General features: G+C 35.6%; 95 protein-coding genes, 2 pseudogenes and 1 other annotated feature (1 of these 98 only partly in view). Of the genes and pseudogenes, 24 read left to right on the top strand and 73 right to left on the bottom strand.

Annotation, left to right across the window (positions count from 1 at the left end; genetic code table 11):
* The 14 genes from AC4BBR_RS00720 to AC4BBR_RS00655 form a co-directional block, all read right to left on the bottom strand.
* On the bottom strand, window positions 1–321 hold the beginning of the coding sequence (locus AC4BBR_RS00720) for a WxLIP family cell surface protein (RefSeq protein WP_490460701.1). Its footprint begins 735 nt before the window's first position; the window shows 321 of its 1,056 coding nt (coding positions 1–321); the start codon lies at window positions 319–321; its stop codon lies off the left edge, out of view.
* Between the two features lie 83 nt (window positions 322–404).
* Window positions 405–989: a WxL domain-containing protein gene (locus tag AC4BBR_RS00715; RefSeq protein WP_490460700.1), complete on the bottom strand. Its 585-nt coding sequence runs from the start codon at window positions 987–989 to the stop codon at window positions 405–407.
* Window positions 990–1,265 (bottom strand): LPXTG cell wall anchor domain-containing protein, encoded by a 276-nt coding sequence (locus tag AC4BBR_RS00710; protein ID WP_490460699.1) that lies wholly within the window; start codon window positions 1,263–1,265, stop codon window positions 990–992.
* A 13-nt stretch (window positions 1,266–1,278) separates the two neighbouring features.
* Window positions 1,279–3,684, bottom strand: coding sequence for a MucBP domain-containing protein (locus AC4BBR_RS00705; protein WP_490460698.1), 2,406 nt, complete (start codon window positions 3,682–3,684; stop codon window positions 1,279–1,281).
* A 274-nt stretch (window positions 3,685–3,958) separates the two neighbouring features.
* Complete coding sequence (locus tag AC4BBR_RS00700; protein ID WP_490460697.1) at window positions 3,959–5,467, bottom strand: helix-turn-helix domain-containing protein; 1,509 nt, start codon at window positions 5,465–5,467, stop codon at window positions 3,959–3,961.
* A gap of 160 nt (window positions 5,468–5,627) precedes the next feature.
* A complete protein-coding gene (locus AC4BBR_RS00695; RefSeq protein ID WP_490460696.1) occupies window positions 5,628–6,425 on the bottom strand; it encodes a TIGR00282 family metallophosphoesterase in 798 nt (265 codons plus the stop codon).
* Between the two features lie 119 nt (window positions 6,426–6,544).
* A complete protein-coding gene (locus AC4BBR_RS00690) occupies window positions 6,545–7,144 on the bottom strand; it encodes a response regulator transcription factor (RefSeq protein ID WP_490460695.1) in 600 nt (199 codons plus the stop codon).
* The gene (locus tag AC4BBR_RS00685; RefSeq protein WP_490460694.1) at window positions 7,137–8,255 is read right to left on the bottom strand and encodes a sensor histidine kinase; all 1,119 of its coding nucleotides are present in this window, start codon (window positions 8,253–8,255) and stop codon (window positions 7,137–7,139) included. The genes AC4BBR_RS00690 and AC4BBR_RS00685 overlap by 8 nt, the downstream gene beginning before the upstream one ends.
* Window positions 8,256–8,264: 9 nt before the next feature.
* Entirely contained in the window at window positions 8,265–9,017 is a 753-nt protein-coding gene (locus tag AC4BBR_RS00680) for an ABC transporter permease (protein ID WP_490460693.1), read from the bottom strand.
* On the bottom strand, window positions 9,014–9,898 hold the full coding sequence (locus AC4BBR_RS00675; RefSeq protein ID WP_490460692.1) for an ABC transporter ATP-binding protein: 885 nt from the start codon (window positions 9,896–9,898) through the stop codon (window positions 9,014–9,016). The genes AC4BBR_RS00680 and AC4BBR_RS00675 overlap by 4 nt, the downstream gene beginning before the upstream one ends.
* 150 nt (window positions 9,899–10,048) lie before the next feature.
* Entirely contained in the window at window positions 10,049–11,701 is a 1,653-nt protein-coding gene (locus AC4BBR_RS00670) for a peptide ABC transporter substrate-binding protein (RefSeq protein ID WP_490460691.1), read from the bottom strand.
* Window positions 11,702–11,866: 165 nt separating this feature from the next.
* Window positions 11,867–13,423 (bottom strand): ribonuclease Y, encoded by a 1,557-nt coding sequence (gene rny / locus AC4BBR_RS00665; protein ID WP_490460690.1) that lies wholly within the window; start codon window positions 13,421–13,423, stop codon window positions 11,867–11,869.
* A 258-nt stretch (window positions 13,424–13,681) separates the two neighbouring features.
* Window positions 13,682–14,731, bottom strand: a complete 1,050-nt coding sequence (gene recA, locus AC4BBR_RS00660) for a recombinase RecA (protein ID WP_490460689.1) — start codon at window positions 14,729–14,731, stop codon at window positions 13,682–13,684.
* A gap of 107 nt (window positions 14,732–14,838) precedes the next feature.
* Window positions 14,839–16,086: a competence/damage-inducible protein A gene (locus AC4BBR_RS00655; protein ID WP_490460688.1), complete on the bottom strand. Its 1,248-nt coding sequence runs from the start codon at window positions 16,084–16,086 to the stop codon at window positions 14,839–14,841.
* Window positions 16,087–16,266: 180 nt separating this feature from the next.
* Here AC4BBR_RS00655 and AC4BBR_RS00650 point away from each other — a divergent pair, with 180 nt between their 5' ends.
* The gene (locus AC4BBR_RS00650; RefSeq protein ID WP_490460687.1) at window positions 16,267–17,436 is read left to right on the top strand and encodes a tripartite tricarboxylate transporter TctB family protein; all 1,170 of its coding nucleotides are present in this window, start codon (window positions 16,267–16,269) and stop codon (window positions 17,434–17,436) included.
* 405 nt (window positions 17,437–17,841) lie between these two features.
* Here AC4BBR_RS00650 and AC4BBR_RS00645 read toward each other — a convergent pair whose 3' ends face one another.
* The 3 genes from AC4BBR_RS00645 to AC4BBR_RS00635 form a co-directional block, all read right to left on the bottom strand.
* The gene (locus tag AC4BBR_RS00645) at window positions 17,842–18,021 is read right to left on the bottom strand and encodes a hypothetical protein (protein WP_490460686.1); all 180 of its coding nucleotides are present in this window, start codon (window positions 18,019–18,021) and stop codon (window positions 17,842–17,844) included.
* Between the two features lie 462 nt (window positions 18,022–18,483).
* Complete coding sequence (locus AC4BBR_RS00640; RefSeq protein WP_490460685.1) at window positions 18,484–19,107, bottom strand: NAD(P)-dependent oxidoreductase; 624 nt, start codon at window positions 19,105–19,107, stop codon at window positions 18,484–18,486.
* Between the two features lie 67 nt (window positions 19,108–19,174).
* Window positions 19,175–19,597 carry an Rrf2 family transcriptional regulator gene (locus AC4BBR_RS00635; RefSeq protein ID WP_490460684.1) on the bottom strand — a complete coding sequence of 141 codons (423 nt, stop codon included), beginning with the start codon at window positions 19,595–19,597 and terminating at the stop codon, window positions 19,175–19,177.
* A gap of 180 nt (window positions 19,598–19,777) precedes the next feature.
* Between AC4BBR_RS00635 and AC4BBR_RS00630 the strand changes: the two genes are divergently transcribed.
* Together AC4BBR_RS00630 and AC4BBR_RS00625 are read left to right on the top strand one after the other, a co-directional pair.
* Window positions 19,778–20,584, top strand: coding sequence for a hypothetical protein (locus AC4BBR_RS00630; protein WP_490460683.1), 807 nt, complete (start codon window positions 19,778–19,780; stop codon window positions 20,582–20,584).
* 205 nt (window positions 20,585–20,789) lie between these two features.
* Window positions 20,790–21,746, top strand: coding sequence for a tRNA dihydrouridine synthase (locus AC4BBR_RS00625; RefSeq protein ID WP_490460682.1), 957 nt, complete (start codon window positions 20,790–20,792; stop codon window positions 21,744–21,746).
* Between the two features lie 152 nt (window positions 21,747–21,898).
* Here the strand turns inward: AC4BBR_RS00625 and AC4BBR_RS00620 are convergent, their stop codons facing one another.
* From AC4BBR_RS00620 to AC4BBR_RS00430, 39 genes and pseudogenes are all read right to left on the bottom strand, one after another.
* Entirely contained in the window at window positions 21,899–22,735 is an 837-nt protein-coding gene (locus AC4BBR_RS00620) for a metal ABC transporter permease (protein WP_490460681.1), read from the bottom strand.
* Entirely contained in the window at window positions 22,708–23,388 is a 681-nt protein-coding gene (locus tag AC4BBR_RS00615) for a metal ABC transporter ATP-binding protein (protein WP_490460680.1), read from the bottom strand. The genes AC4BBR_RS00620 and AC4BBR_RS00615 overlap by 28 nt, the downstream gene beginning before the upstream one ends.
* 33 nt (window positions 23,389–23,421) lie before the next feature.
* Window positions 23,422–24,393, bottom strand: coding sequence for a metal ABC transporter substrate-binding protein (locus tag AC4BBR_RS00610; protein ID WP_490460679.1), 972 nt, complete (start codon window positions 24,391–24,393; stop codon window positions 23,422–23,424).
* Window positions 24,394–24,603: 210 nt separating this feature from the next.
* Window positions 24,604–24,954, bottom strand: coding sequence for a hypothetical protein (locus tag AC4BBR_RS00605; protein ID WP_490460678.1), 351 nt, complete (start codon window positions 24,952–24,954; stop codon window positions 24,604–24,606).
* A gap of 300 nt (window positions 24,955–25,254) precedes the next feature.
* Window positions 25,255–25,650 (bottom strand): hypothetical protein, encoded by a 396-nt coding sequence (locus tag AC4BBR_RS00600; RefSeq protein ID WP_490460677.1) that lies wholly within the window; start codon window positions 25,648–25,650, stop codon window positions 25,255–25,257.
* Window positions 25,651–25,658: 8 nt separating this feature from the next.
* On the bottom strand, window positions 25,659–26,279 hold the full coding sequence (locus AC4BBR_RS00595; RefSeq protein ID WP_490460676.1) for a pre-toxin TG domain-containing protein: 621 nt from the start codon (window positions 26,277–26,279) through the stop codon (window positions 25,659–25,661).
* Window positions 26,280–26,315: 36 nt separating this feature from the next.
* Window positions 26,316–26,600, bottom strand: a complete 285-nt coding sequence (locus tag AC4BBR_RS00590) for a hypothetical protein (RefSeq protein WP_490460675.1) — start codon at window positions 26,598–26,600, stop codon at window positions 26,316–26,318.
* 577 nt (window positions 26,601–27,177) lie between these two features.
* Window positions 27,178–27,534, bottom strand: a complete 357-nt coding sequence (locus AC4BBR_RS00585; RefSeq protein ID WP_490460674.1) for a hypothetical protein — start codon at window positions 27,532–27,534, stop codon at window positions 27,178–27,180.
* A gap of 5 nt (window positions 27,535–27,539) precedes the next feature.
* Complete coding sequence (locus AC4BBR_RS00580; protein ID WP_490460673.1) at window positions 27,540–28,508, bottom strand: pre-toxin TG domain-containing protein; 969 nt, start codon at window positions 28,506–28,508, stop codon at window positions 27,540–27,542.
* 306 nt (window positions 28,509–28,814) lie between these two features.
* On the bottom strand, window positions 28,815–29,087 hold the full coding sequence (locus AC4BBR_RS00575; RefSeq protein WP_490460672.1) for a hypothetical protein: 273 nt from the start codon (window positions 29,085–29,087) through the stop codon (window positions 28,815–28,817).
* Between the two features lie 18 nt (window positions 29,088–29,105).
* Entirely contained in the window at window positions 29,106–29,474 is a 369-nt protein-coding gene (locus tag AC4BBR_RS00570; RefSeq protein ID WP_490460671.1) for a hypothetical protein, read from the bottom strand.
* A 372-nt stretch (window positions 29,475–29,846) separates the two neighbouring features.
* Window positions 29,847–30,236 carry a hypothetical protein gene (locus AC4BBR_RS00565; protein ID WP_490460670.1) on the bottom strand — a complete coding sequence of 130 codons (390 nt, stop codon included), beginning with the start codon at window positions 30,234–30,236 and terminating at the stop codon, window positions 29,847–29,849.
* A gap of 19 nt (window positions 30,237–30,255) precedes the next feature.
* Entirely contained in the window at window positions 30,256–31,269 is a 1,014-nt protein-coding gene (locus AC4BBR_RS00560; RefSeq protein WP_490460669.1) for a pre-toxin TG domain-containing protein, read from the bottom strand.
* A 54-nt stretch (window positions 31,270–31,323) separates the two neighbouring features.
* A complete protein-coding gene (locus AC4BBR_RS00555) occupies window positions 31,324–31,452 on the bottom strand; it encodes a hypothetical protein (RefSeq protein ID WP_490460668.1) in 129 nt (42 codons plus the stop codon).
* Between the two features lie 280 nt (window positions 31,453–31,732).
* Window positions 31,733–32,125: a hypothetical protein gene (locus AC4BBR_RS00550; RefSeq protein WP_490460667.1), complete on the bottom strand. Its 393-nt coding sequence runs from the start codon at window positions 32,123–32,125 to the stop codon at window positions 31,733–31,735.
* Window positions 32,126–32,134: 9 nt separating this feature from the next.
* On the bottom strand, window positions 32,135–33,268 hold the full coding sequence (locus AC4BBR_RS00545) for a pre-toxin TG domain-containing protein (RefSeq protein WP_490460666.1): 1,134 nt from the start codon (window positions 33,266–33,268) through the stop codon (window positions 32,135–32,137).
* 31 nt (window positions 33,269–33,299) lie between these two features.
* On the bottom strand, window positions 33,300–33,596 hold the full coding sequence (locus AC4BBR_RS00540) for a hypothetical protein (protein WP_490460665.1): 297 nt from the start codon (window positions 33,594–33,596) through the stop codon (window positions 33,300–33,302).
* On the bottom strand, window positions 33,586–34,260 hold the full coding sequence (locus AC4BBR_RS00535) for a DUF5081 family protein (RefSeq protein ID WP_490460664.1): 675 nt from the start codon (window positions 34,258–34,260) through the stop codon (window positions 33,586–33,588). The genes AC4BBR_RS00540 and AC4BBR_RS00535 overlap by 11 nt, the downstream gene beginning before the upstream one ends.
* A gap of 9 nt (window positions 34,261–34,269) precedes the next feature.
* Window positions 34,270–34,572: a hypothetical protein gene (locus AC4BBR_RS00530; RefSeq protein ID WP_490460663.1), complete on the bottom strand. Its 303-nt coding sequence runs from the start codon at window positions 34,570–34,572 to the stop codon at window positions 34,270–34,272.
* Between the two features lie 24 nt (window positions 34,573–34,596).
* The gene (locus AC4BBR_RS00525) at window positions 34,597–35,019 is read right to left on the bottom strand and encodes a hypothetical protein (RefSeq protein ID WP_490459138.1); all 423 of its coding nucleotides are present in this window, start codon (window positions 35,017–35,019) and stop codon (window positions 34,597–34,599) included.
* A 244-nt stretch (window positions 35,020–35,263) separates the two neighbouring features.
* Window positions 35,264–36,115 carry a 4-(cytidine 5'-diphospho)-2-C-methyl-D-erythritol kinase gene (gene ispE / locus AC4BBR_RS00520; protein WP_490460662.1) on the bottom strand — a complete coding sequence of 284 codons (852 nt, stop codon included), beginning with the start codon at window positions 36,113–36,115 and terminating at the stop codon, window positions 35,264–35,266.
* A gap of 201 nt (window positions 36,116–36,316) precedes the next feature.
* Window positions 36,317–36,376 (bottom strand): annotated as a pseudogene (locus AC4BBR_RS00515) (hypothetical protein); the annotation flags it as partial.
* Between the two features lie 87 nt (window positions 36,377–36,463).
* A complete protein-coding gene (locus AC4BBR_RS00510; protein WP_490462048.1) occupies window positions 36,464–36,544 on the bottom strand; it encodes a hypothetical protein in 81 nt (26 codons plus the stop codon).
* A 14-nt stretch (window positions 36,545–36,558) separates the two neighbouring features.
* On the bottom strand, window positions 36,559–36,651 hold the full coding sequence (locus AC4BBR_RS00505) for a hypothetical protein (RefSeq protein WP_490460661.1): 93 nt from the start codon (window positions 36,649–36,651) through the stop codon (window positions 36,559–36,561).
* Window positions 36,652–36,807: 156 nt separating this feature from the next.
* Window positions 36,808–37,053, bottom strand: coding sequence for a Veg family protein (locus tag AC4BBR_RS00500; protein ID WP_010761984.1), 246 nt, complete (start codon window positions 37,051–37,053; stop codon window positions 36,808–36,810).
* Between the two features lie 133 nt (window positions 37,054–37,186).
* Window positions 37,187–37,747: a sigma-70 family RNA polymerase sigma factor gene (locus AC4BBR_RS00495; RefSeq protein ID WP_490460660.1), complete on the bottom strand. Its 561-nt coding sequence runs from the start codon at window positions 37,745–37,747 to the stop codon at window positions 37,187–37,189.
* A gap of 86 nt (window positions 37,748–37,833) precedes the next feature.
* Window positions 37,834–38,364 carry an NYN domain-containing protein gene (locus tag AC4BBR_RS00490; RefSeq protein ID WP_490460659.1) on the bottom strand — a complete coding sequence of 177 codons (531 nt, stop codon included), beginning with the start codon at window positions 38,362–38,364 and terminating at the stop codon, window positions 37,834–37,836.
* A gap of 78 nt (window positions 38,365–38,442) precedes the next feature.
* Window positions 38,443–39,291, bottom strand: coding sequence for a 23S rRNA (guanosine(2251)-2'-O)-methyltransferase RlmB (gene rlmB, locus AC4BBR_RS00485; protein WP_490460658.1), 849 nt, complete (start codon window positions 39,289–39,291; stop codon window positions 38,443–38,445).
* Entirely contained in the window at window positions 39,272–39,670 is a 399-nt protein-coding gene (locus AC4BBR_RS00480; protein ID WP_490460657.1) for a Mini-ribonuclease 3, read from the bottom strand. The genes rlmB and AC4BBR_RS00480 overlap by 20 nt, the downstream gene beginning before the upstream one ends.
* On the bottom strand, window positions 39,667–41,079 hold the full coding sequence (cysS, locus tag AC4BBR_RS00475; protein WP_490460656.1) for a cysteine--tRNA ligase: 1,413 nt from the start codon (window positions 41,077–41,079) through the stop codon (window positions 39,667–39,669). The genes AC4BBR_RS00480 and cysS overlap by 4 nt, the downstream gene beginning before the upstream one ends.
* On the bottom strand, window positions 41,063–41,611 hold the full coding sequence (epsC, locus tag AC4BBR_RS00470) for a serine O-acetyltransferase EpsC (protein WP_490460655.1): 549 nt from the start codon (window positions 41,609–41,611) through the stop codon (window positions 41,063–41,065). Before epsC ends, cysS begins: the two co-directional genes overlap by 17 nt.
* A 114-nt stretch (window positions 41,612–41,725) precedes the next feature.
* Window positions 41,726–41,926, bottom strand: a binding site (T-box leader).
* Between the two features lies 1 nt (window position 41,927).
* Entirely contained in the window at window positions 41,928–43,385 is a 1,458-nt protein-coding gene (gene gltX, locus AC4BBR_RS00465) for a glutamate--tRNA ligase (protein ID WP_490460654.1), read from the bottom strand.
* Between the two features lie 15 nt (window positions 43,386–43,400).
* Window positions 43,401–43,874 carry a 2-C-methyl-D-erythritol 2,4-cyclodiphosphate synthase gene (gene ispF, locus AC4BBR_RS00460; protein WP_490460653.1) on the bottom strand — a complete coding sequence of 158 codons (474 nt, stop codon included), beginning with the start codon at window positions 43,872–43,874 and terminating at the stop codon, window positions 43,401–43,403.
* A gap of 10 nt (window positions 43,875–43,884) precedes the next feature.
* Window positions 43,885–44,610 (bottom strand): 2-C-methyl-D-erythritol 4-phosphate cytidylyltransferase, encoded by a 726-nt coding sequence (gene ispD / locus AC4BBR_RS00455; RefSeq protein WP_490460652.1) that lies wholly within the window; start codon window positions 44,608–44,610, stop codon window positions 43,885–43,887.
* Window positions 44,597–45,739 (bottom strand): PIN/TRAM domain-containing protein, encoded by a 1,143-nt coding sequence (locus AC4BBR_RS00450; RefSeq protein WP_490460651.1) that lies wholly within the window; start codon window positions 45,737–45,739, stop codon window positions 44,597–44,599. The genes ispD and AC4BBR_RS00450 overlap by 14 nt, the downstream gene beginning before the upstream one ends.
* Before the next feature lie 87 nt (window positions 45,740–45,826).
* The gene (gene radA, locus AC4BBR_RS00445; protein WP_490460650.1) at window positions 45,827–47,197 is read right to left on the bottom strand and encodes a DNA repair protein RadA; all 1,371 of its coding nucleotides are present in this window, start codon (window positions 47,195–47,197) and stop codon (window positions 45,827–45,829) included.
* 104 nt (window positions 47,198–47,301) lie between these two features.
* A complete protein-coding gene (locus tag AC4BBR_RS00440) occupies window positions 47,302–47,781 on the bottom strand; it encodes a dCTP deaminase/dUTPase family protein (protein WP_490460649.1) in 480 nt (159 codons plus the stop codon).
* Between the two features lie 112 nt (window positions 47,782–47,893).
* Window positions 47,894–49,267, bottom strand: a complete 1,374-nt coding sequence (locus tag AC4BBR_RS00435) for a hypothetical protein (protein WP_490460648.1) — start codon at window positions 49,265–49,267, stop codon at window positions 47,894–47,896.
* 133 nt (window positions 49,268–49,400) lie between these two features.
* Window positions 49,401–53,069, bottom strand: coding sequence for a BspA family leucine-rich repeat surface protein (locus AC4BBR_RS00430; protein WP_490460647.1), 3,669 nt, complete (start codon window positions 53,067–53,069; stop codon window positions 49,401–49,403).
* Between the two features lie 512 nt (window positions 53,070–53,581).
* Here AC4BBR_RS00430 and serC point away from each other — a divergent pair.
* From serC to AC4BBR_RS00405, 5 genes are all read left to right on the top strand, one after another.
* Entirely contained in the window at window positions 53,582–54,673 is a 1,092-nt protein-coding gene (gene serC, locus AC4BBR_RS00425; RefSeq protein WP_490460646.1) for a 3-phosphoserine/phosphohydroxythreonine transaminase, read from the top strand.
* Window positions 54,674–55,861, top strand: a complete 1,188-nt coding sequence (locus AC4BBR_RS00420) for a phosphoglycerate dehydrogenase (protein ID WP_490460645.1) — start codon at window positions 54,674–54,676, stop codon at window positions 55,859–55,861. It abuts the gene before it with no gap.
* Window positions 55,861–57,105 (top strand): DUF1015 domain-containing protein, encoded by a 1,245-nt coding sequence (locus tag AC4BBR_RS00415; RefSeq protein WP_490460644.1) that lies wholly within the window; start codon window positions 55,861–55,863, stop codon window positions 57,103–57,105. Before AC4BBR_RS00420 ends, AC4BBR_RS00415 begins: the two co-directional genes overlap by 1 nt.
* A gap of 99 nt (window positions 57,106–57,204) precedes the next feature.
* Window positions 57,205–57,999 (top strand): glutamate 5-kinase, encoded by a 795-nt coding sequence (gene proB, locus AC4BBR_RS00410; RefSeq protein ID WP_490460643.1) that lies wholly within the window; start codon window positions 57,205–57,207, stop codon window positions 57,997–57,999.
* Between the two features lie 22 nt (window positions 58,000–58,021).
* Window positions 58,022–59,269, top strand: coding sequence for a glutamate-5-semialdehyde dehydrogenase (locus AC4BBR_RS00405; RefSeq protein WP_490460642.1), 1,248 nt, complete (start codon window positions 58,022–58,024; stop codon window positions 59,267–59,269).
* A gap of 57 nt (window positions 59,270–59,326) precedes the next feature.
* On the opposite strand, the gene AC4BBR_RS00400 is transcribed toward AC4BBR_RS00405, so the two are convergent.
* From AC4BBR_RS00400 to AC4BBR_RS00355, 10 genes are all read right to left on the bottom strand, one after another.
* Window positions 59,327–60,385, bottom strand: coding sequence for a DUF916 domain-containing protein (locus AC4BBR_RS00400; RefSeq protein ID WP_490460641.1), 1,059 nt, complete (start codon window positions 60,383–60,385; stop codon window positions 59,327–59,329).
* A gap of 55 nt (window positions 60,386–60,440) precedes the next feature.
* Window positions 60,441–62,717 carry an RICIN domain-containing protein gene (locus AC4BBR_RS00395; RefSeq protein ID WP_490460640.1) on the bottom strand — a complete coding sequence of 759 codons (2,277 nt, stop codon included), beginning with the start codon at window positions 62,715–62,717 and terminating at the stop codon, window positions 60,441–60,443.
* 170 nt (window positions 62,718–62,887) lie between these two features.
* The gene (locus tag AC4BBR_RS00390) at window positions 62,888–63,595 is read right to left on the bottom strand and encodes a WxL domain-containing protein (RefSeq protein ID WP_490460639.1); all 708 of its coding nucleotides are present in this window, start codon (window positions 63,593–63,595) and stop codon (window positions 62,888–62,890) included.
* Between the two features lie 298 nt (window positions 63,596–63,893).
* A complete protein-coding gene (locus AC4BBR_RS00385) occupies window positions 63,894–64,250 on the bottom strand; it encodes an EF2685/EF0750 family sortase-dependent surface protein (protein ID WP_490460638.1) in 357 nt (118 codons plus the stop codon).
* A 1-nt stretch (window position 64,251) separates the two neighbouring features.
* Window positions 64,252–65,319: a WxLIP family cell surface protein gene (locus AC4BBR_RS00380; RefSeq protein WP_490460637.1), complete on the bottom strand. Its 1,068-nt coding sequence runs from the start codon at window positions 65,317–65,319 to the stop codon at window positions 64,252–64,254.
* 90 nt (window positions 65,320–65,409) lie between these two features.
* Window positions 65,410–65,697, bottom strand: coding sequence for a hypothetical protein (locus AC4BBR_RS00375; RefSeq protein WP_490460636.1), 288 nt, complete (start codon window positions 65,695–65,697; stop codon window positions 65,410–65,412).
* A 399-nt stretch (window positions 65,698–66,096) separates the two neighbouring features.
* Window positions 66,097–66,771, bottom strand: coding sequence for a winged helix-turn-helix domain-containing protein (locus tag AC4BBR_RS00370; RefSeq protein WP_490460635.1), 675 nt, complete (start codon window positions 66,769–66,771; stop codon window positions 66,097–66,099).
* A 156-nt stretch (window positions 66,772–66,927) separates the two neighbouring features.
* Complete coding sequence (locus AC4BBR_RS00365; protein WP_490460634.1) at window positions 66,928–68,055, bottom strand: tyrosine-type recombinase/integrase; 1,128 nt, start codon at window positions 68,053–68,055, stop codon at window positions 66,928–66,930.
* Window positions 68,056–68,537: 482 nt separating this feature from the next.
* On the bottom strand, window positions 68,538–77,657 hold the full coding sequence (locus AC4BBR_RS00360) for a VaFE repeat-containing surface-anchored protein (RefSeq protein WP_490460633.1): 9,120 nt from the start codon (window positions 77,655–77,657) through the stop codon (window positions 68,538–68,540).
* A gap of 79 nt (window positions 77,658–77,736) precedes the next feature.
* A complete protein-coding gene (locus AC4BBR_RS00355) occupies window positions 77,737–78,426 on the bottom strand; it encodes a winged helix-turn-helix domain-containing protein (RefSeq protein ID WP_490460632.1) in 690 nt (229 codons plus the stop codon).
* A 401-nt stretch (window positions 78,427–78,827) separates the two neighbouring features.
* Between AC4BBR_RS00355 and AC4BBR_RS00350 the strand changes: the two genes are divergently transcribed.
* Genes AC4BBR_RS00350 through hisJ form a run of 3 tightly spaced genes read left to right on the top strand, consistent with a single transcriptional unit; the run spans window position 78,828 to window position 81,754 of the window.
* Window positions 78,828–79,577 (top strand): LytR/AlgR family response regulator transcription factor, encoded by a 750-nt coding sequence (locus AC4BBR_RS00350; protein WP_490460631.1) that lies wholly within the window; start codon window positions 78,828–78,830, stop codon window positions 79,575–79,577.
* 28 nt (window positions 79,578–79,605) lie between these two features.
* Window positions 79,606–80,889 carry a sensor histidine kinase gene (locus AC4BBR_RS00345; protein WP_490460630.1) on the top strand — a complete coding sequence of 428 codons (1,284 nt, stop codon included), beginning with the start codon at window positions 79,606–79,608 and terminating at the stop codon, window positions 80,887–80,889.
* A gap of 37 nt (window positions 80,890–80,926) precedes the next feature.
* Window positions 80,927–81,754, top strand: a complete 828-nt coding sequence (gene hisJ / locus AC4BBR_RS00340) for a histidinol-phosphatase HisJ (protein WP_490460629.1) — start codon at window positions 80,927–80,929, stop codon at window positions 81,752–81,754.
* A gap of 580 nt (window positions 81,755–82,334) precedes the next feature.
* Here hisJ and AC4BBR_RS00335 read toward each other — a convergent pair.
* Window positions 82,335–83,345, bottom strand: coding sequence for a choloylglycine hydrolase family protein (locus AC4BBR_RS00335; RefSeq protein ID WP_490460628.1), 1,011 nt, complete (start codon window positions 83,343–83,345; stop codon window positions 82,335–82,337).
* A gap of 197 nt (window positions 83,346–83,542) precedes the next feature.
* Here AC4BBR_RS00335 and AC4BBR_RS00330 point away from each other — a divergent pair, with 197 nt between their 5' ends.
* The 5 genes and pseudogenes from AC4BBR_RS00330 to AC4BBR_RS00310 all read left to right on the top strand — a co-directional run bounded on the left by AC4BBR_RS00330 (window position 83,543) and on the right by AC4BBR_RS00310 (window position 89,807).
* The gene (locus AC4BBR_RS00330; RefSeq protein WP_490460627.1) at window positions 83,543–86,179 is read left to right on the top strand and encodes a YfhO family protein; all 2,637 of its coding nucleotides are present in this window, start codon (window positions 83,543–83,545) and stop codon (window positions 86,177–86,179) included.
* A gap of 253 nt (window positions 86,180–86,432) precedes the next feature.
* Window positions 86,433–87,887 carry a glucosyltransferase domain-containing protein gene (locus AC4BBR_RS00325; protein ID WP_490460626.1) on the top strand — a complete coding sequence of 485 codons (1,455 nt, stop codon included), beginning with the start codon at window positions 86,433–86,435 and terminating at the stop codon, window positions 87,885–87,887.
* Between the two features lie 14 nt (window positions 87,888–87,901).
* Window positions 87,902–87,982, top strand: a pseudogene (locus tag AC4BBR_RS00320) (type I toxin-antitoxin system Fst family toxin); the annotation flags it as partial.
* Window positions 87,983–88,162: 180 nt separating this feature from the next.
* Window positions 88,163–88,681: an RNA polymerase sigma factor gene (locus tag AC4BBR_RS00315; protein ID WP_490460625.1), complete on the top strand. Its 519-nt coding sequence runs from the start codon at window positions 88,163–88,165 to the stop codon at window positions 88,679–88,681.
* A complete protein-coding gene (locus AC4BBR_RS00310; protein WP_490460624.1) occupies window positions 88,674–89,807 on the top strand; it encodes a hypothetical protein in 1,134 nt (377 codons plus the stop codon). Before AC4BBR_RS00315 ends, AC4BBR_RS00310 begins: the two co-directional genes overlap by 8 nt.
* A gap of 52 nt (window positions 89,808–89,859) precedes the next feature.
* Here AC4BBR_RS00310 and rihC read toward each other — a convergent pair whose 3' ends face one another.
* From rihC to AC4BBR_RS00280, 6 genes are all read right to left on the bottom strand, one after another.
* Window positions 89,860–90,783 (bottom strand): ribonucleoside hydrolase RihC, encoded by a 924-nt coding sequence (rihC, locus tag AC4BBR_RS00305; protein WP_490460623.1) that lies wholly within the window; start codon window positions 90,781–90,783, stop codon window positions 89,860–89,862.
* Between the two features lie 138 nt (window positions 90,784–90,921).
* Complete coding sequence (locus AC4BBR_RS00300) at window positions 90,922–91,254, bottom strand: hypothetical protein (RefSeq protein WP_490460622.1); 333 nt, start codon at window positions 91,252–91,254, stop codon at window positions 90,922–90,924.
* A 173-nt stretch (window positions 91,255–91,427) separates the two neighbouring features.
* Window positions 91,428–93,605 (bottom strand): putative mucin/carbohydrate-binding domain-containing protein, encoded by a 2,178-nt coding sequence (locus AC4BBR_RS00295; protein ID WP_490460621.1) that lies wholly within the window; start codon window positions 93,603–93,605, stop codon window positions 91,428–91,430.
* A 21-nt stretch (window positions 93,606–93,626) separates the two neighbouring features.
* Window positions 93,627–95,579 carry a DUF3472 domain-containing protein gene (locus tag AC4BBR_RS00290; RefSeq protein ID WP_490460620.1) on the bottom strand — a complete coding sequence of 651 codons (1,953 nt, stop codon included), beginning with the start codon at window positions 95,577–95,579 and terminating at the stop codon, window positions 93,627–93,629.
* A gap of 21 nt (window positions 95,580–95,600) precedes the next feature.
* Window positions 95,601–98,024 (bottom strand): putative mucin/carbohydrate-binding domain-containing protein, encoded by a 2,424-nt coding sequence (locus tag AC4BBR_RS00285; RefSeq protein ID WP_490460619.1) that lies wholly within the window; start codon window positions 98,022–98,024, stop codon window positions 95,601–95,603.
* A 155-nt stretch (window positions 98,025–98,179) separates the two neighbouring features.
* Window positions 98,180–99,529 carry a lytic polysaccharide monooxygenase gene (locus AC4BBR_RS00280; protein WP_490460618.1) on the bottom strand — a complete coding sequence of 450 codons (1,350 nt, stop codon included), beginning with the start codon at window positions 99,527–99,529 and terminating at the stop codon, window positions 98,180–98,182.
* 657 nt (window positions 99,530–100,186) lie between these two features.
* Here AC4BBR_RS00280 and AC4BBR_RS00275 point away from each other — a divergent pair.
* The 8 genes from AC4BBR_RS00275 to AC4BBR_RS00240 all read left to right on the top strand — a co-directional run bounded on the left by AC4BBR_RS00275 (window position 100,187) and on the right by AC4BBR_RS00240 (window position 114,686).
* On the top strand, window positions 100,187–103,972 hold the full coding sequence (locus tag AC4BBR_RS00275; protein ID WP_490460617.1) for a putative mucin/carbohydrate-binding domain-containing protein: 3,786 nt from the start codon (window positions 100,187–100,189) through the stop codon (window positions 103,970–103,972).
* A 236-nt stretch (window positions 103,973–104,208) separates the two neighbouring features.
* A complete protein-coding gene (locus AC4BBR_RS00270; protein ID WP_490460616.1) occupies window positions 104,209–106,248 on the top strand; it encodes a M60 family metallopeptidase in 2,040 nt (679 codons plus the stop codon).
* A gap of 784 nt (window positions 106,249–107,032) precedes the next feature.
* The gene (locus tag AC4BBR_RS00265; protein ID WP_490460363.1) at window positions 107,033–108,136 is read left to right on the top strand and encodes a tyrosine-type recombinase/integrase; all 1,104 of its coding nucleotides are present in this window, start codon (window positions 107,033–107,035) and stop codon (window positions 108,134–108,136) included.
* Window positions 108,137–108,754: 618 nt separating this feature from the next.
* A complete protein-coding gene (locus tag AC4BBR_RS00260; RefSeq protein WP_490460615.1) occupies window positions 108,755–109,582 on the top strand; it encodes a hypothetical protein in 828 nt (275 codons plus the stop codon).
* A 57-nt stretch (window positions 109,583–109,639) separates the two neighbouring features.
* Window positions 109,640–110,257 carry a hypothetical protein gene (locus AC4BBR_RS00255; protein ID WP_490460614.1) on the top strand — a complete coding sequence of 206 codons (618 nt, stop codon included), beginning with the start codon at window positions 109,640–109,642 and terminating at the stop codon, window positions 110,255–110,257.
* A gap of 79 nt (window positions 110,258–110,336) precedes the next feature.
* Window positions 110,337–111,359 carry a WxLIP family cell surface protein gene (locus tag AC4BBR_RS00250; protein ID WP_490460613.1) on the top strand — a complete coding sequence of 341 codons (1,023 nt, stop codon included), beginning with the start codon at window positions 110,337–110,339 and terminating at the stop codon, window positions 111,357–111,359.
* 64 nt (window positions 111,360–111,423) lie between these two features.
* Window positions 111,424–113,448 (top strand): BspA family leucine-rich repeat surface protein, encoded by a 2,025-nt coding sequence (locus tag AC4BBR_RS00245; protein WP_490460612.1) that lies wholly within the window; start codon window positions 111,424–111,426, stop codon window positions 113,446–113,448.
* A 68-nt stretch (window positions 113,449–113,516) separates the two neighbouring features.
* Window positions 113,517–114,686 (top strand): amidohydrolase, encoded by a 1,170-nt coding sequence (locus AC4BBR_RS00240; protein ID WP_490460611.1) that lies wholly within the window; start codon window positions 113,517–113,519, stop codon window positions 114,684–114,686.
* The last annotated feature ends 657 nt before the right edge of the window (window positions 114,687–115,343 follow it).

Genomic DNA, 115,343 nt, shown 5'->3' with positions numbered 1-115,343 from the left:
ATAGGGTAAATCAATTGATTCATTTTTGTCACTATTCATATATTCGACCACACCATTCGGATTGGTTGTAGCTGTTTTGACTTTGGTCTGGATGGTTTGTTCTTGATTTGATTTATTTGTGACTTTAACTGCGATTCTTTGTTTTTCTTCTGGGTTAAGTCTTAGATCAAAATATGTTTTGGTTGTGTCAACTTGCTTAGCTGAAGGAATCGCTTTTACTTCATACTCTGCATCTTGAGCCCAAACGTTCAGTGTTCCTACCAGACACCCGAATACAAATCCGATCAGCGGAACTAAAACTTTTAGTGTTCGTTTTATCATTATCTATTCCTCCATTTTTTCTATGTATAATGATTGAGCGTGGTAAAACGGATGCGTTCGTTTAATACCACACTCTATGACGTTTAGTTATTTGTTGGTTGATCTAGTAAAGTCCATGTTAACGTTGTTTCGTATTGTTTTGCTACTTTGACTGTTTCACCTGGTACTTCTAAAATCGCAGCATCTTTCCCGAAGCTTTCGATCGTCACACCATTACCTAGTCCAGCCTCTGCATCTAAAATTGTTGCGCTTGAGCCATCTGTATTTAAGACAACTTCTGTTTTGGCAGTTGCTGAACCGGTTGATTTTTCTGAAATTGTCGGTGTTTTTAATGTGATTTGAGCACTTGTCAGTTCTTTTTCTCCTGCTTTAAGTTGACCTTTTTCAGCCACTTGTACGGTCCAGCCTGCTTCTGTTCCGCGAATATCTTGGACTGTTGTTGCTGTTTCGGATTGGCTTTTATAGACTTCATCCTTGGTAGATATTGGATTAGTTCCAAAATCGAAATCGGCAACATTCAGTAATGTCAGTGCGCCTTGCGTAGGTGCGGTAAAGCCAATATCACTTTTTGACTCTTGATCTATGATTTCCTCTGCACTAACGACCATACTTGTACTAAACATTATTGATACGACTGCTAATCCTGCTAAAATTTGGTTTGTTTTCATTTAAATTCTCTCCTCTTTCATTAATGTTCTATATGATATCATTCCAGTTATAACTAATAGAATGGATATTCCATTTACTTGTAAACTATTATTATGTGATTCCTCACCCGTTTGGGGCAATTGATTTGTTTTATGTGATTCTTTTTTCTTTTCTTCGTAAAAACCGACTGTTACTTTGCTGTTTTCAGCAGCATGACTTTCATTCATTCCTATTAAATAAACAAGATAACTGCCGATTAGTACTAGTTGAAACCATCTTCTTTTTTTATTTTTCACTGCTTAGCACCTTTCAATCATTTGCTACAACATCGTATAATTCCCAGCTGATTTCTCCAGAATATTGATCTGCTAATGCATCGCCGGGTTTCACGTTAACAGTTAACCCCTCATCAGAAGTTGCCCAATCATGAGTTACATTGTAACCCTCATGCGTCGTCGTTACTGCGGATGTAATAACTGATGATGAATTTGTGTGAATCGGCACTGACTGACCCTCTTTTATGTAAAAGAGGGCATCTGCTAATACGTGCTGGGTCTTATTTCCAGTTAACGGTTTATTCAACGTTGCTCGTAATTGCCAACTAGATCCTAGTGTGCGTGTATCTTTGACTACAAGGTCATTATCCTTTGATTCGATTTTGTATTTTTCTTCCTTACTTGATAAAGCATGGGTTCCAAAACTAAGTTGGGTCGGCACAGCTGAAAAACTTAAATGTCCTTGGTAGTTGTAGTTAACGGTTTGTTCTTCGTTTGAAAAAAAACCTGTTGCATTGTCTGGTACAACCGTTAACGTGTAGCCTGGAATTTCTTTTGCTTTTGTCTGATAGAACTGACCGATTTTTCCATCCAACACTTCTGTTGGCGCAATCTCTTGTCCATCTTCGTTTACATAATTTACAATAACTGCTTTCCCTTGGACAAAATCCACTTTGAGTTCTGCTTCGTTACTGGCTTTTGCTTCTTCATTGATAGTCGTTATAGCGGTGTTAGGGATTATGCGTTGATTGATCTGTGGGTCGGCTATTTCTTCTTGATTTAATTGTAGATTGCCATTCAGTTCAATCGTATAGGTCTTTCCATAAAATGATTCATCCGCCAAACTTTCTGGTTTCGCTTCTATTGACAATTCGTTCTCTTCATTTTTGGTACGTGTAAAATAATTCGTCGCACCTTGTCCAGTTTCATCTTTAATTTCGACCTCTTCAGCCGAAATCTCTAGTGAATCTGCTAACGGATCAGTAATTTTTAGCGTTTGGATCGGAAATTTTGGTTCGTAAGCTGGAATTTTTTGAGCAATCGCGTATAATCGCCGTTGCTCATTTCCAGTGTAACTAAACTGTTCTCCACTTTTGGTCGGTGCTTCAAATTCTTCTCCACCAACAATATCTCCTAATCCTGGAAAGTCATCGTAATCAAACATCGCGGTGCTTTCTTCGGCATTGATCGACATATTTGTATGGATATCGTAGCCCGAATACACACTTCCTAGCACTCGCCCTTGCGTATCATCAAGTGTTACAGAAGCCCTCGGCGCCAATACGCTTCCGATAAATAAAGAAGCATTACTTCTAAATTGAATTTCTTGTTCTTCGTCATTAAAATTATGAACCAAATGGGTGGCAATCTTATAGGTTTTACTTTTAAGCTCAGCAGAGATTGTATGGCTGTCAGAATTTACCAAAGGTACTGCTTTATCCGCATATTTCCCTTCAAAAAAGACTCCTTTATTCCCTTCAAAACGATATTCTTCCTCACCAGGCAAACTGGGATAAGCTGTTGCATGAAAAAATGTACTACCACTGAAATTAAACGTTGAAAAATGTTTATAGTTAATGAATACGTACGGTGGTAACATGGTATCAGGATCATAATTTGTATAATTGATGGAAATATCCTGCGCATTTTTGAAGTGATCGATTTGACCATCGACATTGACAATCGCAACAGCTTGTTGAGTCACGCCTTTTTTCAACGCAATATTTATCTGAATCGCTGATTGTCCGCCCCAGTCATTCGGATCTACTACTTTTTGTTCTGTGTTTACTTCGGCTGATTGAACTGATGAATTATAAACGATTGACTGCTCAGCATCGGTCAATGATGCGTAATAATCACTGATGTTTTGGATGTTTTCTGTCACTTGAGAAAAATTTGAAATACCATTATCCGTAAATGAAGGAAAAGATTCGAGTAACTCACTGTACATTCTTTTAGAGAAATTTTCACGTAAGTTAGGATAATATTGCAATGCATCGTTTAGTTCTTTTTCTGTTGGTAACGTGCCTAAATAGTAATGTAAATCTTCACCATTTGCATACTTAAAACTTGTCTCATTCCCATACCAACGAATAATATCACTGCCTGTAATTGTTTCAGAGACAACTGCTGGATCGATTTGGTCTAGTTCCCATTGACGAGTTGTATTTTGATAATTTTGAAAACCACCTTTGGATAATCCAGATGAGCCACTAGATGTTACATTTTTTGCTAGAAACTGACCAACAAGTTGTTTGTCCTGCAATTGATCGGTATTAAAATAAAGTGTCTCACCAGCTGTTAAATTCGTTTTCGTAGAAATTCCAAGCGGATAGTCCTCAGGTGGTAAAATCGTTTCAGCAAAAACCGTGTCTGACGAACTGACAGTATGTAAAAGGCCGAAAAATAAGACAAGTAAACAAACACTATTTTTTTTCATCGATTTCTCCTATCTGCTTATTTCACTAGATAAAGCGAATACAAGTAACTTTTCTTATTACTATGAAATAATACAATTTTTTTCAGAAAATTTTTATATAATTCTGAAACAATTTGTTCCAAAAACTAAAAAACTTACTATTTATAAGTAAAATAAGAGCGTGGAACAAAACTAAAGATCAGTTTTGTTCCGCACTCTAAATCCGAATAAACGCTTTTTGTCTCGGCCACTTATTTTAAACATAATTTAGTCTGAATAAGCATGTCTTTCGTTACTATAAACCTAAAAAAACTGTTTTATAAAAAATTTGATTGATCGCATCGATCATGTGTCCCCATTGTTCTGGGTTCAACTGTTCATCAAAATAGAAATATTCTGAGTGGGGATTTGCTACTTCATAAGAATCGGAAATAACTAAATCAGCTATTTGTACGTCATTAGTAAAGATAATTCGGTCGCGATTATAAACATCCAAAATAATCTTCTTAATGCCATCAGCTAAAATCAAGTTATTATTAAATATGACGCATATTGACATACTTCCTGCTTTCTTGTTTAGATAAATACCTGAATAGATCGTTAGCGAGAGGATCGACATAACACCTTGCAAGGTTTTTTTGCTTATTTTAGGATAAAATTCCTGCTGTTCGATAATTTTTGTAATCCTTTGAAAAATATCTACATTCGCCTCATCGTAATCGATTATTGAATGAAATGACAGTTCATTTTTATAGTACCCAGAAATATCTATATTGATGTGTTTAATGTAGATTAGCAAAATAATCAGATAAAAATAAAAATTTACGTACCCTTCCTCGGTATATTCTAACTCAAATTCTTTTCGAATTTCTGCCATCAATTTTGTTGTATACGCTGCAATGTTAAGAGATGACTGTTGATAATTTTGAACGATTTTCTTTTTTGTTTCTAGTGAATCTAGATTGTAAATCAATCCTCTCGTTGCGTACACCAATAGCGCTCGTTCTTTACGATAGATCTCATTCGATAATCGTTGTTTCAGCAGAGGTAGTAATTCTGTATCTTTGGTATCAAAATAGGCAACGTCTGACAAAAATTCTTCGGAAAGTTCTAGATAATTTTTTTGCCAGAGGACTCTTTTCAGTGTAATCAGCTGAATAAACCGCAATTTTGCCCGTTGTGATTCTGACAAAGAGGTCGTATGATCAAAGTATTCCTCAAGCTCATTTATATTCCACCATTCTTCGGGATAATTTCTATTGCCATATTCCGTTGACTTAAAAACTGACCAGTAGGAGTAAAAAGCAAAAAGACGGATACCAAGCTCATTTCCTGTCAAAGGACTAGCAAGTTGTTCAAACGAAAGCTTTCCGCCGAAGGGAACTAACATCTGTTTTAGTGTTCGCAATTGTTTGTAGACGGACGAAGTACTCATATGCAAATCTAGAGCCATTGCCTCGATCGAGCTATAATGGTTCTTTAACAAAATATCTAAAATAAAAAAAATACCACTTTTTTTAACGTAAAACAAGTGCATATAATCAATTAGATATCCAATACTGTATGGTTCTGTTGTTTGAATTTGATACATTCCTGTCTGAGTATTTTGGATTAGATGGGCATTCTCATCAAAAGTCTCTCCCACTTCTTGCGCCAAATCATTGATATATCTGCTTAATGTACTTTTCGTAAGTTCGTGCTTTTGCATTAACTCGTTAAAGCTTACCCCATTTTTTGAGAAAATGATCGATTTAAATAGTTCAAACTTCAGCCGTTCTTTTTTTCCCATAAAAGAATTTCGCATAGATACCTCCTCATTTAGTCGTTGTATGCTTATTCTTCTATTATAAAACAAAATCTAGCTCAGTTACTTACAAATGCTCAATCGCAGTTTACGCAAAATAGAAAAGAGCCCTACTCGACTCTTATAATTCTATGAAGGAGAAAGTTCCGATTTAGATTGGTTATTCTACAAACGGACGATCTTCACTGATTTGGATTGGTTCGATCTTTTTCGCTTGTCCCGTCTGATCATCAATATCAATGACACAAGCCGATAACAAACTCCGTCCTTCTTCAACCACTTCAAAACGTTTTGGCAATGCTGTCCTAAATTTCTCAATGATTGGACCACGCTTCATGCCTAAGATGCCATCATATGGTCCTGTCATTCCAACATCACTTAAATAAGCCGTACCTGCTGGTAAAATCCGAGCATCATTTGTCTGTACATGTGTATGCGTGCCAACAACTGCACTGACTTTTCCATCTAAAAACCACCCCATTGCTTGCTTTTCACTCGTTGTTTCTCCATGAAAATCGACAAATATTAAAGGCGTTCGCTTGCGTGCTTCTGCGATCAATTCTTCCGCTTTATGAAATGGATCATCGATATCCGCCATAAAAACACGTGCTTGCATGTTGATCACAGCAAGTTCCAATTGATTGACTTTGACAAATACCATTCCTTGACCAGGAGTGCCTTGTGGAAAATTAGCTGGACGGATCATCTTTTTAGCATCAGCGATAAATTCGAAAATCTCTTTATTATCCCACGTATGATTGCCCAATGTGACAACATCCGCACCATCTTGCAAGAACTTCTTATAGATCTTACCAGTGATCCCACGGCCTGCTGCAGCATTTTCGCCATTAAGAATCGTGACTTGAGGCCGATATTTTTTCTTTAGTTTTGGTAAATAGGTAGTGATCGTATCGCGGCCTAGTGATCCTACTACGTCTCCTATAAATAATATACGCAAAAAACTTCCTCTTCTCTTTTAATTTCTGTTTTTATTATAGAGGTTTTTTAGATGTAATGGAAGGGGTTGAGGGTTTATAATCTCTTTTTCTATTGACGCTTTTAGTCAAATTCCTTACATCAGATCCACCCTTTTTCCTTTGCAATACTTACAGCTTCGATTCGATTTTTTGCACCCAACTTATTCAAAATCTCAGATATATAATTTCGTACCGTTCCGCTAGTCAAAAATAATTTTCCAGAGATTTCTTTAGAAGACAACCCTTCACCAACTGCGAGTAGTACTTCTTTTTCCCGCACTGTCAAAGGATTTTCTTGCTGAGAAAATAAGCCCGTTACAAGTTCAGGTGAATAGAATTTTTTCCCTTTCATCACCGCACGGATATTTCCAATCAGCTCTTCTGTGGGCGTATCTTTTAGCAGATACCCTGATACATCTGCTTTGACAGCACGTTCGAAATAGCCTTCTCTTGCAAATGTTGTCAATATAATAACTTTTTGAACCTGATTTTTCAGCTCTTCTGCTAAATCTAACCCAGTTTTTAACGGCATTTCGATATCTGTCAGACAAATATCTGGTTGATATTTGTCGATTAAGTTTAATGCTTCTACACCATTTTTAGCGATCCCTACCACTTCTAAATCCTCTTCCATTCCTAAAATCATTGCCAAAGCGGAAGAAAGTAGCCCTTGGTCTTCTGCAATAATTAGTTTAATCATTGATCGTCTCCTCTTTTTTATCCATAGGTACTGTGAATAGAACCTTCGTTCCATTTTTCTGCGTAAATTTCAGTTCTCCATTTATACTCTCAATTCGTTCCCTTAATCCAGTTAATCCATTCCCAGACATTGATGAATTCATCCCTCGACCATCATCTTCAACAATAAAAAGATAGACCTTCGCCTCTTTTTTGATGCTCACCTTACATTCTATAGCTTTGCTATGACGAATGACATTCGTAATACATTCTCGTAAACAATAACTCACTGTATTTTGAATATCTGTTGGAATCTCTCCAGTCAATTCCTCACCTTCTGTGGATAAAATGATTTTCGCTGTTCGCAAACTTTTTTCGATTGTAATCATTTCTTCGACAATCAACACATGACGCATACTTGAAACAATTTCTCGCACGGTTTGTAAGGTTCCCCTGGAGGTGTCCGCAACTTCTAGCATTTCTTTTTTAGCTAATTCATAATCTTTATTTATAAGCTTTCCAGCTAGTTCTGCTTTGATTGTCATGATCGATAATGATTGTCCTAATGTATCATGCAAATCTCTAGCAATTCGATAGCGTTCTTCTTGTTTAATAATATACTCCATTCGTTGTGTTGACTGATACATCTGCTTACGGAGTTGTGCTTGTTTACGAATCGAACGACCTGCAAAAGGTGCCGCACAGATAAAAAATCCATATACAAAAATAGTGATTCTCAGCTCTTCTGTCATAGAATCTGGCAATCGACTCAATGCAAACGGAACAGGTATAAGCATACATAGCAAAGCAATATAATAATAGCGAAATATATTTTTTTTCATAGATATAAAGCCAATCATCCAAGCTGGATAGATAAACAAATAAATATAACCGAAGTACACTGTATAAAACAGTGATAATACGTACATCAAGCTCATCCAAAATGGAAACCACTTGCCATTAAATAAGCAATTTCGATACGTTACAACAAACATCCCCAATAAAATTAATGCCAGTTGTTTATCAAAATTATCATATGGAAACATCGCAATAAGCGGAATCAATATGAAAATCAGCCAAATAGAGGCAACAAATCCATCTTCTTTTGGATACAACCTAAATTTACCAATCATAACTTTCCCCTAACGTTTCATTTCTTCTTTATGACCATTCAGATATATCGATAATACCATAATTACAACGAAATAAATAAAAATAATCAACATTCCTTTCCTATCTGGTAGTTGCCCATCTGCCAATTGTTTAGCTCCTTGTGCCGCATAAAATGTTGGTAGCGTTGCGGCAATTTTTTGAACCACTTCAGGAAACATATTGATCGGCCACCACAATCCGCTGACAATCGCCAATGGCATTAGGACCATATTATTTAGTACACTTGCGGTATTAGGATCTTTCACTAAACTGATGATCGTAGCAAGTGCTATGATTGGTAAACAACCATATAAAATCCATAAGCCGCTAGTCAGCCAAGCTGTTGCACTCATTTGCACTCCATTAACGAAATATCCTACTAGAAAAATCATCATCAGCAATAAAATATTGATTAGAAATTGCGTCAACATTTTGCTAGCGTAATAAACACTTTCTGGAAGAGGTGATAGACGTAAAAACTGCTTAACTCCTTGCTTGCGATCTTCGATCAAGGTCATGGAAAAAGAAAATAGTGAGCTGATCATCACGCTATATGTCGCCATTTGGATCATACTTTCTTTGTAAAAAACAGACATATGTTCTTCTGGGATCCCCATATTAAATACCTTAGTAAACAGTAAGTAGAATCCAACTGGCATTCCTAATGAAAAAAAGATAAATGTTTTACTTCTAACGAACGAACGGTTTAGATCTGTTTTAGTTTGTATAGCAAATGCGTTCATTTGTTTTCCTCCTCGACTAAGGTATTAAAGATCGTTTCTAAATTCCCTGGGATGATTAATAGCCCCTTAAATCTGATGTCAACTGCTAATAATGCTCTGAGTGTTTCATCACTATTTGAGGTATATAGCGTGATTTTCTCTGTCTCTTTTTCTATTGTTGAAACATACGGTAATCCTGCTAACTTCGCTTCAGCTTTTTTATCTAGTAACTGAAAACTCACTTTATTTTGGAGCATTTCAGTCTGAATACTATTCATTGTACCATCATGAACGATTTCCCCTTGTTTCATCAGTAAAATTCGAGTGGCAACTTTTTCAATTTCTTCTAAGTAATGTGTCGTTAAAATGATTGTTTTACCCTGTTCTTTTAGTTTATTGATTTTTTCCCAGAAAATGTTGCGGCTAGTTACATCCATTCCTGTTGTCGGTTCATCTAAAAATAACAGTTCTGGATTACCAATAATCGATAGACCAAATGTTAGCCGGCGTTTTTGCCCTCCAGATAATTTAGTTGTGTACGTATTTTGATGCTCATTTAAGCCTGTCAAGTCTAACAGTTCCGTTAATGATAGTGGTTTTGGATAAAAGCTGCGAAATAAAGTAAACAGCTCTTTGACTTTAACATTTTCTAATGTCGTGCTTTCTTGAAGCATCACACCAATATTGATTTTAGTTTCTTTATTCATTGGATTTTCTCCAAAGAGTGCGATTGCTCCATTCGTTGGGCGAACTAAACCTGTTAAACAATTAATCAGTGTCGTTTTCCCAGCACCATTTGGTCCAACTAATGCGATGATTTCCCCTTTGTCCACAGCTAATGACACTTGATTTAGGATTGTTTTTTTATTGATTATTTTGGTTAAATTATTTACTATGATCATTTTTTTCTCCCCTTTGCCTACATGTCTATCTTATCCGAAGCTCGGTAACCTTGTTAGATGATCTTGTCATGAATCTGTATGACATTTGTCATGTATAAAACAAAGAAGCTCTTCCGCAAAACTGCTGGAAGAGCTTCTTTCTATTTATTATTATTCTTCAATATACGCCCATTTAAAGTCATATTTCGCACCAGTTGAGTGGTGCACAACATCTTTGACTTTTTCAGAACGAAGGTGCGCTTCAGCTTTTTGATACAAAGGAATAACACCCATATCATCCATGATAATTTTTTCAGCATCTAGCATATCTTTCCAGCGTGCTTCTGGATTATTTGCATTAGTTGTTGCGGCACTTTCTACTAACTTGTCATACTCTGGATTTGAATAATGACCTCTATTATAAGAGTTATCTGTCGTAAATAGATCTAAGAAACTACTTGGATCAGCATAATCAGCACCCCAAGCGCTAACAGCGATTTGGAAGTCACCTTTGTTTGAGCGATCTAAACGAACAGAGAAAGGTACTGGGCTAACGGATACTTTTAATCCCTCTAATGTGTCAGATAGTGAACCTTGTAGATATTCAGCCATTTTCTTTGCATTGTCAGTATCATCGATCAATAAATCTACTGATAGTGTAGAAATACCTAATTCGTCTTTTGCTTTCTTCCATGATTCTTTTGCTTTATCAACATCATAAATAGCTTCTTCGCCTGTCTCTTTCGCAAAGTCTTTATCTGTTTTTGGATCAGTCGCTAAACCTTCTGGAACAAGCCCCATTGGAACAGCAGAACCATTTGCTAAAATTTGCTCAACTAAGGCATCGCGATCAATTGCATAAGATATCGCTTTACGCAAATTCGCATTGCGATAAGGTGAATCCGCATCTCTTTGATTTGGTTCAAGATAGAAAGTTGATGCTCCTTTTAGGACGATGTAATCTGGTTCATTTTTCATTTGTTGCGCTAATTCACCAGATAACGGCACTTCGTCTGCTTGTCCATCTTGGAATAAGTTCAATGAAGTCGGTGCTTCTTTTACAACATCGATTGCTACTTTATCCAATTTAACTGTATCTTTATCCCAGTATTTATCATTTTTTGTGTAAGACCAGCTTGTATCCGTTCCTGGTCCGTCAAAATCCGTTAACGTAAATGGTCCGTTGTAGACAGCTTTATCGCTCGCTGTTGTGTAATCTTTTCCATATTTTTCAGCAACATCTTGTCTTTGCGGTAAGAATGATGGAAACGCTAATAAGTAATCAAAATATGGTGTTGCTTTTTCCAAGTTGATTTCTAATTCGTAATCACCAATAGCTTTAATGCCGAGTTCTTCTTTTTTCATTTCACCTTTGGAAATCTTCTCAGCATTTTTTATGGAATTGAACATATAAGCATATTCTGATCCAGTCGCAGGGTCAACTGTTCTCTGCCATCCGTAAACGAAATCTGCGGCTGTTACTGATTTATCATCTGTCCATTTTGCATCTTCTCGTAATTTGATTTTGTACGTCAGGCCATCTTCACTGACTTCAGCCATTTCAGACGCACCAGCAGGTTGAGGTTTACTATCTTTATCTAAGCGGTAAATTCCTTCGTAGACATTGTTCAATGCAACAAAACTTACCTCATCTGTTGCAAGTGAAGGATCTGCACTTGGCATTTCTTGTCTTTCAATGAATCTAAATACTTTTTCATCACTGCCTGAACCGCTATTGGCATTTTTAGCGTTTCCGCCACATGCAACTAGGACAATACTCGATACTGCAATTAATCCTAGCAAAGCACTTTTCTTTAATTTCATATAAAAAACCCCCAATTTTAATAAAAGCTATACAAAATATATCAGAGTTCTATGTCTATGACAATTAAAAACCTAGGATAGGTTTAGTAAAAATATTCTGATTTTTTTCTAATTTAAACCATAAAAAAAGAAGCACGCTACTGATGCGTCGCCTCTTTTTTTGACTTATTTCGCATAATCTACTGCACGTGTCTCCCGAATAACAGTCACTTTGATGTGTCCTGGGTAATCTAGGTCGTCTTCGATTTTCTTACGAATATCTCTAACTAAACGAACAGCTTCTAAATCTGTGATTTCATCTGGTTTAACCATCACGCGGACTTCACGACCAGCTTGTACAGCAAAACTAGATTCAACCCCTTCGAATCCATTAGAAATATTTTCTAAGTTTTCTAAGCGTCGGATATAGTTTTCCATTGACTCGCTGCGTGCACCTGGTCTAGCAGCAGATAAGGCGTCTGCTGCAGCAACTAATACAGAAATAACAGAGGTTGCTTCTACATCGCCATGATGAGATGCAATTGCATTGATGACTGTTGAATTTTCTTTGTATTTTGCAGCTAATTCAGCACCGATCTCAACGTGAGAGCCTTCGATTTCATGATCTAGCGCTTTACCAATATCATGTAATAAACCGGCACGTTTTGCTAATTGAACATCTTCGCCAATTTCTGCGGCTAGGACACCCGTTAATTTAGCGACTTCGATTGAGTGGTTCAGTACATTTTGACCATAACTTGTACGGAAACGTAAACGCCCTAAAATTTTGATTAGATCGGGATGTAATGTGTGAGCACCTACTTCAAATGCCGCCTGTTCACCGTATTCACGAATACGTTCATCCATTTCTTTACGAGATTTTTCAACCATTTCTTCAATGCGGGCTGGATGGATCCGGCCATCTTGAATTAATTTTTCAAGTGTCATACGAGCGATTTCTCTACGAATTGGATCAAATCCTGAAAGTACCACGGCTTCTGGCGTATCATCAATAATCAAGTCAATTCCTGTTAAGGTTTCTAATGTACGAATGTTACGTCCTTCACGTCCGATGATTCTTCCTTTCATCTCATCATTCGGTAAGCTGACAACAGAGACAGTCGTTTCTGAAACTGAATCAGCTGCACATCGTTGAATCGCTAGAGAAAGTAAGTTTTTGGCTTTACGATCTGATTCTTCTTTGGCACGTTGTTCAGATTCTTTGACCATTACTGTTAACTCATGACTTAATTCTTCTTCTGTTGATTTCATGATGATACCTTTTGCTTCATCTTTAGATAGTGAAGCAATACGTTCTATTTCTTGGTGTTGCTTTTCAACTAGTTCTTCTACATCTTTTTCTCGCTCATCAATTAATTGCTGTCTAGCACCAAGTTTCTCTTCTTTTTCTTCCAGTGAGTTTTCACGTTTCCCAAGAGAATCATCTTTACGATCTAACGTTTGTTCTCGTTGTAATAAACGATTTTCTTGAGATTTAAGTTCTACTTTGCTTTCTTTCAACTCACTTTCAATTTCTGATCGATACTTCTGGTTTTCTTCCATAGCTTTTAATAAAGCTTCTTTTTTCAGAGTTTCTGCTTCTTTATTGGCACTTTCAATTATGACTTCTGCAGAGGACTTTGCACCATCTATAGCCTTTTCATGACGTGATTTTGCAACGACTAACCCTAAACCAAGACCGACAACTAAACCGATGATAGCGAGGAGAATTCCTAAACCCATTGTTTCCACCTCCGTACTATCTTCAAATTTTCAATATTCATGTAGTTTTCTGATAAACTATAATCAATTATCAATATGCCTACTTGCATACGTGTTTTACACACAACTTTATTCTAATGTTTGTGCACCAGTGTGTCAACTCAAAAAAGCCCTTTCTGATTTAAAGATCTCCTTTGTCGAAAATAATGACTATTGTACAAAAAAACAAACCAACAAAATGCTTTTGACAGCTTTCATTGGTTTGCTTTGTAATCAATATTATTCTTCTTCAAGGGGAAGTTCTTCTTGCGCCTGTTCTTCTTCAACGATAGCCGTTCCATCACCAATACCGAATGCATCACGGACACGTTTAGAAACTTCTTCAACCATTTCTGGATGTTCAGTCATGTAAACTTTGACATTTTCACGGCCTTGACCGATTCGTTCTTCTTTATAGCTATACCACGCACCACTCTTATCAACAATGTCTTTTTCGACAGCCATATCAAGTAATTCTCCTTCTTGAGAAATACCTTGACCATACATGATGTCTACTTCAGCTACTTTAAATGGCGGTGCTACTTTGTTTTTAACAACTTTGATTTTTGTACGGTTACCGATGATGTCTGTTCCTTGCTTCAGTTGCTCTGCACGTCTTACCTCTAAACGAACAGTTGCATAGAATTTCAAAGCACGACCACCAGGTGTCGTTTCAGGGTTACCGAACATTACACCGACTTTTTCACGAATTTGGTTTATAAAGATTGCAATTGTCTTCGTCTTATTAATCGATCCTGATAGCTTACGTAAAGCTTGTGACATTAAACGTGCTTGCAACCCAACGTGACTTGCGCCCATCTCACCATCGATCTCTGCACGAGGTACCAATGCTGCTACAGAGTCAATAACAACGATATCTATCGCACCACTAGAAACTAATGCATCTGCAATTTCTAATCCTTGTTCACCAGTATCTGGTTGTGAAAGAAGTAGTTCATCGATATTAACACCCAATGCCTGTGCGTACTGAGGATCTAAAGCATGCTCAGCATCAATAAATGCAGCTGTTCCGCCTTGTTGTTGTACAGATGCGATCGCATGCAATGCAACAGTTGTTTTACCAGAACTTTCCGGTCCATAGACTTCAACGATTCGTCCGCGAGGATAACCACCAACACCTAATGCCACATCCAAAGCTAGTGAACCACTAGGAATAGTTGAGATTTGTTGATCGATCTTTTCCCCTAATTTCATTACTGAACCTTTACCAAAGTTCTTTTCTATTTTTTTTAATGCGGCGTCTAAAGCCACTTTACGATCATCTGCCAATCGATAATCCTCCTTATATATAAACGATTTAAATTCCTTTTCAATAAATATATCATAACTGGTTTATTTAAAAAAAGCAAGAGAAAAACGAACAAACATTCGCCTTTTTATTTTTTCTTATCTACTGCTCTTCGAATTAGATCTAAACCTTTCATCACTGCACTTTGACGAATATACTTTCGATCACGATTAAAATGTTGAAGTATAGCTACAGTCGTTTGCCCTTTTTGCGCTAAACCAATCCATACTGTTCCTGCTGACTGCCCTTCTAATTCATCTGGACCTGCTACACCTGTGAAGGATAACGCAAAATCTGCATTGGCTAATTTTCTTGCTTGCTCTGCCATGGCGATCGCACAAGCTTCGCTAACTGTTCCTTCTTTTTCAATCAGCTCAGGATTTACACCTAAAAAATTCGCTTTTGTCTCAGCAGAATAGGTGACAAAACCACCCTTAAACACTTCTGAAACACCTGAAATATCGCCTAACATACTTTGAAAAAGACCTGCTGTAAGACTTTCAGCGGCTGTTATGGTTTTTCCATGTCTTTTTAGTGTATCTACTGTGACTTTCACTAAGCTATTATCATCACCATACCCATAGAAATACTCGCCAACTCTAGTCATAACTTCAGCCTCCAAACGATCTAATAACTGCTGACCTAATTGTTCATCAGCGATTTTAGCTGTTAAGCGCAGCGTTACCTCATTCGGCTTAGCGTATGGAGCGATTGTGGGGTTGGTTTGTGTGTCGATCAACTCCTTTAAATCAGTCACTAATTGTGACTCCCCAATCCCATAAAATCTTAAAACTCTGGATATCAGTTGCTCTTTTTGCGGGAACAGCTCTTCCAATAATGGACGAGCATTTTGCTGAAACATAGGTTTTAATTCATTGGGAGGACCTGGCATTAATAAATAGGTCGTCTCTTGTTCGGTGATCAATGTTCCCACTGCTAACCCCGTAGGATTTTGGACAGCGAATCCACCATCAATTATCAGGGTTTGTCTTAAATTATTTTCCGTCATTTTGTTTTTTGAAAAAGAAAAGAACTCATGAAGACGAGTAAGTGCCTGCTCGTCTTGGACTAAAGGGCGATGAATGTGTGTGGCAACAGTATCTTTGGTTAAATCATCATCTGTTGGTCCTAAGCCACCACATAAAACGATTAAGTCACTGCGATACTCGGCATCAACTAATAATTGTTCCAACCGTTGCGGATTGTCCCCCACAACGGTATGATAATACACCTCAATTCCTAAATCTGCTAATTCTTCTGATAAAAACGTTGCATTTGTATTGACAACTTGCCCTAATAACAACTCTGTACCAACTGCAATAATCTCTGCTTTCATTTTTCTCCTCTTCTCTAATAAGATACGAAAACGATTCCTATTTCATTTTATCATATGAATTTTTTTTGTTCCTGTGAAATGTTTTAGCCATATTTATTATTTAAAATAGTAAAATTTTTATCATTCAAATGGTAATATGATATAATTTATTTATTGAGTTAGAAAGGGGAAAAGAAAAATATGGTAGTATTTATTGCACTTATAAGTTTTCTAGGACTAATCATCGGAAGTTTCCTTTCATTAAGAGCGCTCTTCAAGAAACAACCGAAACAAAAGGCTTTACTTTTAACTGGAGCTAGTTTTATCGTTCTAGTTGGTTCGATTACTTTATCACCTACATCGCCACAAGTTAATTTAGCTGAAAAATCAATAGAAACAAACAATCAAGGAACTGCAATCATTGAAGGAACGACTAATGATCAGAGCCAGATAACTGTAGCTGGGGAAAAAATCAAAACAAAAAATGGTAAATTTTCTCACAAAATAACGTTAACAGACGATCAGCCACAAAAACTAACTTTTGTCGCTTCCATCGGCAATAAAGACAAAGCTAAAACGGTCGAAATCAAACCTTCAAAAGCGTTCGTTGCTTTTTTAAATGGTGAAAAGCAAGAGCAAGAAACACTTAAAAAAGCTGAAACTTCCCTAGTTTTAGCTGAAAGTAAACCTACGCAAAAAAATTATGACGAAGCGGCAACTCGTATCACTTCGTTAACGAAAGAACAAGATGACTTCACCAAACGTTTAGCGATTGTAAAAGAAAATGTGCCGATTTATGAAGCGGTTGAACTAGCAGAAAAAAAACAAACAAAAGAACATGTCGATTCAGCAGCAGCTTTAGTAACCAAAGCAACTTTAAATAAGGATTCTTTACTGAAGCGTTTAACAACTGTTCAACAAAAAATCACAGAAAAAGAAACGGCAGAAAGACAAATCGCCGCCGCTCGTTCAGCTGTGGAAAAAGCCGAACAAGAACCTACAGATGATCATTACAATCAAGCCATTGCTAGAATCAAAGAGTTACCGAACGGCAATACTGAATTAACAAACCGAGCGAACAAGGTCAAACAAACACTAACGGCTCAAAAAGAAGAAGCAAAAAAAGTGGCTGAAGCTCAAAAAAAAGCCGAGCAAGAGGCACAAAGAGCCGCTGTTGAACAGCAGGCCGCTGCCGCTCAAATACCAGAAACTCCTGTACCAGATACACAAGGAACGGAAGAAATGGTTCTAGTTACTCGAACTGGAGAAAAATATCATACCCACAAGTGTGGTAATGGAACCTATACTCCCGCAACATTGGAGGAAGCACGAGCTAGAGGATTAACGCCTTGCTCTAAATGCTACCCTTAATAGTACGAAAAGAGATCGTCCGCCCAAAAAAACACAAAACGGACGATCTCATTTAAAAAAATATTTTCTATTTTTAATCAATACATAAACATATCAGCAGAAATCAAATATAAAATCCAGCTATGCAATGGATAGAAAAAAATAAAAGAAGTCTTTCATTCCTTTTTCGCATTAAACATTAAAATAGGAATTACTGAGCAAATCATCAGCCATTGTGTTGAACCTTAGAAAAAGGATAGTATAGCTACTAAAGCAATCAGCCCACATTGGAGCCAACGTTGATTTTTTTGCCAAATACATCAATAGAATCAGTATTACCATCAAACTATTTTCAGTAAATAATATCGCTAGGATAAAATTTGGCACCTTGATTGTACTTGGATTCAACATAAGTTCCACCAAAATTCAAGAAGAGATAAGCGGAAATGGTATAATGACGATACCTATTATTATTTTGATAAATTTTTTATTTGAATACCCTTCAGAAATTTTATCGATTCCATACCTCATCAACGTACCCGCTAAACGATCACGAAAAATATTGTTTATTAGCTGAACTTCTTCATCCCCCATACTCTGTTGCAAAGTAAAACTCCCCAGCGCGATGACCTCCATACACCTAAATACAAATGCAACATCTATTTTTTTGCTTCTCGTAAGGTTAAAATCCGGCACTCTACCGGAACAAATATTTGGCGAATATGGTCGATAAACATTAAAACAATCTTAATTATTTCTAAATGATACGTCGTGAACCCCTTAAACTTACTTATCGTTAAATTATTCATTATTATACGCTCTTCACTCATAAAATTAGCCGTTATAAAGAATCCGTTTCTCTTTTACCTTAGAACCGTCTTTCAGAAATTTATCATTTTTTTATATGGAATAGTTTAAAAAAGTATGAAGCAAAAGTAAAAATCACTTTTATTTCATACTCTAAAACTGGATAAACGGTGATGCAAAAGCAGCTCCTACGCTTCTTCTTTCTTATTTCTTATTTCTTAGGATTAAATACTTCTGTCTTACCTTCTCTCGAATCATCTTTTATTGATGGACACTATATCTTTGGTTCGGATGTAGATTCTTTTCAATTTCATCGACCATTGCAATCGCGTAATCCGCGTATGAGATATAGCTTTTGCCATCTTCACCTACTTCTAACTCTTCACCAGCCACAACATATTTACCTGTTGCTGAACCTTCAGCATCAAATTCTGCTGCTGGACTAATATACGTCCAATTAAGATCTTTAGCTGCTTCCAACAAGTCCAATCCTTTGCCCATTGCCGTAGCTAATGGTTTGAACGCTTCTGGAAAATCGGGTGTTTCACTTAAACGTATAGTATGTTCAGGATTTACAAATAAACTTCCAGCACCACCGACAACCAATAAACGTATTTTTTGATTTGCTAAAATATCTATCATCCGCTGTGTCGATCCAGTAAATTCACTAACATCTCCCCAAAAACCTAAAGCACTAACTAAAACATCAAACCCCTTCACATCTTCAGTGGTTAAATGATAGACATCTTTTTCGATCACTGGTGTATTGTCTGTGATTTTGTTCGAGTCACGAACGATCGCTGTTACATCTAAACCTCGTTTTTTTGCTTCTCTCAAAATTGCTGAACCTGCTTTTCCGTTTGCTCCTAAAATTGCTACTTTCATGTTTATCTTCCTCCCTCTAATGGAACTTTTTTTGTTACATTTAAATTTAAAAAGAGAAGAGATGTATTCAATTCTCTTGCTGCTTAATTTGATTCATTACATCAGATAAAGCAATCTCTTTTAATTCTGTTTCCATACTTTGCTGAACTTGGATATATTGTTCTTCTAAAGCCGTTTGAATAGTTGCTCCTACTAGACAGTTTGGATTAGGGTTTTGGTGGATATTAAATACTTCGCGGTCTAATTCGACTGCTTCATAAATATCATAAAGGGAAATATCTTCTGTTCTTTTCAGCAAGTACGTTTGGGTAGCACCTCTACTTGCATAAATGAGCCCAGCTTTCTTTAACTTGCTCATCAATCGTCTAATAACAACTGGATTAGTATTCACACTCGATGCGATGAATTCAGAATTAACACGATCGGGCGGACCGATTTCAATCAAACTGAGAATATGGATCGCCACGCTTAATTTTGTGGACATGGCCATGTCTATCACTCCAATCGTTAGTAACTGAAATAGTTACATTTAAAATCTTACTGTGATTAGTTAGAAATGTCAATAGATAAACTTCGGTTAACAGACTTATTTTTATTTTCGTGATAAAATCAAAAGTGCGCACTAAGAACAAGCACCGAACTTACTTTCAGTTTCTAAAGGAGCCTAATTATGGAAATTAAACTATCTGTCCTTATCACAGAAACCAGTACAACTGTTGCATTTAACGACCAACAAGGGGTCATCAATATACTTGACGGTAACGGAGATATCACATTAGATCAACCAGTGGTCTATATTCTAATAAGAGACAACACGATTATTTCAATAGGAAAAGCTGCAACTGGTACTTTCCAAAATGAAGTGGATTTTAACAAAATAATCACGATTACTCCATCTTGGGACATTGAATTAAACTATTTAGTACAGCAGTTCATCACAGAAGCTCTTGAAAACAACATCAAACTTGCTAATGTGTCAGAACCAGAAACAAAAATCCCAGCAAGCCACGAAAAATCCGTTGTCGCTTACAAAAATAAAGTGCTTTTAGTAATTGAAAAATTTGGCTATCACTTAAAACATCAGGAAGAACCTAAAAAAATAAAAAACCAACCTGCAAAAGCACGCCATAAATGGACAAAAGAAGTCAGCCAAATCGAATTTTTTATTGATACAAGACACAGCAAAGCAACCGCTCTTTGGCATAAACGAAATGAAATATTTTTAAAAGCTGGGGCAACAATGATGACCGATCCACCACTTAATAAAGATGGTTCTCTGGGGTTTTCAGCAAAAATGGGCCAAAGAATCCGAGAAGACCATAAAGACAAAGTGAAAAACTTCGTCACTACTGACGATATCATTCTAAAAAGTGTAAATGAACTTGGTCTATTTTTATATTTTGGTGGTACAAATAGCTGGTTAGAATTGATCGACACTAATGGTAAAACACTTAGTGAATGGACAGTAATTAAATAGTTAACAACACATACTCAGATTAAAAGCTAAGACAAGCTTATTTCCGAAGTTTTTTGACCCAGCCGTGATGATTATTTCTGCTACTTTATTCTAGAAGCATACCAAATAGATTCTTCAAAGTACTAGGTTTTGATTCTTTCTAATATTATTAGTATAATGATTATGTTTTTTAGAATGTTACCAAAAGTAATAGAGTGGGGATTATATGATGAATAATTTTTGGGCGGAATTACCAAAGCCTTTTTTTATTTTAGCACCAATGGAAGATGTGACGGATGTCGTCTTTCGCCATGTTGTCAAAAAAGCTGGCGCACCCGATGTCTTTTTTACTGAATTTACAAATTCGGATAGTTATTGCCATCCAGATGGAAAAGAGAGTGTACGGGGACGTTTAATTTTCACTGAAGATGAACAGCCAGTGGTCGCTCATATTTGGGGGGATAACCCTGAGTTCTTCAAAGAAATGAGCCTTGGATTAGCCGATATGGGGTTTAAAGGTATCGATATCAATATGGGCTGTCCCGTGCCTAATGTGTCTAGACGGGGGAAAGGGAGCGGTCTTATTTTACGACCAGAAGTGGCAGCTGAATTGATTCAAGCCGCAAAATCTGGCGGTCTCCCTGTTAGCGTTAAAACACGGATCGGTTATGCAGAAATCGCTGAAATGGAAGATTGGATCACTCACTTATTGCAGCAAGATATTGTCAATCTTTCTGTTCATTTACGGACAAGAAATGAGATGAGCAAAGTCGACGCCCATTGGGACTTGATCCCTCAAATTATGGCAATCCGTGAGCGTGTTGCACCTCAAACGCTGATTACAATCAATGGAGATATTCCCGATCGGAAAGTAGGTTTACAACTTGCAAAACGGTATGGTGTAGATGGGATTATGATTGGACGAGGGATTTTTAAGAATCCTTATGCGTTTGAGAAGGAGACAAGAGAACATTCTCCTCAAGAACTGCTTGGATTATTAAAGATGCAACTTGATTTACAAGATCAGTATTCTGAAATTGCTCCCCGTTCGATCGTGGGTTTGCATCGTTTCTTTAAGATTTATGTTAAGGGATTTCCTGGTGCCAGTGATTTGCGAGTTAAATTGATGGGAACGAACTCGACAGATGATGTTCGAGAGATTTTAGACGAATTTGATATTTAAAAACTGAATGTCCCCAAAAAAATTAGTTTTTCTTCTAATTTTTTGAGGGACATTCCTTTTATCTAAGTCTCCTTGTAAAACATTGGGCAAAAAATAAACTAAACTTTTTATACAATTTCTGATGGACACAAACCTTAGAAATATAAACCTGTTTATCTCTGACTCATTTTCTTATTTCGTTGCATTATCATCACTAATTTACGGATAATACTAACAAGGATAAATAGACCGATAAAAATCAACGTGATACTAGCACTTGGTGGTGTTTCTAAGTAATAAGAACCCGTCAAGCCAGTTAGCATACCAACCAAGCCCATAATTACACTAATAATAATCACCGTATTAAATCCTTTACCAATTCGCATCCCGATTGCAGCGGGTAAGACCATGATTGCTGAAATCAATAAAGCGCCAGCAATAGGAATCATCACCGCAATCGCCACACCTGTAATCACGTTGAACAACATCGACATCCAATGAATCGGCAACCCATCCACATGAGCTGTATCTTCATCAAAGGTCAAAACATACATTGGACGCTTGAATAAAATAAACAGAATCACTAATACTACAAGCAACACAGCCAAAATAATGACTTGTTGCCATGTGATCGTCACGATTGAACCAAACAAATACGATTGAATACTAGCAGCAGAATTTCCTCCACTGAGGTTCATCAGTACCAGAGCTAACGCTAAACCACCTGACATTAAAATCGCAATCGAAATTTCTGAGTACGTACTATAAATCATCCGTAGATATTCTAAAATAATTGCAGCTATGATCACAACGACCAACGTCATGATATCTGGATTCCAATTTAAGAAAAACCCCAAAGCGACTCCGGCGAGTGATACATGAGAAAGAGTATCCGCCATTAAGGATTGTCTTCTGATCACGAGAAACACACCTAGCATTGGTGCAATCACCGAGATAAACGTTGCAGCTAAAAAAGCTTTTCTCATGAACTCATATGAAAGCATCTCCATTGTGAATCCTCCTTCCGAACTAAACGAATTTGGCGATCTGCATACGATTTGATATCTTCATGATCGTGAGTAATCATCAAAATCGCTTTTCCATGATCATGCGCATTATGCCTTAAAAGACGATAAAATTCATTTCTAGACGTTTCATCCATTCCTGTTGTTGGTTCATCTAAAATAAACAAATCAGGGTCTGTCGCAAAAATACGAGCCAAACTGATGCGTTGTTTCTGCCCACCAGAAAGTTCACCAATCCGTTTATGACGCATGTCCCACATACCTACTGCTTTTAAGGCTTTTTCTACATGCTGATGATCTCTTTTTGTTAAAGGTTTAAACCAGCGATTACGTGGAAAACGTCCGGAGCGAACTAACTCAATCACTGTACTTGGAAAACCAGCATTAAATGACGCCACTTGCTGAGGAATATAGCCAATACTCAGTTTTTCACCTGTGGTATTTTCTTTTGCGATCGTGATTTCTCCTTTAGTTGGCTTCAATAATCCTAAAGTACTCTTGATCAGTGTTGATTTCGCTGCACCATTTTCCCCTGTTAGAATCACAAATTCACCAGGGTCAACATAATATGAAACATCTTCTAAGACTGGCTCATCATCATAGTAAAATGTGAGGTCTTTGACTTCTAGATAATGCATGAATTTACTCCTTCTTTCAAATAATACCCGACTTTATTTGATACTTTTCTTCAATGCTTCAAGATTGGTTTTCATTACTGAAATATAATCTTCACCTTGTTCCTGTTCTTTTTTAGTAATACTTTCTAACGGATTAAGGACTGCTAATTCTACTTTTGTTTCACGCGCCAAGGTTTCAGCAACTTTTGATGACGCAGATGTTTCGAAATAAATTACTGACACATTATGTTCTTTAATATATTTTTTTAACTCTGCCAAACGGCTTGGTGAAGGCTCTTGATCTGGAGATATTCCAGAAATTGATTCTTGTGTCAAACCATATTGTTTTGCTAAATAACCAAACGCTGCATGTTGTGTCACAAAGGTTTTATTTTTAGCCGCTCTAAAGGCTTCTTTGTATTCTGTATCTAATTCTTTTAATTTTTCAATATACGTAGCCGTATTTTTTTCAAATGTTGCTTTTTGTTCAGGGTATTTCTTCACTAAAGCATCATGAATTGCTTCGACTTCTTTCTGCGCTAAAACAGGATCCAACCAAACGTGAGGATCTAATTCATGATCGTGGTCATGATGACCATCATGCTCAGCTTCTTCCTCATCATGATCGTGCTCTTGGGCAGCCCCTTCCATTAGGTTAATTGAACTTGCTGCTTCTACAACGGCAACTTTTTTTTCGTCAACATTTTCCAAAACATCTTTGACCCAAGTTTCTAATTCATGACTATTGTAAACAAATACATCTGCATCTGTTATTTTAGCAATATCCTTCGCACTTGGTTCATAATCATGAGGTTCTGTGCCTGCTGGAATCAGTAACTCAACATCCCCAGCATCACCTACTACATTCTTAGCAAAATCGTACATTGGGTAAAAGGTGGTTACAACTTTTATTTTATCACTTTTCGCAGATTTCTCCGGCTCATTTGTTTGTCCACAGGCCGTCAGTGTAAAAATCACTACTGCTAGTAGCAAACCGACAATATATTTCCAACTATTTTTTCTCATCTCTATGTCCTCATTTCGATTTATATTCACCAAATCGTAACATTTACGATTTACTAGCAAGAACTAATTTACCAGAAGGAGAAGAGTACGTCAAGTGAAAAAAGGTGTGAAACAAAATGAAATTCACTTTTGTTTCACACCTCTTTTTCTAAGTCGTTGCTTCTGCTCACACCGTTTATTCAAATTTCGTTTCTTTTTTTTGGAACCACATCAGTCAACTTTATAATATACATACTCTGCTCGTACAGATGTAGCTGTATTTTGAGTGCCTACAGATACAATTTTATCTTTGCTGATATCTCCCTCTATTATGTCCCCCATTATACCTTTTGGCAAAAATGATACGTAGATTACTGCACCAGGGAGATTACTTCTTAAAGAAAGGAATCCTTGATTTTTTTCGAGTGCTAATTGTTGTTCATATGATTTAACTTTGCTACTATCTCCCATATAGGATACTAATTCTGGTGAGCCGTCTGATGAATTTAGTTGGGGAATATCTACGTTTAATCCTGTTATTTGTGCGGGTTCGTTCTGTTTAGAAATGTCTGTAAAATTCATTGTATTGTTTTCTAGGGCATGTGCTTTTGATAGTGCCCGAGGAACTCACAAAATAGCTAGTACTTTGACTTGTCCCTCGATCCTTTTCAGCATAACATGCCCACCGTTTGCTTTAGCATTTAAATTTGTTCTTTTAAACCTTTTTTACTTCACCCTCAGAATCTAGCAAAATAGTGGGTGAAACCTTAATTATTTCTTGCCACTTTAATTCATGGAAAACGAAGTTAGTAGGCATAGAGTTCCTAGTTGAAAATTTCTCATCTGATATAAAGCGTGTAATATAATGCTTTTTTTATTCTATTACTCATCTTCCCAAAAAAAAGAAATATTTTTTCCATCTAATTCTTCCACAACAATATCTTTACAAACTATAGAAATCATCATAATTGATAGATTAAGGGAACACTCAATAAACTCTTCATTATCTCCATACTTTTCCATAGAAATATCTTGCATAAAATATCCTAGTTGTCCTTTGCTCATGTCCTTTACTTTCATATTAGTATCTGGAGCAAAGCTGTTTTGGTACGATACTTTATAACAATTCATGAATTTAATTGTATATACTTGATTCTCTTCTCCCTCAAATATAACATGAACTTCATCACCAAAATATAGTGTTTTACAATCAAATACCCTAGCATCCCAGTATTCTGTATCCTCAATCACTTTTTGTATCATTTCAATTTTTCCCATATTTCCTCCTATTTTTTGTATGGGATATGTGCATCTGAACTCTTTCGATTCACAATATTTCCATTTATGTCTATTGGATTTCCGTTATTGTCAAATAAGTGTACATGATCAAACTTTGTCACATTATCTGGTGGATCAATTTTCATTCTAACTTTTCCACTTGAATCTCTAATATGAATAAACCCATTGTTTTCTGTATATTTCCAACCATCTGGTAGACCATCTAAAATATCAGCCTTTGTCATTCCTTCTATTCCAGAAAATTTATTACTGCTAAAATCTAATTTAGCCCCACTGGCTTTCTCTGAAACAACCACCTTCGTCGTTCCTTTTCGTGGTCTAAGCCCTTTATACGTTCCATACCCCGCCAAGGCTACATCTGCAACACCCGATAATCCTCGTAAAATACGGTCTCCTGCAGATAGCTTTTTGCCTGTAAATAGATCTTTCCCACGTAAAGTATCACTGATATTCTTTCCACCAGAAGTCAGTCCTAACGCCACCATGACTGGCCACGGTAATGCGCCGCCTATTGCTAGTAATGCACCATTTATCACTAATGTTACAGCTAAATCTTTTATTTCTTCTTTTCTAGAATAGTAATCAAAAGAGGTATCCGCAAAAGCCATTCTTTTATAGTCTTCAAAACTGACTTCACCGATTTGTTACTTCATCTGATTATATTCTACACGAAGATAGTCCGTTAAGGGAGAACTATTTCCTAAGAGGTCTTCTAATGTCACTTTCATTTTAGGCATGGCGACACCGGCACTATTTACGCCGTTAGAAAATGACCCTCTTGCCATTGTTTCGTAGCCCATGATGTTCATGTTACTTAATTTTTCTATCAAGGAATCCATCGCATTGTAAAATGGCTGATCTACACTACCAGAAAGTGTGTCTGGTACATGTTGAATGGCTTGTTGTAATAAGATTAATCGACAATTCAAAAATTGAAATTAGTTCTCCTTTAAATCTTTTTCTTGATCCGCAACCTCTAACAATTATTTTCCCATTCTCTTTGCATAGTTTGACTAAAATCTAGGTAAAACAACATAATGACTTGTGAACAGACATAGTATTTTCTGCGATTTGTTGCTTGTTGATGGGGTTATTTTTATCTTCGAAAAACTTTTCCAAAACTGGTAGTACTTCTTACCATGATTACAGTTGTTCCCATACTTCATAAAGTGCGTAAATATCTTGGTGACTAATTTCTTTAATTGGTTGCTTGTTTTCTGTTAATAACATTTTTTTACTTCCTTTCTTTTTCTATACACAAAAAACGGTATCAGTGGTTGTTTCCTCACTAATACCGTCCACAATAACTTTTCATTGTCTAACTGAATTATTGTACTTCAAATAAACCTTCAAAAAGACTAGAAAAGTTCTTTGAATTTCTGTACAATAAATACAGCTAACTTTTGTTAGCTATTGGCAACTTGATTAGTGAGTTTAGTCCTTACTAGTCAAGGCTCAATCACTTGATTACCAGTCTTGTGATTGAGTGCCTTTTTTGTTTTTTGATTATTCGTATTCAATATAGATTTTACTCAAACGATTATTTTCTAAAAATGAAATAATCGTTTGAACCACTTCTTCTAGCTCATCTTTCATTGAAGTTTGATTAATTTTGTTAATATCAAAACGTTTTAATTGATTAATAGTAAGAGAATTATCTTTTATCAACCATGGTGAATCATCATACCATCCTTCATGATTAAAATATTCCTTCACAATTCCCTCTTTTTCTACATTACAATCTAATAAGTTATCTAAAATAGTCTCGAAATAGCCATTCCAAATTACAAGTTTATTATTATCAGCAACAAAGGTAAGCTCTGCTTCGCCCTCAAAACCTTCATAAAACCTACTATCAATCATCTAATTCATTCCTTCCAATGACCCTTATCTAAAATTTTTATTTGTTCTGGAGTAGCATTTCCTGCTTTTCTAGCATTTATAGCATCATACCATTTATATCCTTCTACCCATTCATTATCACCAACTTTAAAGAATGTTTGTGGCTTGTTTCCTCCATTTCCAGGTACTGTTCTTTGAACAACCCATGTATTACCTTGTTCTACAGGTGCTCCTGGAGTTCTTGTATGCCACCTTACTTCATACTTAAATTGACCATCATTCCACTTATAAATAATTTGTTCATAACCAGCATTCATAGTCTTGGCATTAATTTTTGCACTGTCAGGAATACCTACTGGTGCAGTCTGCTTATATTGATTAGCAATTTTAAGTTTTTCTGCTTCGGACAAACTAGAAAGTTTAGGAACTTTACCCCCACTACCTTTCCCAGAAACAACCACCTTCGTCGTTCCTTTTCGTGGTCTAAGTCCTTTATACGTTCCATAGCCCGCTAAGGCTACATCCGCAACTCCTGATAATCCTCGTAAAATACGGTCTCCTGCAGATAGCTTTTTCCCTGTAACTAGGTCTTTTCCACGTAAAGTATCACTGATATTCTTTCCACCAGAAGCCAGTCCTAACGCCACCATGACTGGCCACGGTAATGCGCCGCCTATTGCTAGTAATGCACCATTTATCACTAATGTTACGGCTAAATCCTTTATTTCTTCTTTTCTAGAATAGTAATCAAAAGAGGTATCCGCAAAAGCCATTCTTTTATAGTCTTCAAAACTGACTTCACCGATTTGTTGCTTCATCTGATTATATTCTACACGAAGATAGTCCGTTAGGGGAGAACTATTTCCTAAAAGGTCTTCTAATGTCACTTTCATTTTAGGCATGGCGACACCGGCACTATTTACGCCGTTAGAAAATGATCCCCTTGCCATTGTTTCGTAGCCCATGATGTTCATGTTACTTAATTTTTCTATCAAAGAATCCATCGCATTGTAAAATGGCTGATCTACTCCGCCAGAAAGTGTGTCTGGTACATGTTGAATGGCTTATTTCTACAAAACTTCTAGTGTCAGCCGTATGTGTATTGAACGAAAATCTTTTTCTTCCTTATGCTCAGATTAGTTGGTTATTAGGGAGAAAATTGCCTTAACTAAATTGAAAAAGACACTTTCCAACTAATGGAAAATGCCTTGAACTTTTGTACAATAAATGCAGCTAGCTTTTAGTAGCTATTGGCAACTTGATTATCAGTTTCGTGATAAAGTACCTTTTTTTAATATAGATTACATTAATTCTTTTAAAGCATGAGATACTTCATCTCTAATTTGCTTTTCGCTATAGTACACATTAGGTAATTTCAAATCTTCTGCATTATCAGAAAATCTAGCTGCCATATCGGACACATTTCCTAAAACTGTATATTCTTTTTTCGACAATTCATCATAATCTATTTCTAAATCAAAAATTTTCATAAACTGATTTGTAAAATTGTTAATCTCTATTTCCCCATGATTCAGACCATTTAATAAATAATATAGTTGCTCTTTTTTTGTCATAATAATTTTCCTCCAGTATTATTGTTTTGGGACTGCTGGCAATGGACCTAATGGTCGTCTGTCATATTTAAAGTGATAAATAGTATTTGTTGCCTTATCATAAAGCACCTCAAAATTATATTTTTTGCCATTAATATAGATTTCACTATAATACATTGTTGCGCTAGACCCTCTTGGGTCAGGCATTGGAGTACCACCTTTGATTGCTTCTTTCAAGGTTTGAGCTGGAACTGCTCTACCAGGACTAGCCATATGCTCATTTACTTTGTTTGTATAATTAAATATATCTTCTCCAGAAGATTTAGCCCCACCGGCTTTCTCTGAAACAACAACCTTCGTTGTTCCTTTTCGTGGTCTAAGTCCTCTATACGTTCCATACCCCGTCAATGCTACATCCGCTACACCCGATAATCCTCGGAAGATACGATCTCCTGTAGAAAGTTTCTTCTCTATAAATATATCTTCTCATCACAAAGCCTCACTTATATTTTCTCAAATTTTCGAAGGGTTAACCTTTTCAATATTCTTTCCAAATCCACTGGCTTTCTCGGGGCGGGGGACTGACTCCCAATAAGTACAGAAAAAGAAACGATAGAGTTAAATCGTTTCTTTTTCGATATTGAATTTTTGTACAATAAATACTGCTAGCTTTTGTTAGCTATTGGCAACTTGATTGGTGAGATTCTGCTTACTAGTCAAGTTGTTGCTCCCCAACACCAATAGTATAATAAAGTATACTTTTTAGTTAAAAAATAATTTCTATTCAAAGTCTGGATGTATAACATTATTCACTTGAATGATATCTTTTCTAGTATACTTGTAATTCAATGTTTTCTCTGCATTGATAAATTTACTTACAGAAATTTTGTCAATATAGTACACATCTCCTTTTTCGTTTGCTACTTCTGATAAATCTCTACTCCCAATCGTTACATCTTTAATATACTTTAAATTCTCACCAGCATCATCTAATTCACCAAAAAGATAAATTTTACAACCGTATATTTCATTGATTTCCATAAAATCAAAATTTTTAAAACTGGTTACAGCTGCATCATCAAAACATAAATCAATTGTATTTGTATTTAAATTTTTCAATTCTAAATTTCTTGTTGCAACTGATTCTTCTATAGAAAGTAGTTTGTACATGAGTATCCTCCTTGTTTAATTATTTACTTGGATAAAAAGAAACTATAAATCCATTATTCCCATATGCCAAAGTATATTTTTGTCCATCAATAACATAAACTGAATATGGTCCTTTAGGTCCTGTTCCTTGTTTTATAGGATTTATTTTTAAAGTATCTTGTAAAAAGTTGGGAATGTCTTGAATACCTTTGGCATTGAAATCTTCTACATGCCCATTAATAATATGCTTTAATCCTGCTTTATCATTTCCTTTTTCTAACCAAAATAATTTACCTGAAGAATCTTTTCCAACCATAACCACATCATCTGGATTATATTTTACACCACTTTTTGAAAGCTCATCTAATAAATCAGGTTTTAACAGCTTATTACCCCCACTACCTTTCCCAGAAACAACCACCTTTGTCGTTCCTTTTCGTGGTCTAAGCCCTTTATACGTTCCATACCCCGCCAAGGCTACATCTGCAACACCCGATAATCCTCGTAAAATACGGTCTCCTGCAGATAGCTTTTTGCCTGTAAATAGATCTTTCCCACGTAAAGTATCACTGATATTCTTTCCACCAGAAGTCAGTCCTAACGCCACCATGACTGGCCACGGTAATGCGCCGCCTATTGCTAGTAATGCACCATTTATCACTAATGTTACGGCTAAATCCTTTATTTCTTCTTTTCTAGAATAGTAATCAAAAGAGGTATCCGCAAAAGCCATTCTTTTATAGTCTTCAAAACTGACTTCACCGATTTGTTGCTTCATCTGATTATATTCTACACGAAGATAGTCCGTTAAGGGAGAACTATTTCCTAAGAGGTCTTCTAATGTCACTTTCATTTTAGGCATGGCGACACCGGCACTATTTACGCCGTTAGAAAATGACCCTCTTGCCATTGTTTCGTAGCCCATGATGTTCATGTTACTTAATTTTTCTATCAAGGAATCCATCGCATTGTAAAATGGCTGATCTACACTACCAGAAAGTGTGTCTGGTACATGTTGAATGGCTTGTTGTAATAAGATTAATCGACAATTCAAAAATTGAAATTAGTTCTCCTTTAAATCTTTTTCTTGATCCGCAACCTCTAACAATTATTTTTCCATGAAAAATTTTTCTAACACTTCTTGCCATGATTGAAGTTGTTCCCATACATCATAAAGTGCATAAATATCTTGGTGGCTTATTTCTTTGATTGGTTGCTTATTTTCTGTTTGAATCATTTCCTTCACTCCTTTAATTTTTTTGATACAAGAAAAAACGGTATCAGTGGTTGTTTCCTCACTAATACCGTTTCAATAACTTCACATTTTTCTAGCTGAAATTATCGTACACTTAAGAAACATTCAAAAAGACTAGAAAAGTCCTTTGAATTTTTGTACAATAAATACAGCTAGCTTTTTGTTAGCTATTGGCAACTTGATTAGTGAGTTAGGGCTTACTAGTCAAGGCTTTACTATCCGACGCTAATCAGATAGTAAAGTGCCTTTTTTATTTTCAAATTTACTTTTCTTGCCAAAAGAATAGATTCTCTTCCATGCTTAATTCTTCTACATGAATGTCTTTACAAACTATGTTCATCGTCATAATTGATAGGTCAAGGGAACATTCCATAAAATTATCATTCTCTTCGTATTTTTTTAAAGAAATATCTTGTCCATAATATCCTAACTGCTTCCATTTCATATCTTTTACATTACTTATCATTCTCCAATTCACATCTGTTTCATAGCTAACTTTGTAGCAAGAAATAAAACTAATTTTCCAACAGGTTTCATCATCATTTTCTATAAAAATATCTACTTCATCTCCGAAATATTTAGTTTGAACATCTAGTATTGTCATATCCCAATATTCGGTTTTTTCTATTTCTTCCTCTAGCAATTGAATATTCATTATTTCCTCCTATTTCTTCGTCCAAGGAATATGAGCATCTGGACTTTTTCTATTTACTATATTTCCATTTATATCTAATGGATTTCTATCAGCATCAAAAATGTGCATATGATCATAGTTAGTTACTTTATCAGGTGGATCAATTTTAACTCTGTCAGTACCAAAAGAATCTTTAATATGAACCCGACCATTATTTTCAAAAATTTGCCAATCATCAGGGATACTATTCCTTAATTCATCTAACGATATATTATTAATTTCATTAGGTTTTAATTTGTTAAGTTTAGCCCCACTACCTTTCCCAGAAACAACCACCTTCGTCGTTCCTTTTCGTGGTCTAAGTCCTTTATACGTTCCATAGCCCGCTAAGGCTACATCCGCAACTCCTGATAATCCTCGTAAAATACGGTCTCCTGCAGATAGCTTTTTCCCTGTAACTAGGTCTTTTCCACGTAAAGCATCACTGATATTCTTTCCACCAGAAGTCAGTCCTAACGCCACCATGACTGGCCACGGTAATGCGCCGCCTATTGCTAGTAATGCACCATTTATCACTAATGTTACAGCTAAATCCTTTATTTCTTCTTTTCTAGAATAGTAATCAAAAGAGGTATCCGCAAAAGCCATTCTTTTATAGTCTTCAAAACTGACTTCACCGATTTGTTGCTTCATCTGATTATATTCTACACGAAGATAGTCCGTTAGGGGAGAACTATTTCCTAAAAGGTCTTCTAATGTCACTTTCATTTTAGGCATGGCGACACCGGCACTATTTACGCCGTTAGAAAATGACCCTCTTGCCATTGTTTCGTAGCCCATGATGTTCATGTTACTTAATTTTTCTATCAAAGAATCCATCGCATTGTAAAATGGCTGATCTACACTACCAGAAAGTGTGTCTGGTACATGCTGAATGGCTTGTTGTAATAAGATTAATCGGTTTTCTAATTCTTCATAATTTGTATTACTAGCTGTATCTATGTCTATAGCGTGATCCACATCATATGTGTCGCAAGAGCTTTTTGCGTCATCACTGATACGATCCGCTTCTGCGAGCCATTGGAATAGACCTGAGCTGGTTAATAGGACGATTCCTTCAGATAACGATTGCCACTCACCTTCTTTATATTTTACATCTTTCATACCTACCCTCATTTCCTAAAACTACTGACTATTATTTCTCCTTTGACTTTATGTCGCTACTGACCGATTGATCCAACTCCACAAAGGTTTCTCCTGCATATGAAACATACTCTCCTAATCGAGCATAATGGGAAATCAATTCTTCCATGCGAGCTGTCACAACATTGAACAGTGCGACTTGTCCTTGCGCCATTCCTTCCACATAATACTCACTTCCTGTAATAGTTTGTAAGGAACTGTAGGATGATTCTAATTCGCTAACAACGCTTTGAATCTTACTTGTAATATCGGATAACTCACCAGGATCTACTGTAATTTTATCTGCCAAACCAATTCACCAGCCCTTCCGTTTTATCTTTTGGTCCTTCATAAGGAATTTTTAATTGGTCAACTAGCCAGTTATTGACCCAAAACTGACTGACTCTTTTTAATTGTTCATGGTCCAATCGATACAACGTCCCTTGAGACACTAACAAAGCGTATTCAGCTTTAGCCAAGTTCTTCACTTGCTTCTGAATGCTTCCTAGAACGACTGCGGCATCGATGCCTTGTTTCTGTAACTCTTCTAAGGTTAGTTGCGCTCGTCTTGAACGAAATTCTTTTTCTTCTTCTGTCCCTTCTCTACGCAAAATCGAATACTCCACAAGCCATTGTCCTAAAAGGGTTTCTGGTTCTTGAATCGTTAATTGATAGCCTTCTTCTTCTCTTTTCAAAACGATCGCTTGCTCACCTGTTGCGACATAGTACGTTTTATCTAAACAGATATAGGTTTCCGATTGCCCATAGCGTTCCATCAATGAAGCAACCAAATAGCCTTTTTTGGTTAGTTTGCCTTCTGCTAACAGCTCTTTTTTTTCTAACCGCTCGATGCCTTTCGGAACGACTGTCGTGTGATTGAATCGATAGGTCGTTAGTTGCGGCACACCAAATAGTTCCACTTGTCCCACCATATCGGCTAATACTACTAGCTCTTCTTCAGAAAAAATCGTCATCGTTGCCTCCTAAATCCCTCGTATTTCGCCCATTTTCGACGAATCAAACGAAGCAATATCCTTTTGTAGTTCTGTGACCGCTTTTTTATAACTCTTCACGCATTTCGCTAAGTCTTCATGGTATTGTTTGACGATGTCTAAATACATCAAATAGCTATCTTTCGATTCACCTGTCCATGTCTGATCATAGCCACTGTTGCTGGAAACGAGTGCTTTCGCTGCATCTAGAGAAGCACGCATTGCACTTTCTGCTTTTGATGCACTACGGATTCCTTCAGAAAGACCGTCTGATTTTATCTCTATATTGCTCATTCGTGTATTGCCTCCTCACCCTAACTATCTTGGGATAATTTCATTATTTTTAAGCGCTTCTTGTTGTTTCCGTATCTTTTCTTGTGTTTGTCTCGCTATTTCTTGATGATACTCGTCCTCACGCTTTTTCTCTGCTATATAAAGATCTCCATAGTGTTGCGCTTTTGTTTCTGCTGTGGTGACACCGTCTGAGATACTGTCATTTCGACTTTTTATTTTTTTACTTAATGACTGTAGTTCTTCTAGCAGCTCGCTTACTTTATTCAACGTATCTTGATTTGGAATTCCATCTGCAGTTGAGACGCTCGTAAACTTTCCTTCGGCAGAAGATCGTGTTGTCTCCAATTGATCTAAATAGGAAGAGTGTTCGGTTACTGCAGTCGATAATTCTGTTTTAAGTGTGGTGTACTTTTGCTTTTTTTCTAGATATTCACTGGTTAAAAACATGCATTTGCTCCTTATATACTATTTGCTTCTATAAAAATTTTACCAAACATATAGAATAATAACAATAACTAAAGTTATTTAAAAAAGAACTTTATATCGTTTTTTTATTTTATATAAAATGAAATACAGGAATATTTGAACTAAATCAAAAAAAGACACCTCTCCAAAAAAAATGGACAGTGTCTTAAAATATAATATTAAACTTGGACTAAACGACTTTTACTAGAATCTATATTCCAATAGTTTATTTTAATGTACGCACAATATATACTTCTTCACAAAAGCCTTTTAAGCCATTATAAATCCGTTGTGCTCGTGTTTTCTTCTCACATAGCGCAAATACTGTTGGACCACTACCGCTCATCAATGCTGCATCTGCGCCATATTTCATCATGCGATCTTTGATTTGCTGAATCACTGGATGGCGTTTGATTGTCACACCTTCTAGTGCATTACCAATCTTTTCAGTCATCAATAAATAATCATCTGTTTCGATTGCTTGCTTTAGCCCGTGGATATCAGGATGCTGAACGCTAGTGAATGATAAGCTACCAAAAATCGAACTAGTAGAAACGCTCATTTTAGGCTTCACTAAAACTACCCAACATTGCGGCATTGAAGGTAGAAAATCAATTTTTTCCCCACGCCCAGTAACAAAAGCTGTACCGCCGTGAATACAATAAGGAACATCAGAGCCAATCTTACTGCCGAGTTCGGCAAGTTCTCCTAAAGATAAACCTAAGTTCCACAAACGGTTTAACCCTCGTAACGCAGCAGCACAATCACTACTGCCACCAGCTAATCCTGCCGCCACAGGTATTCTTTTTTCTATATAAATTTTAACGCCTTGCGTAAGATGGAAGGTATCTTTCAGCAATTCTGCTGCCTGATACACATGGTTTCTTCTATCTACAGGCAAAAAAGAACTATCTGTCTCGATCACTATCTCATTTTCCGGCAACAATTCAAAGATCAGCCGATCCGCTAAGTCTACACTAGCCATGATCATTTCTAATTCGTGATAACCATCATTTCTTTTATAGAGAGCATCCAACCCCAGATTAATTTTTGCGGGCGCTTTTTCTATGATTTCCATTCTCTTTCACCTATCTAATCCCATTACCTGACTAACTTCACAACATTTTAAATTTTAACATATGTTGTTAGAGAAGTATATATTTGTATAAAAATTGCTTTATTTATCTAACACTTCATAAAAAAAGAATCGTGAAGCATCTCAATATTGAAGGTTTTACAGCACTCTAATTTTTATTATCCTACTTTATTTTTCAAGTAATTAAACAATCTGACTTCTATTTTTGATAATCTTATTCACAATCACGTACTTTAACGCTTCCTCAGGACTTAGCCAGTAGTCTCGATCGGTATCATTTTTTCACCTGTTCAATGTTTTTTCCAATTTCTTTCGTAATCAACTGATTGTTCATTTTGTCTCATACTCGACAGCCCAACCAGAACCAATTATATTTACCTTTGAGCTGATAAAATTGATCCTATCAAATATTAAGTAGCCTAAATCTACATGTCCGCCATTGCTACTGATAGATAATTGATTAGTTTATCATTGATCGACTCTAATAAAAGCAATTGGATGCAGACTTCTTTTGCCATTTGCTCATTGATTTCGCCTGAAATAATGATTGTTCTAGTACTAATCCTTTTCTTTGAATAACAAAGTTTAACTATGGAATAGACACAACTTCATAATACAACAAAAAAGCAGAAGTCGGGATATAACTCTACGAGTCACCTCCCGACCTCTACTCTTTAGACTGCTTCACTGACAAATTCAATCTCGACTGTGCGTGTCAACACATCAGAATAACTATAAGAAACTCGTTCGAATGAATTTTCATCTGGATCTAAATCTACAACGAAGACAGATGGATATGTTTCTGTCAAAATACCATTACGTTCAGTTTGACGCTTTCTGCCGGTCTGAGCAACTAATGTGATTTTGCTGCCGATACGACATTCTAAATCTTTTTTAATTGATGCTAAAGTTGTTGGCATTGCATTCACCTCATTATCTATTGTACCATATATCAATAAAAATAGCAATTTTACCATAGCACAAAATGAAATGCAACTAATTATAATTCATAAACGAATAATTATTTAATGTGAAACATTATAAAACTCTCATTTAATCGTAAATAATCGCTTTCAGTTTCTTTTTTGCTCGATCGTAAGCACTTCTAACCGTAATTTCACGGCTATCTGTGTCTTTGGCGATCTCTTCTAATTCCTTGCCATTCATATATTCCTCAAATGTCGTTCGTTCAAATGGTGACAATACAATCGGTAATTGTTCCAGCTTTTCTCGTATGATCATCTGGTCTAATGCATCTGCATTTTCCATTCCTATGTAGTCAAAAAAGGCTTCTCCCTGATTTTCTATTTTTTGATCTAATGAAATGGCTTGTGCATCAATCGTTCGTTTGAGCGCACATTGTTTTCTGACTAAACTACGAATATGGTTTTCAAAGTTTGATTTGAAAAATTTCCCGATAGAGACGCAATGCTCTTCTTCGTATTTTTCCAGTGAACGATGAAAGATGATCCGTCCTTCTTGCAACCAATCTTCTCGATCAAAATCCTTCAAATAGTACTTTTTTTGTAATTTATGCACCACTGGGTGATACTTCCGATACAAACGATCAAATGCTAATGTATCTTCGTTGAAGATACCTTTATACTTATTCATAACAACATTCTCCTTCCAAACATTCTACCAAAATGTTTAAAAAAAGCGTACCATGTTCTTTTGGAGAAATGGAGAGAAAAACACAATTAATCTTTCTTTTTGGATAATTCATCCATTTTATCGGACAGTTTTGACAATTGTTCTATATTCCACGGAGAATTTCGCCGAAAATCCTGAAAATGGATATCTGTCGCATGAATTGTAATTGTACGTTCTGTTTTTTGAACATTTTTGTACAGCTCATTTGCAGATGCTCGCAATGCGCCTTTTGAAAAAATCAGCCATTGCTCTGCTAGATCACTCGTTGCAACAGTTACTTGAGTTAATCGATCATTTTTTTCTCCTGCAATTCGCTCAATATAGCTATCTGCTGTCTCTTCTTCTTTGGTGAAGACCACCGTTAAATGATACTTTTTATAGGTTTGCTGAATACCTGGAACCAATTGCGCATCAAAAACTACGATCACTTCTAACTCCTCGTATTTAGCATAATTGGATAAACGCTGTAGTAAAACTTCTCTAGCATCTTCAAGTTTATTTTTATTTTTTAATTGAACCAATTCAGGCCAAGAGCCGATCATATTATACCCGTCAACAATCAGTAACTGTTTTTTCATTGTTTTGTCACCTTCTTATACTCATGCTGAGATAGGAAGTTATTTTCACTGCTTTCCATCTCGCCATTAACCTAACTTCTAAAGAGGATTTCGTCCACGATATGCTTCATACATCAACAAACCAGCTGCAACACCCGCATTCAAACTTTGAACATGACCGCTCATTGGAATCGTCAATAGTTCATCCACTTCTTTATGCAACCCTTGACTCATACCACGGCCTTCATTACCGATAATCAATGCAATTGCACCTTGAGTATTCCATTGACGATAATCGGTTCCTTTCATGTCCGTTCCGAAAATCCAAAAACTATTTTCTTTAAGTGTTGCAATACTTTGCGCTAAATTCGTTACACGAGCAACCGGGATATACTCTACTGCTCCAGTTGAAGCTTTTGTCACAACTGGTGTAATGCCAACTGCACGGTGCTTTGGAATAATGATCCCATCCACGCCTGTTGCATCCGCTGTTCTCAATATCGACCCAAAGTTATGAGGATCTTCTAAACTATCTAAAATCAAGAAAAATGGCGTCTCTGTCTTTTCTTTCGTCCGATCAAGTAATTCTTCCAACGTCAAGTATTCATACGCTGTAATCGCCAATACGATCCCTTGATGAACACCGTGATTTGTCATTGTATCTAATTTTTGTTTTGGTACCCATTTAACAGGAACAGCATTTTCTTTTGCTAATAATTTTAGGTGCTCAACTTTTTCGCTTTTACTATCTTCTTGAAGAAATAATTTATTCCCACGACCTTGCTGAATCGCCTCTATCGTTGCATGATTGCCGAAAACAAAGTTGTCTTCGATCTCTTCTTGAGAGACTTCACGCTCTTTTCTTACTGGTTCTTTTTTAAACGGCTGACTTTTTTGTGGTTTGTTCCCTTTGAAAGGGCGCTTTTTATCATTTCTCATTTTTTTCACCTACTTTTTTTATACACCAATCGATCAATTCTTCCAAACGTTCTGTTTTTTTGGTCAAGTGCAGATAGCCCATCAATGATTCAAATCCAGTCGCAATTCGATACGTTGTGATATCAGCATTTTTCGCAGATGTGTGACTTTTCGCGTTGCGGCCGCGTTTGTACATTAGTTCTTCATTTTCTGAAAGTAATTTTTCTTCCAACATTGCTTGGATCAAAAAAGCTTGGGCTTTCGCTGAAACATAATGCGTTGCCATACGATGTAATATGTTGGGTTTGGTTTGTCCTTGTTCAATTAAGTAGTCGCGGATATAAATCTCATAGATTGCATCTCCTACATAAGCCAAAGCTAAACCGTTTAATTGAGTATAATCTCTCATTCACTTCTTCTCCATCTAGTCCCTTGAGCTGTGTCTTCCAAGGTTATTCCTTTGTCTTTTAATAAATCGCGGATCTCATCACTACGGGAAAAGTCACGATTTGCGCGTGCTTGATTGCGTTCTTCAATCAATTGGTCGATATCATCATCCAGTAACTCTCCTGATAAAAAGACAATACCAAAAATGCTTAACCATTGTGTAAACTGTTGTATCGCTTTTTCAATTACTATAGATGATGCAGCTTCTTGCTCGCTATATTGATTCAGCCATTTCGCCATTTCATAAACCACAGTGAGCCCATTTGCTGCGTTAAAATCATCATCCATTTCAGTGGTGAAACGTGTTTCTAAATCTGCTAGTTCTTGTAATTTTTGATTATCTTCGTCAAGTTCTGTTACTGCATCAGATCTTCTAAACGATAAATTCTCAAAAGCATTTTTTAGTTTTTGTAAGTTGACGCCTGCTTCTTTCATCGTTGTTTCACTATAACGAATTGGACGACGATATTGTGTAGTAGCCATAAAGAAACGCAAGACTTGAGGATCAACTTCCTTCACTAGTTCATGAACTGTTACAAAGTTCCCTAAGGATTTGCTCATTTTTTCATCGTCTTCGCCAATTGTAACAAAGCCATTGTGCATCCAGTAATTGGCAAATTTTTGCCCGGTTTTCGCTTCACTTTGGGCGATTTCATTTTCATGATGAGGAAACTCTAGGTCTTGTCCACCGCCATGAATATCAATTGTATCACCTAAATGTTTGGTTGCCATGACAGAACACTCAATGTGCCAGCCAGGACGTCCAGCTCCCCACGGAGAATCCCAAGAAATTTCGCCTTCTTTAGCTCCTTTCCACAAAGCAAAATCTAGCGGATCTTCTTTTAGTTCTTTCTCTACACCTGTACGTTGACTCGCTCCAATCTCTAATTCATCGATTGATTGATGACTAAGTTTGCCGTACCCTTCGAATTTACGTGTTCGGTAATAAACATCGCCTTGTGATTCATACGCATAGCCTTTGTCGATCAGTGTTTGGATAAACGTTAAGATATCTGGCATGTGGTCCATCACACGGGGGTGTAGTGTTGCTGGTTTTACATTCAAGCTGTTCGTATCTTCTTCAAACGCATGGATAAAACGATCGGCAACTTCTGGTGCTGTGATACCTAGATCTTTCGCTGCACGAATGATTTTATCATCTACATCGGTAAAGTTTGAGACATAGTTCACTTCATATCCACGGTATTCTAAGTAACGTCTGATTGAGTCAAACGCCATCGAACTGCGGGCATTGCCGATATGAATATAATTGTAGACTGTCGGTCCGCAGACGTACATCCGGACTTTTCCATCTTCTATTGGTTGAAATACTTCTTTTTCTCTCGTTAATGTATTATAAATTTGAATCATACGTTACCTCCAATTTTTCTCCTTTAATTCTGACGACTTTCGCTGGTATTCCTACGGCTGTCGCATCCGCTGGGATATCTGTTAAAACAACGGCAGAAGCACCAATTTTGGCCCGTTTCCCTATTGTAACAGGACCTAATATTTGAGCATGTGCATGGATCATAGCCCCTTTTTTGACAGTTGGGTGACGTTTCCCTGTATCCTTCCCTGTCCCACCTAAGGTCACACCATGAAATAACACGACATCTTCTTCTATTTCTGCTGTTTGACCGATCACCACACCCATTCCGTGATCAATAAAAACACCAGGTGCAATCGTCGCACCAGGATGGATCTCGATTCCAGTTAAAAAGCGCCAAAACTGTGCATGAATCTTTGCTAATAAAAACAAGCGGTGTCGATATAAAAAATGAGAAAAACGATGCCAAAACAACGCATGCAATCCTGGATACGTAAGTAAAGCTTCCAACGTTGAACGCGCTGCTGGATCATTGTTTTTGACTGCCCTAACAGCTCTTTTTAACCAACTCATCTTCTCGCTCCTTTCATTTGATTTTAAACATAAAAGCATAGTAAGCTAGTCCAAGTCTGACCTGAAAAGCTAGATAATAAAAAAATAAGCGCCTTTTAAACGAAATAACTCCGTTTAAAAGACGCTTGTGCGTGGTTCCACTTTTTTTCACAGATCTCCCTGCCTCAAAACAGATAACGGTTGTTGGCCGTTTTCAGCTACGTGTCACTGAAACTATTCAAAGATGCATTTCAAAAAGTGCTGACAACTGTTTTCACCATCCACAGTCTCTCTAATGACACACGCTTTTTTACTTCTTCTTCTCTACATATTTCAATTATAAAACGTTAGTTAAATGATCTAAGGCTTTTTCTTTCCCTAAAAGTTCAATCGTATCGCCTAATTCTGGTCCATGCATTTGTCCTGAAACAGCTACACGGATTGGCATAAATAGATTTTTACCCTTCACGCCAGTTTCTTGTTGAACTGCTTTAATTCCTGCTTTGATGCTTGGAACGTCAACAACATCCATCGCTTCTAGTTGTGCTTTGAAAGCGGCTAAAACGGTCGGAACAGTTTCTCCAGCTAAAACTTCTTTTGCTGCGTCATCTAAGACTGGATGTTCATTGAAGAACAACTCAGAGACATTGACGATTTCAGCAGCGTAACTCATTTGTGGTTGGTATAAGCTAACTACTTTTTTCAACCATTCTAATTTTTCGCTACTTGGTTGCGCTTCTACTTTGCCTTCGGCTACTAAATATGGAAGACACATCTCTGTTAAGACATCTAAATCTAGTTGTTTCATGTATTGGTTATTGACCCATTCAAGTTTTTTTCCATCAAAAGCTGCTGGTGATTTGCTTAAACGTTCTGGATCAAATATTTTGATCAATTCTTCTTGTGAGAAGATTTCTTCTTCTCCAACTGGAGACCAGCCTAATAAAGCGGTAAAGTTAAACATCGCTTCTGGTAAATAGCCAAGTTCACGGTACTGCTCAATAAATTGTAAAATCGTTTCATCACGTTTGCTTAATTTTTTCCCTGTTTCAGAGTTGATGATCAAAGTCATATGGCCAAATTCTGGTGCTTTCCAGCCGAATGCTTCATAAACCATCAATTGTTTTGGTGTATTAGCGATGTGATCATCACCACGTAAGACATGAGTGATTTTCATCATGTGATCATCCACTGCTACCGCAAAGTTATAAGTCGGCATGCCATCTCGTTTTTGAATAACAAAGTCACCACCGATATTATCTGATTCAAAAACGATTTCGCCTTTAACCATGTCTTCAAAGGTATACGCAGTATTTCTCGCTACGCGGAAACGAATAACTGGAACAAGTCCTTGCGCTTCTTTTTCTGCCTGTTCAGAAGGTGTCAATTCCGCGCATTTACCAGAGTAATGAGGCATTTCTCCACGAGCACGTTGCGCTTCTCTTTCAGCTTCTAATTCTTCTTCTGTACAATAACATTTATACGCACGATTGCTTACCAACAGTTGATCGATCAAAGGTTGATAGATTTCGCCACGTTCTGACTGACGGTAAGGACCATATTCACCCGGTTTTTCAGGAGATTCATCCCAATCCATGCCCAACCATGCTAGGTTTTCTAGTTGGCTTCTTTCACCGTCAGCAAGATTTCTTTTTTGATCTGTATCTTCGATTCGGATAATAAAATCACCATCATTGTGACGGGCAAATAAATAGTTGAATAAAGCGGTTCTTGCATTTCCGATGTGCAAGTGTCCAGTTGGACTTGGTGCGTAACGTACACGTACTTTTGTCATTGTGCATTCCTCTTTCTATTTTTCGAGTAAAGCGACCGCAATCGCTCCCATACCTTCTTCTTGACCAACAAAACCCATTTTTTCCATCGTTGTAGCTTTTAAATTGATTTGATTTGTTTCGATCTGACAAGCTTTAGCGATATTTTCTTTCATTTGTTCTAAATAAGGTTTCATTTTTGGTTGTTCTGCTAAAATTGTACAATCAATGTTGCCAATAGTAAAGCCGCTAGCTAAAATTTTTTGATTTGCTTCATATAATAATTTCGTTGAGTCCGCATCTTTAAATTTTGGATCTGTATCAGGAAACAAATGACCAATGTCTCCAAGACCTGCAGCGCCTAACAATGCATCTGTAATTGCATGTAGTAGCACATCAGCATCGGAGTGTCCTAGCAAACCTTTTCCAAAGGGAAGTTCCACCCCACCAATGAGCAACTTGCGTCCTTCTACTAATTGATGAACATCAAATCCCTGTCCAATTCGTATCATTCCTTTTCACCTAACTTCTTTTTCGTTTCACAATCGCTTCGCCGATCAACATATCTTCTGGTGTGGTCAGCTTGATATTTTCATAACTTCCCAACACCATCGAGACTGGTAAATCACTATATTTTTCAATGAGCGATGCGTCATCTGTTCCTAAATGATCTTCTTGTTGCGCACTAACATGCACAGCTAGTAGATCCTCTCCATAAAATGCTTGTGGTGTTTGGATTTGCCATAATGTTTCACGTGGAACCGTCTCTTCTACGATTCCATCAATCACACGTTTGATCGTATCTTTGACTGGAACACCTAAAATAGCTGCTCTTGTTTCTTGTACTTTCCGATGCAGTAATTTCAGTTGTGCTAAGTTAACAAAAGGTCTTGCACCATCATGTACCATCACAATATTTTTCAGATTAAATAATGCATTCAATCCATTATACACACTATATTGCCGCTCACAACCACCAGGTACAATCGTTATAGGACATCTTTTTTTCTTTGCTTCTTTTTTGACCATTGCATCCAGTAAGTCTTGTTCATCTTTGTGTGTGACTAAGACGATATGTTTACATGCTGGATCATTCAAGAAAGTATTCAGCGAATAAGAAATAACGGGTTTTCCGATTAAATGTAATAAAATTTTATTTCTACTAGTTCCCATTCTCTTTCCTTGTCCAGCCGCCAGCAAAATGACTTCATAATCCAGTGATTCGTTTCGATTCTTAGCTTTTTTCATTGGCTTTATTGTCTTCTTTACGATCATCAATACCGCGGCCAGAGTGAGCAGGCTTTGCAAAAATCATCCGACCAGCGGCCGTTTGTAATGCACTGGTAACGACTACTTGAATGTGTTCATTCATGTAATGTTGCCCATCTTCGACCACAACCATCGTGCCATCATCTAAGTAAGCCACACCTTGCTGACGTTCTGTTCCAGCTTTTACAACCATCACATTCATTGTTTCACCTGGAATTACAACTGGTTTTACCGCATTTGCTAACGCATTGATATTCAAAACAGGAACATTTTGGAATTCAGAAACTTTATTTAGGTTGTAATCATTCGTTACAACTACACCATCCAACAGTTTTGCTAATTTAATCAACTTACTGTCAACTTCTGAAATATCTTCAAAATCACCTTCATACATTTCAACCGAAATACCTTCTTCTTTTTGTAACGCATTTAAAATATCCAAGCCACGACGTCCGCGAACACGTTTTAAGCTATCACCAGAATCAGCAATATATTGTAGTTCATACAATACAAAATTAGGAATCAAAATAACGCCTTCTAAAAATCCTGTTTTAGCAATATCATAGATTCTACCATCAATAATCACACTTGTATCTAAAATTTTATACTTATGAAAATGGTCTTCTACTTTGCGATCAAGAACTTCTCCTTCACTTTCAGCCGGAATTTTTTTCTGCCTAGTAGTGAATATTTTACGCCATTCATCAATTCGAGTCGTCCCCATACGGAAACCTAGATAACCAAAAATGATCATGACTAAAATCGGCAATACACTATTAACAAACGGAATATTCAAGTTATACATCGGAATTGAAATAATTACACCGATGACCAAGCCAAGAATAGCACCGACACTCCCGAATAATAAATAAGTCAAACTCATTTCGTTTAATGCTGCTTCTAATTTTTTCACACCTGAAACAATATACTTTGCTAACCCTAACGATAAAATAAAGAAAATAAGTGCTCCAATCAAACTGTTCGTAAAGTTATTGTTTAGCCATGTATTATCTGCCTGATTCGCCATATCCCAAGCCATCGGTAACAATGAGATACCTAAGCTTACGCCAACGACGATCATCAGCAGTGTGATGACACGTTTTTGCATAGATTCATCCTCCAATATAATTCTAGTTATTTAAAAATTGAAAGGAGAGATCGATTCCCAAATCTTCTGACGATCTCTGACTCTCACTTATTTGAATACTTTTCTTAGTGTTTCTCCGATTGTCGCAACACCGACAATCTCGATCCCCTCTGGAGGTGTCCAGCCACCTAAGTTGTTTTTCGGCAAATAAATCTTGGTAAATCCTAGTTTTTGTGCTTCACGTACCCGTTGTTCGATACTATTCACACGTCGAATCTCACCAGTCAAACCAATTTCACCAATAAAACATTCTGTTGGTTTTGTGCCATTTTCTTTGTAGCTGGAAGCAATACTTACTGCTACCGCTAAATCAATAGCTGGTTCGTTAATTTTTACACCACCTGCGGCTTTTAGATAAGCATCTTGATTTTGCAACAGTAGTCCAGCACGTTTCTCCAAAACTGCCATGATTAAAGAAGCGCGATTAAAATCCAAGCCAGTTGTCGTCCGCTTTGCGTTTCCGAACATCGTTGGTGTCACTAAAGCTTGAACCTCAACTAAAATTGGTCGTGTTCCTTCCATTGCAACCACAATCGCTGAACCTGTAGCATCAGCCAGTCGTTCTTCTAGAAATACTTGGGAAGGATTTGCGACTTCTTCTAATCCGTGCTCACGCATTTCAAAAATACCAATCTCATTGGTCGAGCCAAAACGGTTTTTTACCGCTCTTAATATTCTGAATGTATGATGTTTGTCCCCTTCAAAATATAAAACAGTATCTACCATATGCTCTAGCATACGAGGTCCTGCAATCGAGCCTTCTTTGGTCACATGACCTACGATGAAGATCGCAATACCGTTAGTTTTAGCTATTTTCAGCAATTCAGCTGTCGTCTCTCTGACTTGACTGACACTTCCTGCAACACTCGTGACATCTGGTTGCGTCATCGTTTGAATGGAGTCAATGATTACATAATCCGGTTCTAATTTTTCGATTGCACGGCTTATTTCATTCATATCCGTTTCGGCGTACAAATAAAACTCAGTATCAATCGAACTTAAACGCTCAGCACGCATTTTGATTTGCTCCGCACTCTCTTCTCCAGAAACGTATAATACTTTACCACCGATTTCAGCTAGTTGTTGTGACACTTGTAATAGCAGCGTTGATTTACCGATCCCAGGATCTCCACCGATCAAAACAAGTGATCCAGGAACAACACCGCCACCTAACACACGATTCAGTTCTACCAACTTCGTTTTGACTCTTGGCTCTTTCTTAGGTACCACTTCAGCTAAGCGCTGAGGCTGTGTCTTTTTACCAGTCAAACTAACTCTAGCACGACGATCTGTCGTATCTTGAATGATTTCTTCTGTCATTGTGTTCCACTGCCCGCAATTTGGACAGCGTCCTAAATATTTAGGGGAGATATACCCGCACGTTTGACACTCAAATTGAACTTTTGCTTTTTTTGCCATATGCTGTCCCCTCGTTTTGATGTATTCTTTATTTTACCATAGTATGGAGCTCTTATACTAAGACTTCCTACTATCAATATACGCAGTTTTTCAGCAAATGTATCTTAGTTTTTACCTGAAGAGCCAAAGCCACCTGTACGTTCGGTTTCTACGTCGTCGATATCCGCTAAAAGAAACGGTTTAAAAATCCCTTGGCCGATTCGTTCACCCTTTTCGATGACCATCTCTTCATAGCCGAAATTTAAAAATTGAAACATGATATGCCCTTCATTGCCTTCGTTATTATAATAATCACGATCAATGACACCTACGCCATTGGCTAACATTAAAAAGCGTTTGAGCGGGTTCGAAGAACGGCTCACTAATTCTAAATATTCGTTTCCAGCCATGTAAGCTTTAATTCCAGTTTTTACCAAAACGGGTTTCGGTGCCACGCCTTGTGCTTGTAATTGCCAAATACTTGGTACAACTACCGTTTCTGCCGCCTCAAAGTCGTACCCTGCTGCACCTTTTGTCGCACGTTGCGGAATCGTAATGCCTTGGTCTGAATAATCCGTAATAACTTCAAATCCTCGTTGTTTCATAAAAAATCTCCTCCACTTGTAAACTATTTCTATTTTAACATACTACGATGGTTCCTCGCTTATTTTTGCAGTATCTTCACTATATCTCTTCTGTTTTTTTAATGTTTCCCTATTAATTGAACTCGCTTTGGCTCTTATTACTTTTTATCATCTCATAAAGGATGACAGTAAAAAATAACAGCAAGCCGATGATACTCATTATATGCACACGCTCAACTAATTGGATAGCTACAGGATTGTGGGTTCGATGAGCCGTGATCTGCAACACTGTTTTGACTGGCAGCCGTGCTTGTTTGGCTAATAACCATAGAACGCTCATTAACAACAATTGATGACTAACGCTACCTTTGGTTTGAGTACTATACTTGGTAATGATCCGCTGATCTTTCGGCAAAGCCATCTCTTGATAATACTGTTGATTCAAAAAGTTACCAGTAGCGCTAATCGAACAGCTTAGTAGAAAAACACCGATCGGAAAAAGTTGTCGAAACAACAACAACACTAAGGCCACAATAAATCCGCCAAGATGGACAATTTTAGGATCCACTTTAGGAAACAAGCGATATAAATAATTAATCACAACTGCCGCTCCAATAATCCCTAAAATATACGGAATATATAAATTCGCTGTAAGATGATCGATCCCCAAACGTAGCGAAACATAAAATGTACCAAAGAGCAGTAAAAAATTTGAACACATCCCGTTGGCAAACGTCATCAGATTCAACCATACAGGTAGTTTCCACACTTTTCTTTGACGATTTAAATACCAAGCAGCAATTACAAACAATATAGAAAAACCGATAATGCCCATATTCAAAAGTTGCGGGGCAAATAATAATCGAGCAGAACGGATAAATAACAATAATACAAAGAAAAATGAAAATAGAAAAAATTCTTTGATTGATATCACTTGTTGATCGACTTCATTGAAATCAATTTCATAATTTGGATAATGTGTAACAGTGTGGTAGGCCGCTAAATACAATAAAGTATACTCACCTAAAACTAAGGGTAGTCGCAATTCTTTCATCAGCGTCAATGAAGCAATCACACCACTTAATAGTAATATGATGAACAGGTATTTTCTGCCAGTTAACGCGAAATAACCTTGCTTTTTTTCATGATAATTCACTGTCGTATTTGCAGCTGGCAGCCATGAAGCACTCAAGCCTAATAAAATAGCAGAAAAGAAATAGGCAGGAAAATAAAATTGCCCAAGTATTCCAATCAAACATCCAGCGCCACCAATCAGAATAGAAATAATCAACACGTTAAAACTTGTTAAGGCTAGTTTAAAGCTTTTTAATAGAAATATTCCCGTCATTCGAAAGGTATAAAAAAAGACGAAGGGCAAAATTTTTTCTACTGTTGTGCCATCACTCAAACTTAAAAATAAAAAGTAAGGAATAAAAATAATTGTATTGGATAAAATAAACGGCGCAACTTGTAGGCCATTGCGGGCTAATTCTTTTAGTTTAGACATTGATCGGGCTCCTTTGAAACAGTTTGATATGTATGTTAGTCTATCATGTTCGTAGGGAAAGGGGAATTGTTTGTAAGATGAAAAGTCGTCTATCACATAAATTATGCAGTAGACGACTTTTTGTTTATAGTAATTATTGAATTTCGTATGTTCCTGGGTATGTGCCATCGTAGGTCTTAAATTCATCCACACTGTTGTACACGATATCTGCTTCTTTATTGACCCAACTACCAGAAGATAGATCATCTCCGCCTTTAAATCGGAAATTTTTCCCTAATGTTAGACTTGATAAATTATTTGAAAACATACAATGCATTTCTCTTACCTTTGTAGTATCCCAATTGCTTAAATCTAAGCTGTCACTGCCGTTGTCAGTAAACATATAATGCATTCGTGTTACTTTTGAAGTATTCCACTGATCAATTGATATGGTTTTCAGTGCTTTGGTATGCCTAAACATATAGCTCATATCCGTTACATTTGACGTATCCCATTCGTTCACGTCCATTGCTTCTAGCTGTTCATCATTAACAAATAGACCACTCATATTAGTCACTTTTGAAGTATCCAATTTTCCACTGTTTTCTATTCTTTTTAGTTGTCCTAAATTTCCAAATAAACCACTAGAATCAGGGCTTAGTTTTATTGCCTCCGTAAACACAATTTTTTCTATTTTCTCACCATCTAATTGCTTTTCTATCTCGCTTATACGAACTCCATTTGCGAATGTTCCGCCTTTAAACGTCAATATTCTCGTACTTGCATCCCATGTCCACGGAACTGTTGAATTTCCTTTTTCATAAACACCTGGGTATGTGCCATCGTAGGTCCTAAATTCATCCACACTGTTGTACACGATATCTGCTTCTTTATTGATCCAACTACCAGAAGATAGATCATCTCCGCCTTTAAATCGGAAATTTTTCCCTAATGTTAGACTTGATAAATTATTTGAAAACATACAATGCATTTCTCTTACCTTTGTAGTATCCCAATTGCTTAAATCTAAGCTGTCACTGCCGTTGTCAGTAAACATATAATGCATTCGTGTTACTTTTGAAGTATTCCACTGATCAATTGATATGGTTTTCAGTGCTTTGGTATGCCTAAACATATAGCTCATATCCGTTACATTTGACGTATCCCATTCGTTCACGTCCATTGCTTCTAGCTGTTCATCATTAACAAATAGACCACTCATATTAGTCACTTTTGAAGTATCCAATTTTCCACTGTTTTCTATTCTTTTTAGTTGTCCTAAATTTCCAAATAAACCACTAGAATCAGGGCTTAGTTTTATTGCCTCCGTAAACACAATTTTTTCTATTTTCTCACCATCTAATTGCTTTTCTATCTCGCTTATACGAACTCCATTTGCGAATGTTCCGCCTTTAAACGTCAATATTCTCGTACTTGCATCCCATGTCCACGGAACTGTTGAATTTCCTTTTTCATAAACACCTGGGTATGTGCCATCGTAGGTCCTAAATTCATCCACACTGTTGTACACGATATCTGCTTCTTTATTGATCCAACTACCAGAAGATAGATCATCTCCGCCTTTAAATCGGAAATTTTTCCCTAATGTTAGACTTGATAAATTATTTGAAAACATACAATGCATTTCTCTTACCTTTGTAGTATCCCAATTGCTTAAATCTAAGCTGTCACTGCCGTTGTCAGTAAACATATAATGCATTCGTGTTACTTTTGAAGTATTCCACTGATCAATTGATATGGTTTTCAGTGCTTTGGTATGCCTAAACATATAGCTCATATCCGTTACATTTGACGTATCCCATTCGTTCACGTCCATTGCTTCTAGCTGTTCATCATTAACAAATAGACCACTCATATTAGTCACTTTTGAAGTATCCAATTTTCCACTGTTTTCTATTCTTTTTAGTTGTCCTAAATTTTCAAATAAACCACTAGAATCAGGGCTTAGTTTTATTGCCTCCGTAAACACAATTTTTTCTATTTTCTCACCATCTAATTGCTTTTCTATCTCGCTTATACAAACTCCATTTGCGAATGTTCCGCCTTTAAACGTCAATATTCTCGTACTTGCATCCCATGTCCACGGAACTGTTCCGAACACACCGTGTATTAATCGAGAATCTTTAAAAATAATTTTGATCGCATTATCCTTATTCTCCTCAACAGATATGGCTAGATTGGGACTGCCACCATCCTTTGTTTGACTTGTAGGAAGTGTTTCTCTATTAAATTCAGATAAATTAGTTTCTTTTTTAAAGTAGCTTTTCGAACTATCACCTCTACTTCTACTTAATAAAGGATATCCATGAATCGATTCATCCGCTTCTTTCAACGTAACCAACTGATCGCCATAATTTGAGATATGAAGATTATCTGAATAATTTTCATTAATATGATATATAGAGATCCCTGTACTACGATTATATGGATTTCGTCCTACATCAAAACCAAACATCTGTCTATTTTCAATTAAATAGTATTCTTTTTCGCTTTTCTTACCTTCTTTATATACAGGTAATTTGTAAATTTTGAATTCTTTACTACTTATATCTTTAGCTAATACTTCCTGCTCATTTTCAATCGTTTCAACAGGTAAACCTAATTTCATTTTTGAATAAGCATCGAAATGTGTAGGCAATGCGCCCCAATCCTCCTCTGGTTTTTCAGGAAAGATAGCCATAACTCCTCCCCAATTTCCAGTAGCCATGACACTATGATAACTCAGCCCATATCCCCCTGTAGATGTTTTGGGTCCATACAAATCAGGCAACCCTAAATTATGCCCAAATTCATGGGCAATAACGCCAATAGATGATGGGATATCTTTTAATTTTTCTCCATCATCATCACGAGTATAAGCCACCATCTTTTCTCCAACCGAAAAATAACCATTCTCAAAATATAAATCATTCTTCGCAGCGAGGTACGCATCTTTTTTATGAGCCCAAATTCCATTTTGCTTACTCCCCCTACTCATTTCAAACCCTGCAACAATAAACATTACATGTAACTCATTTGTCTCTAGTTTTCCGTCTTTATTGTTGTCATAAGCAGAGAGATTGATATATTCTTCTGCTTTTTGCAACGCTCGTTCCATATATGAAGATTCTGGCATCCGTTGCGTCCCATCACTATTGGGGTGATCTTCATCCAACGAGACTTTGATAACTCCTGGTGCTGAATTAAATTGTGACGTTTGAGCAGGAACCAGATTAATTCTATCTTGTGTTGCTTCTTTGTAATAATTTTTTACCGACTTATCTTCACTTCCCTCACCAAACACTTTTTGTTGCCATTGTTCTACGCTGCTTTCTTCTCTCATCCCCCAAGGATATGCAGACGTATTAAATTTTTGATTATTATATTCAACTAAAATCACCAATAAATTTTGATCTCGATTCAGTTTATAATCACCGGTTGAAGCATTTCTGCTTTGCTTAGGTACTGGCACTTTTAATGTCGCAACTTCTTTTTCTGATAACGTATCTGCTGGTTTTTCATCAATCAGATACTTTTTACTACTCGCTTTTACTCCTGTTCTAGCTCTTCCCTGCTGCGCATAATACCAGTAATTGTCTTTTCCTTGGACGACAATCTCTGATGTTTTATCTACAACAACATAGTTTAAATACTCGTCACCTTTGAGCTCCCCTTCAAAGGTTTTTCCATCTGGTTGTTCAAATGGTATTTTTCCCATAGTAGGATCGGCTGGTGCTGCATGCACAGGTGCCTCTCCGCTAAAACAGAAAAAACTTCCTAATAACAGGCTACCAACCATGTACAACATTTTCTTCTTTTTCATTTTTTCCTCCTTTGAATTTAGAATAACCAATTATTAAATATATAATAGTTACTTCATAAGTATAACAAAACCATATAGTTAAAGTCTAATCCATATTTAATAAATATATTATAAAAAAAAGAAAAACAAGCACATAATAATCAAATAATCTAGAAATATGTCAGGAATAGCAATCCAGCCTTTTGTATTTACACATTCAATTTTTCATCATTGAACAATATTTTTAGTACACAAAAAATTTGAATTCTCGAATATAGAAAGAATAGAACAAGTGACGTTACTAATCAGTGCGAAAAAAGCAGACTCTTGAGCAATTAGATTGAACGACTATTGGCACCTTCTCACATAATCTCAGTAAATAGTGTGCTTTTTCGCTAAGTATGAAAAACCCCTTGAAAAAAATGACGAAACTTACTTTTAATCTTTTTTTAATCTAACCTTTCTGTTATAATGGTTTTCACATTTACTATATAGTAGTAAATGAATGATCATATCAAAGGAGAGATAAATGTATGAAAACTGTTTACAATTTTTCAGCTGGTCCCGCCGTTTTACCTAAAAGTGTATTGGAAAAAGCACAATCCGAATTGGTAAATTACGAGAACAGCGGCATGTCCGTGATGGAGTTGAGCCATCGTTCCTCCCTTTTTGAATCGATCATTGAAAATGCCGAAACCTTACTCAGAGAATTGATGGCTGTTCCTGATAACTATAAAGTGCTCTTTTTACAAGGGGGCGCTAGCATGCAATTTACGATGGTTCCTTTAAATTTAGCACAAAATAAAAAAGCCCTATACGTCAACACTGGTTCTTGGGCGAAAAAAGCCATTAGTGAAGCAAAAAAAATCGATAATGTTGATGTTCAAGTGATTGCTTCAAGCGAAGACAAGAATTTCACTTATATTCCCGAAATCCGTAAAGAAGATATTCCTCAAGATGCAGCGTATGTTCACATTACAACGAACAATACGATAGAAGGTACAACGATTTATGATTTACCTGACACAGGTGACGTACCGATCGTTGCTGATATGTCTTCAAATATTCTATCGATCGATTATAATGTTGCTGATTTTGGGTTGATTTATGCAGGCGCACAAAAAAACATCGGACCAGCAGGACTTACGGTTGTGATTGTTCGTGATGATTTGATTGGGCAAGCGAATGTTCTTAGCGCGATGCTAGATTACGATGTCCATGCAAAAAATGGCTCAATGTACAATACACCGCCGACTTACAGCATTTATATGGCTAAACTTGTCTTTGAATGGGTCAAAGAACAAGGCGGCGTTAGTCAAATGGAAAAACAAAATAAAGAAAAAGCGGCTATTTTATATGATGAGATTGACTCATCTACCCTATTTTCTTCACCCGTAAACCCAAAAGACCGTTCAATCAACAATATTCCTTTCATTACTGGCAATGATGAACTAGATAAAAAATTCAATCAAGAAGCACTAGCTGCAAGCTTTGAGAACTTAAAAGGTCACCGTTCTGTAGGCGGTATGCGTGCAAGTTTGTACAATGCATTCCCAAAATCTGGCGTTACAGCATTAGTTGATTTAATGAAAAAATTCGAAGCAGAAAATGGAGGAACAATCTAGATGTACGATATTAAAACATTCAACGCGATTGCACCCGTTGGTTTAGCTCGTTTCAATGAAGAAAATTTTACGATCAATAAAACTGAGACACCCGCCGGTATCATCTTACGTAGTGAAAAACTCCACGATTATGACTTTCCTGCTTCTGTTTTAGCCGTTGCTCGTGCTGGCGCTGGGACGAACAATGTTCCAATCAAACAATGTACAGAAGAGGGAATTGTTGTTTTTAATACCCCAGGTGCCAATGCAAACGCTGTGAAAGAATTAGTTATTGCATGCTTATTGCTTTCTGTCCGTCCGATCTTAAAAGGAGCAAACTGGGTTCAAGCACTCACAGGTACAGATACCGAAGAACAAGCCGAAGCGCAGAAAAAACAATTCGCTGGCACTGAATTAGAAGGTAAAAAACTTGGCGTAATCGGTCTTGGTGCAATTGGCGCTATGGTAGCAAACGACGCCTACCGTTTAGGCATGGAAGTGACAGGTTTTGATCCATTTGTTTCTGTTGATACGGCTTGGAGTATTTCACGTCGTGTTAAACGAGCGCAAAGCATGGAAGAAGTCTTGAAAACCTGTGATTTTATTACCGTTCATGTTCCTTTATCTGAAAATACCCATCATTTGATTGGCAAAGAGCAACTAGCACAAATGAAAAATAATACTGTTTTACTTAACTTCGCTCGTGGTGAACTCGTTGAAACAGAAGCCGTAATTGAAGCCTTAGCGCAAGAAGAAATCAGTAATTTTGTCACCGATTTTGCTGACGAACGTCTATTACACAACGAAAAAATTCTGGTTCTCCCTCACTTAGGGGCATCAACAGAGGAAGCTGAGATAAACTGTGCTAAGATGGCTGCACGCACGTTAAAAAAATTCCTAGAAACTGGCAATATTAAACGCTCCGTCAATTTCCCAACAGTTGAAATGGCCTTCAATTCGCCATTTCGTTTCACGATCGTGCATAGAAATGTACCAAACATGCTCGGACAAATCTCAACAGGTATTGCGAATTTAGACATCAATATTGATACGATGATTAATCGTAGTCGTGAGGATTATGCGTATACAATCGTTGATATTGCTGAAACAGATGAGGAAAAAATCAACGCTGCGGCTCAGAAAATTCAAGCAGCAGAAAATATCATTCGTGTACGGACCATCAAAAATACGGAGGCGGTGAGCTATTAATGGTAACTATTCATCCATTTAGAAGTATTCGACCCAATGCTGACTTTAGCGAAAAAATTGCTACCTTACCTTATGATGTTTTAAACTCTGCAGAAGCACGCAAGCTAGGTGAAGAGAATCCTTATTCTTACCTGCATATCGATAAAGCAGAAATTGATTTACCTGAAACTCTTTCATCTTATGATGAACAAGTTTACACAAAAGCAGCTAATAATTTACAAATATTTTTACAAAAAAAGTGGCTGATTCAAGACGAGCAACCGCTCTTATACCTATATGAGCTAACAATGAATGGACGAGCACAAACTGGACTTGTGACTTGTACTTCGATTAAAGATTATACAGACGGAAAAATCAAAAAACACGAATTTACTCGTCCAGAAAAAGAAGTTGATCGCATCCGTCATATCGAAGCCTGTGATGCTAATACCAGTCCCATTTTTCTGACTTACCGTCAAAATAAAAAAATCCAAACATTGACAGATGACTGGAAAAAAATACAGCCTCCCGTTTATAATTTCACTAGTTTTCATGAAGTTACTCATCGAGTTTGGCTTGTTGACCAACCAGAAGTAATCGAAAAACTTGTCACAACATTTGCGAAAGATGTACCTGCTTTATATATTGCAGATGGTCATCACCGTACTGAATCAGCTGTAAAAGTTGGACAAAAGAAAAAAGAAGCTGATCCAGACGCAACTGATACGGCGGAATTCAACTATTTTCTATCTGTGATTTTTCCTAAAGAAGAATTAGAAATTTTAGATTATAATCGTGTTGTGAATGTTCCAATCGAAGCTGATTTCTTCGATCGTCTGGAGAAAAGTTTCACGGTCACAAAAGCAGACACAGGAAAACCTGCCCAACCAAAAACGTTTGGTATGTATTTGGCTGGTCAGTGGTACGCACTAACTGCTAAAGAGGCAATTCTATCTGACGATCCAGTTGACTGTTTGGATGTTTCTTTACTGCAAAATCATGTATTAGCAGCCATTTTCGATATTCAAGATGTGCGGACAGATAAACGGATCGATTTTGTCGGCGGCATTCGTGGAATGACAGAATTAGAGCAACTAGTGGATAGCGGACAATGGTCAGCGGCTTTTGCGATTTACCCAACGACGATGGATGATTTATTGAACGTTGCAGACGCAGGTAAAATCATGCCGCCAAAATCAACTTGGTTTGAGCCTAAATTGTTAAGTGGATTATTTGTACACGATTTAGAGACAAATAACACATAAAGCTGTAAAATAGAAGAATAAAATCTAAGCTTGGACAAAAGCCAAATTTTTGTCCAAGCTTTCTTACAAATAAACACCTGGAAAGAAACGAGGTCAACCATGCGAAAACAATTAAAAGAAGCAAAACGAATCGTCATCAAAGTTGGGACAAGTACCTTGATTTATCCCAACGGAAATATCAATTTAAGTGCCATCGATCAGTTAGCCTTTACTTTATCCGATTTACGTAACCAAGACAAAGAGATCATCTTAGTCTCCTCTGGTGCAATCGGTGTTGGCTTAAATAAGCTAAGCATGGACAAAAGACCCCCGACTATTCCAGAACAACAAGCCGTAGCGGCAGTAGGTCAAGCGGAGTTGATGAACATATACAATCAGCGCTTTTTGACTTACAGCCAGCAAATCGCTCAATTATTATTAACAAGAGACGTGATCGAATATCCTGAAAGTCGTAAAAATGTAACAAACACAATAGAACAACTCCTGAAAATGGGAATTATTCCAGTCATCAACGAAAATGATACTGTAGCCATCGATGAATTAGATCATCTAACAAAGTTTGGCGACAATGATCAACTATCAGCGATCGTAGCCCAACTGATTCAAGCAGATGCATTGATCATGTTATCTGATATCGACGGTTTTTTCTCTGATAATCCGAATACCAATAAAAACGCCACTCTTTTCTCTGAAATCAATGAGATCAACGACGAGCTTTTACAATTAGCAGGAGGAAAGGGCAGTCGTTTTGGTACTGGTGGTATGTACAGCAAATTAAAAGCAGCAGAACGTGTATTAGAACACAATGGTGCCATGATTTTAGCAAATGGGAAGCAACCTAAGATTATTTTTGATATTTTAAATGGTGAAATGATTGGTACGTTATTTATTTAGTTAAAAAAAGGGGGAACTTTTCATGACTGATTTAATACAATTAGGCAAACAAGCCAAAGAAACAGCTTATCAACTAGGGTTGATGGACACAAAAACAAAAAATGATTTGTTACTACATATGGCGGATGAACTAGAAAAAAATTCTACTAAAATCTTACTAGAAAATCAAAAAGATTTAAATACAGCCACGGAAAATGGGATTACTGATACGATGCTGGATCGTTTGCGTTTAACAAACGAACGAATTAAAGAAATGGCTGACGGTATTCGACAAGTAGCAACATTACCTGATCCAATCGGTGAAGTCGATAAAATGTGGAAGAACGAAGACGGACTAATGATCGGTAAACAGCGTGTACCTTTAGGTGTCATTGGTATCATTTATGAATCCCGTCCAAATGTAACAACAGATGCCGCAAGCCTTTGCTTTAAAACAGGAAATGCGGTGATTTTACGCGGCGGAAAAGAAGCTTTTCATTCAAATAAAATCTTAATCACTGTTTTACAGCAAGCGTTAGAACAAAACGGTGTTTCTCCTTTTGCAATTCAATTTGTCGATGATACTTCTCGGGAAACGGCTCAAAAGTTAATGAAATTAAATGATTATTTAGATGTTTTGATCCCTCGCGGAGGTGCTAATCTGATCAAAACGGTTCTAACAACTGCAACTGTTCCAGTAATCGAAACAGGAACTGGTAATTGCCATGTCTACATTGATAAAGATGCCCAATTAGAAATGGCGAAAAATATCATCGTCAACGCCAAATGCCAACGTCCTTCTGTTTGTAATTCTGCTGAAACGCTATTGATCCACCAAGAAGTGGCAGCCGACTTTCTTCCTGTCATCGAAAAAGCATTGTATGAATACAATGTAGAATTACATGCTGATAAACGAGCATGTGCGATTTTTCAACAATCGATCCCAGCAACAGAAGAAGATTGGGAAACGGAATTTAATGACTATATTTTAGCTGTTAAAGTGGTTGATTCTCTAGAAGAAGCCATTCAACATATCAATTACTATAATACGAAACATTCTGAAAGTATTATCAGTGATAATTACTTTGCCACGCAACAATTTTTACAACAAGTTGACGCAGCAGCGGTTTATGCTAATGCTTCTACACGTTTTACAGATGGTTTTGTTTTTGGTTTTGGAGCAGAAATTGGTATCAGTACGCAAAAATTACATGCACGTGGACCGATGGGCTTAGAGGAATTGACTTCTACGAAATATATTGTTTACGGTGATGGACAATATCGAAAATAGAAAAAAACGTAACTCTCTTTTCACTATGCTGAAAAAGAGTTACGTTTTTTTCTAATCTTATATTTTTCTTTTTCTAAACCAAATAAACACAACACCAATAATTAAGGTGCCACAACACAAAATACTTACACACACAGTGAAAGAAGAGTGTTTCACCTGTGCTACTTCCTTTTCTAGATCACTCTCTCCAGTTTGATTCTTCGTAATGGAAATAGGTACTTTCCATAGCCATTTTCTGTTTGAAGCTGGAAATTGTGCAGTCACTTCTACTTCGTACTGACCATCATCAAGTTCTGGACCTTCGTCCTCCGTCCACGTAAGAGGAAAATAAAAATTAGAGTTTGGTGCCATTTTAAGCTCTGTTTTTTTGCTTACATGGGATAAATAATGTCCAGAATTATCCAATACTTTTGCCTCTATTTCTAGATTCCTAATAAAAACTGCCGAAGTGTTTTGTATATTTATTTCCAATCCATTTATCCCTTCAATACGGGACGAAATTATTTTGTCTTCGTTTAGTGAAAGTGTCGGAGTTACTTGTTTTAAATCCTCTTCATTTCGCACCTGCACACCTAAAGAATATACAAATTTATTGCCAATAGTAGCTGCAGTATATTGCTCTTTTGGTGTATCTTTTTCAAAAATATAAATTCCCCCGGCAATTATTCCTTTATATTCTTTTGGAGGCATTTTAATTTGAACATCTATTATAACAGATGACTTTTTAGGAATTGTTACTTGTTCTGGTGCTTTACTTATTTCGGAAAAAGGATACGTCAGGGTACTGTCTCTTTCTTTTGACTTCTGACTATAATCTACTAGGCCGTTATCGTTTGTTACTGCGTCATTATTTTGTACATCTACAGTTATCTCTCTATCCGTAATATTTGATAATTTGATCCTTATATTTTCTTCCTCACCTGGCTTTAAAAGCAAATCAAAATAGGTTTTCGTTTTGTCGATTTGGTTGTCTGGAATGATTGCTTCGACTTCTATAGGGGGTGACACTGTTGCATTAGACAATTCTGCATTGTACACACCCAGAGGTTTAAACAAGAAAAGTAGTAACACAAACGCAATAATGTGAAAAAGTAGCCTATTAAAAATTTTATTCATATCGTCTCCTACTAGTTAAGTGTTTCTTCGTTTTATACGAATTCAATAGTTGTTATTATGGACCATTTTCAATTTGCCATACTATCATTCCTGCATAGGTTCCCTCTTTTTTTACAGACTTTCTTGGAATCAATAACATGATTTTATCTGTAAGTTTCTCACTTGAAGCTTTTCCTAGTGTGTAATCATAATTCATTTGTGTGATATCCGTATTATCTTTGACATCGATAATTGTTGAAAAATCTCTTGAATTAATCTCTTTATCTGAATAAAGTTTGACAGAGCTTCCTCCAATAACCATGTCCGAGCTATTTATATTGTAAAGATCACTTTCTAATTTAGCTTTGATAGAAAAATCCCCATGTCCCTTTCCGCGGCTGTCATAGACACTCATAACAACATCTTCATCTGAATTGAGTAGAATTTTCTGCATCCTATCTTTTCCTACAATACCATCTTGAAAGTTGAAATCGGTTGGAATACTTGCTATTCTTAAAAAACCACCAAATATAACGGACACATCTTTGGTATCTTTATCTCCAGTAGACAGTTTTTCCAGATCTTTTTGATTACTTAAAGCATAATCTTTCTTTCCATCTTTTTCGTTTTCAACTGCACGGATAATTGTAGCGATTTCTGGATTTTCTATTAAGTTCACTGTTGTATTTTTCTTCACTTCAATCGTTTTTGCCGAATGTACTTCCGTTTTGTCTTTGTCATCTTTTTGGAAATGAATCGTTAGTTTTTGTTTCGCAGCTTCAACTATCGTTACAGGCACTTCTATCTTTGCTGTTTTATATGCATTTCTTATCGTTACAGACGCAGTTTGTTCACCTAAAATTTCAGTATTCAGGTTTTCAATACTAATTGCTTCGACTTTCCCACCATAGCCGTCTTTCATATTTTTGACGAAGTCACTCGGATTTAAGGAACTTAACGATGTTCCTTGAGTGATTGTTTGTGGGACTGGATCGGCAGTCGGTCTCTCACGTTCTACTATGTCATATTTAAATACAACAGGATTAGTTTTATATGCTGAATCAGCTCTACCAAAAAACTCAAGATAGTACGATCCTTCTTCCTGATTACTCGTATCTATTGTTGCAGAAAAGTCCTTCGTACCATTTTGATCTATAGCGATTTTCTCTTTCAGTAATTTAGGCTCTTCAGCATTTAATTTAGAATATAAATCAAAGCTTTCAAAGCCATTACCTTCAAAAGAGCCTGTCAGCGTCAGCGTTTCCCCTTTGTAATGAGCAGAACCTTCTCCTGAGTCTTTTCCTTTTAAAGTAACATTTTTGAGTGTAGGAATCGGTAAGTTCCCGATCTTTTCAAATATCCACTCATTTCTAGAACTACCTTCTTCCAGAGCTATGACTCTATTTCCTGCTTCTCCGTCCTCGTCAGCTTCTATTGCAAAAGGGAATTTAGGTTTCTTATTAGAATATATAATCCCCTTCATATTCCCGTCGACTTCTCCAGTCTTCTTAAAATAAAACAATCTATTAAAAACGTAATTTTTATCATAAGATATGTTATTCAATACCGTTCGTAAACTACTCATTTCTGAATTTTGCGGTACTAAAACATCAAGAATTAAATTTTTATTCGTAGCGTTTGAAATCACATATGCGTTATCATTAGGTTTGTACTGTATATACCATAGTTGATTTTTTCCATCATTATCAAAATAAACAATGATGTTTCTATCAGCTCCAGTACCGCCTTGTATGTCCCATATCTTATTTTTCACTGATTTATCCGTACTTGTTGTTCGGATTTTGTATATTCCATTCATTGTGTCTAACTTAAATTTTTGAGAGTCCTTATTTTCATAAGGCTCTAAAGTAATAAATTTATTATTCTTCGGCTGGTCAATTGTATAGCACATATCATTTTTTCTATTGACAATCTTAAAATACCCTGATTCTACTTGTTCTATATCCCAAATATAGTTATCCTCAAATTTCGTATAACTATTGATGGGGTCTTTTTGCACATATCCTTTTATTTTGTTACTATTCGCCTCACTTGCCAAAACTTTCTGTGGATCCTTTCCTGCATAGATAATATAACCGGCTTTTTCTGGTCTATATTGATACCCTAACAACTGATTCCCTCGGCCATGCTGACTATAGGCGATCAAATAGTCTTTGTCGCTATCTGTTGCATTAGAAATATCTACAGCGAATGTTTCTCCACTTTTTGGGTACGCAACATATAAATTATCATAAAGCGATTGTTCGGCGGATGCTAAACGCGGCTTCATTACAATTAAAATCAGTAATAGTGCTATTCCTTTAAAAAATAGTCGTGCTCTTTTTTTTACCATCCCATACATCCCCTATTCAATTTCTTTACTTATAAAAAATCCTTCAACGAATTAATCATTCGTACTTTTACATATACTCATCCATAAACAACTTATAACAATAACTCTCTGCCCAACCTAAACCCGAATTTTCTATTCTTTTTATTTGTATATTTTTAAATTATTCGATATTATGGTTGTAAATCATCCAACGTCCAAGTGATGTACCCTGTAAATGACTCTCCTGCAGCTTCATCTGCTTTAGAATCTGTGACAACTAACTTGGTATTTGAGATTTTTGTTGCAACGCCGCCTTTGATATCATTAGCTTCTGCTTTTGTTAAAATCGCTTGACCTGTTGCAGCTCCTGCTTCCAGTGTCACAACATTTGTTTGACCATCACCAAGTGTGATACCAGCTTCAGCATCTAATTCACCTAGAGCTGTAGTTGGTTTAGCAGGAATAAAATCATTGTCTTTTCCAATTTCTGTGCCAATTGTATAAGATTGTGCAGCGCCAACGTTGAAGACTAATTTAGAGGCTAATTCTTTTTCACCATCTGTTGATACCAGTTTTGACATGTTCGCTTTTAACGACCATGGTGTTGATACAACTTCTCTATCATCATTTACGATTAAATATTGGTCTTCTTCAATAACGTTATTAAATGTTGCGATATTTCCAATCGCTTTTTGTTCACCGAACTGAAAGCTTGATGGTTTCCAAACAAGAGATAAGTTATTTTTAAATGGTGTGTTCTCCCCAGGAACAGTTGCTTCTTCCGATTTAAAACTTACACCTACGTCTGTTTTGTCTTCAAACGATTTTGCATCCGCTGAAGTTGCAAACATCATCAATGCTGCTGATGAGAATAAAGTAATCATTACTGCTTTTTTCATTATAATTTACCATCCTTTTATAGTTCAGATATAGGTTGGCGACAGTTATTGTTATAAGTTGTTTATTCTAAGTTTTGTTTGTTATTGCAATAGTTCTATTTGATCTCTTAGCATAATAAAGAGGTACGTGATTAGTCCTAGGCATGATAATGTAATACCCAGCAATCCAAAGTTAAGAATAAGTGTTTGCTTTTTTTTTCTTAATTTTTTTACTAAAAAGAAATCTCTAGATAACGTAATTAGAAAAAATAGTAATGACAGAGTAGCGATCGCTCCTAATATAATCATCCATACGTAATCAATCACTTATTTCACCTGCTCTCATGTGGAATTTAGTATAATATTTTTTCAAACTAACTAGACCAATCAAGATAATCAGGACAAAAGTTCCTGTAAGCGTCCAAATAACTGAGGTAATCAAATCACCTGTGGAAGGTAACTTCCCTTTAGGTTTTATCGTATCTCCTAATATTTCTGTATTGGTGTTTGGTAAAGAATTTTGCGTCGCTGGCGGGGCTAATACTGAACTCTCATCTTTTAAAAAATTGATTGTTAATTCTGATTTATCCTCCTGACTGACTGCCTCAACTCTTACTGTGTGTAATGTATTGCCCATACCAACGAGAACAAACAACAAAAAAATAAGTTTCTTCATTTTATTTTCCTTCTCTCTTCTTTTTTCTTTTTTTCTTTTTACGTCTTCTTTTCCACTCCGTATTCATATTTTTTCTTCTAATTAATATTAAAACCATAAGTATTCCCATTAAAATAAAACAAAAAATAGCGCAAACTTTTATCCATGTCGGTGTGATAATTTTAAAGCTACTTTCATCATTCATTTTTTTTGCATTGGATTTACTTACTGTAAATTCTTTTTCAAATTTCCAATTATTGTAATCATTCTTCCCATTTACTGTAATCGTGTATGTTCCAGCTTTAACGTTGCCTGTACCCCAATCTATTTCAAAATCAAACTTACTATTCGGAGCCAACATGTAATTGTCTACTGTTTTTTTCTTTAGAACCGTTTGACTTCCTTTTTCTTTCACTTCAGCTTTTAGCTCTAGATTAGCAAGTATTTTAGGTTCTGGATTTTGAAACGTTGTTAGGATCATTTTTTTGCCGCGTCTTAAGGTTGATTTTGCCTCTAACAAGTTTAACGTTTTAGAATCTTTATAGTCATCTCCACTTTCTGACGTAATCAATCCAATTCTATAAGCAAATTTACTAGCTACAGTTTCTTTACTTTCTGAATCATCTATTTCAAAATTCAATGCCCCCATTTTTACCCCACTGTAACTTTCCTTTGGTGGCGTAAGTATAAAGCTTGCCTCTTTTTCTTCATAATTTTCAACAGTTATACTCGGTGTTTCTACTTTTACAATAGAAGTAATTGGTTGAACCAGTGTTGAATCCAGCTTTTTCTTATCATCTGTATATTCAATTGTTCCATTTTCTCCAGTAAAAGCATCTGTTGTATATAGTTTTAATTTGATTGGCTCTTTTTGAGTACTTTTGACTTTTACTTTCAATATTTGTTCTTCCCCAGGCGTGGTTTGAATATGAAAATAACTTTTTTCTGGGTCGATCTGCTTTCCATTCAACACAGCGGATACTGTATAACCTAAATTGGATGATTCTTTGGCTTCTACCTTATTACTAGGAAGTAGAAATAAAGCCAGACATATAATAAAGCCTATATATAAATAATTTCTGTTTTTCATCTACGTATTAATCGCTCCTTAAGATTTAACTGAGAATAAAGTGAGGTAAAATCGTTCCATTTTTATTGTTTAAATGGATAGGATGTGTGACTATTTTTCATGAGATTCGATATAAATATCTGCATAATATTTTTTGTCATCATTTAAATAAATTTCTTCTGTAACTGTTAGTCCTTCCTTTTTTTGGAGTTGTTCGAGGACTTTTTCTATTTGCATAGATGCATCTTTCTCTGTCTCAAACGGCCCTCTTGTTTCAATAATCTCTCCTTCTTCATAGTGAAATTGATTCGACTTGGTGCTGGCAAAAAAAATATAGAATAAACTTGCTGCTAGGATAAAAATGATGCTAAATATTGGCCAGCATATATTCAGCATCAATACGAACACACAGAGTATATAAAACGCAAATAATAATAATGGCTTACGCTGATTTTTTTTTCTGTAGTGTAGATAGAATGAGTACGAAAAAAAGAATGTGGCTGATATCAAAAGAAAGCTTATTATAAAATAACCAAGTAGTTGGCTCCAATTATCATTAAAAAAGGTGAGTAGCTTAAGGAAAGCGGATTGTTGCTTATTGATGTAGAAGTACGCTTCATTATAAAAAGAATAATACTGACTTAAATAGAGTATCCATAGTAGTAAAAGTATTCCTTGTACAAAATAGAAATACATCAAGATATTCTTCTTTATTGCACCTTCTTTATTCATTATCTCAATCCTTTATTTATATATTTATTTTGAAAAATTTGCCTACGTTATCTTCACATCTATTCCCTAAAGAAAAAGTACATACCCAATTGAGCGAATGGTCTTCAAGTAACGCGGCTTGGTGTTGTTTTTTTCTATTTTATTCCGTATACGAAAAACTAGATTTGCTAATCTATATTGGTGATTTTCGGTCGCTTCTGACCATAAAAGCAAGCACAGCTCATCATATGTTCCTCTTCCTCCTGTCCTACTTTTCAAATAATTGATTAATTTGAATTCTAACGGTGTTAGCGAAATCTCTGGTTCATTATCTATACTTACAGATAAATTTTGTTCATTTAACTGAAAACCGTTTTGCATACTCGGTAATTTGCTTTTTTGATTTTTTCGAACTTGAAGCAAATTAGATAGAATCACTTCAAACTCTTCAGGATTTACTTGTGCATCAAAAACCATTGTTGCACCCAACTGCAAGTATATCGATCGCTCAACAGAGCTACTTTCTTTCAACAACACGAATACCAAAGGAATCTCATCACTTTTAATAATACAAAGTAATTCACAAATTTCGCTAATCAAGTCTTTCTTTACTTGGTCTGTATAATCAAAAATGATTACATCTAGGACTGACTTCGCTACTAATTCTTCTTTGTTTAACAAAAAAAAGTTGTACTCGCTTTGCTTGAGAGCATCTATATATAGTGTCTGTTTTCTAGGAGGATAAACCCCAATCTTTACCATTGCATTCGTCCTTCTTTCAACCATTATTTATTTTTGATATACTAAATAGAGGGAGCACTTATCTCAATTTTCTCAGAATTACCCCTTCTGAGAAAACACTTTTTTATGTACTACTGTGCAACACTTTCTATATTAGTTGACGCTGTTTTTGACGCTTTAAAAATCAGTTTCATCCTCTAGATCCAGCTGGGCATCAATAATTGACATGGCATTTTCTCTTGTTTTCCATAAAGAATTAGTATAAGTATCTAACGTTAATTTAATTGATTGATGACCCAACAAACTACTCAATGTAGCAACATCGATTCCTTTCTCGATGCAACGTGTTGCAAACGTATGCCTCAATGAATGGAAATGAATAGGTGCTATTTCAGCTTGTGATACTATTTTTTTAAACCAATAATTAATCAGTCTTGGTTCTGCAAATGACTTTTTGTAATTGACGACATACTCACTTATTGATTCTTCTTTTCTACTAATCAAATAAGCTAATAAGTTTTTCGCAATAGGTATTTTCCGTATAGAATTTTGAGATTTTGGAGAATCAAAAATAATTTCTGTTTTTTTCGCTTTTCCACTGACGGATACACGCTGAACCGTTCGAACGATTTGTATTGTTTGGTTTTCTAAATCAATATCTGCCCAAGTTAAGCCGCTAATTTCTCCGATTCTAAGCCCCGTATACAAAGCAATGATGACTGGGAAACCTTGATCATTTTGCAAAGCGACTTGCTCCAATTTTCTTTGATCTTCTAATGATAGTATCGTGATATCCTTCTTTCGAATGGTGGGCAAGCTAATCCCATTACATGGATTTTCTAAAATAGCATTCTCAAAAAGCGCTCTATTCATCGCACTTTTTAAAATCGTTAGTACGTTATGAATAGTCGCCACACTTAAGCCTTTGTCTGCTAAATAAATTAATAAATCTGATATGTCATTTTTTCTTATCTGAGCTAATTTTTTCTTCCCAAGATATGGTAATACATGCTTTTTCATTTTTGTCTGATAAGATGCATGAGTAGATTGCTTGATTGTGCGAATAATTAAATGGTTTAACCAATGATCCGTCCATTCTTCTAGAGTCCCTTGGAAAATAGAAGTATCTTGCATCGGCAGAATATACTCTGCTTTTAACTTCTCTAACTCACGCTTTACTTCCCGATATTTATAACCGTAAATATATCCGTAAACAAGTCTTCCTTGTTCATTTCTATTTTTTCTATAGCGCCCTTCCCAGCGTCCATCTTTTCTTTTGTAAATATTCTCACCTTTTCTAGCCATAATAATGATCCTCCTCAATTTTGACGTTAAATTTGACGGCTAAAAAAGAAAAATTAATTTATTTATATGTTTTTCATTGTGATAAACACATGTAAAGATGAAAAAAATAAAAAAATTTTTCATTTTTTATAGACTTTTCACATTTTTTATATTAAACTTTATTCAAATGATCATTTTTTATAAAAAATATGAGTGATTTCGGAATTTTTTCATTCTCAGAAGGGGTAATTCTGAGAAAACCACTATATGCTATACCTTCTTAAAATAAGTTTATAAAACGTTATAATCTAGTCAATATAATTAACGGGTCTGATATATATATCAGACCCGTTAATCACTTTAATGAACTCTACATCTGTAAAAACTAATAAGATGTAAAATGATAGTAAGGTGAATATTTTCATTTAGGACTTATCAATAGGATCAATACTTGTCATTTAACTTCTTAGGTTTAAATGAGTTCCTACTTTTGACTAGCATCATTACATGCTATTTTGTCTTTTCTTACGAAGATAAAATAATGTGCTCAATACTAAAAGAATTACTCCTAAAATCGTACCTCCAATTGAATAAATGTAACCTGTTTTAGGTAGAATTCCTGATTTATTTTCTGGTTGATCAGGCGTTTCAGGTGTAGGCACTTCAACAAATTTAACCGTTTGATCTAAATCATCAATGTCTTCGTGCGTTATAACTGTCTTGCCATTACGAGATAGTACTTCATAAATTACTACCTCTTTTCCTTCCAGTTCACGCGCATCTAAATCAAAGAGTACTTCCACTACTTCCGTTGAGTCTTTGGATGTAAACGTAGTTTTTCCATGCACTTCCTTACCATTTACGAGAAGAGGTTGTCCTGTTGATTTATCCATCAATGTACCATCCATTGTATATTCTTTACCTGGGACTAAATCTGAACAATCAATAGTATCAACAAGGTGATTTCTTTCCTCTGGCATAATATCTTTATTCCCTGCTTGGTCGGCAGCCAATGATTTCATCTTAGGTATCAAGAATTTCACGGTTTGCGATGGGTCATTAAGATCTGCATGGGTAGTAACTTCACGACCATCCGCATATAGATTTTCAAATGCTACGACTTCTTTTCCTGCTAAATCTTTGGCTTTGAAGGTAAAGAGAACTTCGACTTCACCCGTTGCTTTTTCGGCAGTAAATGTTGTTTCGGCTTCGACTTTTTCACCATCGATCAATAGCGGTTCTTTTGTTTCTTTATCCATTAGAATTCCTTTAACTGTGTATTCACGGCCTGGTGTTAAGTTCTCATAATAAACCGTGTCAACTAAGGTAATTTCTTCTTCTGGACTTGGTGTTTGTGTTTCTGTTTCTTGATCTTTTAATTCTGTTTTGATTTCTGGTACTTTGATCGATATCGTTTGACCTTTGTCTTTGATATCTTCATGGTTTACCACTTCATGCCCTTTGCGGATTAGTTTTTCAAAAACTACTAATTCCTGTCCATATAAATCACTGGCATCAAAGGTGAATAAGACTTCCACTGTACCGTCTGCTTTTTCTGGTGTGAAGATTGTTTCGCCTAGTACTTCCTCATCTTTTACAATCAGAGGTTCTCCTGTGGCTTTATCCATCATTTTCCCTTTAAGAGTGTATTCTTTTCCAGGGATTAAATCTTTATACGTCACCACATCAACGACGGTTAAATCTCTATCACCATTTAATTCTTTGTCCCCATTTTTACCTGTTGCACTGGTTCCAATTTCTGGTGTTAAGAATTTCACCGTTTGCGATGGATCATCGATATCCGCATGAGTCGTTAGTTCACGACCATCCGCATATAGGTTTTCAAAAGCTACGACTTCTTTACCTGCTAAACCTTTGGCTTTGAAGGTAAAGAGAACTTCAACTTCACCTGTTGATTTTTCAGCAGTAAATGTTGTTTCGGCTTCAACTTTTTTATCATCGATCAATAGTGGTTCGTTAGTTGCTTTGTCCATTAGAATACCTTTAACTGTATATTCACGGCCTGGTGTTAAGTTCTCATAATAAACCGTGTCAACTAAGGTAATTTCTTCTTCTGGACTTGGTGTTTGTGTTTCTGTTTCTTGATCTTTTAATTCTGTTTTGATTTCTGGTACTTTGATCGATATCGTTTGACCTTTGTCTTTGATATCTTCATGGTTTACCACTTCATGCCCTTTGCGGATTAGTTTTTCAAAAACTACTAATTCCTGTCCATATAAATCACTGGCATCAAAGGTGAATAAGACTTCCACTGTACCGTCTGCTTTTTCTGGTGTGAAGATTGTTTCGCCTAGTACTTCCTCATCTTTTACAATCAGAGGTTCTCCTGTGGCTTTATCCATCATTTTCCCTTTAAGAGTGTATTCTTTTCCAGGGATTAAATCTTTATACGTCACCACATCAACGACGGTTAAATCTCTATCACCATTTAATTCTTTGTCCCCATTTTTACCTGTTGCACTGGTTCCAATTTCTGGTGTTAAGAATTTCACCGTTTGCGATGGATCATCGATATCCGCATGAGTCGTTAGTTCACGACCATCCGCATATAGGTTTTCAAAAGCTACGACTTCTTTACCTGCTAAACCTTTGGCTTTGAAGGTAAAGAGAACTTCAACTTCACCTGTTGATTTTTCAGCAGTAAATGTTGTTTCGGCTTCAACTTTTTTATCATCGATCAATAGTGGTTCGTTAGTTGCTTTGTCCATTAGAATACCTTTAACTGTATATTCACGGCCAGGCGTTAAGTTTTCGTAACGAACCGTGTCAACTAAGGTAATTTCTTCTTCTGGACTTGGTGTTTGTGTTTCTGTTTCTTGATCTTTTAATTCTGTTTTGATTTCTGGTACTTTGATTGATATCGTTTGACCTTCATCGTTGATATCTTCATGGTTTACTACTTCATGCCCTTTGCGGATTAGTTTTTCAAAGACAACAAGCTCTTGTCCATATAAATCACTAGCATCAAAGGTGATTAAGACTTCCACTGTACCATTAGCTTTTTCTGGTGTGAAGGTTGTTTCGCCAAGTACTTCTTTCTCTTTAACAATCAGAGGTTTACCTGTGGCTTTATCCATCATTTTCCCTTTAAGAGTGTATTCTTTTCCAGGGATTAAATCTTTATACGTTACCACATCAACGACGGTTAAATCTCTATCACCATTTAATTCTTTGTCCCCATTTTTACCTGTTGCACTGGTTCCAATTTCTGGTGTTAAGAATTTCACCGTTTGCGATGGATCATCGATATCCGCATGAGTCGTTAGTTCACGACCATCCGCATATAGGTTTTCAAAAGCTACGACTTCTTTTCCAGCCAAATCTTTGGCTTTGAAGGTAAACAGTACATCGACAGTTCCTGTTGCTTTTTCAGCAATAAATGTTGTTTCAGCTTCAACTTTTTTACCATCGATCAATAGTGGCTCTTTTGTTTCTTTATCCATTAGGATACCTTTAACAGTATATTCACGGCCAGGCGTTAAGTTTTCGTAACGAACCGTGTCAACTAAGGTGATTTCTTCTTCTGGACTTGGTGTTTGTGTTGCTGTTTCTTGATCTTTTAATTCTGTTTTGATTTCTGGTACTTTGATTGATATCGTTTGACCTTCATCGTTGATATCTTCATGGTTTACTACTTCATGCCCTTTGCGGATTAGTTTTTCAAAGACAACAAGCTCTTGTCCATATAAATCACTAGCATCAAAGGTGATTAAGACTTCCACTGTACCATTAGCTTTTTCTGGTGTGAAGGTTGTTTCGCCAAGTACTTCTTTCTCTTTAACAATCAGAGGTTTACCTGTGGCTTTATCCATCATTTTCCCTTTAAGAGTGTATTCTTTTCCAGGGATTAAATCTTTATACGTTACCACATCAACGACGGTTAAATCTCTATCACCATTTAATTCTTTGTCCCCATTTTTACCTGTTGCACTGGTTCCAATTTTGGGTGTCAAGAATTTCACGGTTTGTGAAGGGTCGTTTATATCTGTATGAGTTGTTAGTTCACGACCATCCGCATATAGGTTTTCAAAAGCTACGACTTCTTTTCCAGCCAAATCTTTGGCTTTGAAGGTAAACAGTACATCGACAGTTCCTGTTGCTTTTTCAGCAATAAATGTTGTTTCAGCTTCAACTTTTTTACCATCGATCAATAGTGGCTCTTTTGTTTCTTTATCCATTAGGATACCTTTAACAGTGTATTCCTGACCTGGTACTAAGTGCTCGTAATGTACCGTGTCTGCTAAGGTAATTTCTTCTTCCGGACTTGGTGTTTGCGTTTGTGTTTCTTTATCGGTAAGTGTTGTCCCAATTTTAGGATCGACTACTTCAATTGTTTGATCTTTGTCTTTAATATCGCGATGTTCTGCAATGACTAAATCTTTTAACTTAAGTGTCTCAAAAACAACAATGTCTTTTCCTTTAAGATCTGAAACGTCAATTTTAAACTCTATTTCAATATTTCCATTTGTAGCTTCTGGACGAAATTGTTTCGTAGCAGTCACTGTTTCACCATTAACAAGTAATGGTTCATTTGTTGCCTTATCCATCAAAATACCTTCGATGTCATATGTTTGTGTTTTATCAAGATTGGTATAAAGGACTTTATCAATAATTGTAATTGGTCCAGGCAATACTTGACCCAATCCAGATTCTTTCCCTCTGGCTACAGTTCCAATAGAAGGTTCTACAAAGGAAACGGTTTGTGTTTTACTATTAATATCTGTGTGTTCAGCAATTGTTTTACCCGTTTCGTCTGTCAAAACTTCATAAACAACGGTACTTTGACCTTTTAAATTACTTGCATTAAAGTCATCTAATTTGACGGTCACTGAACCACTTGATTTCTCAGGTGTAAATGTCATTTTTCCTTGTGTTAGTTCTGTTTTACCTGTTGCTTTGTCTACTAATTTAGCGGATAATGTATATTTTTCACCTGGATTTAAATTTGTATAGTCTACTTTATCGCTGATGCTTACCACTTCATGCGGGTGTAGACCTTCTTGCTCACCAGAACTTGTTTCAAACGCTGCAGTTTCAAGTGCTGGTGAAACAAATTTGATTGTTTGATCCGCATCGTTAATATCAACGTGCGTCGCAACAACTTTATTCGTTGAAAGATCAATCAATTTCTCAAAAACAGTGACTTGTTGTCCTTGTAGGTCTCTTGCATCAAATGCAGCTAAATCAACTGTTTCTTCACCATCTTCTTTCGTTACAGTAAATTCTTTGGACCCAGTTGTCAGGACTTTCTCATCTTTCGTCACTAACTCAGCTTCTAAACGGTATTTTTGACCTGGCGTTAATTCTTTATATTGCACACGGTCACTTATTTTCACTGCTTGTCCTGGATAAAGCTCTTTGTTATTTGTTGCTGTTTCAAAAGCGACTGTTTCAATCGCTGGCTTATAATCACGTTTATTCTCAACAGTCTCTAGTGTTAATGTTGTTGTATCACTTACGATTTCAAAATCAATTGGGTCACCATTAGTGATAAGGTAGCCTGTTGGCGCTTTTGTTTCTACAAAATAATAGTCTCCAAATGGTAACCCGTCTACTTTTACTTCTCCTGTACCTGGCTGACTTGTATAAACACCTAGCGCTTTAGCACGATTTAATGCTATGTCATTGCTAGTATTAAATCCTATATGTCCTCCATAATTCGGTGCAAGTGTTGGCGTTTGAAGAGTTGGTAAAGCGAATCTTGCTTCGTTGGACTTTCCTTCATACAATGTGAATTCTGCCCCAGGTAATACATTTTTCGTATCTACATCAATTTTTTTGAACGTCACGCCACCTTTTGGAATAGTAAATTCAACCGTTTGATCTTCATCATTTAAATCTTCATGTGTTGCTACAACTTTATTCGTTGAGAGGTCAATTAATTTTTCAAATACAACTACTTCTTGTCCTCGTAACGTACGTGCATCAAATGTGCTTAAGTCAACTTTCTCTTCACCATCTGAATTTATCGCAGTAAAGTCTTTCTGACCGCTAGAGATTGTTGACACGCCATCTTTTGTTAGTAGCTTCGCTTCTAATCGGTAGCTTCTCCCTGGAGTCAGTTCTTCATAAGTGACACGATCGCTGATACGTACATTTTGCGATGGATATAGCAGTTGATTATCATTTGTGTTTGCCTCAAAAGCAAATGTTTCAATTTGCGGATTGTAATCACGATGATTTTCTTTTTTTAATTCAAGCATTGTATCCGAATCATTTATAGTGAAGTCAATCGGTGTGCTGTCTTTAATATAACCAGACGGTGCCACTGTTTCCACAAAATGATAGTCTCCGTAAGTTAAATCGTCTACTTGCAATTGACCCTCACGGTTTGTCGTATATGTTCCAATTTTTTCTCCAGGATTTGATGATTTTCCTCTAAATAAAGTAAACTTGGCATCAGCTAATGCTGTATTGGGATGATCATAATCTACTTTTTTAAGCTGTACGCTTCCTACTGGGTCTGGGATACGTGTGTTCTCTTTTTCTAGTTCAATGACTTCATCTGAATCATCAATATTGAAATTGATTGGAGTGGCATCTAGTTCGTATCCTTCAGGCGCTTTTGTTTCTACAAAATGATAGTCTCCGTAGGTTAAGTTATCTACTCGGATTTGACCATCTCTATCCGTCTTGTAAGTGTCCACTTTCCCTTGTGGATTGCTTGATTTCCCTTTGTATAAGGTGAACTCTGCACCAGATAGCGTCTTATTGCTATTTTCGCTATCTACTTTTTCTAATTCCACACTTCCTACTGGATCTGGCGTGCGGGTATTTTCTTTTTCTACTTTGACAACTTTATCTGAATCACTGATCTTGAAATTGATTGGAGTGGCATCTAATTCGTATCCTTCGGGCGCTTTTGTTTCTACAAAATGATAGTCTCCGTAGGTTAAGTTATCTACTCGGATTTGACCATCTCTATCCGTCTTGTAAGTGTCCACTTTCCCTTGTGGATTGCTTGATTTCCCTTTGTATAAGGTGAACTCTGCACCAGATAGCGTCTTATTGCTATTTTCGCTATCTACTTTTTCTAATTCCACACTTCCTACTGGATCTGGCGTGCGGGTATTTTCTTTTTCTACTTTGACAACTTTATCTGAATCACTGATGTTGAAATTGATTGGAGTGGCATCTAATTCGTATCCTTCGGGCGCTTTTGTTTCTACAAAATGATAGTCTCCATAGGTTAAGTTATCTACTCGGATTTGACCATCTCTATCCGTCTTGTAGGTGTCCACTTTCCCTTGCGAATTATTTGATTTTCCTCGGTATAAGGTAAACTCTGCACCAGATAACGTTGTATTGTTATTTTCGCTATCTACTTTTTCTAATTCCACACTTCCTACTGGGTCTGGCGTGCGGGTATTTTCTTTTTCTACTTTGACAACTTTATCTGAATCACTGATGTTGAAATTGATTGGGGTTGCATCTAATTCATATCCTTCGGGCGCTTTTGTTTCTACAAAATGATAGTCTCCGTAGGTTAAGTTATCTACTCGGATTTGACCATCTTTATCCGTCTTGTAGGTGTCCACTTTCCCTTGCGAATTATTTGATTTTCCTCGGTATAAGGTAAACTCTGCACCAGATAACGTTGTATTGTTATTTTCGCTATCTACTTTTTCTAATTCCACACTTCCTACTGGGTCTGGCGTGCGGGTATTTTCTTTTTCTACTTTGACAACTTTATCTGAATCACTGATGTTGAAATTGATTGGGGTTGCATCTAATTCATATCCTTCGGGGGCTTTTGTTTCTACAAAATGATAGTCTCCGTAGGTTAAGTTATCTACTCGGATTTGACCATCTCTATCCGTCTTGTAGGTGTCCACTTTCCCTTGTGGATTGCTTGATTTCCCTTTGTATAAGGTGAACTCTGCACCAGATAACGTTGTATTGTTATTTTCGCTATCTACTTTTTCTAATTCCACACTTCCTACTGGGTCTGGCGTGCGGGTATTTTCTTTTTCTACTTTGACAACTTTATCTGAATCACTGATCTTGAAATTGATTGGGGTTGCATCTAATTCATATCCTTCAGGCGCTTTTGTTTCTACAAAATGATAGTCTCCGTAGGTTAAGTTATCTACTCGGATTTGACCATCTCTATCCGTCTTGTAAGTGTCCACTTTCCCTTGTGGATTGCTTGATTTCCCTTTGTATAAGGTGAACTCTGCACCAGATAGCGTCTTATTGCTATTTTCGCTATCTACTTTTTCTAATTCCACACTTCCTACTGGGTCTTCTTCTCGTTCATTTATAATGGGTATGCTAAGTTCTTTCATTCCTTTAGAATTGAGTACAAATTGATACGGCTCTTCTAAAAGATTATATCCTTCTGGCGCTTGCGTTTCTCGCAGTTCATAGGTACCAAACTTTAACTTGTCATAGCTAATACGACCATTGGTATCTGATTTGAGATCTGAAGCAATTTTCGTTTCATTGCCATTAGATGCAATTCGAAACAGATCAAATGCAGCTCCAGCTAGAGCATTACCGTCTGTATCTTGTTTTACTACTGTGAATCCAGCTTGCTCTCCTTCAGAACCAGCTGTACCCCCTTCGATACGTATATTTTGTGAAGTTGATTTTTCATAATCGGTTCCCTCTATACTTGCTTTATTAAGAAAATCTACTTGTTCAGAATCAGTGATTCTGGTGCTATACCTTACCTGACGACCTGCACCATCGGTAATATCCGGTAGTGAACACTCAAATTTTCCAGTAGATTGATCATAAGATTCAACTTTCGCAATTCTACCCAGATCATTCCCCAACGTGATAGTTGCTTTCCATCCATATGCTTGCCTCACTATTATCGCTTCTCTATCTGCTTCCGTTAACTCTAAACCAGGTCCTAATTCATCATATACGCGTATATTGTGCATATCTTCGTAGAAATCTGGATAAACAGGATCAGAACTTTTTAATGGTGGGAAGAACGTAACTCTCCACTCTATAATTCCGTTACCTTTATAAAAGGCTTGTTTATGACTAGAATTTCCATATGGTGGCTTTGGGTTAGGATTACTTCCTCCACCAGAACCAGGTTTTTCTGGTTTAATCGGAATAATCGTTGTACCACCTTCTGTTTCAAATTCAATATTTATTTCTTCACCAGGTTCTACGGAACTCGAAAAGGACACAAAGAATTCAAAATGACCGTTCACATTAGAATGCGTTTCTACATAATCTGTAAACGTTACAACATATTGTTGCCCGCCTTTTGTTGTTGCTGCACCTGTTGCAACCAAATTTCCATTACCATCTCGAAATTCAAGAGGGTCATTTTGAGCCGTTTGTAATTCTTTTGGAAGCTGTACTTCCATTTTATCCCCAGCCGTTACATCATCTTCATAAGCTGTTGGGATCGCAAATTCATATCTAACTTTAAAGCTTTTATCTGTAGGAATAGATGAAATACTGTTCCCATTGCCATCTGTCATTTTGACATTTGTGATAAATTGATTTCCCCAATTTTGATTGTTTGCGGCTTTTAAATCCTGTCCTAAGACTACTCTTATTGGAAATTGACCAATTAATATAATCACTAATAGTAAATACGTAGTAATTTTATTTTTTTTTGTTGCTAGCTTCATTTTTTACCTCTTTCTATACTTTTACCAAAATAACATCCATTTGCCTTGTCGATCATCAAAAATTATTTTTACCTATTGCTTATTCACAAAAAATATAGCCAATTGTTCGAATCGTTTTTAAATATTTTGGGTTTATAGGATCTTTTTCTATCTTGTTACGTATTAGAAAGACCAAGTTTGCAATTCGATGGCGGCTATTTTCTATTTCTTCTCCCCACAATATTTGGTAAATTTCCTCATACGTACTTCCTAGTTGTTTCTTTTGCATTAAATGATCAATCAGTTTGTATTCTAAAGGCGTTAACAGTACTTCCCGATCATCGCCTAGATGAATAGATAACTTGTGTTTATTCAAATAGACACCATCACTACCTTCTTTCCCCTCTGTTTCTTGTTGCCTTTGATTTTCTTTCTTGTGAATTAAGTTGGATACAATTAAAGCAAATTCATTAGGATCTGTCTCTTGATCAAACACCATTGTTGCGCCAAATTCTAAGTAAATCAGTCGCTCAATTTTTGTACTTTGTTTTAGTAAGACAAACACAAAAGGTATGTGACTATTTTGAATAGATCTAAGCAATGCACAAATTTGCCCAATCGATTCCTCATTTTTTTCATCTGAAGAATCAAGAATCACTGCTTTAAAATTTGAAATTTGTTCTTTTTTTATTTCTTTTTCTAACGAGAAAAAAGAAAACTTATTTTCTTCAAATGGTTCTGTATATACCGAACAAGAATTTTTTGAAGAGTATAATCCAATATTTATCATTTTTTTCTCCTTTCATTTTTACTTATACATACTATACTTAAAAAAAAAAACGCAAGATGAACATTAAAACGATTACATTTCACATTAGCGATTTTTATTTATTTATTCTACATTATAATGATACATATAAAAACAATTCGAACTGCGCTTTACCCAAAAAGAAAAAATATTAATACGTTATAGTAAATAGATAAAAAGATAAAAATAGGGAATAATTGATCCTTATCGGACTTCCTACGTCTTTTTTGAGCATTCTCTCTTTTACGAATTTTCCAAATAAAATACAAATAATATGAATAAAAATTTTTCTTAATTTATAAGTATTTCTTCTGAAGAAAATAGACTTTCTTTTCCAAATAAGGAAAAGAAAGGTACAATTGATGTATTGGGGGGACAATCACATGAACATTACTATTCGTGTTTATTTAATTGATGATGAATTTGTATACAAAAAAAGACTTCAGAAAATTATTGAGTCTTTTTCATTATTTAAGGGAGCTCTTTCATTAGAAGTGATTCCGGTTGATGAACAGGACTCTTTTTTTCTTACACTAGATACTTTTGAATTCAATGACAATGATGTTTTTCTCATTGACATCGATTTAAAAACTTATTATTCAGGGATCGACATTGCAAAAAAAATTAGACAGTACAATCAACAATGCTTTATTCTTTTCTTAACAAATTTAGATAACAAAGGAATTGAAATTATTAACGAGCAAATCAATGCTAAAACTTATCTTATAAAAGGAACGATTATGGATGCCCGTATTATAGAAGAACTTTTTTATTCTATTAAGAATGAAGTTCTTCATCGTGTTCAAGACAAAGATAGTTATGCTTCCTTTAAAAAATTTGGGGAAATTATATTCGTAAAGTATCAGGATATTCTCTACATAAAGTCGATGCCGGGAATAAGAAACACTATTATCATTCGCACGGAAAATTCAGAACAAATCGTTGAAGGAACTATTAACAGACTAAAAGAATCGATAGACGCTCTCTATTTGTACACTGAATTAAAATCGTATATTATCAATTTAAATCGTATTGTTTCTTTGGACCGTGCCACGGGTTTAGCTACATTTGATGACAACAGTGAACTTGAATTAGGAAAACGAATCATAGATAAATTAAAAAAAGCATTATAATTATTTTAAGATTAAGAGGTAGAACACATTGAGCATATCTTTAGCATCTATATTATTAGCAATCAATTATTTACAAATTTGTTGGTTTACAGGTTATAAAAAATACTTCAACTTTCGCCAATCAATTTTACTAACTAGTCATCTCCTTTTTCTATTGATCGTCAGCCAATTATATGGCGGCGTTCTTTCCTTAGCCTTATTCATCCCTTTTATGATTATTGAATTTGTCTTCATTAGTTATTTCTCGCAAAGTATGACTTTAGGCGTACTCTATTCCTTTATCCAAAACACTTTGATGATTTTTTCTTGGTTACTTACCTGGGATGTACTTAATATTTTGCGAATCTATGATATGATCACTGTAAAGCAATTTGAGTACATTAAACCCATCGCTTTATTTCTACAGCAAATCGTTTTGTTGCTTTTCATCCTATTCGCGAAAAAAATTCTGAGTAAGTACAGTGTTTTTAAAGCTGTCTCTCAGCTTCCAAAAAAATATATTATACAATCGGTTTTTTGTTTTATTTTGCTGCTTTCATTAAACATTGTTAGGCAAATTAGTATTTTTGATTTGAAGTTTTTTTACCTTAGCTTTGTATTATTAGCATTTTCAGGTATCTTTAGCTATGTTGCTTATATTATTGGTCGGATTTATCAACAAAAAATCTTTCTTCTTTCTAAACAATTAAGCCGAGAATCGGAAAATATTATGTTAGCCAACGAATTTAAACATGACTATCGAAATATTCTTGTTAGTTTGAGTACTTATCTTGAAAATAACCAAGTGGATCAAGCTAGAGCCTATCTTTTATCTATAACAGAATATTCCAATTCTTTTATTGAAGAAGATTATTACTATCAAATTTCTGCAGTAAATATCCCTCCCGTTCAGGGAATATTGGTTAATTTTTTTGAAAACTGTTTAAAACATGATATCCCTATCCAATTTTCTATTAATGAAAATATTTCGTACTTTGATCTATCAATTCATTTGCTTGATTTCATTCGTTGTTTTTCCATTATTCTAGACAATGCTTTAGAAGCTTCTATTGATATGGACAATCCTCTTATCCAAGTAACGATGGAGAATCGCGATTCTTCTATTTATATAGAAGTTAAAAATGCTTATGAAGGAACGATTTCGATTGAAAAAATTCTCAAAAATCATTTTACGACTAAAAGTGGACACCAAGGAAAGGGACTTCCCATCTTTATTAGATTATTAAAGCAATACCGCGAAACTACTTTTTCTTTTCGTCGAGAAAACAATTTTTTTGTTGCGAGCTTTTCTTTACCTAAAAATGATCGCTAATTACTTGAACTACAAACAACTGTATGGAGGTTTTCTCATGAAACGTGATGGTCACACACACACTGAATTTTGTCCACATGGACAAGTCCAGGATACTGAACGATTGATTCAACGCGCCATCAGCCTTGGCTTTAAAGAATATAGCATTACAGAACATGCACCTTTACCTAAAGACATAGAAAAATACACGGCAGGAAACCTTGAGTTGTGGACAACTGCATCAATGGCTTTTAATGACGTGGATAACTATTTAAAAAAGATGAACAATCTTCGGAAAAAATATGCATCTGACATCATTATTCACATCGGATTTGAATTGGATTATTTTTCAGCATTTGAAGAGTGGACACGAGATTTCTTAGCTGAATACGGTCCACAAACAGATGATGGACTTTTATCTGTTCATTTTCTTGAAGGGCAAGGTGGATTGCGAGGAATTGACTATTCTTTTGAAGAGTATAAAACTGGTATCGTTGACTATTTAGGTAGCTTTGAAAAAGCCCAAAAGTCTTACTATCAAAAGGTTTTAGAATCTTTGGAAGCAAATTTAGGTCCTTGGAAGCCTATGCGTTTAGGTCATATTTCTTTATGCCAAAAATTTGAACAATTCTTTGATGAATCGATTGATTATTCTTCTAAAAATACTGCACTTGTTCACACCCTTTTAACACGTATAAAGCAGGAAAAATACAGCCTAGATTTAAACACCGCTGGATTTTATAAACAGGGTTATCAACAGAGTTATCCACAGATGTGGATAACTAAAAAAGCTACTGAGTTAGGAATTCCTTTCGTTTATGGATCAGATACTCATGCATTAGCTGATATTGGACGAGGCTATGAAAAAGTCAAACAATGGCTTTAATTTGGTGAAAAAAATCCAAAGAATTAAATCACTGGTGAAGTCTAGAGGCAAATTCCTCTAGGCTTTTTATTTGGTTAAAAAAGAACATGATCAAAACATAAAATGATTCTTAATTTAAAATTATAGAAGTTACGAAACCCATAAGCAAGTAACCGATCCACGGGTTCTATTTCTGTTAAATAGACACGGAAGGAAGGACGTCATTGATGTTTTTCAAAACCTAGTTTCCATTGATTCTTTTGAAATAGTTTCCAGTATTTCTTTAGACGACGATCTTTTTTTGCCTCCCCATTTCCTTGATGAAGAAAAGAATTCATTCGTTGAACACTGTAAAGCACCAACGAATAATTAATCCGTCTTCTTTGATGCCACGATGTGGACAAGAGTGAACTAAATAATCAATGTACCAGAAAATACTTGGCAGATTCGCCTCTTAATGCATTCCTTTTTGAATGGTTTTAGTGGATTTCGTTCTAAAGGATATCGAGGGGTCTTTTCTATTATTTTGCATAAAAAAAGATGCTGATGATTTCTCATCAACATCAGAAAGTACAGAGCTCAAATCTTAGTGTTTTTATTTTTAATTTAAAGTTTGATATTGTGGTACTTTCACTAAATTGTAGCTTTTGATCTGATCATCGTCTCCAACTATCTCATCAAAGTGGATTGTTTGAATTGTAAAGTTATCATACATCTTAACGTACATTTGTCTTTTACTTAAATCGTAAATAGATGTATATTGTGTATATTGTCGATCTTTCCCTTTAGGTTCCTCTAATTTAACTACACCTTTGACGATATCAGATGTGGACAAAATATGAAAAGCTTTGTTAATCATGTCTTTGTCGCCAACAGGGTCACTAAATTTCAACAGATAGGCCGCTCGAACAAAACGTGAAGCTGCAGTATAATCTCCAGGAATACCATGTAACCCAGAACCTTTTCCAGCAGAAAGAATAGTTTTCCCATGAAACAGCGCATCTTTTGTATTTACATCCGATAATCCAGTATAGTTTTCCAAATTCGTCAGATGCCAGTCAAACTTAGGACTGTTTGTCATCACACCCACTGGATTTTCATATACAACAAAACCTAGCTTCACTGAAGGTTCAACAACAATCGTGCGACCTATAGCATCTGTAAACATAAAGTGCTGTGGCAATCCAGGTGCTTTACCACTTATCGAAAAATCTGCAATTGCTACACCCAAAATCTTTTCTTCAACTTCTTTTGTATCCTTGCAATTAGCCAATACCCAAAAGACAAATTGCTCCGCTATCAACGGTAATTTTTCAGCATTCTTTATTTCTTCAATAGTCGAATATTGGTTAAATTCAGCAAAATATTGTGTGATCCCGCCAAGTCCACATTCATTGACACCATCAATCACACTTTGAGCACTCTCTTTTTGATTTTCTTTGATTCCCATCCCTAGTACTGAATAAATTGTCTGCCACTTTTCGATACTTTCATTAATTTCGAATTTTTTAGGAATTTGTACACCAACGTAATCAAAATCAACATTGTATTCTTGTGTTCTTCCTAAGTAATAGTTTTCATTCAATGATTTCATACTAATACCTGTACACATATTCATCCCTCTCTTTCCACAATGATAGTATTATATTTTATATTATACGCTAATTATTATAAAAAGTTAATCATTTTTTATATTTTATGTCTTTACAAATTTTTCGAATTTCTTTAATTTTTTTCTTTCTGACAATCAATTTTCCAATGGATATGCTAAACTATATATATTCTATTTATTTCGTTGTGAGGTTGATTATGAAGAAAAATATGCAAGCATTTATTAAAGAAAACTGGCCATATATGACCGCCAGTTTTTTCATCCCGTTTTTTGTTATGGTCATTATTTATTTAAGTATTGGTATCTATCCCGGTAGTAGCCGTAGTGTGATGGCAAGTGATTCTTTTTCACAATTTTCCAACTTTCATGCTAGTTTCAATAATGTGCTCCATGGAAAACAAAGTATTTTTTATACTTGGAATGCTTCTCTAGGATTAAATTATCTTTCACTGATTTCGTATTACCTTGGCGGACTATTTACGCCGCTTGTTCTCTTTTTTAAAAACCAAAATATTCCTGATGCACTTTATTTAATTACTTTGCTGAAAATCGGTTCGGCTGGTTTAGCTTTTTGGGTGTTTGCTAAAAATACCTACAAGATACCCAAGTGGGGACATGTGATGCTTAGTGTGCCCTATGCACTAATGTCATTTGCTACAGCACATTCAGAGATTATTATGTGGTTGGATGCATTCACTTATCTGCCGTTGGTTATTCTAGGCATTCATCGACTGATGGATGAACGAAAACCGATACTACTGTTTGTCAGTTATCTACTATTATTTGTTTCGAATTTTTACATGGGCTTTATGATCGGCGTCTTCTCTTTCCTATATTTTATTGCCCGAATGTTGACGAACTGGAAGGTTTATAAAAAACGGATTCTGCCTTATGGAATCACCTCTCTTTTAGCAGGTGGCGCTTCGATGATCTTAGTATTGCCAGCTGTCCTAGATTTACGAGCAAATGGTGAGACTTTATCTCAAGTAACTCAATTTAAAACCGAAGCAACAGCTTTTTGGGATATTGTCATGAAAAATATGATTGGCGTCTACGATACAACAAAATATGGCTCGATTCCGTTTATCTACGTTGGATTACTTCCTTTGATTTTCTGTGTCTTTTACTTTGTCTCAAAAGAGATTCCTCGGAAAAACAAACTATTATTTGGCAGTCTATTCGTTCTTTTAATTGCTAGTTTTTATATCACGCCATTAAATCTATTTTGGCATGGTATGCATGCACCGAATATGTTTTTATTCCGTTACAGTTTCTTATTTTCTTTCTTAGTAGTTTTACTAGCGGGTTACGGGTTTGAGAAATTTAAAACCGAGGATCTAGGTCTGTTAGCTGGTTCTACGATCATGCTGATTGCGATTTTTGCTTTAGCTGAAGGAACGAAAAGCACTACAAGTTATGACTACATTCCAATCTCAGCTTTTATTCTCACTGTTTTATTTTTACTACTGTACCTCGCTGGGATCGTGTTTTATCAATTAAAAAAAATACCGATGCATTACCTGATCATATTATTGGTGTTACTTGTTTCAACTGAAGCTTTTATCAATACGAGTACGATGGTCAAAGGGATTCTGGAAGATTGGAATTACGCTTCACGTAGCCTCTATTCTGAACCCTATCCGTCGATCAAAAAACTAGTGGACAAGACGAAAAAAGAGAACGATTCCTTTTATCGTTTAGAAAATTTGAATTCCGTTTCTTCTAATGATAGTATCAATTACGGTTACAGTGGTGTCAGCTTGTTTTCATCTATTAGAAATCGTCATTCCTCGTCCTATTTAAATGACTTAGGTTTCCGTTCTAGAGGAACTGGTTTAAACATCCGTTATCCAAATAATACGTTGTTGATGGATTCTCTCGTTGGAGTCAAATATAATATTTCGGAAAATGATCCATTAAAATTCGGATTTTCCCAAACAGATACGGCGGATAAATTCTCACTGTATAAAAATAGTAATGCGTTACCTTTAGGCTTTTTAGCTGATACTGATATTTATAAAGTTAAACAGCCAGTCAATGACAATTTAGGCAGTCAAACTCAACTCTTCAATGCATTGTCTGGACAAAACGAAGATTATTTCAAGTTCTATCAACCGACAGTTATTGATAAAAAGAATGTCAAAATCGAACAAAGTGGCGGTTCTGTGACGTATAAAGAACTTCAAAATAATGTCGCAAAAGATATTACTTGGACAGTAGATGTACCTGCAAATACTCAAGCCTACCTTAGCCTGTTTCCAACCGATTTTGGTCAGTTAGAAAGCTCAACAGCAACAATGTCTGTGAATGGGTCTAGCCAAAAATCGCAAATCAATATCACCGGGCAATATTATAATATCGGGTATTACGACAAGCCGACTAGCGTTACATTTACCGTCAGTTTCTATGGCACAACTGCGGTCAGCTTTATGGAGCCAAAAGTTGTTGGTTTAGATACAAAAGCCTTTGAACGTTCCGTTCAAACGATTCAAGATAAAGGCGCTGATTTAACGGCTAAAGGACGTAAAGCGGTTGGAACTGTGAATGCAGAGAAAGATCAAGTCCTTCTAACCACGATTCCTTATGATAAAGGATGGAAAGCTTATGTTGATGGTAAGAAAGTACCAGTTACGTCGTTTAAAAAAGCCTTTGTTAGTATTCCAGTAACACAAGGTGAACATACGATTGAATTTGTTTATCTGCCTGAAGGATTCGTGCCGGGCGTGATCCTGTTTATCGTGTGTATTGGTGGATTTGTGGTTTACGTACGATTTACGAATAAGCCAAAATTGGCGTTAGTAAAACCTAATAAGCGTAAGCGTCGAAAACGTTAGATCGCTAGTTTATGAAGGAGCTTTGGTGTGAAGCTCCTTCATTTTTTTGTTATATAGATTTCTTTTCTTCCGTGACACCCGCTATCCTTTGGTTACATTAGATGCACTCCTTGTCTTTTTTAATAAGTGCAGATATTTTATCTTTATTGTTCGACTAAATGCAATTTATTAAGTAAATTTTAATCCCTACCTTTTTTTCTAAGTTATAAAATGCTATCATTCAAGAAGTATTAGGAAAGGGGTACTAGAAAAATTGTCTACTATAAAACAAAATAAATATAGCATTAGCTTGATTTTTCTGATTTATCTATTAGCCAACTTAGCGATAGGGATAGTGAATTTTCCTTATCTAGATGATGTTGGTCGACAATTATGGGGTTATTCAAAATTTGCAGAAGGATATTCACGTTGGGGAAGCGAGATTTTAGCTTGGGTGATACAAGGAAGTAGACATCTAACGGATTTAGGATTGACTTCCTCGATCATAACAGCAATTATTTTAACTACTTCCAGCAGTATCGTTGTTTACACATTAAATGATAAAAAATTAGAGTTTGCTCCGATGATTGTATCCACAATTATTGGTTTAAATCCTTGGTTCCTTCAAAATATAAGTTTCAGATTTGATGCTCCTTTTATGGCATTCAGTATTCTATTCTCTGTCGTTCCATTTCTCTGGTGGGAAAGTAAGAAACACTACTTTTTTGCAGCATCTGTTGTTGGTATTTTTCTGATGTGTAATACATACCAAGCATCGTCTGGATTATATATTCTTTTAGTATTAGCATTGTCGTTCAAAAAAATTTGGGCAAATGAAAAATGGTTAACTATCTTTAAACAGATATCACTTTCAGCACTTGCTTATATCGTTGCTATGCTAGTTTATGTATTTGAGACCAAACTTAATCCTGAACTATCAAGCCGCGGTGGTAATGTTGCAATAGCCTCCTTAAAAGATATTCCTGCAGTTATTGTTATCAATAGTAAAATGTATTTACACAGGATCGTGGAACAAAGTACCAGGGTCTGGATCTGGCTATTTTTAATTTTGTTGATATTATTTATTTTCGTTCATATCATCGAAACTAAAACGAATTTTGTTAAACGCCTCTTTTTTTCTCTCGTTTATTTAGTTTTAGGCTCAATTTTAAGCTATGGTGTTTTCTTGATTTTCCCAGAAAAACTTGCCCTAGCTGCGCCAAGATACGCTTACGGGTTTAGTGTTTTTGTTGTCATAACACTTATTTTACTTTTGAATCGGATGCAGCAACAACCTGCTCTAAGAATAACAATACTTGGGCTAGTTTATCTATTTTGCTTTTATTTACTTTCGTTTCCCTTTATTTACGCCTCGTCACTGTTTTACCAACTAGGTTCATTTGAACGTCAAAGTCTTGTACTGGCATCTGACTTAAAAAATCTAGTCCATTCAGATAAGGCAAAAGTTTACTCTACTACGCTTTTCAAAGAGTCACCAGTATTTGAAAATACTGCTAGAAATTATCCAATTCTAAAAGATTTAGTACCCACAAATACCGCATTTTTCTGGCCAAATCAAGTCTTATTCAAAACATATTCTGGTATGGATTTCGATATCCAGCCTTTTAACTTAGAAGACTTCAAGCAAGCTAACCATGAACTAGCGATGTCTGACTACTATTATGATATTTATAAAAAAGATCAAGATTTTTATATTATTGTGAAGTAAATTATAAGAACTTTTCGTTGATTGTCACACCTCAATTAGTAGGTATTGTGATATCACTTTTTGGTTATTGGTTATTCGATCGAGATAAAGATTGAAGTAGGTGCAACTGGTAAAAAAAAAGAGTTTGGGACAGAATCAGATTTTCCTGATTATTGCCCCAAACTCTTTTTTTGTAATGTCCATCATAAATTTCTACAAAAAAATAAAAATACATTTCGATGAAACCTTTTTGGTAAAATTAGAGTCTAATAGTTATAAATAGGAGGGAGAAGTCTATGGAAAAAAGGGAACAAATACGTTTGGTTAAAAAAGCAAAAACTGGCGACGCACAATCGTTTATAAAACTTTGTGAAGCCTATCAAGTCGTATTGTACAATTCTGCTTATAAGTTACTTTTAAACAATGCAGACGTAGCCGATTGTCTACAAGAAACTGAAATTCGTGCGTGGCAAAAAATTCCTAATATCAAAAATGAAACAGCGTTTAATTCTTGGATCTTTAGAATTATGATTAATATCGCTAAGGACATTTTGAAAAAGAGAGTTGAGCTAGTCGAATTTAAAGAAGGTTATATGGGTACTAGAGAGACCAACTACAAAAATTTTAGCTTAGAGGAAGAATTCAATAGACTACCAGAGAAATATAAAATCCCAATTATTTTACATTATTATGCGGGTTTTAATATTAATGAGATCGCTGAACAACTGAATGTATCTAAAAATACAGTAAAAACGAGACTTGCGCGTGGTAGAGGAAAATTAAAAATATTATTAGAGGGAGAAGAACATGGATAAAAAAAAGAATGAGAGTATCATACAAGAAAAGGAAATCCCAAAAGAAGTAATGGATAATTTAGTTCAGAGTCGAGAAGATATTTTATACAACAAATTTAAACAAGAAAAAAAGAGCATCAAAGTCAGATACAAGAAACAAATAATTATTACTTTTGCAACAGCTGCAGTAGTAATTTTAATTGCTATGATCAACCCACAAATAAATACAGCAATCAAACATGCTTTAGGAATTAGCCAGGATTCAGGCGTCGCGATGGTAGAAAATAACGGCATACAAAGTGAACTTAATTTAACAAGTACTCAAAATGGTCGAGAGATAAAATTAACAAAATTTGTGTCAACAAAGAAAAAATTTGCTTTTGATTATCAATTTAAATTAGATGATGAAAAACTAAAAGAGTTACTGAAAAAACAACGTTCTCCTGATAGAAAATTTACCAAACTAACACCAAATTTTCAAGATATTGAAATGGGTCTGTTTGTTGATGGAAACACTGAAGATATACGAGGAGGAGGTACGTATGACTCTACTTTTCGCGTAGAAGGAGATACTTTCTATGGTTCTGTTGTTGCAACTCTTGATCATGATGACATTCCAAATAACGCTAAATTAACGCTTCACATCTATAAACTACTTTGGCAAGATGCTGAAGAACTTGACCAAGCATTTAACGAAGCTTCTAAAACAGATGCTCCTTTCGGTGTTGATAATGCTTTAGAATATGAGGGAGATTGGCGTTTTGATATTGATTACAAACCATTGACCCAAACTGCTGATACGCAAATCAGTAATGTAACTAATATCACTGATATTAAAGCAACCAGTGATGCGTTGCAAACAACCATTCGATTTATTGCTCCTCTCAAAGAATTTAGTACTCTAGAAAAACCTTGTACCCCAAAAGTTATTCTATATAAAGATGGTATAGAAGTTGAAAATCAATTGTTTACACAAGTATATAACTTAGAAACTGGTGAGATCAATATATCTATTAGCCTAAGTTCATTAGATACAACATCAGTATATAAAATTCAAGTAAACAATGCAGATGATTTTTCAGGTGAAACAATTGAGGAAATTGGCTTTTTCGAGCTACAAAATAAAGAATCAAATTCTCCCAAATAAAAGAGTGAAGAACAGAACCAAGACAGTTCTGTTCTTCACTCTTTTATAATTATCAATCACACTTCTTAATCGCTTCTAAAAACCAATTTCTAAACTGTTTCTCATCAAGATCCACACAAACCCGGCAATTCGGTTCTTTACCCAAATACCTATCCAAATCAACCAAAGTAGCCCCTGCCGTCAAAATACCTTGTGTTTCAACCGCAACATAAGCCTCTTTCACTTCAAACATTTCAGGCTCTAATAAATAAGCAATCGCACAACCATCATACATCTTCAATCCGGTTTCTAAACTACCACTACGATATTGTCTAAACAACTGATCGATCATATCACCAGTTTTATTCATTTTCTGAATCTGCTCACGCTCTTTAGGCAAGACCAATGCTTTTTCCCCAACATCCAATCCGACCATTGTCAGTTTAATATCACTATCAAAAACAAGCTTTGCAGCTTCCGGATCTGCCGCAATATTGAATTCTGATAGTATACCTGCATTCCCTCTCCCCAAAGAACCGCCCATAATTACAAGCTCTTCGATTCTTTTCACACATTCTGGATAAACCCTAAGCAACAGCGCAATATTCGTTAATGGACCGATTCCAACAATCGTGGTTTTTTCTTTAGAATCTATCAAGATCTTGTACATCTCGATCACTGCATGATTTTTTGTTAGTAATTCATACTTACATTCTGGAAATTCATAGCCAGCCATTCCTGAGTTTCCGTGAATATCACTTGCATTGATTGCTTCACGCAACAACGGACGATCTGAACCGATCGCCACAGGAATTCCTTTATTCCAAAAAGCTAACAATTTCAACAGATTTTTTGTTACTTTATCCACACTAACATTACCTACAACTGTAGTAAATAGCTTAATGTCCAACCTTTCATCAAATAATGCAGCAGCAATTGCAACAGCGTCATCGATTCCAGGGTCTGTATCAATGATAATTTTTCTTGATTTCTTCACTTTACTACTCCTTCCTTTTAAACTTTAGCTACACAAAATAAGCACTTCTCTCATGCTAATTTTTGCTCACTAAAGCTACCCTTTTTTACATAAAAACGCAAAATAGAAAAAATATCTGTCTTCCGACCTATTCTATTTTTAATAATCCAACTGCTTCAAACATAGTAAGAATGATTCTTTTGTTAAACGCTTAATTGTATATAAATGCTCAATTTGTTTGCGGATTTTTTTATCTTCTTTTGTTGCAGGATCAAAAATATCCAGCAATTTACTAATTCCATATTCTACTAAAACACCAGCACCACCACTACCAATCGCAACCCCCATTGTATCCGTCTCATTTAATTGTCCTTTTTTGATGTCTGCAATATTCTGACTAAAGTCACCTTCAACGATGATTTCCCCTGTCTTCTTATCTAACTCTGCTACTAATTCATCCTTGGTTCTTACTGTTACTTGCTCAATCGCCATCATAACAACCTCCATCTATCCCTTTTCTAATTATTATACGCTATTCATCCTTTTTTACTAGCAAAAAAAAGAAGGCAAAAACCATTTTCTGGTTTTTGCCTTACCTTTTTATTTTAATTAACAGTTAAAAGTAATTCATATCCGTCTACACGCTTTATCTAACATTTTGCAAATTACTTATTTGTAGTAGACAATTCGTTGATTTTTGAATGAAATTCTTTTGACTCATTTGGATGTGAGTGACCTTGGCATTCTACATGCTGATCCTCAGACACTTGCATCATACGTGCACGATTAGGAGAAGACAATACATATCTCAGTCTTTCATTACATACTGCACAATAATAATGACTATCCCATAAATTTTCCATTATACACTTATTATTAGCTGGTTTGTACCAACCCGGAGCTATCTGATATATGCCAATATTAGGTTCATTCAATAAATGACGCCATTTTATTTTATTTGGATCGCTCTCTCGCGTTTGATTAGCTGCGGATTCAGTTAGAAACTGATTTCCTGCAAAATATTCATCCGCAAGATTACCTAAAGAATGTCCTAACTCATGTTGAAATACTAATGATACTTCTGAAGATACACCAATAGTCGCTCGTCCGCTACCACCAGTACCACCATACCTCGAAGAATTTACAAGAATTAATTTTTGATTTGCAAGTGGCACATTTTTTCTCACTGCTTCATCTAACTTTGCAACACCGTTTTCAGAAGTATAAAGCCAATGACTTTGACCACCATTCCAGTAGGAAGTTCCATAGTACGTATCTCTTTTATCTGCTCTAGCATTCTCTGCGTTTTCAGATTTATCTCCCTTTGCACCTGACTGGTTAGAAGAAACGTAGTAACCATAGATTTTAATAGTATCTTTAAATTCATTATAAGGAGACATGTTCAGGGTATCTCGACTCACTTTATCTACATCTTTCCAAAATTTATCTTGTTCAGAGGCTGTATAGCCATCGCCCGTTATGAAAAAGACAGTAGCATCTCTATCATCAAGTTTAGAGTTACCATGGATTAAACGTAATTGTTCGTTTTCTGTTGGTTCATTAGGTTCTTCATTCGGCTCATTTGGATCTTGTGGTTTTTGCGCTTTAACCCATCCGTCTTTTGTTACTTTGTACGTGATGACTTCTGCTTTTTCCATAACTGTGTTTGTTTGCTTGTCAATAATTGATAAACGACCTTTTGCAGTATCCCCACCATTAGGTTCTAAATGCTTGAAGGTTAGGTAGTCGCCTTCTTTGATCGCCATTGTATCTACTTTTGCGTTGTACGTTTCAGTTCCTTTGTAAGACTGATTGAAGGTTTGTTTGCCTTTGGCATCTTGAACTGTTACAGATGCGTATTCTTCATTAAACGCGTAATGAATTGAATCGTTTGTAGCTTTTGTTTCTAAACGGCCTTTTTCTTCTGATAAATCGTGGCTAAACTTCGCAAATTCTTTGTCTGCGTATCCTTTGAAATCTACCTCATACTCTTTGGTTTTTTCAGCTGGTTCTTCTGGTTCCTTAGGTTCTTCTGGTTTTGGAGTTTTTTTCCAACCATCTTTTGTCACTTTGTACGTGATGACTTCTGCTTTTTCCATGGTTGCATTTGCTTGTTTATCAATAATTGATAAACGGCCATTCGCAGTGTCCCCACCATTAGGCTCTAAATGCTTGAAGGTTAGATAATAACCTTCTTTGATGCCCATTTTATCTGTTTTGTTACCATAAGTTTCTGTTCCTTTGTAGGACTTATTAAAGACTTGTTTCCCTTGGTCATCTTGAACGGTTACAGACGCATATTCTTTATTAAATACTTGATGTACTTGTGCACCCGTTGATTTTGTCTCTAAATGACCTTCTTCTTTGGTTAGGTCATGACTAAACTTCGCAAATTCTTTGTCTGCATATCCTTTGAAGAAAACATCATAAGCTTTTTTTTGTGGTTCCTGTGGTTCTTCTGGTTCTTGTGGTTCTTCTGGCTCTTGTGGCTCTTGTGGCTCTTGTGGCTCTTCTGGCTCTTGTGGCTCTTGTGGTCCTTGGCTTTTTTCTAATATAAATAAGCTATTAGCACTATCTGGTGCCCAATTAGAATCTCCATAATTGCTATGCGTCATAAATACAGTATAAATACTTCCTTTATGACTTACTTTTTCACCTTTTGTGTATACGGCTGGATTTGAAAATGTACCAACTTTCCATTCTTTTATATCATTACTACGTGTAGTATACCCTACAGAAGTATTGTTATTAGCATAGCTAATTTCGTGCCCAGAACAAAGTGAGAAAAGTACTATTATTCCTAATAGACATAATTTTGAAACTATTTTAGCGTATTTTTTCATTTTGAATCCTCTTTTCAATTTTTAGATTGGTCTAAATAAACTATTTGCCTTATCCGGTGCCCAGCTTGGGTCTCCGTAATTTGGGTGAGTCGTTACTACGACATAAATTTTTCCTTTATGGCTTACTTTTTCACCCTCTGTATATATGATTGGGTTTGAAAACGAACCAAGCGTCCATTCTCTTATATCATTTGGTATGTCTGAAGATTTTGTGGTTACTTTTAATGGTTCAGATTTTTCAGAAGAAGTTCCATCTTTCCCAATCGCTTCAATTTGATAAGAATAGGTCGTATTTTCTTGTAAATCTGTCTCATTAAATTGATTTTCTTTGCTAGTAGACACTTTTTTTCCATCGCGATAAATAACGTATTCGTCTGCATTGTTCACTTTATCCCATGTTAATTTAACGCTAGAGGTTGTTACTTGTGACGCATTGATATTTTTAGGTGTTTCTGGCTTATTTTCTGTTGGTTCCTGCGGTTTTTCTGCTTTAACCCAGCCGTTTTTCGTTACTTTGTATGTGATAGTTTCTGCTTTTTCCATGGTTGTATCTGTTTGCTTGTCAATAATTGATAAACGACCATTCGCAATATCCCCACCATTAGGTTCTAAATGTGTAAAGGTTAGATAGTCACCTTCTTTGATCGTCATTGTATCTACTTTTGCATTGTACGTGTCTGTTCCTTTGTAAGACTGATTAAAGGTTTGTTTGCCTTTGGCATCTTGAACAGTTACAGATGCATACTCTTTATCAAACATGTAATGAATTGAATCGTTTATAGCCTTAGTTTCTAATCGTCCTTTTTCTGTTTCAAGGTCATGACTAAATACCGCAAATTCTCGATCCTTATATCCTCTAAAATCTACCTCATACTCTTTATCCTTAACGACTTTATCGTTATAGGTAAATACTTTCTGGTTATCAAAAATATCTGTTATAGTCAAATTAACTACATCACTATCTCTTAATTGAACATCACTCGTTACAGTATTTTGGTAAGACGTAATATTATCAATTGTTTTTATTACATTTCCATTCCTATTGACAGTTATAGATGCCTTAAATTGAGGAGCACTTGTTGGTTTTAATTTCCAGGAAGCTTTAAGTTGACCATCCACATAATTTACATTAAAATCCTCTAAATCAATTGATCCTGTGTTGGGTTCTTTAGGTTGATTGATTTTAAATGTTTCTCCAGATCCAATGTTCGAATTTTCTTCTCCGCCAGCTTGCGCCCAAAAATAATCAGAGGTCGCTCCACCATTCCAACTAGTGGATTCTTTATGCTGATTTTCAATTTTCTGTTGATCCCAAGATCTCCATTGTTTATCACTTAAGTTTCTTCCGTAACCATTTTTCATTCTGAAACTACGCTTATCTTTTCTTGTCCCAGCCCAGTCTTCTTGAAACATTGTTTGTCCATGATTAAAATTGACATTTGGAACTGGAAAATCTAAAATTCCTAGTTGCGTCCATTTACCAGTATAGTCTTTTACCCACTGACCATATTTTGTATGATTATTTTCTGTCCAAGATCGGATTAATAACGTATAATATTTCCCTTGTTCCCATGGGTAAATAGTAGAAATTTTACGCCCAGTTCCCTCTCCTCCAAAAGATTCTGTAGATGAATTGGGAGATAGGTATTCCGCTTTAATTGCTTCATTAGTTGAGATGGGATCCCAAATAGAAAAGTGGACTGTTCTTTTATCTGTATGTTGCTGAAAACCAGCGTATCCCCCTGCTTCACTTCCTTGATTCCAATTATGAACTGCCCAATATGTGGCTGCTGGTGTATCTATACCACTCCAGTCGATCATCACAATATCAGAAGGCGCTGAATTAGTAGGTGTAACGTATACACCTGGAGCATTATTATCGGCATAGCTAATTTCCTGCCCAAAACCAAGTGAGCAAAGTGAGATTATTCCTAAAAGGCATAATTTTGAAACTACTTTAGTGCTTTTTTTCATTTTGAATCCTCTTTTCAATCTTTAGGTTAGTCTAAATAAACTATTTGCCTTATCCGGTGCCCAGCTTGAATCTCCATAATTTTGGTGAGTCGTTACTACGACATAAATTTTTCCTTTATGGCTTACTTTTTCGCCCGCTGTATATAAGACTGGGGTTGAAAACGAACCAAGCATCCATTCTCTTATATCATTTGGTATGTCTGAAGATTTTGTGGTTACTTTTAATGGTTCAGATTTTTCAGAAGAAGTTCCATCTTTCCCAATCGCTTCAATTTGATAAGAATAGGTCGTATTTTCTTGTAAATCTGTCTCATTAAATTGATTTTCTTTGCTAGTAGACACTTTTTTTCCATCGCGATAAATAATGTATTCGTCTGCATTGTTCACTTTATCCCATGTTAATTTAACGCTAGAGGTTGTTACTTGTGACGCATTGACATTTTTAGGTGTTTCTGGCTTATTTTCTGTTGGTTCCTGTGGTTTTTGCGCTTTAACCCATCCGTCTTTTGTTACTTTGTACGTGATGACTTCTGCTTTTTCCATAGCTGTGTTTGTTTGTTTATCAATAATTGATAAACGACCAGTAGGAATATCTCCACCATTAGGTTCTAAATGCTTGAAGGTTAGGTAATCGCCTTCTTTGATCGCCATTGTATCTACTTTTGCGTTATACGTTTCTGTTCCTTTGTAAGACTGATTGAAGGTTTGTTTGCCTTTGGCATCTTGAACTGTTACAGAGGCGTATTCTTTATTAAACACATAGTGAATTGAATCGCTTGTAGCTTTTGTTTCTAAACGGCCTTTTTCTTCTGATAAATCGTGGCTAAATACCGCAAATTCTCGATCCATGTATCCTCTAAAATCTACCTCATATGCTTGATCAATTTCAATGGGTTCTTCTGGTTCCTGCGGTTTTTGCGCTTTAACCCAGCCGTTTTTCGTTACTTTGTACGTGATAACTTCTGCTTTTTCCATGGTTGTATCTGTTTGCTTGTCAATAATTGATAAACGACCATTCGCAGTATCCCCACCATTAGGTTCTAAATGCTTGAAGGTTAGGTAGTCGCCTTCTTTGATCGCCATTGTATCTACTTTGTTATTGTACGTGTCTGTTCCTTTGTAAGACTGATTAAAGGTTTGTTTGCCTTGGCTATCTTGAACGGTTATAGATGCATACTCTTTATCAAATACGTGATGTACTTGTGTACCCGTTGATTTCGTCTCTAAACGACCTTCCCCTTTGGTTCTATCATTTGTGAACGCCGCAAACTCTCGGTCATTGTATCCTTTGAAAGAAACGTCATAGGCATTTTCTTTCTCTACTGGAGGAGCATTTTCATTCACTGAAAAGGTCGTTTCTCTTTCTTCTAACCATTTATCATTTTTAAAATCTCTTAGTTTCAAGGTAACGTCACTATCTTTTACAGATACTTGATATGCAGCTCTTTGCCCTTTAAAGTCTGGAAGATCTACTACATGACCATAATCTCTAGGGTATACCTTCAGATTTTTAATATTATTATGCACATGTCCCGTAAATATAACTGACTGAGGATACCCTCTTAATACCTCTTTTAATGCTTCCTCACCATCGAAGTCTCTTTCAGGAAAGTCTAGCGGAAATTGATCTTTATAATAAATCGTATCTGCAAGTGTTTGATCTCCCGTTCCTTTAAATGTTTGATGGATTTGAATAAATATCGGTTTATCTGGGCTTGCATCTACTTTTAATTGTTCCTCTAACCAAGCTACTTGTTCTCTTGAGATATAGGCTGCATCCTTCAAATCTAATTCCGTATTTAACCCAATAAAATGGTACCCATCAATCCATCTACTCCAATATAGTTGACCTTTAGGTACATCTCCCATATATTGGCTATTCCATTTTAAATATCTATCTTTATATTCTTGTGAATTAGATTGCCAACGAGCTTCGTGATTTCCTAAAACAACCAATGGTTCAACAACATTTGATTCTGCTAATACGTTATAAAAGTTAGTATACTCTGCTTCAGAACCATTATCTGTGTTATCACCATCGAATAATGTTGCAGCACTCTGTGGAGAGAGATACTTAAAGTCCTCTAAGGAATCTTCAAAATATTGCATTTTTTCTCTGTTTCTCTCCATATGCACATCGCTATAAATATTAAATTGAATATCACGCTCCATTGAGGTGCTTAATGTATCTATGGTTTGATTGACTCTATTAATTGCTCGTGCAGAAGCTTCCTTTTCAGATGTATTACTCAAAATTTCTACTTCTTTTAGTGTATTTTTTTTTAAATTTTCAGCTTCTTTGTTTGTTGTTGGCATGTTTCTTAGCTCTGTTATTTTTTCTGAGAGTGTTTGATCTATTTTAGGACTAGCATTCACTTGCATTTTGTTCATACAAACCGCAGCGATGATTATTAATAATAAAATAAAACTTCTTTTTTGCTTCATTTTATCCTCCTCTCTTATTAACCTATTTCAAAATTTATATGATTTAAATGAATGATAACTATACTTATTTCTTTAGTGCACCTTAAAAAGATTTGCGCCTAAAAGATCTTTCCTTTAGGCGCAAATCTGGTGTTAGCGTTCTGCTAAAATTACCCTTAGCTGAATAAAGATTGTGCAATACCCGGTGCCCAGTTTGAGTCCCCGTAATTTTGGTGTGTAGTTAGCACCGTATAAACTTTTCCATTATGTGCTACTTTTTCACCTGCTGTATATAAAATTGGATTTGAAAATGAACCGACTTTCCATACTTTTGTATCATTTGGTGTTTCTTGTTCTTGTTTTTGTTTTGTTTTCACTGTGAATTCTTCACTGGTATCAGAGACATTGCCACCGATACTAATTGCTTTTACCGTATATTTGTAAGTCGTATCTGATTTTAGATTTGCATCCATAAATCTTGTTTTATCCGTTGTTGTAATTTTTGTCCCATCTCGATAAACATCATATTCTTTCACACCTAAAAAGTGAGTTGAAGCATTCCACATTAAATCAACAGATGTTTCAGTAGTTCCCATAGAGTGAAGATTAGTTGGCGCTGTTGGCTTTTGATTATCTGGTGTCTCTGAAGATTTTGTTGTTACTTTCAAAGTCTCAGATTTTTCAGAGGTGCTACCATTTTTCCCAACAGACTCTACTTGGTAAGAATAAGTCGTATCTTCTTTTAGATCGGTCTCATTGAATTGATTTCCACTAACAGTAGAAACCTTTTTACCATCGCGATAAATGTTATATTCCTGCGCATTATCCGCTTTATTCCAAGTCAATTTAAGTGTAGAAGTTGTGACTTGTGATGCCTCTAAATTTTTAGGCGTTTCTGGATCTTTTTCTTCTGGCGGAGTGATACTTCCACCAGAGGTTAAATTAGCATCAACAACTTGATAAAATGCATTTTCTGTATCATAAACATCCCATACAGCCAAAATAACATGATATCCAGAATGATCTGTTGGAATATCTATTTGATGTACCTTATTGTTTTCCGAGCTTGATTTGTCATGTTTTATTTCACCAATTTTTTCAAATGCATCTCTTTTTAGTGGTTCTTCAGGATTCCACCCATTTTTAGTAATATAATAATGCCACTTTGATGTACTGTGATTAGCAGTATAATTCCATTTGAAATTATTTGGACCTGTCTTCATTTCTTGTTTTTTCCAACGATTACTTCCAGTGCTATCTAAAACAAAATCTCCAACTGCTCCGTTTGCTGAAGCAATGTGACCATCAGGAGGTCCAGCTTGTGGGAATCCTTTTTTTGCTTCTAAAGACTGAGGTTCATATATTACTTTCCCATACATTCCCAAATCGTTATCAAGCGTTCCTTGATAACTACGGCATATTGGTGATTCTATGTAACCGTGAGCTTCTGATTGTTCAGAAAATAGTAGAGTAAAACCTCCCATGATACTTATTGTGAGTGCAGGTAAAATAATTCTTTTTTTCAATTAACTCTCTCCGTTTCTTTAATTATATTTTTGTTCTTCGCAACACAAAACATTCTACATCCTTTCTTAATAAATAACAACATAAAATTTAAAAAATATATAATATCTATTTTAAAAGTAAAATATGCACTCCGAGATATATATTGCATATGGATTATATATATATATTGTAATTAAATAAAAAATACAAATCTTTTATAAATAACAACAAGATAATAAAGAAAATCGTTTTTTTTCATTGACAGTCTTTCTAGAACAACTTAAACTTTATTTGATTTAGAAATACTTATTAGCAGATTCAAGAGATCCAAAGGTTGTGATAAAGAGCCACAACTGGAAGGTTTTCTTTAGATAGGATATGTGTAAAACTATTTTTTATCTTATCAATTAGAAACGTACTCAAAAAGCATTTGTATATCGAATTATACAGATTGCTTTTAAGCGACAAGCGTTATGTACGTGCACTTTTCTTTCGATAATTCTTGAGCATTTATTTTTCGCAGTAATTCATTTTTGAAAACATCTAACGAATCAACGAAACCTTCCTAAAGATTTTTAAGTGCATCTGATTATCTATCTGTAAGTATTATGTTTTACTTGAATATACTAGTAATATCTAAATCATTTGATAAAAAATAAGAACTGAGGGGTAATGCAATGAAAAAACGGCTTTATTTAGCAGGCATGCTAACGTTAATTTGCGCAGGAGCGCTTGCCTTTGAATCCAACGCGGATGCACAAGGACAAAAGGAAATACGACAGATTGAAAAAAACAATGAAGTTGGAACAAAAAATCTATACTCCTTAAAAAGAAATCCAGCTTTATCAAAATCTGGTACATCAAGAGGGGTAAATCATGATAAACAAGATATTGGTTTAATCTTAAAAGCAGGTTCTGCAATTGAGGTTAGACAAAAAAATCCAAAATTTACACAAAATATACGGATGGACTTATTAACAAATGGTGAAAAGTCAGAAAATAGTATGACATTCAACTCATCTTGGCAATCTTTAAAAACAAATCACGATACTGCTGTTTTTTTTGAAACGCCTTTCGATGTAACAGAAGAAGCTCAAATAGAATACAAAATTTCGGGTGAAACAGTCCCGTTACCTATCTATGAACGTGGACAGGATGAAAATAATTTTTTTAATACTTGGGATCAAACTCAAGCAAATTTAGGATTGATAAAATCTTCTAAGATGCAAATGCTAGTCCCTAGCCATTTAAAACCAAACATAAAAAATTTAAAGGATTTCTCATCTCTTGATGAACTTATTACGCACTACGATCAGGTATTTAATTTTGCTGATTACAATTTAGGATTGGATAACTCTAACGAATATAACAAAGTAGTTCCGAGTAAATATTTCATAAAAGAAGATAAAGATACTAGTGCTGGTGGGTATTACGGATCTCGATATACCGTATCTCACTCTTTGGAAGAGTTTTGGCTTCCAGAAGTTCAATGGGGACAACTGCATGAAATCCATCATGGATATCAACCAAACTATAATAGTAAAGGAATTTTTACTGGAGAAGTTTCTAACAATTTATATAATGTGCATTATTTAAAAAAATATCACGGTAAACAAGTAGTAGAAAATAATTGGTTATTTAATTACGGACGCAAAGGAGAATGCGACAACACTATAGAAGCAGCTTTAAACAGCGGTACACATTATTCCAATTTAGGTAATGGTCATCGCCCTGCCCTAATTCTTTTAACAATGCTTGATCAAAAAGCTGGGGATGATGCATTGAGACATCTGAATCAAGTCCATCGTCAATCATGGGGAAATGGTACGCACGAAAACCTTAACTATCAAGATCGACTAATTCAATCTTATGGAGAGTTTAGTGGGTTCGATTTCACTCCGGCTATTCAAAATTGGAATGTCGATGTTGACAAAGATATTTCGAAAAATAGTCGCGATAAAAACTATAGACCGGTTGCTCATTTAGATCACGTTGTACCCAAAAACAGACAAAATGAAGTTATGGAATCGTTTGATAAAAAAGAGAGGCTTTCTTCCCGTTTCCAAGTCGTTGACAATGACGATATTGCTTTCTTAGGACTAAAAGGCAATGTGACTATTCGCTTTGGTCAGTCTCTTGGGAAAACTCTAGATGGTGAAACAGTTTCACTAAAAGACGGAGATAAAACAGTCGCTTCAGCTACTGTATCTAATAATTCTGTCGAGTTCAAAGAGATTCCTAATGGTGTATATTCTTTAAAAACTCCTGAAACCCCTTATAACCTAACCAACCATTATGCTTATGTCAAAGATAAAGAAAATGACTTATCAATTGATGAAGAAAATATTAACACATTTGAATTTTTAGGATTAAGCGACGATCATTTTGCAAGCTTAAAAATCAATTCTATAGAAGATAGATACTTAGACTTTCAAAAACTAAAAGAAGAACCTCACTACTATTTTAAAAACGAAAAATATGCGGGTGTTGCTGTCCATAGAAACAATGAAATCATTTATAGCAAAAATATAAATGGTGATGATGCATCCCTATACAATCAAAAAGTACCTCTTCAAACGAATGATGTTATTGAGATTTACCATAATGAACCGCAAAACCGTTTGTTATCGAGCGATAAGTCTTTAATAGACAATCAGAAAAAAACACAATATTTACAGATGATGGATAACCACCTGAAACGAATTTCAAGCTCAACTCCTGAAGAACCTGTAGAGAAGGAAAATACTTATGACGTTTCCTTCAAAGGATACAATGACCGAGAATTTGCGACGTTCACACATGATAGAACCAAAGGGGAAGGTCGTTTAGAGACGAAATCAACGGGTACAAAAGTACATCACGCATTTGATAAAGAGTATGCATCCATAACCGTTCAAGATAGCCAAGGCAAACAAACCTTTAATCAGTCTTACAAAGGAACAGAAACGTACAATAACAAAGTAGATACAATGGCGATCAAAGAAGGCGACTACCTAACCTTCAAGCATTTAGAACCTAATGGTGGGGATACTGCGAATGGTCGTTTATCAATTATTGACAAGCAAACAGATACAACCATGGAAAAAGCAGAAGTTATCACGTACAAAGTAACGAAAAACGGCTGGGTTAAAGCGCAAAAACCGCAGGAACCAGAAGAACCCATTGAAATTGATCAAGCATATGAGGTAGATTTTAGAGGATACATGGATCGAGAATTTGCGGTATTTAGCCACGATTTATCAGAAGAAAAAGGCCGTTTAGAAACAAAAGCTATAAACGATTCAATTCATTACATGTTTGATAAAGAGTATGCATCTATAACCGTTCAAGATAGCCAAGGCAAACAAACCTTTAATCAGTCTTACAAAGGAACAGACACGTACAATGCAAAAGTAGATACAATGGCGATCAAAGAAGGCGACTACCTAACCTTCAAGCATTTAGAACCTAATGGTGGAGATATTCCTACTCGCCGCTTATCAATTATTGACAAGCAAACAAACACAGCTATGGAAAAAGCAGAAGTCATCACGTACAAAGTAACGAAAAACGGCTGGGTTAAAGCACAAAAACCGCAGGAACCAGAAGAACCCATTGAAATTGATCAAGCGTATGAGGTAGATTTCAAAGGATACGCAGACAAAGAATTTGCGAAGTTTAGCCACGATTTATCAGAAGAAAAAGGCCGTTTAGAAACAAAAGCTACAAACGACTCAATTCATTACGCGTTTAATGAAGAATACGCGTCTGTAACAGTTCAAGATGCCAAAGGCAAACAAACCTTCAATCAGTCTTACAAAGGAACAGACACGTACAACGCAAAAGTAGATACAATGGCGATCAAAGAAGGCGACTACCTAACCTTCAAGCATTTAGAACCTAATGGTGGAGATATTCCTACTGGTCGTTTATCAATTATTGATAAACAAACAAACACAGCTATGGAAAAAGCAGAAACTATCACATACAAAGTAACGAAAAACGGCTGGGTTAAAGCACAAAAACCGCAGGAACCAACAGAAAATAAGCCAGAAACACCTAAAAATATCAATGCGTCACAAGTAACAACCTCTAGCGTTAAATTAACATGGGATAAAGTGAACAATGCAGACGAATACGTTATTTATCGCGATGGAAAAAAAGTGTCTACTAGCAAAGAAAATCAATTTAATGAGACAGATTTACAAGAAAATACGACCTATTCTTATCAAATTGAAGCAATTGGGAAAGATGGAACTTCTTCTGAAAAATCTGAACCATTAAAAGTAACCACAAAATCTTCAGACATACCAAATGATATAAGAGAATGGACGCTTGGTTCGTTTTCAAACCCAATCATATATACAGAGGGTGAAAAAGTAAGCCATAAAGGAAAAATTTATGTCGTAGTAACGACTCACCCAAATTACGGAGACCCAAGCTGGGCACCGGATAAGGCAAATAGTTTATTTAGACCAATCTAAAAATGATTTAATCCCTGAATTCTCCAACTCTTTTAAGCAGTGCATCATCTTCACGAAAATAGTTGTACTAGAAAGCAAATACTACAACAAAATTATTGAACCACCATAAAGATTACAATGTAAAAAATATACCGATAGGAGGATTTGTTCCGTCAAAAATTGTAACATTTATAGATAGAAATAGTTGTCTCCTCTAGCTATTTCTATCTATAGACTTTTGACGACAAAAAAAATCAATGAATTCAAAAAAACTAATATATTTAGGTATGGTACTATCTTTTAGTACTTTACAAGCTCAAATTGCATTTGGAGAAGAACAAAATAGCTCTCAACAACAATTCGCACAATCATCGTTTAATTCTGATAATAACCAAAAAAAAGCAGTCATTACCAAGGAATTTCTTGGTAGAGGAGATGAAGAGAAAGAACGCATTCGCCAATGTAGAACACTACGTTATTCCCGATTAGAAACAAGTGGACTGTACGCTCAAAAAGGGGATGTACTAACAATTGACGTGAATAATCAAGAGTCATTAACATTAGTTATAGGATCACCAGAAAGAAATGTAGAAAAAAAATATAATTTAAAAATAGGATCAAATACCATTACTGTAGAAAATGAAGGTCCGATTTATATAATCAACCCAAATAATGAAGGTAGCGCCACTGTAACAATCTCTGGTGCAACAGGAGTGATGCCTTATTTCGATTTAAATAAAACTTCTGTACCAGATTTCCAACAACAAATGAACGAGGCAGAAAACAAAGCCAAAGACGTTCAATTAGTGAGTAACAAAGCCATTATAACCGTTAGTTATGAAAAGGCAAAAAAATATTTGGATGACCCGAAAGAGCTAATGGAAAATTATGACAAATTTTTGCTTGCTCAAGATAAAGTTTCAGGAATCAAGGACAATGGCAGAGAGGCAAATCGCCCAGATCGGCATTTTCAACACTTTGTAGAAATAAATAGAATGTACATGCTTACCACTCATGAATATATGGGATTCAATGGAGATGCTGCTCTCACCCGATTATTGAAAGCTGATGGTTATTGGGGATGGGGTATTTGGCATGAAAGTGGACATCAAAGACATCAGAGCCCTTGGAAGTGGAGCGCCGTAACAGAATCTGTGGTAAACATTTATTCAATGGCTGCTCAAGAAGCATTCAATGGCAGAGTGACTTGGCTTGATTCAATCTATCCTAAAATGCACGTCTATCTTAATCAAGAAAATAGAGAGTTTAATTCACAAAGTGATGAAGTTAAAGCGGCAATGTTTGGACAATTATCCAATACATTTGGACCTAATTTCTACCCTATTCTTCATCAACACTACCGCGAAAATGAACTAGCATATTCAGAAAATAGTGATCGTATGAAATATTTCATTTTAAATGTTTCTGATATTACTGGCTATAATATGACTCCTTATTTTGAAAAGTGGGGATTTCAAGTTTCTTCCGATATGAAAGACAAAATGAGTAAATACCCTTCTTTACCTGAAGATATCTGGAACAATGATAATAAAGTGACTAAGAAATTACCTATGAAAATGTTTGAATCTGTAGCTCTTTCTGATTCAAGTGTGAAAGTGACATTAACAGATTATGATACAGATATCTACAAAGATCAAAAGCTTATTTTACTAAAAAACGGCGAAATTATTTCTGAACTAGATAATCATAAAACAAATAATAGTTCCCTTTCTAAAAATGTATGGGAAACAAACGTTACGCTCTCCCACTCAGATACAGTTGAAATTAAAGTCCAAAATTCCGACGGCACCTTCTCTTTGTATAAGGGAAATATAACATCCGATGTACCCGATAACCAAAAGCCAACATCCCCAACTAATTTAAGCGCCACAGAAACAACAGAAACATCGATTGATCTGATGTGGAATGCTTCAAGTCACCCATCAGGTATCAAAGAGTATGACGTTTATCGAGATGGAACAAAAATTACAACAACAGATAAAACAAACTTTAAAGATACAGGTTTAAAAGCAGATACAACATATAAATACACAATAAAAGCAGTGAGTGTTAATGGAAATACCTCAGATAGTAGTGAGCCACTATCAATCAAAACAAAACAAAAAACACCTAGCGATACTAAAGAGTGGACACTCGGCTCATTTTCAAATCCTGTCTTATATACAGCAGGTGAGAACGTAGTCCATAACGGAAAAGTTTATACGGTACTAAATACACATCAAAATTACGGAGACCCAAACTGGGCTCCAGGTATTGCGCATAGTTTATTTAGATAAAAACAATACTAAATAGTCAAAAAATAAAAATTAAAAATAAATTGCTACTATAAATAACCATTTCTAATTCTACATCACTAAAAATATGAAAGATACTTGCTACGTATCAAGATTATAGAGGGTGCGCAAAACTATTCTTTAGTTTTGTCTCACTCTCTTCTTGACTGCAAGACTGATGCCTTATTCATTTATTTCTATACAGCAACCTAGATGGATCTCTAGGTACATTTACATCTAGAAAGTAATTCCCCTTAGATTTGGGAAACTTTTTTACAAAATAAATACGATACCCCTAGGGATACCGTATGATAATAATTAATCAGATGATAATAACATTTCAAACTCTAAGGATGGAATAAAAGTATAATCAAAATACTAACTCTAATTCAATTAATTACTAACATCCACTGACAAAATACTTATAAAAATTTCACAACCTCAGAACGCTTTTAATGTCTTGGAATTGTGTATTCCACGACATTACGCTTAAAATGGTTTCTGTTTTTTGTTTTAATCAATCCATGTACAATAAACTATCTCTTTGTTTGTAAAGTATATTTATCTTAAAGCTAAATAGCAGTTTGATTTATATGTTATTTTTATAAATATAATCAATACCTTTACAAATAGTGATTATAATGCGTTCAACATGGTTTGTCAACAGATAACTAAACATAATAGTTGTTATTTTAATATATTTATATTATTAAAAAAAGAACATCTATTTTTTAAGCCGTCTTACTAGCCGTCAAATGAGACTACTTATTACAAGGAGGAATTAGCAATGAGTCGTAGAGGAGAAAATATTTATAAGCGAAAAGATGGACGTTGGGAAGGCAGATATAAAAAAGGAAGAAAAGCCAATGGACAAATTTTTTATGGGTATGTTTATGGAAAAACATATACAGAAACACGGCAAAAAGTTTTTCTTCAAAAAATGATTTATCAAACAGAAAAAAAAGAACAGACTATTTTTGCAGGTACAGTGACGGAATGGATTCAATTTTGGCTATCTGAACAACGATTGCAACTTAGAGACTCTACTTTTTCTAGTTATCAACATAAATTACAAAAATATGTGATTCCGTTGTTTGGTGAAAAAACACTAATGAAACTTGAGCGTCAAACCCTTGAGCTGTCTGTTACCCGTTGGTTAAACCAAGGGCTATCTCCAACAACCATCCATGTGATCATACGCGTATTTAAAATGGTTTTAGAATCCGCTGTTCAACAAGGAATACTACAAGAAAATCCCTGTACAGACCTTTCTTTACCTAAAATGGAGAAGAAAATGATCCGTGCACTTACTCGAAACGAGCAAAAAATGCTAGAACAAGCAGCAAGCCAAGATTATTATGGCTTACCTGTATTATTAGCTCTGCATACAGGGCTAAGGATTGGAGAATTGGCTGCATTACGTTGGAGCGATATTGATTTTTCAGAGAAAGTTATCTGCGTAACCCAGACATACCAACGATTACCATTAGCAAATGACCAAAAAAAGACAACTTTATCATTAGGAAAAGTAAAATCAGCCTCTTCTCAAAGAACAATCCCTCTATCTAAACAAGCCACTCAGTGGCTAAAAGATTGGAAAAAACAAACAGATGGCGAATTTTTATTTATGAAAAGCGGTCGGCCAATAGAACCGCGACTGATTACGTATCACTTCCATCGCATTCGAAAGAAAGCAAGACTAGAAAATGTTCATTTCCATCAGTTAAGACACACGTTTGCGACACGCTGTTTAGAAGCTAAGGGAGATATTGCTTCCATAAGTGCGTTGCTAGGTCATTCATCAGCGAAGATGACCTTAGATGTATATACAGACACGCTATTCGATCAACGAAAATTAACCATTCAACAGATGGAAAAAGTAATTAGTTAAAGCAATCAGAATAAAAAAATTACGGACTGATACAAAACTCAAAATGTTTTGTATCAGTCTCTTTTTTTTGTCCCCTATAAATTGAATTTTAAACAATCTTCCTTGGGCTATAAGTGACTCAAAATAGCCAATCGATTTACATTTTTAGTCCGTCAACCCACCGTCAGATAAGGAATTGAAACCCTTTCATGTCGATCCGACTATCGCATTGTCGTGGAATACACAATTCCAAGATATTATTTAACCTATCTATGATAGTAATTCTTATTCTATACATCAATTATACATCAAATATAGAATTTAAGTAGAAAAAGGCTTTTTTAATGAAAATATACTTAATTAACAAACAAAATAGGGCGACAACTTTTAGTGATCACGTACATGTAACTATCATCATTGGCAATAAAGTAAATGCATCAAAGGATTAAATTTTCATAAAAGGCCTTTATTTTGTCTGCTCACGTTTAAAAACAAAATTTCTAAACTGAGTCGTTAATACCTTTATATTTATTTACACCCAAGATACTTGCCCACTATCGACTACGATTTATTATTCAACGATTCAAACAACTAATTTATTACTTATACCCATAGTACAAGTAAAGAACGGAGAACAAAATGACTATACGATTCAATATAAAACAAAGGATACTTCTTTTGTTTCTTTTCGCAAGCATTTTATGCATATCTACACCTGCACTAGCAGAAGAAGTGGTTCACGACAGACAAGATCAAACCATTCAGTTTTCCATCCCTGAAAAAACGAACGAGCGTCAAAAAGGAACACTTCCCCGAACAAACGAACATCGGGGTATACTTTTAGTATTAATAGGCCTGATGGTCATTTCATTTTTATACTGTATAAACAAACGAAAAAAAAACTGGTGGGGATTAGTTTTTCTCTCTCTTATCCCATTTAGCGTAACTGGGGAAGCACAAACCTTACCCGCTCAACAAAATGAAAGTCCTATAACTATCGAAATAACACCCAAAACTCTCTCTATTAGCGAGGTTAGCTCCCCTAAATTCGATACTTATTCTATTGATGGAAATAAACAAAAGTTGATTTCTACTACTGACTTATCGATCAAAATAAAAGATCTTCGAATTGAAAATAGAAATTCATTCAAAGTATATTACTCTATTGATTTTTTTAAGAACGAGGCTGACGACATTCTGCCAGGTGTTCGTTTCCACGTTGGAGAAGGAACATTACATACATCAACTGGGGAATTAACTAAAAAAGACTATGAATCTTTTCCAGCAATTATTGAAGATAATCAACAACATCTATTGTTTTCTCAAAAAAACAAATTATATTCTGAAGAATATATATATACTATCCCTAAACATAAACTATTCATTGAATTACCAGAAAATGCTCCACAAGGGAATTACTCTGCTCGACAATCCATTTATTTATCTGCTGTTTCTGAAGCAACTTAAACTGTTATTAAATTTTTATTTAATATAAAATCATATCTATTTTGGAGGAATTTAAACATGCAATCAACAAAATTAGTAGGAGTTGTTTTACTTAGCTCAATAATTCTAGGAGGATCAACTATAAAAGCGTTCGCAGATGATGAACTTGCTGGTCAAAAGAAAGAAACTCCAGTGAATGTTACTATTGAAGAAGGAACGACAGGTCCTGAACCAACCGATCCAGAAGTGGTGGATCCAAATGATGAACACCAAAAATTCTTGACATTGAATAAAGTACCTACAAGCTATGACTTCAAATCATCACTTCAAAACCAAGAATATACAATAACATCTACGCTAACGGACCAATCAATTAACGTTTTTAATAGTCATTCGAAACGTGATTGGTATGTTAAAGCCCTAGTAAAAAATAACGTAATCCATACTAACAACGGTGCTGATTTAGATGTTACATCATTTAAAGTGAATGATGTTGAATTAGTCGGATCTGGTGCTTCTGGGATTGTAGCACAAGCTGTTGCAGACAAGAAACCAGTCAATAATACAGGAACCATCAAAACAACTGTTGACTCAGCAAGTATAAAATTTACTGACAAGGATTCAAGCCTAGTTGCCGGTGATAAATTAACAGGTGCCATTTCATATCAATTATATAATGTAGTAATACCAAAGTAATCCATTCAAAAAAGAAATAAAGTTTATAAAACTTATCCATAGTTTTTGTAAACTTTATTTCACTATAAAGGAGATATTTATGAAATGTCCGTCTGTTTCTTTCGCTGTTAAAATGATTATTTTAGCATTATGTGTACTCCCTTTTAATACAGTACAAGCTGAAGAAAGTGGAGAAGTAGGCTTTGATGTAAAAGCAATCCTACCTGATAATCAAATGGATAAGGGACAAACTTTTTTTGATTTACGCATGAAACCAGATCAAACACAAACGATTTCTGTTTTGATCAACAACACTTCTGCACAAGAATGTACGTATGAAGTAGAAGTTAATCAAGCATATACAAATAACCAAGGCTTTATTGACTACACATCAAAAATGCCAGAGAATCAAGCAACGATTCCATATAAAATAAACGATATTGCTAGCTATGACAACGAGATTACAATAGCTGGGAATGCATCTGAAATTATAAAAATTACATTAGAAATGCCCAAAAATTCCTTTGATGGTCAAATATTATCGAGTATTCTGATCACTAAAAAAGAGCCCGAACAGGAAAAAGAACAAATCAGTAACGTTGTCAGTTACGTTTTAGGCTTGAAATTAACTGAGACAGACACTATTGTCCCAAGGGAAGTGAGTTTACTATCCGTAACACCAAATGTTGCTTTTGGAAAGCCTAGTGTGATAGCTTTATTAGAAAATCCAACAATGGATGCAATAGGACATATAAAGTACCAAGCTAAAATATTCGATAAAAAAACAAGTACTCTTTTTTATGAAACTACATATGATAGCGATATGGAATTGGCCCCAAATTCAACCTTCCCACTCGCTATTGAAATGCATGATCAAAAAATAGAGGCTGGAAATTACTGGTTAGACTTAGAAGCAAGCGATGCCAAAGGAAATACTTGGTCGTTTAAAGAAGATTTCAATGTTAGTAAAAAGAAAGCCAAAGAAATCAATACTTTAACGATCGATAAAGTGAATAAAAAAACGAACAATTTTGCACTTCTGACTATTTTATTGCTCATTGCACTTAGTCTGTTTCTCATTCCTAAAATAATAAAAAAAGCTAGAAATCTGAAACATGAATAGCGCTAAAAAATGAACGCTATTATTTGATCAAAGAAATACTTTAAGTAATTTGGGGGAATGAACTATGAAAACGAGAACAAAAATTAATATTTTAGTTGTTTCTATCCTGTTAATTAGCAACTTTAGTATTCCCATACAAACAGTTGCAGAAAATACTTTAGAAAAAACCAATACAAAAGAATCTGAAATCAATCAAGAGCCTCCAGAAATACCATCTTCTGATTCTGAGACACCCGTCTCAGAATCAGAAGAAAGTACAGAGCCGTCTGAGACGAATAACCAAACCTTAGACTCAGAAGAAAGTACAGTACCTTCTGAGCCTGTTATACCCGATTCAGAATCAGAAGATAGTTCTATAGAACCTAACATTGAGTCCACAAAAAAATGGGGAGACGTTAACTGGTCGTTTGATGAGTCTACTGGTATTTTGACCTTCCTTGATGGCGAATCTTTAGGAGAAAGCGTAACATCTCCTTGGAATAGAGAGGATTATTTAAAAATTCCAAGTAATAAAATAGAAAAAATTATTTTTACCTCTGATGTGAAAGCACCTCATCTATCAAAGTATTTATTTTCTAGCCAATACAGTGAGAACAATTATTTGACTAACTTAAAACAAATAGACGATTTTTCTAATTTAAATATGCCTGAAGAAACGGCTATACCTAATATGTTTCTGGGGTGTACTAGTTTAGAAAGTATAGATTTGAGCAACTTTAATTCTCACAATAAGATTGTTGATAATATGTTCGATAAATGTATTGCATTAAATACAATCATTTTAGGTCAAAAATCCATTTTTAATATGGATCCTAAACTACCAGATATTCCAACAAATGAAAAATATACAGGCTCTTGGATAAAACAAGATGAGCCAAGCATTAATATGGGAAGCTCTTCAAACTTCATTCAAACATATGATGGGAGTGCGCCAGGAACTTACGTTTGGGAAGAAAAGTTACCACGTTGGGGAGATGTTGACTGGTCGTTTGATAATCAAACAGGTACATTGACATTTTTAGAAGGTAAAGTATTAGGCGACTATAATACTTCTCCATGGAACACTAAGGAATATAGCCGTATTCCAGCAGACCAAATTAAAAAAATTCGTTTTACTTCTAACGTAGATGCACCCGTTAACTCAGAATATTTATTTTCTGACAAGTATACAACTGGTCTTTTAACTGAATTAGTTGAGATAGAAGGATTGGAAAAAGTAAGTATGTCTAAGGTGACAAGTATGCGAAATATGTTTGACACTTGTAGTAGTTTGACACGTCTAGATCTGAATCATTTTAACACCTCAAATGTAACAAATCTGACGATGATGTTCCATAACTGTTTTAGTTTAACGACATTAGACTTGAGTACTTTTAATACGTCTAAAGTAATAGACTCTTCTTATATTTTCATGAACTGTAATAAATTAGATAATCTGAAATTAGGACCAAATTCTGTATTCTCAAATGGAGATACTGCACTACCTGCAATTCCTAAAGATAGTAGCAGATTCTCAGGAAATTGGATTTACAGCAATTTAAATAATGAAACAGTCGGTACTTCCGATCAATTTCTGTCTAATTATGATGGATCAAGACCTGGGACGTATAAATGGGAACTAACGGTTGATAACTTGAACCCAAATGATCCCTGGCAACAGTCGTTATCTCTTAATGAAGTCCCTGCAGCATATAATTTCAAGGCAAAAATTCAACAAGAAAAATATTCTTTAAATGTACAACCAGACGAGCAAAATAAAATATCAGTCTACAATTCAAGGTTAGATCGATCATGGTATGTTCGAGCGAGTGTTAAAAACAATGAATTATCTTTGGCACGTAATCCTTCCAAAAAATATGCCGTTACTTCATTCACGATTAACAACAATGAATTAGTTGGTGTTGGAAAAGATGGTAAGATTGTAATTTCAGATCCAGATAAGACATTGGAAAATAATGTGGGCGATTTAACGGAAAATATAGAGGATGTTTCTCTTTCTTTTGAGGACAAAGAAAATTTATTGAAAGTAAACGATGCGCTAAATGGCGTTGTTCAATATCAATTGTATAACATAGCTGAAGCAGAATAGTATTCATAAAAGGGGTTACATTTCGCATAAGAGCGATTCTAGAATATAATTGTAAGGAGAAATGCACATTGACAAACATTCAAGAACAAATGCCAGAAGCGGACATGGTCAAATGGAGAAGACATTTGCATCGTCATCCTGAACTGTCTTTTCATGAAGTTGAAACAGCTAAATATATAAAAAAAGTTTTAGCCAATTTTCCTAATTTAGAAGTTAGCTCATTGACAGAGAATAGTGTAATTGCCATTCTAAAAGGAAATAAACCCGGAAAAACGATTGCTTTACGAGCAGATATTGATGCGTTGCCAATTACGGAACAAGCTGATGTGGATTTTATTTCTGAACACCCTGGAGTGATGCATGCGTGCGGACATGATACACATACGGCAATGCTTTTAGGCGCTGCGAAACTGCTGTCCACGATGCAAGACAGCATTGCTGGAACTGTTAAATTTATTTTCCAGCCAGCAGAAGAAGAACCACCCGGTGGTGCAAAATTATTAATTGAAGCAGGCGTAATGGATGATGTAGATATGATTTTCGGTCTGCATATTGCGCCAACAATTCCTGTTGGCATGATTGGCATTAGAAAAGGTGCTGCTAGTTCCGCTTCTGATTCATTTACGTTAAAGATCCAAGGCAAAGGAGCGCATGGATCCACACCAAATCTTTCTATTGATCCAATTTTGATTGGTGTAGAAATTATCAATAATTTAAATAACGTTGTAGCCAGAAATATCTGTCCCTTCTCCAATGCAGTAATCTCTATTGGAGAATTCACTGCGGGCAAGAAAGCCAACATCATTCCTGATACCTCACAAATCAAAGGAACTGTTAGAACAAACGATCCGGAAGTTCGGGTGTTTATAAAAAAACGAATTGAGGACATCGTTGATGGTATTTGTAAAATGTACGACGCAAGCTATGAATTGGATTATTTGCTGGGCTATAGCCCAGTGTTAAATGATAGCAACGCAACTGATCTAGTATTAAAAGCTGCTAAAAAAATCATTGGAAAAGAAAACATATTTGAAGCACCTAAAATGATGTGTGCTGAAGATTTCTCTGCTTATACTGATGTCAAACCTGGAGCATTCTTTCTCCTAGGTGGCGGAACTGAAGAACAAGGTTGCGGCTTTATGAATCATCATCCAAAATTTAAGATTATGGAAGAATCTTTCCCTATCGGTGCTGGTATGCATGCACAGATTATTTTAGATATATTAGGATGCGAATAGTAAAATTAGTTGACTTGCTACTCAGCTGCGTAATACTTCTATAGCAAATTAACAAACGACTAGCTTATGTGGGAGCTGCCCATAAATACAAACATGAGGGATGATTAAATGCTTAATCAAATTGAATTTATACTTGTTACTTTTATATTTTTACTTTGTATTTCAATTTCACTTTATACAATATGGGATATAACGAAAGATATAAAACACTTAAAAAAAATTGCTGAAAAAAATGGTTGTAACATAAAACCTCGCTCAATAAAAAAAGAAAAACAACCATTAGCTAGTCATAACCTCACTGAAAAAAAGAATGGGTCGCACGATTCAATACTTATACTGAGCAAAAACTATAAATAAAAATTAGAACAAGAGATTCTGCCCCCCTCTATTAATTGGGTTTTAGCGTATGAAACAACATTCTGTTTAACCAAAAACGTTATATACTTTTTGATGTTAGTGGAGAAAATCCAAAGCCTAAAGAAATTCTAAGATTAATTCTAAAGGATATCAGGGTGTCTTTTCTATTATTTCGCATTAAAAAAAGATGCCAGTGATTTCTCACCAACATCAGAAAGTATAGAGTCCAAATTCTAAGTGCTAAAGCACTTAGAATTTGATGGCTTCGGAACGAAACATAGTAGTTGTTTTTGCACCACC

It is taken from the genome of Enterococcus sp. AMC1251, assembly GCF_058216535.1.
This window is presented reverse-complemented; position numbering and strand designations above follow the sequence as displayed.

Coding starts and splice junctions, on each gene's coding strand:
- AC4BBR_RS00715 (WP_490460700.1), bottom strand. CDS start 989: ATGAAAACAAACCAAATTTTAGCAGGATTAGCAGTCGTATCAATAATG.
- AC4BBR_RS00705 (WP_490460698.1), bottom strand. CDS start 3,684: ATGAAAAAAAATAGTGTTTGTTTACTTGTCTTATTTTTCGGCCTTTTA.
- AC4BBR_RS00700 (WP_490460697.1), bottom strand. CDS start 5,467: ATGCGAAATTCTTTTATGGGAAAAAAAGAACGGCTGAAGTTTGAACTA.
- AC4BBR_RS00690 (WP_490460695.1), bottom strand. CDS start 7,144: ATGATTAAACTAATTATTGCAGAAGACCAAGGGCTACTTTCTTCCGCT.
- AC4BBR_RS00685 (WP_490460694.1), bottom strand. CDS start 8,255: ATGATTGGTAAATTTAGGTTGTATCCAAAAGAAGATGGATTTGTTGCC.
- AC4BBR_RS00680 (WP_490460693.1), bottom strand. CDS start 9,017: ATGAACGCATTTGCTATACAAACTAAAACAGATCTAAACCGTTCGTTC.
- AC4BBR_RS00675 (WP_490460692.1), bottom strand. CDS start 9,898: ATGATCATAGTAAATAATTTAACCAAAATAATCAATAAAAAAACAATC.
- AC4BBR_RS00670 (WP_490460691.1), bottom strand. CDS start 11,701: ATGAAATTAAAGAAAAGTGCTTTGCTAGGATTAATTGCAGTATCGAGT.
- rny (WP_490460690.1), bottom strand. CDS start 13,423: ATGGGTTTAGGAATTCTCCTCGCTATCATCGGTTTAGTTGTCGGTCTT.
- AC4BBR_RS00655 (WP_490460688.1), bottom strand. CDS start 16,086: ATGAAAGCAGAGATTATTGCAGTTGGTACAGAGTTGTTATTAGGGCAA.
- AC4BBR_RS00650 (WP_490460687.1), top strand. CDS start 16,267: ATGGTAGTATTTATTGCACTTATAAGTTTTCTAGGACTAATCATCGGA.
- AC4BBR_RS00640 (WP_490460685.1), bottom strand. CDS start 19,107: ATGAAAGTAGCAATTTTAGGAGCAAACGGAAAAGCAGGTTCAGCAATT.
- AC4BBR_RS00635 (WP_490460684.1), bottom strand. CDS start 19,597: ATGGCCATGTCCACAAAATTAAGCGTGGCGATCCATATTCTCAGTTTG.
- AC4BBR_RS00630 (WP_490460683.1), top strand. CDS start 19,778: ATGGAAATTAAACTATCTGTCCTTATCACAGAAACCAGTACAACTGTT.
- AC4BBR_RS00625 (WP_490460682.1), top strand. CDS start 20,790: ATGATGAATAATTTTTGGGCGGAATTACCAAAGCCTTTTTTTATTTTA.
- AC4BBR_RS00620 (WP_490460681.1), bottom strand. CDS start 22,735: ATGGAGATGCTTTCATATGAGTTCATGAGAAAAGCTTTTTTAGCTGCA.
- AC4BBR_RS00615 (WP_490460680.1), bottom strand. CDS start 23,388: ATGCATTATCTAGAAGTCAAAGACCTCACATTTTACTATGATGATGAG.
- AC4BBR_RS00610 (WP_490460679.1), bottom strand. CDS start 24,393: ATGAGAAAAAATAGTTGGAAATATATTGTCGGTTTGCTACTAGCAGTA.
- AC4BBR_RS00605 (WP_490460678.1), bottom strand. CDS start 24,954: ATGAATTTTACAGACATTTCTAAACAGAACGAACCCGCACAAATAACA.
- AC4BBR_RS00600 (WP_490460677.1), bottom strand. CDS start 25,650: ATGGGAAAAATTGAAATGATACAAAAAGTGATTGAGGATACAGAATAC.
- AC4BBR_RS00595 (WP_490460676.1), bottom strand. CDS start 26,279: ATGGCTTTTGCGGATACCTCTTTTGATTACTATTCTAGAAAAGAAGAA.
- AC4BBR_RS00585 (WP_490460674.1), bottom strand. CDS start 27,534: ATGATTGATAGTAGGTTTTATGAAGGTTTTGAGGGCGAAGCAGAGCTT.
- AC4BBR_RS00575 (WP_490460672.1), bottom strand. CDS start 29,087: ATGACAAAAAAAGAGCAACTATATTATTTATTAAATGGTCTGAATCAT.
- AC4BBR_RS00565 (WP_490460670.1), bottom strand. CDS start 30,236: ATGTACAAACTACTTTCTATAGAAGAATCAGTTGCAACAAGAAATTTA.
- AC4BBR_RS00555 (WP_490460668.1), bottom strand. CDS start 31,452: ATGATTCAAACAGAAAATAAGCAACCAATCAAAGAAATAAGCCACCAA.
- AC4BBR_RS00550 (WP_490460667.1), bottom strand. CDS start 32,125: ATGAATATTCAATTGCTAGAGGAAGAAATAGAAAAAACCGAATATTGG.
- AC4BBR_RS00545 (WP_490460666.1), bottom strand. CDS start 33,268: ATGAAAGATGTAAAATATAAAGAAGGTGAGTGGCAATCGTTATCTGAA.
- AC4BBR_RS00535 (WP_490460664.1), bottom strand. CDS start 34,260: ATGACGATTTTTTCTGAAGAAGAGCTAGTAGTATTAGCCGATATGGTG.
- AC4BBR_RS00530 (WP_490460663.1), bottom strand. CDS start 34,572: ATGAGCAATATAGAGATAAAATCAGACGGTCTTTCTGAAGGAATCCGT.
- AC4BBR_RS00525 (WP_490459138.1), bottom strand. CDS start 35,019: ATGTTTTTAACCAGTGAATATCTAGAAAAAAAGCAAAAGTACACCACA.
- ispE (WP_490460662.1), bottom strand. CDS start 36,115: ATGGAAATCATAGAAAAAGCGCCCGCAAAAATTAATCTGGGGTTGGAT.
- AC4BBR_RS00505 (WP_490460661.1), bottom strand. CDS start 36,651: ATGGCAAAAGAAGTCTGCATCCAATTGCTTTTATTAGAGTCGATCAAT.
- AC4BBR_RS00500 (WP_010761984.1), bottom strand. CDS start 37,053: ATGCCAACAACTTTAGCATCAATTAAAAAAGATTTAGAATGTCGTATC.
- AC4BBR_RS00495 (WP_490460660.1), bottom strand. CDS start 37,747: ATGAATAAGTATAAAGGTATCTTCAACGAAGATACATTAGCATTTGAT.
- AC4BBR_RS00490 (WP_490460659.1), bottom strand. CDS start 38,364: ATGAAAAAACAGTTACTGATTGTTGACGGGTATAATATGATCGGCTCT.
- AC4BBR_RS00480 (WP_490460657.1), bottom strand. CDS start 39,670: ATGAGAGATTATACTCAATTAAACGGTTTAGCTTTGGCTTATGTAGGA.
- cysS (WP_490460656.1), bottom strand. CDS start 41,079: ATGATTCAAATTTATAATACATTAACGAGAGAAAAAGAAGTATTTCAA.
- epsC (WP_490460655.1), bottom strand. CDS start 41,611: ATGAGTTGGTTAAAAAGAGCTGTTAGGGCAGTCAAAAACAATGATCCA.
- gltX (WP_490460654.1), bottom strand. CDS start 43,385: ATGACAAAAGTACGTGTACGTTACGCACCAAGTCCAACTGGACACTTG.
- ispF (WP_490460653.1), bottom strand. CDS start 43,874: ATGATACGAATTGGACAGGGATTTGATGTTCATCAATTAGTAGAAGGA.
- ispD (WP_490460652.1), bottom strand. CDS start 44,610: ATGAAAAAAGCTAAGAATCGAAACGAATCACTGGATTATGAAGTCATT.
- AC4BBR_RS00450 (WP_490460651.1), bottom strand. CDS start 45,739: ATGCAAAAACGTGTCATCACACTGCTGATGATCGTCGTTGGCGTAAGC.
- radA (WP_490460650.1), bottom strand. CDS start 47,197: ATGGCAAAAAAAGCAAAAGTTCAATTTGAGTGTCAAACGTGCGGGTAT.
- AC4BBR_RS00440 (WP_490460649.1), bottom strand. CDS start 47,781: ATGAAACAACGAGGATTTGAAGTTATTACGGATTATTCAGACCAAGGC.
- AC4BBR_RS00435 (WP_490460648.1), bottom strand. CDS start 49,267: ATGTCTAAACTAAAAGAATTAGCCCGCAATGGCCTACAAGTTGCGCCG.
- AC4BBR_RS00430 (WP_490460647.1), bottom strand. CDS start 53,069: ATGAAAAAGAAGAAAATGTTGTACATGGTTGGTAGCCTGTTATTAGGA.
- serC (WP_490460646.1), top strand. CDS start 53,582: ATGAAAACTGTTTACAATTTTTCAGCTGGTCCCGCCGTTTTACCTAAA.
- AC4BBR_RS00420 (WP_490460645.1), top strand. CDS start 54,674: ATGTACGATATTAAAACATTCAACGCGATTGCACCCGTTGGTTTAGCT.
- AC4BBR_RS00415 (WP_490460644.1), top strand. CDS start 55,861: ATGGTAACTATTCATCCATTTAGAAGTATTCGACCCAATGCTGACTTT.
- proB (WP_490460643.1), top strand. CDS start 57,205: ATGCGAAAACAATTAAAAGAAGCAAAACGAATCGTCATCAAAGTTGGG.
- AC4BBR_RS00405 (WP_490460642.1), top strand. CDS start 58,022: ATGACTGATTTAATACAATTAGGCAAACAAGCCAAAGAAACAGCTTAT.
- AC4BBR_RS00400 (WP_490460641.1), bottom strand. CDS start 60,385: ATGAATAAAATTTTTAATAGGCTACTTTTTCACATTATTGCGTTTGTG.
- AC4BBR_RS00395 (WP_490460640.1), bottom strand. CDS start 62,717: ATGGTAAAAAAAAGAGCACGACTATTTTTTAAAGGAATAGCACTATTA.
- AC4BBR_RS00390 (WP_490460639.1), bottom strand. CDS start 63,595: ATGAAAAAAGCAGTAATGATTACTTTATTCTCATCAGCAGCATTGATG.
- AC4BBR_RS00385 (WP_490460638.1), bottom strand. CDS start 64,250: ATGAAGAAACTTATTTTTTTGTTGTTTGTTCTCGTTGGTATGGGCAAT.
- AC4BBR_RS00380 (WP_490460637.1), bottom strand. CDS start 65,319: ATGAAAAACAGAAATTATTTATATATAGGCTTTATTATATGTCTGGCT.
- AC4BBR_RS00370 (WP_490460635.1), bottom strand. CDS start 66,771: ATGGTAAAGATTGGGGTTTATCCTCCTAGAAAACAGACACTATATATA.
- AC4BBR_RS00365 (WP_490460634.1), bottom strand. CDS start 68,055: ATGGCTAGAAAAGGTGAGAATATTTACAAAAGAAAAGATGGACGCTGG.
- AC4BBR_RS00360 (WP_490460633.1), bottom strand. CDS start 77,657: ATGAAGCTAGCAACAAAAAAAAATAAAATTACTACGTATTTACTATTA.
- AC4BBR_RS00355 (WP_490460632.1), bottom strand. CDS start 78,426: ATGATAAATATTGGATTATACTCTTCAAAAAATTCTTGTTCGGTATAT.
- AC4BBR_RS00350 (WP_490460631.1), top strand. CDS start 78,828: ATGAACATTACTATTCGTGTTTATTTAATTGATGATGAATTTGTATAC.
- hisJ (WP_490460629.1), top strand. CDS start 80,927: ATGAAACGTGATGGTCACACACACACTGAATTTTGTCCACATGGACAA.
- AC4BBR_RS00335 (WP_490460628.1), bottom strand. CDS start 83,345: ATGTGTACAGGTATTAGTATGAAATCATTGAATGAAAACTATTACTTA.
- AC4BBR_RS00330 (WP_490460627.1), top strand. CDS start 83,543: ATGAAGAAAAATATGCAAGCATTTATTAAAGAAAACTGGCCATATATG.
- AC4BBR_RS00315 (WP_490460625.1), top strand. CDS start 88,163: ATGGAAAAAAGGGAACAAATACGTTTGGTTAAAAAAGCAAAAACTGGC.
- AC4BBR_RS00310 (WP_490460624.1), top strand. CDS start 88,674: ATGGATAAAAAAAAGAATGAGAGTATCATACAAGAAAAGGAAATCCCA.
- AC4BBR_RS00300 (WP_490460622.1), bottom strand. CDS start 91,254: ATGGCGATTGAGCAAGTAACAGTAAGAACCAAGGATGAATTAGTAGCA.
- AC4BBR_RS00295 (WP_490460621.1), bottom strand. CDS start 93,605: ATGAAAAAATACGCTAAAATAGTTTCAAAATTATGTCTATTAGGAATA.
- AC4BBR_RS00290 (WP_490460620.1), bottom strand. CDS start 95,579: ATGAAAAAAAGCACTAAAGTAGTTTCAAAATTATGCCTTTTAGGAATA.
- AC4BBR_RS00285 (WP_490460619.1), bottom strand. CDS start 98,024: ATGAAGCAAAAAAGAAGTTTTATTTTATTATTAATAATCATCGCTGCG.
- AC4BBR_RS00275 (WP_490460617.1), top strand. CDS start 100,187: ATGAAAAAACGGCTTTATTTAGCAGGCATGCTAACGTTAATTTGCGCA.
- AC4BBR_RS00270 (WP_490460616.1), top strand. CDS start 104,209: ATGAATTCAAAAAAACTAATATATTTAGGTATGGTACTATCTTTTAGT.
- AC4BBR_RS00265 (WP_490460363.1), top strand. CDS start 107,033: ATGAGTCGTAGAGGAGAAAATATTTATAAGCGAAAAGATGGACGTTGG.
- AC4BBR_RS00260 (WP_490460615.1), top strand. CDS start 108,755: ATGACTATACGATTCAATATAAAACAAAGGATACTTCTTTTGTTTCTT.
- AC4BBR_RS00255 (WP_490460614.1), top strand. CDS start 109,640: ATGCAATCAACAAAATTAGTAGGAGTTGTTTTACTTAGCTCAATAATT.
- AC4BBR_RS00250 (WP_490460613.1), top strand. CDS start 110,337: ATGAAATGTCCGTCTGTTTCTTTCGCTGTTAAAATGATTATTTTAGCA.
- AC4BBR_RS00245 (WP_490460612.1), top strand. CDS start 111,424: ATGAAAACGAGAACAAAAATTAATATTTTAGTTGTTTCTATCCTGTTA.